The sequence below is a fragment of the Sphaerisporangium rhizosphaerae genome (assembly GCF_042665155.1).
Lineage (GTDB): Bacteria > Actinomycetota > Actinomycetes > Streptosporangiales > Streptosporangiaceae > Sphaerisporangium > Sphaerisporangium rhizosphaerae.
Genome location: NZ_JBHTCG010000026.1, coordinates 1 through 111,153 on the forward strand (window position 1 = coordinate 1; position 111,153 = coordinate 111,153).

Annotated in this window: 107 protein-coding genes, 2 tRNA genes and 1 other RNA gene; 47 read left to right on the forward strand and 63 right to left on the reverse strand. The window is 72.3% G+C overall.

Annotation, left to right across the window (positions count from 1 at the left end):
* The 3 genes from ACFQSB_RS29290 to dnaN form a co-directional block, all read left to right on the forward strand.
* The coding region (locus ACFQSB_RS29290; protein WP_380830107.1) for a sensor histidine kinase at positions 1-611 on the forward strand (611 nt) is incomplete at its 5' end.
* Entirely contained in the window at positions 608-1,261 is a 654-nt protein-coding gene (locus tag ACFQSB_RS29295; RefSeq protein ID WP_354851697.1) for a response regulator transcription factor, read from the forward strand. The genes ACFQSB_RS29290 and ACFQSB_RS29295, both read left to right, overlap by 4 nt.
* 228 nt (positions 1,262-1,489) lie before the next feature.
* Entirely contained in the window at positions 1,490-2,584 is a 1,095-nt protein-coding gene (gene dnaN, locus ACFQSB_RS29300) for a DNA polymerase III subunit beta (RefSeq protein WP_380830108.1), read from the forward strand.
* Positions 2,585-2,707: 123 nt separating this feature from the next.
* Here dnaN and ACFQSB_RS29305 read toward each other — a convergent pair whose 3' ends face one another.
* From ACFQSB_RS29305 to upp, 6 genes are all read right to left on the reverse strand, one after another.
* The gene (locus ACFQSB_RS29305; RefSeq protein WP_354851694.1) at positions 2,708-3,397 is read right to left on the reverse strand and encodes a FadR/GntR family transcriptional regulator; all 690 of its coding nucleotides are present in this window, start codon (positions 3,395-3,397) and stop codon (positions 2,708-2,710) included.
* Positions 3,398-3,500: 103 nt separating this feature from the next.
* Positions 3,501-4,832: a helix-turn-helix domain-containing protein gene (locus tag ACFQSB_RS29310; RefSeq protein WP_380830109.1), complete on the reverse strand. Its 1,332-nt coding sequence runs from the start codon at positions 4,830-4,832 to the stop codon at positions 3,501-3,503.
* A 133-nt stretch (positions 4,833-4,965) separates the two neighbouring features.
* Positions 4,966-5,493 (reverse strand): PH domain-containing protein, encoded by a 528-nt coding sequence (locus ACFQSB_RS29315; protein ID WP_354851690.1) that lies wholly within the window; start codon positions 5,491-5,493, stop codon positions 4,966-4,968.
* Positions 5,490-5,648, reverse strand: coding sequence for a hypothetical protein (locus tag ACFQSB_RS29320; RefSeq protein ID WP_354851688.1), 159 nt, complete (start codon positions 5,646-5,648; stop codon positions 5,490-5,492). Before ACFQSB_RS29320 ends, ACFQSB_RS29315 begins: the two co-directional genes overlap by 4 nt.
* A 115-nt stretch (positions 5,649-5,763) precedes the next feature.
* Positions 5,764-5,982 (reverse strand): three-helix bundle dimerization domain-containing protein, encoded by a 219-nt coding sequence (locus ACFQSB_RS29325; RefSeq protein ID WP_354851687.1) that lies wholly within the window; start codon positions 5,980-5,982, stop codon positions 5,764-5,766.
* 133 nt (positions 5,983-6,115) lie between these two features.
* Positions 6,116-6,754, reverse strand: coding sequence for a uracil phosphoribosyltransferase (gene upp / locus ACFQSB_RS29330; protein WP_380830110.1), 639 nt, complete (start codon positions 6,752-6,754; stop codon positions 6,116-6,118).
* A gap of 178 nt (positions 6,755-6,932) precedes the next feature.
* Here upp and ACFQSB_RS29335 point away from each other — a divergent pair, with 178 nt between their 5' ends.
* The 4 genes from ACFQSB_RS29335 (at position 6,933) to ACFQSB_RS29350 (ending at position 8,601) form a co-directional block, all read left to right on the forward strand.
* Positions 6,933-7,421, forward strand: a complete 489-nt coding sequence (locus tag ACFQSB_RS29335) for a tRNA adenosine deaminase-associated protein (RefSeq protein WP_354851704.1) — start codon at positions 6,933-6,935, stop codon at positions 7,419-7,421.
* A gap of 17 nt (positions 7,422-7,438) precedes the next feature.
* A complete protein-coding gene (locus tag ACFQSB_RS29340) occupies positions 7,439-7,930 on the forward strand; it encodes a tRNA adenosine deaminase-associated protein (protein ID WP_354851684.1) in 492 nt (163 codons plus the stop codon).
* Between the two features lie 75 nt (positions 7,931-8,005).
* Positions 8,006-8,440 carry a tRNA adenosine(34) deaminase TadA gene (tadA, locus tag ACFQSB_RS29345; RefSeq protein ID WP_354851702.1) on the forward strand — a complete coding sequence of 145 codons (435 nt, stop codon included), beginning with the start codon at positions 8,006-8,008 and terminating at the stop codon, positions 8,438-8,440.
* A gap of 71 nt (positions 8,441-8,511) precedes the next feature.
* Positions 8,512-8,601: transfer RNA gene (locus ACFQSB_RS29350), tRNA-Ser, on the forward strand.
* A 54-nt stretch (positions 8,602-8,655) separates the two neighbouring features.
* Here the strand turns inward: ACFQSB_RS29350 and ACFQSB_RS29355 are convergent.
* The 3 genes from ACFQSB_RS29355 to ypfJ all read right to left on the reverse strand — a co-directional run bounded on the left by ACFQSB_RS29355 (position 8,656) and on the right by ypfJ (position 10,581).
* Entirely contained in the window at positions 8,656-9,177 is a 522-nt protein-coding gene (locus tag ACFQSB_RS29355; RefSeq protein ID WP_380830111.1) for a GNAT family N-acetyltransferase, read from the reverse strand.
* Positions 9,178-9,307: 130 nt separating this feature from the next.
* Positions 9,308-9,628, reverse strand: coding sequence for a type II toxin-antitoxin system VapB family antitoxin (locus tag ACFQSB_RS29360; RefSeq protein ID WP_354851680.1), 321 nt, complete (start codon positions 9,626-9,628; stop codon positions 9,308-9,310).
* Positions 9,629-9,696: 68 nt separating this feature from the next.
* Complete coding sequence (ypfJ, locus tag ACFQSB_RS29365) at positions 9,697-10,581, reverse strand: KPN_02809 family neutral zinc metallopeptidase (RefSeq protein ID WP_380830112.1); 885 nt, start codon at positions 10,579-10,581, stop codon at positions 9,697-9,699.
* Positions 10,582-10,853: 272 nt separating this feature from the next.
* Here ypfJ and ACFQSB_RS29370 point away from each other — a divergent pair, with 272 nt between their 5' ends.
* Positions 10,854-11,216 carry a hypothetical protein gene (locus tag ACFQSB_RS29370; protein WP_380830114.1) on the forward strand — a complete coding sequence of 121 codons (363 nt, stop codon included), beginning with the start codon at positions 10,854-10,856 and terminating at the stop codon, positions 11,214-11,216.
* Positions 11,217-11,386: 170 nt separating this feature from the next.
* Here ACFQSB_RS29370 and ACFQSB_RS29375 read toward each other — a convergent pair.
* Positions 11,387-11,472 (reverse strand) — tRNA-Ser (locus ACFQSB_RS29375).
* 116 nt (positions 11,473-11,588) lie between these two features.
* Here ACFQSB_RS29375 and ffs point away from each other — a divergent pair.
* Together ffs and ACFQSB_RS29385 are read left to right on the forward strand one after the other, a co-directional pair.
* Positions 11,589-11,684: signal recognition particle sRNA small type (ffs, locus tag ACFQSB_RS29380), an RNA gene on the forward strand.
* A gap of 106 nt (positions 11,685-11,790) precedes the next feature.
* A complete protein-coding gene (locus ACFQSB_RS29385; RefSeq protein ID WP_380830115.1) occupies positions 11,791-14,052 on the forward strand; it encodes a DNA polymerase III subunit gamma and tau in 2,262 nt (753 codons plus the stop codon).
* On the opposite strand, the gene ACFQSB_RS29390 is transcribed toward ACFQSB_RS29385, so the two are convergent.
* From ACFQSB_RS29390 to ACFQSB_RS29400, 3 genes are all read right to left on the reverse strand, one after another.
* Complete coding sequence (locus tag ACFQSB_RS29390) at positions 14,053-14,424, reverse strand: cupin domain-containing protein (RefSeq protein WP_380830116.1); 372 nt, start codon at positions 14,422-14,424, stop codon at positions 14,053-14,055.
* A gap of 61 nt (positions 14,425-14,485) precedes the next feature.
* Positions 14,486-15,031 carry a YbaK/EbsC family protein gene (locus ACFQSB_RS29395; RefSeq protein WP_380830117.1) on the reverse strand — a complete coding sequence of 182 codons (546 nt, stop codon included), beginning with the start codon at positions 15,029-15,031 and terminating at the stop codon, positions 14,486-14,488.
* Entirely contained in the window at positions 15,021-15,323 is a 303-nt protein-coding gene (locus ACFQSB_RS29400; protein WP_354851670.1) for an ArsR/SmtB family transcription factor, read from the reverse strand. Before ACFQSB_RS29400 ends, ACFQSB_RS29395 begins: the two co-directional genes overlap by 11 nt.
* Positions 15,324-15,707: 384 nt before the next feature.
* Between ACFQSB_RS29400 and ACFQSB_RS29405 the strand changes: the two genes are divergently transcribed.
* The 5 genes from ACFQSB_RS29405 to ACFQSB_RS29425 all read left to right on the forward strand — a co-directional run bounded on the left by ACFQSB_RS29405 (position 15,708) and on the right by ACFQSB_RS29425 (position 19,749).
* A complete protein-coding gene (locus ACFQSB_RS29405; RefSeq protein ID WP_380830118.1) occupies positions 15,708-16,055 on the forward strand; it encodes a YbaB/EbfC family nucleoid-associated protein in 348 nt (115 codons plus the stop codon).
* A gap of 5 nt (positions 16,056-16,060) precedes the next feature.
* Positions 16,061-16,660 (forward strand): recombination mediator RecR, encoded by a 600-nt coding sequence (gene recR / locus ACFQSB_RS29410; RefSeq protein ID WP_354851666.1) that lies wholly within the window; start codon positions 16,061-16,063, stop codon positions 16,658-16,660.
* Positions 16,653-17,183, forward strand: coding sequence for a DUF5063 domain-containing protein (locus ACFQSB_RS29415; protein ID WP_354851664.1), 531 nt, complete (start codon positions 16,653-16,655; stop codon positions 17,181-17,183). The genes recR and ACFQSB_RS29415 overlap by 8 nt, the downstream gene beginning before the upstream one ends.
* Before the next feature lie 185 nt (positions 17,184-17,368).
* On the forward strand, positions 17,369-18,643 hold the full coding sequence (locus ACFQSB_RS29420; protein WP_354851662.1) for an aspartate kinase: 1,275 nt from the start codon (positions 17,369-17,371) through the stop codon (positions 18,641-18,643).
* Between the two features lie 38 nt (positions 18,644-18,681).
* A complete protein-coding gene (locus tag ACFQSB_RS29425; protein WP_380830119.1) occupies positions 18,682-19,749 on the forward strand; it encodes an aspartate-semialdehyde dehydrogenase in 1,068 nt (355 codons plus the stop codon).
* A 318-nt stretch (positions 19,750-20,067) separates the two neighbouring features.
* Here ACFQSB_RS29425 and ACFQSB_RS29430 read toward each other — a convergent pair whose 3' ends face one another.
* Entirely contained in the window at positions 20,068-21,546 is a 1,479-nt protein-coding gene (locus ACFQSB_RS29430) for a hypothetical protein (protein ID WP_380830120.1), read from the reverse strand.
* A gap of 233 nt (positions 21,547-21,779) precedes the next feature.
* Here ACFQSB_RS29430 and ACFQSB_RS29435 point away from each other — a divergent pair, with 233 nt between their 5' ends.
* The 3 genes from ACFQSB_RS29435 to ACFQSB_RS29445 all read left to right on the forward strand — a co-directional run bounded on the left by ACFQSB_RS29435 (position 21,780) and on the right by ACFQSB_RS29445 (position 24,139).
* Positions 21,780-22,454 (forward strand): TetR/AcrR family transcriptional regulator, encoded by a 675-nt coding sequence (locus ACFQSB_RS29435; protein ID WP_354851656.1) that lies wholly within the window; start codon positions 21,780-21,782, stop codon positions 22,452-22,454.
* Positions 22,455-22,529: 75 nt separating this feature from the next.
* Positions 22,530-23,507 (forward strand): LLM class F420-dependent oxidoreductase, encoded by a 978-nt coding sequence (locus tag ACFQSB_RS29440; protein ID WP_380830121.1) that lies wholly within the window; start codon positions 22,530-22,532, stop codon positions 23,505-23,507.
* Positions 23,508-23,749: 242 nt separating this feature from the next.
* Positions 23,750-24,139, forward strand: a complete 390-nt coding sequence (locus ACFQSB_RS29445) for a YkvA family protein (RefSeq protein WP_354851651.1) — start codon at positions 23,750-23,752, stop codon at positions 24,137-24,139.
* On the opposite strand, the gene ACFQSB_RS29450 is transcribed toward ACFQSB_RS29445, so the two are convergent.
* Both ACFQSB_RS29450 and ACFQSB_RS29455 read right to left on the reverse strand, forming a co-directional pair.
* Positions 24,136-25,335 (reverse strand): amidohydrolase family protein, encoded by a 1,200-nt coding sequence (locus tag ACFQSB_RS29450; protein WP_354851648.1) that lies wholly within the window; start codon positions 25,333-25,335, stop codon positions 24,136-24,138. The two genes, ACFQSB_RS29445 and ACFQSB_RS29450, sit on opposite strands and share 4 nt — an antisense overlap.
* Positions 25,336-25,564: 229 nt before the next feature.
* Complete coding sequence (locus ACFQSB_RS29455; RefSeq protein WP_380830122.1) at positions 25,565-26,404, reverse strand: SURF1 family cytochrome oxidase biogenesis protein; 840 nt, start codon at positions 26,402-26,404, stop codon at positions 25,565-25,567.
* Positions 26,405-26,618: 214 nt separating this feature from the next.
* On the opposite strand from ACFQSB_RS29455, the gene ACFQSB_RS29460 reads away from it, so the two are divergent.
* Positions 26,619-27,272, forward strand: a complete 654-nt coding sequence (locus ACFQSB_RS29460) for a VC0807 family protein (protein ID WP_380830123.1) — start codon at positions 26,619-26,621, stop codon at positions 27,270-27,272.
* Between the two features lie 86 nt (positions 27,273-27,358).
* Here the strand turns inward: ACFQSB_RS29460 and ACFQSB_RS29465 are convergent, their stop codons facing one another.
* Positions 27,359-27,829 (reverse strand): winged helix-turn-helix transcriptional regulator, encoded by a 471-nt coding sequence (locus ACFQSB_RS29465; protein ID WP_354851641.1) that lies wholly within the window; start codon positions 27,827-27,829, stop codon positions 27,359-27,361.
* Positions 27,830-27,915: 86 nt separating this feature from the next.
* Here ACFQSB_RS29465 and ACFQSB_RS29470 point away from each other — a divergent pair, with 86 nt between their 5' ends.
* The 4 genes from ACFQSB_RS29470 (at position 27,916) to ACFQSB_RS29485 (ending at position 31,892) form a co-directional block, all read left to right on the forward strand.
* The gene (locus ACFQSB_RS29470; protein ID WP_380830124.1) at positions 27,916-28,473 is read left to right on the forward strand and encodes a GNAT family N-acetyltransferase; all 558 of its coding nucleotides are present in this window, start codon (positions 27,916-27,918) and stop codon (positions 28,471-28,473) included.
* 112 nt (positions 28,474-28,585) lie between these two features.
* Positions 28,586-29,176: a TetR/AcrR family transcriptional regulator gene (locus ACFQSB_RS29475; protein WP_354851637.1), complete on the forward strand. Its 591-nt coding sequence runs from the start codon at positions 28,586-28,588 to the stop codon at positions 29,174-29,176.
* Positions 29,177-29,263: 87 nt separating this feature from the next.
* Positions 29,264-30,115: an LLM class flavin-dependent oxidoreductase gene (locus tag ACFQSB_RS29480; RefSeq protein ID WP_380830125.1), complete on the forward strand. Its 852-nt coding sequence runs from the start codon at positions 29,264-29,266 to the stop codon at positions 30,113-30,115.
* A 184-nt stretch (positions 30,116-30,299) separates the two neighbouring features.
* Entirely contained in the window at positions 30,300-31,892 is a 1,593-nt protein-coding gene (locus tag ACFQSB_RS29485; protein WP_380830126.1) for an MFS transporter, read from the forward strand.
* A gap of 123 nt (positions 31,893-32,015) precedes the next feature.
* Here the strand turns inward: ACFQSB_RS29485 and ACFQSB_RS29490 are convergent, their stop codons facing one another.
* The 3 genes from ACFQSB_RS29490 to ACFQSB_RS29500 all read right to left on the reverse strand — a co-directional run bounded on the left by ACFQSB_RS29490 (position 32,016) and on the right by ACFQSB_RS29500 (position 35,976).
* On the reverse strand, positions 32,016-32,540 hold the full coding sequence (locus ACFQSB_RS29490) for a hypothetical protein (protein WP_380830127.1): 525 nt from the start codon (positions 32,538-32,540) through the stop codon (positions 32,016-32,018).
* Positions 32,541-32,596: 56 nt separating this feature from the next.
* Positions 32,597-34,576: a substrate-binding domain-containing protein gene (locus ACFQSB_RS29495; protein WP_380830128.1), complete on the reverse strand. Its 1,980-nt coding sequence runs from the start codon at positions 34,574-34,576 to the stop codon at positions 32,597-32,599.
* Between the two features lie 371 nt (positions 34,577-34,947).
* The gene (locus ACFQSB_RS29500) at positions 34,948-35,976 is read right to left on the reverse strand and encodes an aldo/keto reductase (RefSeq protein ID WP_380830129.1); all 1,029 of its coding nucleotides are present in this window, start codon (positions 35,974-35,976) and stop codon (positions 34,948-34,950) included.
* A gap of 103 nt (positions 35,977-36,079) precedes the next feature.
* Between ACFQSB_RS29500 and ACFQSB_RS29505 the strand changes: the two genes are divergently transcribed.
* A complete protein-coding gene (locus tag ACFQSB_RS29505; protein WP_380830130.1) occupies positions 36,080-37,009 on the forward strand; it encodes an AraC family transcriptional regulator in 930 nt (309 codons plus the stop codon).
* Here the strand turns inward: ACFQSB_RS29505 and ACFQSB_RS29510 are convergent.
* Entirely contained in the window at positions 37,002-37,304 is a 303-nt protein-coding gene (locus ACFQSB_RS29510; protein ID WP_354851618.1) for a hypothetical protein, read from the reverse strand. The genes ACFQSB_RS29505 and ACFQSB_RS29510 overlap by 8 nt on opposite strands.
* Before the next feature lie 439 nt (positions 37,305-37,743).
* Positions 37,744-40,791 carry an AfsR/SARP family transcriptional regulator gene (locus tag ACFQSB_RS29515; RefSeq protein WP_380830131.1) on the reverse strand — a complete coding sequence of 1,016 codons (3,048 nt, stop codon included), beginning with the start codon at positions 40,789-40,791 and terminating at the stop codon, positions 37,744-37,746.
* 405 nt (positions 40,792-41,196) lie between these two features.
* Here ACFQSB_RS29515 and ACFQSB_RS29520 point away from each other — a divergent pair, with 405 nt between their 5' ends.
* The gene (locus ACFQSB_RS29520; protein ID WP_380830132.1) at positions 41,197-41,685 is read left to right on the forward strand and encodes a hypothetical protein; all 489 of its coding nucleotides are present in this window, start codon (positions 41,197-41,199) and stop codon (positions 41,683-41,685) included.
* Positions 41,686-42,111: 426 nt separating this feature from the next.
* Here the strand turns inward: ACFQSB_RS29520 and ACFQSB_RS29525 are convergent, their stop codons facing one another.
* Together ACFQSB_RS29525 and ACFQSB_RS29530 are read right to left on the reverse strand one after the other, a co-directional pair.
* Positions 42,112-42,867 carry a GNAT family N-acetyltransferase gene (locus ACFQSB_RS29525; RefSeq protein ID WP_354851700.1) on the reverse strand — a complete coding sequence of 252 codons (756 nt, stop codon included), beginning with the start codon at positions 42,865-42,867 and terminating at the stop codon, positions 42,112-42,114.
* 52 nt (positions 42,868-42,919) lie between these two features.
* The gene (locus ACFQSB_RS29530; protein WP_380830133.1) at positions 42,920-44,194 is read right to left on the reverse strand and encodes a pyridoxal phosphate-dependent aminotransferase; all 1,275 of its coding nucleotides are present in this window, start codon (positions 44,192-44,194) and stop codon (positions 42,920-42,922) included.
* A gap of 97 nt (positions 44,195-44,291) precedes the next feature.
* Between ACFQSB_RS29530 and ACFQSB_RS29535 the strand changes: the two genes are divergently transcribed.
* Positions 44,292-45,233 (forward strand): LysR family transcriptional regulator, encoded by a 942-nt coding sequence (locus ACFQSB_RS29535; protein WP_354851607.1) that lies wholly within the window; start codon positions 44,292-44,294, stop codon positions 45,231-45,233.
* A 92-nt stretch (positions 45,234-45,325) separates the two neighbouring features.
* On the opposite strand, the gene ACFQSB_RS29540 is transcribed toward ACFQSB_RS29535, so the two are convergent.
* Complete coding sequence (locus tag ACFQSB_RS29540) at positions 45,326-45,712, reverse strand: SCO5389 family protein (RefSeq protein ID WP_354924152.1); 387 nt, start codon at positions 45,710-45,712, stop codon at positions 45,326-45,328.
* A 201-nt stretch (positions 45,713-45,913) separates the two neighbouring features.
* Positions 45,914-46,870 carry an ATP-binding protein gene (locus ACFQSB_RS29545; protein WP_380830134.1) on the reverse strand — a complete coding sequence of 319 codons (957 nt, stop codon included), beginning with the start codon at positions 46,868-46,870 and terminating at the stop codon, positions 45,914-45,916.
* A 393-nt stretch (positions 46,871-47,263) separates the two neighbouring features.
* Here ACFQSB_RS29545 and ACFQSB_RS29550 point away from each other — a divergent pair, with 393 nt between their 5' ends.
* A complete protein-coding gene (locus ACFQSB_RS29550; protein WP_380830136.1) occupies positions 47,264-49,198 on the forward strand; it encodes an amino acid transporter in 1,935 nt (644 codons plus the stop codon).
* A gap of 48 nt (positions 49,199-49,246) precedes the next feature.
* On the opposite strand, the gene ACFQSB_RS29555 is transcribed toward ACFQSB_RS29550, so the two are convergent.
* The 15 genes from ACFQSB_RS29555 to ACFQSB_RS29625 all read right to left on the reverse strand — a co-directional run bounded on the left by ACFQSB_RS29555 (position 49,247) and on the right by ACFQSB_RS29625 (position 67,761).
* A complete protein-coding gene (locus ACFQSB_RS29555; RefSeq protein ID WP_380830137.1) occupies positions 49,247-50,980 on the reverse strand; it encodes a serine/threonine-protein kinase in 1,734 nt (577 codons plus the stop codon).
* A gap of 132 nt (positions 50,981-51,112) precedes the next feature.
* Positions 51,113-51,520, reverse strand: a complete 408-nt coding sequence (locus tag ACFQSB_RS29560; protein WP_380830139.1) for an RrF2 family transcriptional regulator — start codon at positions 51,518-51,520, stop codon at positions 51,113-51,115.
* Positions 51,520-52,377 (reverse strand): ABC transporter permease, encoded by an 858-nt coding sequence (locus ACFQSB_RS29565; protein WP_354851589.1) that lies wholly within the window; start codon positions 52,375-52,377, stop codon positions 51,520-51,522. The genes ACFQSB_RS29560 and ACFQSB_RS29565 overlap by 1 nt, the downstream gene beginning before the upstream one ends.
* On the reverse strand, positions 52,374-53,219 hold the full coding sequence (locus ACFQSB_RS29570; RefSeq protein WP_354851586.1) for an ABC transporter ATP-binding protein: 846 nt from the start codon (positions 53,217-53,219) through the stop codon (positions 52,374-52,376). Before ACFQSB_RS29570 ends, ACFQSB_RS29565 begins: the two co-directional genes overlap by 4 nt.
* A 187-nt stretch (positions 53,220-53,406) precedes the next feature.
* A complete protein-coding gene (locus ACFQSB_RS29575; protein WP_380830140.1) occupies positions 53,407-54,462 on the reverse strand; it encodes an ABC transporter substrate-binding protein in 1,056 nt (351 codons plus the stop codon).
* Positions 54,463-54,650: 188 nt separating this feature from the next.
* Positions 54,651-56,963, reverse strand: a complete 2,313-nt coding sequence (locus tag ACFQSB_RS29580) for a glycosyl hydrolase family 95 catalytic domain-containing protein (protein WP_380830141.1) — start codon at positions 56,961-56,963, stop codon at positions 54,651-54,653.
* 52 nt (positions 56,964-57,015) lie between these two features.
* Complete coding sequence (locus ACFQSB_RS29585) at positions 57,016-58,425, reverse strand: LCP family protein (protein WP_380830142.1); 1,410 nt, start codon at positions 58,423-58,425, stop codon at positions 57,016-57,018.
* A 176-nt stretch (positions 58,426-58,601) separates the two neighbouring features.
* The gene (locus ACFQSB_RS29590) at positions 58,602-59,777 is read right to left on the reverse strand and encodes a cytochrome P450 (protein ID WP_380830143.1); all 1,176 of its coding nucleotides are present in this window, start codon (positions 59,775-59,777) and stop codon (positions 58,602-58,604) included.
* A gap of 138 nt (positions 59,778-59,915) precedes the next feature.
* Positions 59,916-60,893 carry an NAD-dependent epimerase/dehydratase family protein gene (locus ACFQSB_RS29595; protein WP_380830144.1) on the reverse strand — a complete coding sequence of 326 codons (978 nt, stop codon included), beginning with the start codon at positions 60,891-60,893 and terminating at the stop codon, positions 59,916-59,918.
* Complete coding sequence (locus tag ACFQSB_RS29600; protein ID WP_380830145.1) at positions 60,890-62,446, reverse strand: class I adenylate-forming enzyme family protein; 1,557 nt, start codon at positions 62,444-62,446, stop codon at positions 60,890-60,892. Before ACFQSB_RS29600 ends, ACFQSB_RS29595 begins: the two co-directional genes overlap by 4 nt.
* A gap of 88 nt (positions 62,447-62,534) precedes the next feature.
* Complete coding sequence (locus tag ACFQSB_RS29605; RefSeq protein WP_380830146.1) at positions 62,535-63,719, reverse strand: cytochrome P450; 1,185 nt, start codon at positions 63,717-63,719, stop codon at positions 62,535-62,537.
* Entirely contained in the window at positions 63,716-64,465 is a 750-nt protein-coding gene (locus ACFQSB_RS29610) for a glycosyltransferase family 2 protein (RefSeq protein ID WP_380830147.1), read from the reverse strand. The genes ACFQSB_RS29605 and ACFQSB_RS29610 overlap by 4 nt, the downstream gene beginning before the upstream one ends.
* Before the next feature lie 11 nt (positions 64,466-64,476).
* Complete coding sequence (locus tag ACFQSB_RS29615; RefSeq protein WP_380830148.1) at positions 64,477-65,436, reverse strand: 3-oxoacyl-ACP synthase III family protein; 960 nt, start codon at positions 65,434-65,436, stop codon at positions 64,477-64,479.
* An 86-nt stretch (positions 65,437-65,522) separates the two neighbouring features.
* Entirely contained in the window at positions 65,523-66,350 is an 828-nt protein-coding gene (locus tag ACFQSB_RS29620; protein ID WP_354851556.1) for an undecaprenyl-diphosphate phosphatase, read from the reverse strand.
* Positions 66,351-66,471: 121 nt separating this feature from the next.
* Entirely contained in the window at positions 66,472-67,761 is a 1,290-nt protein-coding gene (locus tag ACFQSB_RS29625) for a helix-turn-helix domain-containing protein (protein ID WP_380830149.1), read from the reverse strand.
* A gap of 254 nt (positions 67,762-68,015) precedes the next feature.
* On the opposite strand from ACFQSB_RS29625, the gene ACFQSB_RS29630 reads away from it, so the two are divergent.
* Positions 68,016-68,210 carry a hypothetical protein gene (locus ACFQSB_RS29630; RefSeq protein WP_354924121.1) on the forward strand — a complete coding sequence of 65 codons (195 nt, stop codon included), beginning with the start codon at positions 68,016-68,018 and terminating at the stop codon, positions 68,208-68,210.
* Between the two features lie 140 nt (positions 68,211-68,350).
* Here ACFQSB_RS29630 and gndA read toward each other — a convergent pair whose 3' ends face one another.
* From gndA to ACFQSB_RS29660, 6 genes are all read right to left on the reverse strand, one after another.
* Entirely contained in the window at positions 68,351-69,784 is a 1,434-nt protein-coding gene (gndA, locus tag ACFQSB_RS29635) for an NADP-dependent phosphogluconate dehydrogenase (protein ID WP_354851548.1), read from the reverse strand.
* Positions 69,785-69,895: 111 nt separating this feature from the next.
* Entirely contained in the window at positions 69,896-70,564 is a 669-nt protein-coding gene (locus ACFQSB_RS29640) for an HAD family hydrolase (protein ID WP_380830150.1), read from the reverse strand.
* Between the two features lie 270 nt (positions 70,565-70,834).
* Positions 70,835-72,274 (reverse strand): LCP family protein, encoded by a 1,440-nt coding sequence (locus ACFQSB_RS29645; protein WP_380830151.1) that lies wholly within the window; start codon positions 72,272-72,274, stop codon positions 70,835-70,837.
* A 141-nt stretch (positions 72,275-72,415) separates the two neighbouring features.
* Positions 72,416-73,696 carry an acyltransferase family protein gene (locus ACFQSB_RS29650; protein ID WP_380830152.1) on the reverse strand — a complete coding sequence of 427 codons (1,281 nt, stop codon included), beginning with the start codon at positions 73,694-73,696 and terminating at the stop codon, positions 72,416-72,418.
* A 215-nt stretch (positions 73,697-73,911) separates the two neighbouring features.
* Complete coding sequence (locus ACFQSB_RS29655) at positions 73,912-74,931, reverse strand: hemolysin family protein (RefSeq protein ID WP_380830153.1); 1,020 nt, start codon at positions 74,929-74,931, stop codon at positions 73,912-73,914.
* Positions 74,928-76,259 carry a hemolysin family protein gene (locus tag ACFQSB_RS29660; protein WP_380830154.1) on the reverse strand — a complete coding sequence of 444 codons (1,332 nt, stop codon included), beginning with the start codon at positions 76,257-76,259 and terminating at the stop codon, positions 74,928-74,930. The genes ACFQSB_RS29655 and ACFQSB_RS29660 overlap by 4 nt, the downstream gene beginning before the upstream one ends.
* Before the next feature lie 374 nt (positions 76,260-76,633).
* Here ACFQSB_RS29660 and ACFQSB_RS29665 point away from each other — a divergent pair, with 374 nt between their 5' ends.
* Both ACFQSB_RS29665 and ACFQSB_RS29670 read left to right on the forward strand, forming a co-directional pair.
* Positions 76,634-77,089 carry a VOC family protein gene (locus tag ACFQSB_RS29665; RefSeq protein ID WP_380830155.1) on the forward strand — a complete coding sequence of 152 codons (456 nt, stop codon included), beginning with the start codon at positions 76,634-76,636 and terminating at the stop codon, positions 77,087-77,089.
* Positions 77,090-77,401: 312 nt separating this feature from the next.
* A complete protein-coding gene (locus ACFQSB_RS29670) occupies positions 77,402-78,031 on the forward strand; it encodes an RraA family protein (RefSeq protein ID WP_354851529.1) in 630 nt (209 codons plus the stop codon).
* Between the two features lie 140 nt (positions 78,032-78,171).
* On the opposite strand, the gene ACFQSB_RS29675 is transcribed toward ACFQSB_RS29670, so the two are convergent.
* Positions 78,172-78,366 (reverse strand): CsbD family protein, encoded by a 195-nt coding sequence (locus ACFQSB_RS29675; protein ID WP_354851527.1) that lies wholly within the window; start codon positions 78,364-78,366, stop codon positions 78,172-78,174.
* Positions 78,367-78,612: 246 nt separating this feature from the next.
* Here ACFQSB_RS29675 and ACFQSB_RS29680 point away from each other — a divergent pair, with 246 nt between their 5' ends.
* On the forward strand, positions 78,613-80,643 hold the full coding sequence (locus ACFQSB_RS29680) for a cytochrome c oxidase assembly protein (protein WP_380830157.1): 2,031 nt from the start codon (positions 78,613-78,615) through the stop codon (positions 80,641-80,643).
* Positions 80,644-80,875: 232 nt separating this feature from the next.
* Complete coding sequence (locus ACFQSB_RS29685; protein WP_380830158.1) at positions 80,876-82,147, forward strand: APC family permease; 1,272 nt, start codon at positions 80,876-80,878, stop codon at positions 82,145-82,147.
* A gap of 104 nt (positions 82,148-82,251) precedes the next feature.
* Here the strand turns inward: ACFQSB_RS29685 and ACFQSB_RS29690 are convergent, their stop codons facing one another.
* Positions 82,252-83,214 carry a hypothetical protein gene (locus tag ACFQSB_RS29690; protein WP_380830159.1) on the reverse strand — a complete coding sequence of 321 codons (963 nt, stop codon included), beginning with the start codon at positions 83,212-83,214 and terminating at the stop codon, positions 82,252-82,254.
* 400 nt (positions 83,215-83,614) lie between these two features.
* On the opposite strand from ACFQSB_RS29690, the gene ACFQSB_RS29695 reads away from it, so the two are divergent.
* The 3 genes from ACFQSB_RS29695 to ACFQSB_RS29705 are packed head-to-tail and all read left to right on the forward strand — an operon-like array spanning position 83,615 to position 86,376.
* Positions 83,615-84,220 carry an Rv1733c family protein gene (locus ACFQSB_RS29695; RefSeq protein WP_459117355.1) on the forward strand — a complete coding sequence of 202 codons (606 nt, stop codon included), beginning with the start codon at positions 83,615-83,617 and terminating at the stop codon, positions 84,218-84,220.
* Between the two features lie 13 nt (positions 84,221-84,233).
* Positions 84,234-85,124, forward strand: a complete 891-nt coding sequence (locus ACFQSB_RS29700; RefSeq protein WP_380830161.1) for a universal stress protein — start codon at positions 84,234-84,236, stop codon at positions 85,122-85,124.
* 37 nt (positions 85,125-85,161) lie between these two features.
* Positions 85,162-86,376, forward strand: a complete 1,215-nt coding sequence (locus tag ACFQSB_RS29705) for a site-2 protease family protein (protein WP_380830162.1) — start codon at positions 85,162-85,164, stop codon at positions 86,374-86,376.
* A 32-nt stretch (positions 86,377-86,408) separates the two neighbouring features.
* Here the strand turns inward: ACFQSB_RS29705 and ACFQSB_RS29710 are convergent, their stop codons facing one another.
* The 3 genes from ACFQSB_RS29710 to ACFQSB_RS29720 form a co-directional block, all read right to left on the reverse strand.
* Positions 86,409-87,467: a PP2C family protein-serine/threonine phosphatase gene (locus tag ACFQSB_RS29710; RefSeq protein WP_380830163.1), complete on the reverse strand. Its 1,059-nt coding sequence runs from the start codon at positions 87,465-87,467 to the stop codon at positions 86,409-86,411.
* Positions 87,468-88,038: 571 nt separating this feature from the next.
* Positions 88,039-89,559, reverse strand: coding sequence for an ATP-binding protein (locus tag ACFQSB_RS29715; protein WP_380830164.1), 1,521 nt, complete (start codon positions 89,557-89,559; stop codon positions 88,039-88,041).
* Positions 89,559-90,233, reverse strand: a complete 675-nt coding sequence (locus ACFQSB_RS29720) for a response regulator transcription factor (RefSeq protein ID WP_354851503.1) — start codon at positions 90,231-90,233, stop codon at positions 89,559-89,561. Before ACFQSB_RS29720 ends, ACFQSB_RS29715 begins: the two co-directional genes overlap by 1 nt.
* Before the next feature lie 150 nt (positions 90,234-90,383).
* On the opposite strand from ACFQSB_RS29720, the gene ACFQSB_RS29725 reads away from it, so the two are divergent.
* Positions 90,384-91,049 carry a hypothetical protein gene (locus ACFQSB_RS29725; protein WP_380830165.1) on the forward strand — a complete coding sequence of 222 codons (666 nt, stop codon included), beginning with the start codon at positions 90,384-90,386 and terminating at the stop codon, positions 91,047-91,049.
* Positions 91,050-91,172: 123 nt separating this feature from the next.
* On the opposite strand, the gene ACFQSB_RS29730 is transcribed toward ACFQSB_RS29725, so the two are convergent.
* Positions 91,173-91,397: a DUF2277 domain-containing protein gene (locus ACFQSB_RS29730; protein ID WP_380830166.1), complete on the reverse strand. Its 225-nt coding sequence runs from the start codon at positions 91,395-91,397 to the stop codon at positions 91,173-91,175.
* Between the two features lie 215 nt (positions 91,398-91,612).
* Between ACFQSB_RS29730 and ACFQSB_RS29735 the strand changes: the two genes are divergently transcribed.
* Positions 91,613-92,149: a hypothetical protein gene (locus ACFQSB_RS29735; RefSeq protein ID WP_380830167.1), complete on the forward strand. Its 537-nt coding sequence runs from the start codon at positions 91,613-91,615 to the stop codon at positions 92,147-92,149.
* A gap of 222 nt (positions 92,150-92,371) precedes the next feature.
* Positions 92,372-93,577: a hypothetical protein gene (locus tag ACFQSB_RS29740; protein ID WP_380830168.1), complete on the forward strand. Its 1,206-nt coding sequence runs from the start codon at positions 92,372-92,374 to the stop codon at positions 93,575-93,577.
* Between the two features lie 97 nt (positions 93,578-93,674).
* Here ACFQSB_RS29740 and ACFQSB_RS29745 read toward each other — a convergent pair whose 3' ends face one another.
* The 3 genes from ACFQSB_RS29745 to ACFQSB_RS29755 form a co-directional block, all read right to left on the reverse strand.
* Positions 93,675-94,262 (reverse strand): hemerythrin domain-containing protein, encoded by a 588-nt coding sequence (locus ACFQSB_RS29745; RefSeq protein ID WP_354851489.1) that lies wholly within the window; start codon positions 94,260-94,262, stop codon positions 93,675-93,677.
* Positions 94,263-94,510: 248 nt separating this feature from the next.
* Complete coding sequence (locus ACFQSB_RS29750; RefSeq protein ID WP_380830169.1) at positions 94,511-96,136, reverse strand: cellulase family glycosylhydrolase; 1,626 nt, start codon at positions 96,134-96,136, stop codon at positions 94,511-94,513.
* Between the two features lie 361 nt (positions 96,137-96,497).
* Positions 96,498-97,007 (reverse strand): hypothetical protein, encoded by a 510-nt coding sequence (locus ACFQSB_RS29755; RefSeq protein WP_380830170.1) that lies wholly within the window; start codon positions 97,005-97,007, stop codon positions 96,498-96,500.
* A 156-nt stretch (positions 97,008-97,163) separates the two neighbouring features.
* Here ACFQSB_RS29755 and ACFQSB_RS29760 point away from each other — a divergent pair, with 156 nt between their 5' ends.
* The 7 genes from ACFQSB_RS29760 (at position 97,164) to ACFQSB_RS29790 (ending at position 102,177) form a co-directional block, all read left to right on the forward strand.
* Positions 97,164-98,372, forward strand: a complete 1,209-nt coding sequence (locus tag ACFQSB_RS29760; protein WP_380830171.1) for a hypothetical protein — start codon at positions 97,164-97,166, stop codon at positions 98,370-98,372.
* A gap of 76 nt (positions 98,373-98,448) precedes the next feature.
* A complete protein-coding gene (locus ACFQSB_RS29765; RefSeq protein WP_354851478.1) occupies positions 98,449-98,676 on the forward strand; it encodes a hypervirulence associated TUDOR domain-containing protein in 228 nt (75 codons plus the stop codon).
* A gap of 1 nt (position 98,677) precedes the next feature.
* Positions 98,678-99,007, forward strand: coding sequence for a DUF3140 domain-containing protein (locus ACFQSB_RS29770; protein WP_380830172.1), 330 nt, complete (start codon positions 98,678-98,680; stop codon positions 99,005-99,007).
* Between the two features lie 161 nt (positions 99,008-99,168).
* A complete protein-coding gene (locus ACFQSB_RS29775) occupies positions 99,169-99,654 on the forward strand; it encodes a hypothetical protein (protein ID WP_380830173.1) in 486 nt (161 codons plus the stop codon).
* Positions 99,651-100,874 (forward strand): NRAMP family divalent metal transporter, encoded by a 1,224-nt coding sequence (locus ACFQSB_RS29780; protein WP_354924086.1) that lies wholly within the window; start codon positions 99,651-99,653, stop codon positions 100,872-100,874. Before ACFQSB_RS29775 ends, ACFQSB_RS29780 begins: the two co-directional genes overlap by 4 nt.
* Positions 100,871-101,695 (forward strand): hypothetical protein, encoded by an 825-nt coding sequence (locus ACFQSB_RS29785; RefSeq protein ID WP_380830175.1) that lies wholly within the window; start codon positions 100,871-100,873, stop codon positions 101,693-101,695. Before ACFQSB_RS29780 ends, ACFQSB_RS29785 begins: the two co-directional genes overlap by 4 nt.
* Positions 101,696-101,760: 65 nt before the next feature.
* The gene (locus tag ACFQSB_RS29790) at positions 101,761-102,177 is read left to right on the forward strand and encodes a CBS domain-containing protein (RefSeq protein ID WP_380830176.1); all 417 of its coding nucleotides are present in this window, start codon (positions 101,761-101,763) and stop codon (positions 102,175-102,177) included.
* A 176-nt stretch (positions 102,178-102,353) separates the two neighbouring features.
* Here ACFQSB_RS29790 and ACFQSB_RS29795 read toward each other — a convergent pair whose 3' ends face one another.
* Both ACFQSB_RS29795 and ACFQSB_RS29800 read right to left on the reverse strand, forming a co-directional pair.
* Positions 102,354-103,244 carry a universal stress protein gene (locus tag ACFQSB_RS29795; protein ID WP_354924080.1) on the reverse strand — a complete coding sequence of 297 codons (891 nt, stop codon included), beginning with the start codon at positions 103,242-103,244 and terminating at the stop codon, positions 102,354-102,356.
* 64 nt (positions 103,245-103,308) lie between these two features.
* Positions 103,309-103,524, reverse strand: coding sequence for a hypothetical protein (locus ACFQSB_RS29800; protein WP_380830177.1), 216 nt, complete (start codon positions 103,522-103,524; stop codon positions 103,309-103,311).
* Between the two features lie 130 nt (positions 103,525-103,654).
* On the opposite strand from ACFQSB_RS29800, the gene ACFQSB_RS29805 reads away from it, so the two are divergent.
* Entirely contained in the window at positions 103,655-104,653 is a 999-nt protein-coding gene (locus ACFQSB_RS29805; protein WP_380830178.1) for an Acg family FMN-binding oxidoreductase, read from the forward strand.
* A 193-nt stretch (positions 104,654-104,846) separates the two neighbouring features.
* Here ACFQSB_RS29805 and ACFQSB_RS29810 read toward each other — a convergent pair whose 3' ends face one another.
* The 3 genes from ACFQSB_RS29810 to ACFQSB_RS29820 form a co-directional block, all read right to left on the reverse strand.
* Positions 104,847-105,551 carry a TetR/AcrR family transcriptional regulator gene (locus tag ACFQSB_RS29810; RefSeq protein WP_380830179.1) on the reverse strand — a complete coding sequence of 235 codons (705 nt, stop codon included), beginning with the start codon at positions 105,549-105,551 and terminating at the stop codon, positions 104,847-104,849.
* A gap of 93 nt (positions 105,552-105,644) precedes the next feature.
* Entirely contained in the window at positions 105,645-106,271 is a 627-nt protein-coding gene (locus ACFQSB_RS29815; RefSeq protein WP_380830180.1) for a class I SAM-dependent methyltransferase, read from the reverse strand.
* 64 nt (positions 106,272-106,335) lie between these two features.
* Positions 106,336-106,704 (reverse strand): ClpX C4-type zinc finger protein, encoded by a 369-nt coding sequence (locus ACFQSB_RS29820; protein WP_380830181.1) that lies wholly within the window; start codon positions 106,702-106,704, stop codon positions 106,336-106,338.
* 226 nt (positions 106,705-106,930) lie between these two features.
* Between ACFQSB_RS29820 and ACFQSB_RS29825 the strand changes: the two genes are divergently transcribed.
* A complete protein-coding gene (locus tag ACFQSB_RS29825; RefSeq protein WP_380830182.1) occupies positions 106,931-107,353 on the forward strand; it encodes a DoxX family protein in 423 nt (140 codons plus the stop codon).
* Between the two features lie 114 nt (positions 107,354-107,467).
* Here the strand turns inward: ACFQSB_RS29825 and ACFQSB_RS29830 are convergent, their stop codons facing one another.
* Entirely contained in the window at positions 107,468-108,316 is an 849-nt protein-coding gene (locus ACFQSB_RS29830; RefSeq protein ID WP_380830183.1) for a hypothetical protein, read from the reverse strand.
* 156 nt (positions 108,317-108,472) lie between these two features.
* Positions 108,473-110,839: a beta-xylosidase/alpha-l-arabinosidase gene (locus tag ACFQSB_RS29835; protein WP_380830184.1), complete on the reverse strand. Its 2,367-nt coding sequence runs from the start codon at positions 110,837-110,839 to the stop codon at positions 108,473-108,475.
* Positions 110,840-111,153 lie beyond the last annotated feature (314 nt).

A 111,153-nucleotide genomic window follows, 5' to 3' on the forward strand; every position in this document is an offset into this window, starting at 1 on the left:
ACAGCCCGCTGAAGGTCTCGGTCAACGTCGACCTGCCGGCCCGCCCCGAGGCCCCGGTCGAGTCCGCCGTCTACTTCGTGGTCAGCGAACTGCTCACCAACGCCAGCAGGCACGGCGGCGGGCGCCATGTCGCGGTGGACATCAGCCGGCGCGGTCCCGCCCTGCGCATCACGGTCATCGACGACGGTCAGGGCGGCGCCGACCCTTCGCGTGGCAGCGGCCTGCGCGGCATCGAGCGGCGGGTGGCCGCGTTCGACGGCGTGCTGGCGCTGTACAGCCCAGTGGGAGGTCCGACCACGGCCAGCGTCGACATCCCTCGCGCCTTCGCCGGGCACGCCGCGTGCCGCGTCACCCTGCCGCCCTGGAAACACAGGCTGATGGCAGTGTGCTGGGGCTTGATGTGGCTGCCGTTGTTCCCGCAGGGCCTCGTCGCGGCGGGTTTCAAGATCTTCGACGCCGATGAGCGCAGCTGGTTCCTCGCGCTCTACCTGCCTGAAGTGTTCCAGTGGCCCGCCATCATCGGCATGATCGTGCTCGGAGTCGCCATGGCCGTCACCGCCTACGGCCTCACCCAGGAGATCAAGAGGGCCGAGGCCGGAGCGGCCGCGTGAGGGTCGTTCTGGCCGAAGATCTCTACCTCCTCCGCGACGGCCTGGTCCGCCTGCTGCAGGCCCACGGGTTCGAGATCGTCGCGGCGGTCGAGTCGGGGCCCGAGCTGCTCAGGGCCCTGCTCGACGAGCGTCCCGAGGTGGCCGTGGTCGACGTGCGGCTGCCGCCCACCTTCACCGACGAGGGGTTGCAGGCGGCGCTGGCGGCCCGCCGCTCCATCCCCGGCCTCCCGGTGCTCGTCCTGTCCCAGCACGTCGAGCAGCTCTACGCCAGAGAGCTCCTCGCCGACGGCACGGGCGGGGTGGGTTATCTGCTCAAAGACCGCGTCTTCAACTCCGCGCAGTTCATTGACGCGGTACGGCGGGTGGCAGGGGGCGGCACCGCCATGGATCCCGATGTCATCGCCAAGCTGCTGGCCAGCAACGCCCGCCACGAGCCGCTGGGCCGGCTCAGCCCGCGCGAGCGCGAGGTGCTCGAGCTCATGGCCGAGGGCAGGTCGAACGCCGCCATCGCGCAGCGCCTGTTCCTCAGCGAGAGCGCAGTGGCCAAGCACACCGCGAACATCTTCGCCAAGCTCGATCTGGCCGTGTCCGACGACGACAACCGCCGCGTCCTCGCCGTCCTCGCCTACCTCAACGGCACCCGAGCCTGACCCCTCGACACGCGGGGAGAAGGGCCCGGGCTGAGCCGAGGCGGTGCTCGTTCAGGTGGTTCGGGCAGGTCAGGGGGCGCCGATGGTGATCGGTCGGGTATGGGTCCTTGGAGGGGAGGGCGGTTCGCCCAAGTTGGGCGGGGGTGATGGTGCTTGCTCAACGGGTAAATGTCCCACCCAGGCGCTACCTTGCTGGAAAGCAGACGTGAGCGAAGGGGATGGATCAGGGTGAAGTTCCAGGTGGACCGCGATGTCCTCGCCGACGCGGTGGCATGGAGCGCCCGGACGCTGCCGGGCCGTCCTGCGATGCCCGTCCTGTCCGGCATCCTGCTGGAGGCGCTCGACGACAGCCTCACGCTCTCGGTGTTCGACTACGACGTCTCGGCCCGTGCCGTGATCGACGCCGAGGTCGCCGAGCCGGGCAAGGTGCTGATCCCCGGCCGGGTGCTGGCCGAGATCACCCGCAGCCTGCCGGGGGAGCCCGTGCAGATCGTCACCTCCGGCGCCGAGGCCGTGCTCACCTGCGGCGGAGCCGAGTTCGGCCTGCTCACCCTCCCGGTGGAGGACTTCCCCACGCTCCCCGCCATGCCGCCCAGGGCCGGCGCGGTCGGGGGCGGCGTCTTCGCCGCGGCCGTCGCCCAGGTGGCGGTGGCCGCCAGCCGCGACCTGACCCTCCCCATGCTCACCGGCATCCGCATGGACATCGACGGCGCCAACGTCTCCCTGGCGGCCACCGACCGCTACCGCATCGCGGCCCGCGACTTCCTGTGGCACTCCGAGGAGCCCGACCAGCGGGCCGCGGTCATGGTGCCCGCCCGGGTCATGGTGGAGGTGGGCCGCTCCCTGCGCGCCGGGGAGGTGTCGATCGGCTTCGACGCGGGAGTCGCCGGGTTCGAGTGCGCGGGGCGCACGACCACCGTCCGTCTGCTGGACGAGCAGTTCATCGACTACCGGGCGCGCCTCGCCGAGACCTGGGCGATCCGCGCCGATGTCACGGTGGCGCCTTTTGTCGAGGCCATCAAGCGCGTCGCCCTGGTCGCCGAGCGGCACACCGCGATCAGGCTGTCGTTCACGCAGGGGCAGGTGCTGGTGCAGGCCGGCGGCGGCGAGATCGGCCGGGGCGCCGAGGCGGTGGCCGCCGATCTGGAAGGCGACGACATCCAGATCGCCTTCCAGCCGCACTACCTGCTCGACGGCCTGGCCGGGGTGGAGACCGAGAAGGCGAGCATCCACATGGCCTCGCCCACCCGGCCGTCCCTGATCACCGACGAGGGCGACGACCCTGCGTTCCGGTATCTGGTGATGTCGCTGCGCCTGGCCTGAGGCCGGCCGGCCTTCTGGGCCGAGGCCGCTTACCACCGACCAGGGCGGTGACCCGGCGTTCCGGTATTGAGTGAGGTCGCGCGCCTGCACGGGGCAGGCTGCGGCCGGCCTTCGGGGCGGCGGTCAGTCCAGAAGTTCGGGGGTCTCGGTGAGGGCGATCGCGATGTGCTCCATGCACGCGTGTCCCGCGCGCTCGGCGGCGGCGGCGTCACCGGAGGCGATGGCACGGGCGATGGCGTCGTGCGGGATATGGCCGTTCTGCAGGGGCGCGCCCGCGGCGGCGATGCTGGCGCGCAGCGCCGCGGAGAAGTCCTTGTACAGCTCGATCAGCACGCGGTTGTGCGTGGCCTCGACCACCGAGACGTGGAAGGCCAGGTCGGCCTCCACGAAGGCGTCGACCTCGCCCTCGGCCCACGCCTCCTCGCGGCGGAGCAGGGCGGCCTCGATCAGCTCGATGTCACCCTCGGTACGGCGGACGGCCGCGAGCCGGGCGGCCTCGACCTCGAGCGCGCGGCGCACCTCGAGGATCTCCAGATGCTCGGCGGTCCGCAGGCGCCGCGCCATGGCCCCTGAGAGCTCGCTGGTGGCGCGCACGTACGTGCCGTCACCCTGGCGGCATTCGAGCAGGCCGGCGTGGGTGAGCGCGCGCACCGCCTCACGCACGGTGTTGCGGCCGACGCCGAGCTGCTCAGCGAGGACGGTCTCCGTAGGGATCTTGGCGTTGAGACGCCAGGATCCAGAGGTGATCTGCTCTTTGAGCTGCTCGATCACCTGGTCGACGAGGGAAGCCCGCTGCGCCGTACGCAGACTCACAGTCTGCCTCCTCCGGGTAACCAATCATCCTACGAGTCAATGATTGGTCGACCTTATTTATTCCAGGGCCCCGCGGCCAAATCCGGGGGCCCTGGTTGGAGGCCTACCGTGCGAAGACCGTCGCGGTGACGGCGCCGGCCACGGTCGACCTGACCCCGACCGCTTCGAGTGCCTTACGATACGCGCGCGTCTGTCGCCCGCGGTCACCGGCCTTGCCCCACAGGTCGCCCAGCTCGCGCCAGACCTCGGCGATCTCGCGGTCGCGGACCGCGCCCGAGGACGGCACCGCGATCAGGGCGTCGCCCGCGCGCTCAAGGTGGCCCCTGACCGCGTCGTCGGACCGTGCCAAAGCACTCTCGGCGAGCACCAGGTGGGCCGAGGCCCTCATGGTGCGGGGCTCGTCGGCGAACAGCTCCAGCGCCTTGGCCGCCAGCTCGTCGGCGCCGCGGCCGTCCCCGGAGCGCAAGTGCACCCGGGCGAGAACGACCAGGCTGTGCGCGTACTCCACCGACTCGGCGGGCAGCACGGAGAAGACCTCCGAGGCGCGGGAGACCAGCGCGTCGGAGTGCTCCCTGCTGGACCGTGCGGCGGAGATCTCGGCCCAACGCATGGCGATCTTCGCCATCTGGACCGCGACGCGGGCGGGCCGCCCGGCCGCCAGCGCGTCGTCGGCGAACTGCACCGCGAGCGCGGAGTCCTCGCCCTCGGCGGCCGACACGCTGGCCTGCCAGAGCGAGAGGATCTCGGTCGTGCGGTCGTCCGGCACCGGCACGCCCGTGACCTCGAGCACGTGCTCGACGTACGAGAGCCCGATCTCGGCGTCGGCGAGCGCCGCGGCCAGGTCGACCGACACCTCGCCGTGGAACAGTGACAGTTGTGTCACCTGCTCCAGCGCCTTGGCGCCGAGGTCGCGGGCGCGCATGATGTCGCCGGCCTTGTGGTAGCACCGGCACAGCGCGACCGTGAGCGGAAGGTCGGCCAGCCGCTCGGGGTGCGCGGCGGCCTCGCGGCGAAGCCGCTCGTACGCCTCGACCGCGCGGCCGAGCTTGCCCTGCGCCTCCAGCGCACGCGCACGGCCGAGCCGTGCGTGCGCGGCGAGCAGCGCGTTGTCCTCTCCGGCGGCCTTGACGATGTCACCGAAGCGGTCGGCGGCGAGGGCCGCGTCCCCGTGGTGCAGCTCCAGCTCGGCATGGCGCAGGCCGAGCTCGGTGTCGATGCGCTGGCGCGGTTCGATCCCGTGGAGCAGGAACTCGGTGGTGCATCCAAGGCGCTCCGCGAGAAGGCGGGCGACCACCGGCGTCGGCGTGCGCTTGCCGGACTCGATGAGTGAGACATAACTGTCGGAGAGGTCGGGTCCGGCCAGCTGGGCCTGAGACATACGCCTGCTCAGACGCAGCCCGCGGACGCGATCACCGATGGTTCCCTGACTCGGCATGTGATCTCTTAAGGCGATGTTATGGTCAATGGTCTCGCCATGATGGCACGAAGCAGCCGAATCGGGTATACCCACGTCAAGAATCCCGAGGGGCAAGTCTGTCTCACCCCTCGGGATTCAGGACGAACCCGGACTAATCGTCGTCGTCAGAACTGGGAAAGAGCATCTGGCAAACCTCGAGGTACAAGGTCTCCGGATACGGAATGAAGGGGACGGTCGAGAGCGCCTGGTCCTGACCGGCGGACTCCAGGACGAACTCGCCGTAACCGAGCATGCGGCCGAGCAATGAGCGCTGGAAGCTCATGTCGGTCACCTTGCCGAGTGGCATCATCGCCACCCGGCGAGTGATCAAACCGGTGGTAAGGAGCATGCGTTTGGACGTCACCACGAAGTAGTCGACGGACCACTCGGCCACTTTCCACACGAAGCGAATGAGTAAGAGAAGCCACGCCCACCAGACGATCACCAGTGCCTGGGCTCCTTGGTTCTCGCCCAGCCACTTGCTCAGCAGCCCCGCCAGGACCAGGCCGCCGAAGACCTCGGCGACCGGTCGCAGCAGCACGGCCGGGTGGCGCCGCACCATGATGACCTGGTGTTCGTGGGGCAGAAGGTAACGATTGACCGACGACGGAGCAGAGTCCCCGTGGGTCACAAGTCTCATGTCAGCTTCGCGACGAATAGCGCCAGCGAATCCGCGGCGTTCACCACAGTGTCCATTGCTCCTCTGACCGCGCTAGCCGCGTCAGCCGGTCTGGTGAACAGGTAGAAAGCCACAAACGCGATGGCTGCGTACGTTAGAACCTTCTTGACCTGCACTGCCGCCTCCGTTAACCAACTCACCCACTGCACCCACCGTATACATTACCCAGCTGATTCGCTCGGTAAAGGCATCCCGACCCCACAGTCTTTAGGGGTCTGGATGTGACCTGCGTCACCCTTGCTCGCCGGCGACCGCGGCCAGCACCTGGAGGTGCTTGCGCGCGATGCGCTCGACGAGGCTCGGGTACGCGTAACCAGTGACCTCCATCGCGCCGTGGTGCGCCGCCTCTACGCAGCGTGTCACCGTCGCGGCGGGATGAACCCCGGCGAACTCGACCTTCAGCGCGGTCTCGACCTGTGTGTAGGCGTCAATATCCGGCAGTTGGTCCATCGCTCTCCCAGGTGTGCGTCCACGGCCCCGCGGGGGCCGGGAACACAGTGACATTGTCATCACTCTGTGTACCCTCTGAAACACAGTATGTAACGAAGGGTGTGTCAACCTGGGGACGAAGAAGGAAAAAGAATCAGACGACGCCGTACAGGCGGTCTCCCGCGTCGCCCAAGCCGGGGACGATGTAGCCGTGCTCGTTGAGCCGCTCGTCCAGGGCGGCGGTCACCACACGCACGGGGTTGCCCGAGTCGGTGAAGACCTGCTCCAGATATCGCAGCCCCTCGGGCGCGGCGAGCAGGCAGATGGCCGTGACGTCCTCGGCGCCGCGCTGGAACAGAAGCTGGATGGCCGCCGCGAGCGTGCCACCGGTGGCGAGCATGGGGTCGAGCACGTAGCACTGGCGGCCCGAGAGGTCTTCGGGCAGCCGGGTGGCGTAGGTCTCGGCCTTGAGGGTGCCCTCGTCGCGGATCATGCCGAGGAAGCCGACCTCGGCCGTGGGCAGCAGGCGGGTCATGCCGTCGAGCATGCCGAGGCCCGCGCGCAAGATCGGCACGACCAGGGGCGCGGGGCGGGCGAGCCGCACGCCGTGGGCGGGGGCCACCGGGGTGGTGACCGTCGCGTCGGTGACCCGTACGTCGCGCGTGGCCTCGTAGGCCAGCAGCGTGACCAGCTCGTCGGCGAGCCGCCGGAACGTGGGGGAGTCGGTGCGCACGTCCCTGAGAGCGGTCAGCTTGTGAGCGACCAGCGGGTGGTCAACGACGAGGGTCTTCATGGCTGCCAACGCTATCCTCTGCGCCCGGGTGAACGGTACGAGCGGCCCGGTAACCCCCATCACACCCCAAGCGGGTCGGGGGCGGCCGTTTTTGATCACAATTTGCCCGAGGGGCCTACGGGGCTCCAGTGATTCTGGGAGCATGGCCAACCGTGAGAACCGCGTCGGTGGAGCGAAGATGACAGACGTAGATGCTCTTGACTTCGCCATCGTGGTCTACCGCGAGGACGACCGCTGGGAAGCCGAGATGTTGCCGGTGGGTCTCACCGCGGACCTCCACGGGCTGATCCACGCTCTCCGGCAGCAGCCGAGCATGGGCGCCACGATTGGCCTGGTCGCCGTTGGGGATGACTTCTTCGTGGCATTAAGGGTGTTCGGCGAGCGCGTCGACGTCTTCCTGTCCGACATCACCGCGTCGTGGGACTGGCCGCTCGCCCAGCAGGTGCTGGAGTACCTCGACGTCCCCGTGCCGGAGGAGGAGGAGCTCGACATGGTCCTCCCGGCCGGAGACCTGTCGATCTTCGCCGATCTGGGCCTCGACGAGATGGAGCTGGGCGCCCTCTCCGGTGATCTCGAACTGCTTCCTGACGAGGTGCTCTCCAGCATCGCCGCGCGGCTGGGCTTCTCCCAGCCGTTTGAACGTGCCGTCGACTCAGCCATCGGCTGACCTCGGGAGCCCCGATCATGCCCTCGAGACCAACACACAGCGCTCTGTTCGCCGCGGCCTTCGTCCGCACGCCCCAGGGGTGGAGCGGCGCCGAGGTCGATCTCACCAACGCCGAGATCGCCGACGACCTGGGCGACGCCGTCCAGGACGCTCTGGGGCTGAACGGCGAGGAGCTCGCCCTGCTCTGCGTCGAGGTGGAGGACGAATGGTTCGCGCTCGTCCGCTACGACGACGACGCCGAGCCGCGCGCCTTCCTCTCCGACGCCCACGCGGCGGCCGCTGACGGCCTCGGCGAGCTGTTCAACGAGCTGGCCGGGGTCGTCGTCCCCGACAAGGAGGCCGATCTCGGCGTCCGTCCCGCCGGCGACTTCGAGTTGCTCAGCGACCTCGGCGTCAGCGCCGAGGAGCTTTTGGAGCTGAGCATGGAGGAGGGGGTGCTTCCCGCCGACACCCTCTCGGTCATCGCCGAGAAGCTCTCCTTCGCCGATGAGCTCGACCGGCTGCACTAGCGCCTTCCCCCGCGCGGCCTCGCCGGCGGGCCCGCGGCCGTGAGCGATCCGGCGCAGGGCGAGTTCGAGACGCCCATGCGGCTCGCGCTCGAGCAGGCCGCGCTGGCCGGCGAGCGTGGCGAGGTGCCCGTGGGCGCCGTCGTCCTCGGGCCCGGGGGTGAGGTGCTCGCGGTGGCGGGCAACGACCGGGAGGCGAGCGCGGACCCGACCGCCCACGCCGAGGTGCTGGCCCTGCGCGCGGCGGCCCGCGTGCGCGGCGAGTGGCGGCTGAGCGGCTGCACCCTGGTGGTGACCCTGGAGCCCTGCACGATGTGCGCGGGGGCGGCGGTGCTCGCCCGGGTGGACACGATCGTCTACGGGGCGGCCGACGAGAAGGCCGGCGCGGCGGGGTCGCTGTGGGACGTGGTGCGCGACCGGCGGCTGAACCACCGTCCCGAGGTGATCCTCGGGGTCCTCGCCGGGGAGTGCGCGGCCGTTCTCCGGGACTTCTTCGCCGACCGGCGCCACTGAAACCGGCATTTGGTGCATACCAGACGATGAGCGCGCGCGAACAGGGCCCCGGATCCGGTAGGCTGCTCGGCGGTGGAGTCGCCTAGTGGCCGAGGGCGCACGCCTCGAAAGCGTGTGATGGGGCAACCTATCCGTGGGTTCAAATCCCACCTCCACCGCCACCACGAAGGGCCCGCGCCGGGCGACCGGCCGCGGGCCCTTCGGCGTCACCAGGCCTACACCTCGTCGAACGGCTTGGCGTAGGCGAACGCGCCGCGCGTCGCCGGGGTGTAGGCGGCCAGCGGGCGCGCCTGGAAGTGCTCGCCCCAGGCCGCGACCGGCGGGACGACGCCGAGCTCGGCGGCCGGCCGGAAACCGAACCGCGGATAGTAGTCACGATGGCCCAGCAGCACGACGAGCGGTTCGTCGAGCGCGTCCGCCGCCGCCAGCACCGCGTGCATGAGTGCATGACCGACGCCCTGACGCTGATGGGCGGGCAGCACCCCGAGCGGCCCCAGTCCGAGCACGGGAGCGGAGTCCACGGAGGCCCGGCTGCAGACCACATGGCCAAGGATGGCGCCGTCCGCCCCTGTGGCGACCAGTGAGAGACGCGGCAGCCACGCCTCGCAGGCCCGCAGCGCGTCCACCAGGACGGCCTCCACGGTCGGTTCGCCGGGCGCCTCCGGCTTGGCGAACGCGGCGTTGTGCACTTCGCGGATGGCGGGGATGTCGGCCGGTACCTCGCGTCGGATCAGCATCCGCTCAGGCTGGCCGTGCCGGGACAGGGGTGTCAACGCGATTTGTTCCGCGCCGGCCCGCGGACGGCCGCCAGGGCCGCGGATGGCTTCGTGCGCGCCGGGCCGGCGGCTTCGGGGGCTCCGCGCCGCGTCATTCGGGCGCGGAGCCGCCGCGGGACTCGTCCAGTTCGAGAACCCGCGCGTGCAGGACCGAACGCTGGTGCAGGGCGGCCCGCAGCGCGCGGTGCAGGCCGTCCTCGAGGTAGAGCTCGCCGCGCCACTGCACCACATGGGGGAACAGGTCACCGTAGAAGGTCGAATCCTTGGCGAGCAGAGAGTGCAGGTCGAGCACCGCCTTCGTGGTCACCAGAGAGTCGAGCCTGACCTGCCGCGGCGGGATCTGGGCCCACTCTCGATGCGACAGGCCGTGCTCGGGGTACGGGCGGCCATCACCGACTGACTTGAAGATCACCCTATGTAGTTTAGGAGAGATTTCCTGTTTGCCTGCTTCAGCGGGTGCCCGGTGAAGCCCTGATCAGGTCAGATGCCTCCGGAGAAGGTGTCGCACTTGGCGGGGTCGCCCGAGTCGTAGCCGGTGCTGAACCACTTGGTCCGCTGCTCGGCGGTGCCGTGAGTGAAGGACTCCGGGTCGACGCGGCCCTGCGTCTTCTCCTGGATGCGGTCGTCGCCGACGGCGGCCGCGGCGTCGAGCGCCTCTTGGATGTCGGTCTGGGTGAAGGGCTTCTCGTAGAAACCGGTGTCCACGGCGTTCTTCGCCCAGACGCCGCCATAGCAGTCGGCCTGGAGTTCCAGCCGGACCGAAGCGCTGTCGGCGCCCTGGCTGTTCCCCCCGACGCGCTCCATGGTGCCCAACAGGTCCTGGACGTGATGGCCGTACTCGTGGGCGATGACGTACGCCTGGGCGAACGGGCCGCCCTTCGCGCCGAACTTGCTCTGCAACTCGTCGAAGAAGCTCAGGTCCAGGTAGACGTGCTTGTCGCTCGGGCAGTAGAACGGCCCCACCTGCGAGGTGGCCTGGCCGCACCCGGTGTCCACCGCCTGGGAGAACAGAACGGTCTTCGCGGGCGTGTAGGTGCCGCTGCCGCCCTGCCCGAACGCGTCCTTCCAGTACGCCTGGATGCTGTTCACCACGCCCACGACGCGGCAGTTCTCCGACTGGTCGGCGTCGGAGCCCTTCTTGCACTCTTGGGACAGGTCGGAGGTCGGCTGGACGCCCGTGGTGTCCCCACCGCCGTCCCTGCCGGTTATGTCACCGGGATTGATCCCGAATATCAGCGCGGCGATGAGGGCGATGATGCCCGCCGCGCCTCCTCCGATGGCGAGCCCGCCACCGGGGATCCCGCCCCCGCCACCACGGTTCTCGACCTGTGAGGCGTCGAGGTCGACATCGTCACGGAAGTCCATCGGCCCGTCTTCCCTTTGTCTCGGTCCTCGGGGTGTCGGCCACTCCGCTGCCCCGCAGAGAAACGATCATGCATGATCGCGGGTACACGCACGTCACGCCGTACCTCGGTGACACTCGGTCACCGACGGTGGCCCCTTCGGCCAAGCCCGTCACCGCTGAATGCCAACGGAAGGCCGTGATCGGCTCCACCCGGGCACCGGTTACGGGATCTTCGTCCTGAAGCGGGCTAGCGTGCTGATCGACGATCACTGCCGGTGATACGGAGGTCACCTTGGGTGCGAAAAGCGAGGTGCCGCCCCCTCGTCGCGAAGAAGCGCACTGGACGCACGAGGACGCACGGTGCTCCGGTCCCGACGGCGGGCCGTACCCGGGACGTGACGACGCGCCGGACCCGGCTCGCGATGACGTGCGGGACTTCGTCCGCGATGACGTGCCCCCTCCGGCCTACTTCCTGCGCAGCCTTCCCGCCATGCCGGTGTCCGCGTGGCTCAGGGCCTGGGCGACGTCCCTCAGCCCGTTCGCCGCCGGGCTGGTGCTCGCGTTCGCGATGGGCGCGGGTGTGGCGCTGGGCCTGCACCCGGCCTGCGGCGGCGCCGCCGTCCCGCACGCCCGGGTCTCGTCCGCCGGCCACTGAAGCCCCATCGACCGGCCACTGACGAACACCCCGGCCGGCCGCTGGAGAACGCGCCGGCCGGCCGCTGAAGGGCTCGCGGGTCGTCTCGCCGGTGGGTTCTGAAGGCTGAAAGCACGAAGGCCCCGGTTGGATCGACCGGGGCCTTCGTGTTCTTGCTGCTCAACCAAGCGCGGAGGATAGGAGATTCGAACTCCTGAGGGGTTGCCCCCAACACGCTTTCCAAGCGTGCGCCCTAGGCCAACTAGGCGAATCCTCCGCCGAGAAGCTTACCGGACTTCGGAGCCTGCCGAGACCATGGAGATGACGACGAATCGGTCTCGACGTTCCCCGGCGGCTGCGCCCCGAGCACTGCCGCGCACGGCTAGACTGTCACCGGACCCCTCGCACGGCGTCATCCTGTGAACCTCCCCAGGGCCGGAAGGCAGCAAGGATAAGCGGGCTCTGTCGGGTGTGCGAGGGGTCTCTTCGCTGGAGCCTCAAGGCGGTGTCGTCACATGATCGCGACGATCGGCACACACGACCCCGAAGACGCTTCGGTGATCACCCACTCCGACCCCCTAGGCGAGGAGACGGCATGAGTCTCGCTCTCTACCGCAAGTACCGGCCTGGGACGTTCGCCGAGGTCAAGGGGCAGGAGCACGTCACCGAGCCACTGCGGCAGGCGCTCAGCACCGGCCGCGTCAACCACGCCTACCTGTTCAGCGGGCCGCGCGGGTGCGGCAAGACCTCCAGCGCGCGCATCCTCGCCCGCTCGCTCAACTGCGAGAAGGGCCCGACGCCCGACCCCTGCGGCGAGTGCGAGTCGTGCGTGGCCCTCGCGCCCACCGGGCCGGGCCACCTCGACGTCATAGAGATCGACGCCGCCTCCCACGGAGGCGTGGACGACGCCCGCGACCTGCGCGAACGCGCGTTCTTCGCCCCGGTGTCGGCGCGGTTCAAGATCTACATCATCGACGAGGCGCACATGGTGACCCGCGAGGGTTTCAACGCGCTGCTCAAGCTCGTCGAGGAGCCCCCGCCACACCTGAAGTTCGTCTTCGCGACCACCGAGCCCGAGAAGGTCATCGGGACCATCAAGTCGCGCACCCACCACTACCCGTTCCGTCTGATGCCCCCCGCGACGCTGCGGCAGCTGCTGGAGGAGATCCTCCTGTCGGAGTCGGTGCCGTACGAGCCGGCCGCGCTGCCGCTGGTCGTGCGGGCGGGGGCCGGCTCGGCCCGCGACTCGCTGTCGATCCTGGACCAGCTCCTGGCCGGCGCCGACGAGGCCGGCATCACCTACGCCCGGGCCGTGTCCCTGCTGGGGTACACCGACGGCGGGCTGCTCGACGAGATCATCGCCGCGTTCGCCCGGCGCGACGGCGCCGCGGTCTTCCAGGCGGTCAACCGGGTGGCCGAGGGAGGTCACGACCCGCGCCGGTTCGCCATGGACCTTCTCGAGCGCTTCCGCGACCTGGTCATCCTCGCCAACGTGCCGGAGGCCGCGCACAACGGCCTGCTCGACCGCCCGGCCGACGAACTCGAGCGGCTGGCCGGGCAGGCCGCCTCCATGGGGCCCGGCGAGCTGACCCGCGCGGCCGAGGTGTTCAACGCCGGGCTGATCGAGATGCGCGGCGCCACCTCTCCCCGTCTGCTGCTCGAGCTCATGTGCGCCCGGGTGCTGCTCCCGGCCGTCGACCAGGGCGAGGTCGCGATGCTCGCCCGCCTCGAACGGCTGGAGCGCGGCGGCGTGGTCGCGGCGGCCGCACCGGCTCCGGGCGCCTTCGCCACCGGCACGCGGGCCGGCGCGGCGCACGAGCCGCGGGCCGCCGGCGGGTCGCAGTACCCGCAGCCGGGCCAGTCCCAGCGCGCGCCCGTTCCGGATGTTCAGGAGGCTCCTGGGCAGGACGTCTCCGGTCAGGGCCGGCCGCCGGTCGAGGCGAGGACGCCCGCCGCCCGTCCGCCCGCGGACGACTGGCCCGCCCCCGCGCGGGCCGGCGCCGCCCGCGCGCAGGAGGGCTCGGCCGCTCCCCAGGCGCCGGCGCACCGGCCGGACGCTCCCTCCGCCGGGCCCGTGGTCCAGGCGGCGTCCGGCGCGTTCCAGCACACCTGGCCGCAGATCCTGGACGTGCTCAAGCGGCGCTCGCCGGCCGTCTGGGCGAACGTCAACACCAACTCCCAGCTGATCGGCGTCGAGGACAACATCGTCACGCTGGGCTTCAGCCAGGTCGGCGCCATGCGCAACTTCGTCAACGGCGCCAAGGACGCCGTCGTGGCCGCGGCCATCGCCGAGGTCATGGGCGGCAACTGGCGGGTCGAGGCCGTGGTCGGCAACGCGCCCGGCGGCGGCGCGCCCTCGACTCCGGCGGTGCGGCAGGCGCCCGCCGCCAGGCCGGCACCCGCGCGGCAGGAGGTCCCGCCGGCGGCGCAGGCTCCCGCCCAGCCGGGCCTCACAAGCGCCCCGGCACCGGCGCGGCGGCCGGCTCCGGCCTCCGCGCAGCGGCCTGCGGGGGCGGCGTCCACGGCGTCCACGGCGTCCACGGCAGAGGAGCCATGGCCGGACGCGCCGCCGCCGGACGACGAGGGGCATCCTCCGGGCCCCGGGTTCACCGCCGCCCGTCCAGGGCTCGCCGCGGCGCGCTCGGCCGCGCAGGCGGCGGCCCAGGCCGGGCCGCGCCAAGCGGGCGCCACCGGGTGGCCGGACGCCGTCCCGGGCCGTCCGGGGCCGGCGTCGGTCGAGACCGACGAGGTCGATCCGGACAACGACGCCGACGCGGACGCCGACGCCCTGACCGGCATGGCCCTCGTCCAGCGCGAACTCGGCGGCCAGATAATCGGCGAGATCGACCACACCTAGCTAGTCGCCGGTGGCGATGACGCCGGCCTTCTCGATCATCAGCACGGCGCTGCGTACTGGGACGACGGGCCTGTGCATCAACCCGGCCGGGACGGTGAAGGCCTGCCTGGGACCGAGTTCGACCGTGTCGGCGTCCTCCAATTCGATGCGGAACAGCCCGTCCAGCACGAAGAAGAACTCATCCTGCTCATCGTGCTTGTGCCAGTGGTACTCCCCTTGCATGACCCCCAGCCGTACCCAGACGTCCCCGACGTGGATGAGGGTCTGGTTGTACCAAGGGTCATCGACTTGGTCGATCAACGCTTGGACGTCCATGGTCTGCAGGGTGGTGAACAGCGGCTGGTAATGAATGGCGTAGTCGGGCTGGGACACGGTCTCCTCCTTGCGAGGCGGCGGCCATGGGCGAATTCGGCCCTTTCGGGACGGCCCCAGGTCAGGACGTGGTGGTGATGGGGGCGATGCGGGGGGAGGCCAGGCGCACATAGTCGTCGGTGGCCAGGGCGATCGAACGGTCCAGTCGGGCGGCGTTGAAGAACAGTTCCGGCACCCGCATCAGCGCCGGGTCGGCGATGACCTCCAGCCCGGGGTGGTAGCTGAAAGGCAGTACGGTTCCGCTCACACTTCCCGCCAGTTCTTCGGCCTTGTCGCGGCCGGCGAAGGCGACGTAGGTGCCCTTCAGCGACTCCTTGACCGCCTGCAGGTCCAGGCGGGCGTCACCGGGAACCACGGCCAGCACATACCGGGTCAGCTTCTTGCCGAGCTTGACCATGACGATCAGGCACTTGGCCGCGTGCGCGACGTCGTGCCCGCGCAGCGCGCTGACCACCTCGGTACGTCCTTCGGGCGGATGGTCCATGAGTCGGTAGCGGGCCCCGGCCGCGTCCAGATCCGTGATCAACCGTGCGTAAAGCCCCGTGTCGAACGCGTCGGTAGCTTCGAGGCCGAGGCCGGCGATATCGCCCTGCAGCTCACCACTCACCGCTCAACATCTCCTTCGCCTCGGCGATACGGTCCTCATCGCGCTGATAGAACACCCACTGTTTGATCTTCTTGCCGCGCACCAGACCCGCCTGCGAGAGCACCCGTAGATGCTCACCACAGGTCGGCTGGCTCACCCCGAGCTTCTGGGCGATCAGCAGCGAGCAGACGCCGTCACGCACCAGGTCGCCGTCACGCTGCGGCGGAAAGTGGCGCTCCGGGTCACGTAGCCACTCCAAGATGAGCAGGCGCCTGTCGTTCGCCATCGCCTTGATCAGGTCCACATCGAGCACTTAGGGAATATGGCAATTCGCTAATTGCCTGTCAAGCATGAGTGCGCCGCGGCGGCCGCTGCACGGACGGGCGTGCACATCATGCGGTCTTGACGTTATGAGTGCTGTTCCTTGACACCGTCGCCGTGCCGGTTCTGGGACGCTGGAGTCGCGCACCGGGCGGGGGCGGCGCGCCCGGTCGGGCGGTACGGTCACGACCGTGCCGGCATGATCGTCGAGGGCCGGGGCCACTCGGTGCGATGTGGTCCGCACCTGGGGCGGGCATCTTCGGCGCCGTGTCCCGCGGCCGGTCCCCGCTTGCCTACAACGGACGTCGCCAGTGCAACATCCGTGGCAAACCCCGTAGGCTCGTGCCACACGCGAAGCCATGAGGAGCGCACGATCGTGAATCCAGGTGATGTCAACCTGCAGCAGTTGCTCGAGCAGGCGCAGCTCATGCAGCAGCAGCTCGCGACCGCACAGCAGGAGCTCAACGACGCGGAGGTCGAGGGCACGGCCGGCGGCGGCCTGGTCGTCGCCACCGTCAACGGGAGCGGCGAGCTGCTCGAACTGAAGATCAGTCCCAAGGCCATCGACCCCGGTGACCCGCAGGACTCGGCCGACACGATCGCCGACCTGGTGATCGCGGCGGTGCGCGACGCCGTCCGCGCGGCGGCCGACCTCCAGCAGGAGAAGCTCGGCCCGCTGGCCCAGGGCCTCGGCGGGGGCGGATTCCAGCTTCCGGGGTTCTGACCGCCATGTACGAGGGGGTCGTCCAGAACCTGATCGACGAGCTGGGCCTGCTTCCCGGCGTCGGTCCGAAGAGCGCGCAGCGCATAGCTTTCCACCTGCTGGCCGCCGACCCGGCCGACGTCAAGCGGCTGGCGCACGCCTTGCTGGAGGTCAAGGAGCGCGTCCGCTTCTGCCGCGTCTGCGGGAACGTCGCGGCCGAGGAGGAGTGCCGCATCTGCCGGGACGCCCGGCGCGATCCCCATGTCATCTGCGTCGTCGAGGAGTCCAAGGACGTCGTCGCCATCGAGAAGACCCGCGAGTTCCGCGGCCGCTACCACGTGCTGGGCGGGGCGATCAGCCCCATCGAGGGCGTCGGCCCGGACGACCTGCGCATCCGCGAGCTGATGACGCGGCTGGCCGACGGGCGGGTCACCGAGTTGATCCTCGCGACCGATCCCAACCTGGAAGGGGAGGCCACGGCCACCTATCTGGCCAGGTTGGTCAAACCGATGGGTTTGAAAGTCACACGATTGGCCAGCGGTCTGCCAGTGGGCGGAGACCTCGAGTACGCCGACGAGGTCACCTTGGGCCGCGCTTTCGAAGGACGGAGGCTGCTGGATGTTTGACGAGTGGAACGCCATGGCGGACCGCATCGCCGCGCACGCGCAGAACTATCTCGACGGCTTGACGAGACTGGCGGGCGGCGAGGGCGGCGACGCCATGCTGCCCATGCTGCTCGTCGAGGTCTCGCAGGTCAGTCTGGCGGGTGCGCAGCTCGGAGCGGCGCAGGATGTGATCCTGCAGGGCAATTTCGAGCCCGCGACCGGTCCCGACCCCGACCTCGACGGGGTGCGCACGGCGCTCGCCACGCGTCTTGGCCCGGTGGACGACTACGCCGAGGTGTTCGACCCCTACAAGGACACCGGGGTCACGGCCTACCGCCTGTCGGACGACCTGGCGGCCGTCGCGGCCGATCTGATCCACGGGCTCGGCCACTACCGCGCGGGGCGTCCGCTGGAGGCGCTGTGGTGGTGGCAGTACTCGTACTTCAACACCTGGGGCAACCACGCGGGGGCGGCCATGCGGGCGTTGCAGGCGCTGGTCGCCCACACCCGCCTGGACGTGGTGGAGGAGACGACCACCGCGTGAGTCCGCCGGCCGGCGCGGGGGCTCCGCGCCGGCACGGTCGTCCGTGGGATCAGTTGTACACAGGCAGGTCCGGTTCGGGCTGGTCAGCGGGGTCGGTTGTCCACATGCTGGGCTTAATCGGCGGCGGTCATGGGTGCCCCCAGTAGACTGTGGGCTCCGCATACTGAACCTTTGGGAGACATCCCGTGGCGCTCGTTGTCCAGAAATACGGTGGTTCCTCCGTCGCCGACGCCTCCCGCATCAAGCGGGTGGCCCAGCGGATCGTCGCGACGAAAAAAGCCGGCAACGACGTCGTGGTGATCGTCTCGGCGATGGGCGACACGACCGACGAGCTGCTCGACCTGGCCCAGCAGGTGACGCCGCTGCCCCCCGGGCGCGAGCTCGACATGCTGCTGACCGCCGGCGAGCGCATCTCGATGGCGTTGCTGGCGATGGCCATCGCCAACCTCGGCGACGAGGCGCGGTCGTTCACCGGTTCCCAGGCCGGCGTGATCACCGACTCCACCCACGGCAAGGCGCGCATCATCGACGTGACGCCCGGCCGCATCCAGGAGGCCGTGCGCAGCGGGCAGATCGCCATCGTCGCCGGCTTCCAGGGCGTCTCCCAGGACACCAAGGACATCACGACGCTCGGGCGGGGCGGTTCCGACACCACGGCCGTCGCGCTGGCGGCGGCCCTGGGCGCCGACGTCTGCGAGATCTACACCGATGTCGACGGCATCTTCACCGCCGATCCGCGCATCGTCCCGGCCGCCCGCCAGATCCCCCGCATCTCCTACGAGGAGTCGATGGAGATGGCGGCCTGCGGCGCCAAGATCCTGCACCTGCGCTGCGTGGAGTACGCCCGGCGGTTCAACCTGCCGATCCACGTCAGGAGCTCGTTCAGCAGCAAGGAAGGCACCTGGGTCGTCTCCGATCCCCACACTGAAGGAACCGAGATGGAGCAGCCGATCATCTCCGGCGTCGCGCACGACCGGAGCGAGGCAAAGATCACTGTCGTCGGGGTTCCCGACAAGGTCGGAGAGGCCGCGGCCATCTTCAGAACGCTCGCGACCGCCGAGATCAACATCGACATGATCGTGCAGAACATCTCGGCCGCCGCCACCGGGCGCACCGACATCTCCTTCACGCTGCCCTCGGCCGACGGCACCTCCGCCGTCACGGCCCTCAAGCGCATCCAGGAGCAGATCGGCTTCGAGAAGATCCTCTTCGACGACCAGATCGGCAAGGTCTCGCTGATCGGGGCGGGCATGCGCTCCCACCCCGGCGTCACCGCCACCTTCTTCGGCGCCCTGGCCGACGCCGGCATCAACATCGAGATGATCTCGACCTCCGAGATCCGCATCTCGGTCATCGTCAGCCAGGACGAGGTGGACGCGGCGGTCGCCGCCGCCCACCGGGCCTTCGACCTCGACAGCGACCAGGTCGAGGCCGTGGTCTACGGAGGCACCGGAAGATGAACGCCCACGAGCACACCGGCGAGGAGAGTGACCGAGCAGTGAGTTCCGACAAGCCTACCCTGGCCGTCGTCGGCGCCACCGGCGCCGTCGGCACGGTGATGCTGGAGATCCTGTCCAGCCGCCCCGACGTCTGGGGCGAGATCCGCCTCATCGCCTCACCCCGTTCGGCCGGGAAGAAGCTGGTGGTCCGCGAGCGGGAGGTCGAGGTCGTCGCGCTGTCGCCCGAGGCGTTCGACGGGGTCGACGTCGCCATGTTCGACGTGCCCGACGAGGTGTCGGCGCAGTGGGCGCCGGTGGCCGCCTCCCGCGGCGCGGTCGCCGTGGACAACTCCGGCGCCTTCCGCATGGATCCCGACGTGCCCCTCGTGGTGCCCGAGTGCAACCCCGAGGCGATCGCCCGGCGGCCCAAGGGCATCATCGCCAACCCCAACTGCACGACGCTGTCGATGATGGCCGCCCTCGGCGCCCTGCACCGCGAGTACGGCCTGCGCGAGCTGGTCGTGGCGTCGTACCAGGCCGTCTCCGGCATGGGCGTCGCGGGGCCCGAGCGGCTCTACGACGAGATCGCCGCGGTGGCGGGAAACCGGGCCATCGGCACGGTGGCCGGCGACGTCCGCAAGGCCGTCCCCGACCTGGTCGACTCGCCGTTCCCTGCTCCGCTCGCGTTCAACGTGGTGCCCGCCGCGGGCTCGCTCAAGGAGGACGGCTGGTTCTCCGAGGAGCTCAAGGTCCGCAACGAGTCGCGCAAGATCCTCGGCATTCCCGACCTGAAGGTCTCGGCCACCTGCGTCCGCGTGCCGGTCATCACCACCCACTCGCTGGCCGTGCACGCCACCTTCGACGAGCCGGTGACGGTGGCCGCGGCCCGGGCGGTGCTGGAGGCCGCGCCGACGGTGGTCGTCCTGGACGACCCGGCGAAGGGCGTGTTCCCCACCCCGGCCGACGTCGTGGGCACCGACCCCACCTACGTGGGGCGCATCCGCCAGGCGCTCGACTTCCCCAACACGCTCGACATGTTCGTCTGCGGCGACAACCTGCGCAAGGGCGCCGCACTGAACACCGCCGAGATCGCCGAACTGGTCGCCGCCGAACTCTCCTCCCGCTGACCCACCCGCACACCACTCGATCGCGTCCGCCCTCGGCCGTTACATCGCGTTCCGCTTCGGCCGCGGGCGGGTGCGGCGTGGGTGCCGGTAGTGGGTCGATAGTGGGTGTGCGCCGGCCGCGCCGGCCGCGCCGGCCGCCGTCCACCCGCGCGATCAAACGCGCGGGCGTGTCCCGTGCTGCCAGGCGCCCCCTCGGGCCGTCGAAACAGACCCGGAGCGGACGATCGCTCCATCGCAAACGATCGCCCGCTCCGGGAGTCACTGGTCACACACGGCCGGCGGCAAGCCAGGCCGTCAGTGATGTGGGTGTGGGGTGGGTCAGAGGAATGTGATGTCCCAGTGGCTCGGCTCGTTGGCGTAGGTGGTGTGGCCCTGAGGGCGGTGCTCGTAGAACAGCCGGGCGCCGTCGCCGCGGACCCGTCCCCGGTGCTTGCTTCTGATGAACCGGTCGATGCACCGGTTGTGGGCGACGTCGATCTTGTAGCCCTTGCCGTGGCTGTGCACGCCTCCGGCGTGGCCGGTCTCGGTGCCCCCCGTGACCAGGACGTCGCAACCGCTGCGGCGCTTGAGATCGACCAGACCCCACAGCGTCTGCAGTCGCACGGTGGCCAGCGAGGTGCAGGAGTGCCGGTGCCGGTTGACGCAGTTGCCCGACGACCGCCATCGCAGGCCCGCCCGCTGGAGCCGCCGCGCGGCCTGCGGGTGCCGGAGCCGCAGGCCCGGGTACAGCAGATGCTGCCTCCACAGCATCGGGCTGACCATCCCGGAGGCCATGGCGACGCGCTGAGCCATGCGCGGCGACGCCGCCGCGCGCCGCGCGGCGGCCACCCGGACGGCGACCGGCGCCCGGCGGACGCCTACCGCGGGCAGGCCTCGGCGGGCTCCTACTCTGGGCAGGCCTCGGGGGACGCCTGCCGTGGGCAGACCTAGCAGACCTCGGCGGGCTCCTACTGCGGGTAGGCCACGGCGGATGGGGGCGGCCATGCGGAGGAACGCTTCGCGGCGTGAAAGGCCGGCTTCGGGAGCGAAGGACCCCCGGCGTGTGGCCTTCGGCGTGAGTGCTCTTCTACCGGCGCCGGCGGTGTTCACGATGAGGTTCGCGCGCCGTGTCGGAGCGGTCTCGATGGCGAGGCGTGCGCGCCGGGACGGAGCGGCTTCGACGGCAAGGCCTGCTCGCCGGTAGTTCGTGATCGCGCTGGAGGACATGGAGGTGCGGGCCGCCGAGGTCTCCAGAGCGAGGGCCGCCGCGTTCCTTGACGTCGCGGTCACCCTGACGCGGGCGGTCTTCGGGGTCTGCGGGGTCTTCGGGGTCTCCGGGATGACCTTGACCCGAGCCGCTTTGGTGATGGTCGCGGTCGCCTTGAGCCGAGCCGCTTTCCGGAGGGCCGCGGTCGCCCGGGCGGGAGCCGCCTTCGGGGTGGTCGTGGTCAGGGTGGCGCGGGGCGCCTTTCGGGCGAGAGCGGTGTCCGCGGGGGTGGCGGAGCGGGCGAGGGCGGTGTTCGCGGGGGTGGCGGAGCGGGTCAGGGCGGTGCCGGTGCCGGTGCGGGTGGTGGCGGTGCGGGTGGTGGCGCGGCGGACGGCCGCGTCCGGGCCGGCCGCCTCAGGGATGCCCCTTTCGGGTGTGGTCCGTTCCCGCACCGCCGGATCGAGGGCGACCTGCCGCGGGAAGCGGGCTCCGGCGCGGCCGGAGGCCATGCCGGAGCCGCTCGACGTCGTGCCGAGCCGATCGGGCGCGGAGCGGAGGTCCGTGCCGCCCGGCCGTGGAGCGGCCGCCGAGGCGGGCTCCGCCGAACCCAACGCCGTCACTGTGATCTGCACGGCGAGCAACGCGCAGGCACCAAGCCACGCGGGCCCCCGTGTGCATGGATGCACACCCATATTGATCCTCTGTCGCAGGGCGCCCCTCCGCCAGAGGATCTATCCCACCCGCCCAAAGTGCTGACTCCACTACTCTGCGTGTTTTTGCGGGAAAATGGCGGGCATGCTGTGCGTCTGTGACCATGGAGGGTTCCTGGCCGTACAGTTGCCACGTGGTCGAATCGACGCCGAGAGCGCGTGGGGGAGAAAAGACCCGGGAGGTCATCGTCGAGACGGCCCTGCGCCTGTTCAGGGAGCGGGGGTACGAGGCGACGACCATGCGGGCCATCGCGGCCGAGGCGGGCGTCTCCGTAGGAAACGCTTACTACTACTTTTCGTCGAAAGAGCAGTTGGTCCAGGCTTACTACGATCGGGCGCAATGCGAGCACGAGGCCGCCTGCCGGGAGCTCCTGGCGGGCGAGCGCAGGTTCGCGGCCCGGCTGAGCGGGGTGCTGCGTGCCTGGGTCCGGGTGTCCGAGCCGTACCACGGGTTCGCCGTCAAGTTCTTCAAGCACGCCTCGGAGCCGAGCAATCCGCTGAGTCCTTTCAGCGGGGAGTCGGCGCCGGCGCGGGAGGCGGCCATCGCGATCTACCGGGAGGTCGTGGAGGGCTCCGCCGACCGCATCGACGCGGAGCTGCGCGAGGAGCTGCCCGAACTGCTGTGGTTGTCCTCGCTGGGAGTGGTGCTGTTCTGGGTCCATGACACCTCGCCGGGGTGCGAGCGCACGTACCGGTTGATCGAGGTCATGGTGCCGCTGATCGACCGGCTGGTGGGGCTGTCCCATCTGCCGGGCCTGCGCGGGGTGACCAAGGACTTCATCACCGCCATGCGGGAGCTGCGCGCCTGAGCCGCCGCGAAGGGTGGGATGACCCGTGCGCGGCATACCGTCCGGTTGGTATGGTCGGCCGTCAGGAGGTGGACAGTGAAGCGCTGGGGCATCACGATCCCGTTCTTCGACCGCACGATGGCCGAGTCCAAGGAGCTGGTGACCGAGCTGCCCGGGCTCGGTTACACCGACGCCTGGTCCGCCGAGGTCAGCGGCACCGATGGCTTCGTCCCGCTCGCCCTGGCCGCCGACTGGGCGCCCGCGCTCCGGCTGGGCAGCGCGATCATCCCGGTGTCCACCCGGGGTCCGGGCCTGCTCGCCATGTCGGCCGCCACACTCGCCGACCTGGCGCCCGAGCGGTTCGTGCTCGGCATCGGCGCCTCGTCCCCTGTGATCGTCGAACGGTGGAACGCCGGGGAGTTCGTCAAGCCGTACGCCAGGACGCGCGACACGCTGCGCTTCCTCAGGAAGGCCCTCGCGGGCGAGAAGGTCACCGAGAGGTACGAGACCTTCGAGGTGAAGGGCTTCCGGCTGGAGCGGGCGCCGAAGGTGCCACCGAAGATCGTCCTCGCCGCGCTGCGTCCGCGGATGCTGGGCCTGGCGGCGCGGGAGGCCGACGGGGCCATCACCAACTGGCTCTCCCCGCAGGACGTCCGCACCGTGCGCGCCGAGCTCGGCCCGGAGACCGAGCTGATCGCCCGCCTGTTCGTCTGCGTCAGCGAGGACGCGGAGAAGGTCAGGAAGCTCGGCAGGCGCATGCTGGCCGCCTATCTGACGGTGCCGGTGTACGCGGCCTTCCACGACTGGCTGGGACGGGGCGAGGTGCTTCGTCCAATGCACGAGGCGTGGGCGGCGGGCGACCGCAAGGGCGCGCTCGACGCGATCCCGGACGAGGTGGTGGACGCGCTCATCGTGCACGGCGACGCGGCGACCTGCCGGGCGCGCATCGAGGAGTACGTCGCCAACGGGCTGACGACCCCCGTGCTGGCTCCGATCGCGACGGGTGAGGTTCCGATGGCTCAGGCCGTCCGCGACCTCGCTCCGGCCGCCTCCACCTCCTCCCCGGCCGGCTGAGGGCCGCCCGGGGGAGGACGGGCGGCCAGGATGCCCGGCCAAGACGCGTGGCCAAGGCGGGCGAGGAGAGTGCCGGCGGCGAGGTCGGGCGGGAGACCGCGCCCGCGGGCCGTCCGGGGCGGAACTCCGGGACGGAACTCCGGGACGGGGGCGGGCGTTATCCGGGTGCGGTTGGGTAGTGGCGTCCCTCGACGAGTCCCGACCGTGCGCGTGTGGCGGTGGCACAGACGGAGGTGGCCCTCATGAGCAAGGCTGGACGCGCGGCCGCGGCCTACCGCGCCTATCAGGACATCAGCCGCCCGGGCTCGCCCGGGCTGATGGCGCGGCTCAGGGCACTGCCGAGGATGATCGGCGGCGCGCTGCGCGGGGAGTACAGCGACCTGGGCAAGGGCAAGCTCGCTCTGATGGGCCTCGGCATCGTCTACATCGTCTCGCCGATCGACGTGCTGCCCGACTTCCTGCCGCTGATCGGGGTCGCGGACGACTTCGGCGCCTTCCTGTGGCTCATGAGCTCGCTGCTGGGCGAGAGCGGCCGCTACCTCGACTGGGAGCGTAAGCAGGTGCGCGGCGAGGTCTCGGGTGTCTCCGAGGTCTCCGAGGTCTCGCGGCGGCGGCGCCGCTCGCGGGCCTAGTCTTCGCCCTCGCGCAGCAGCCAGGCCCGGGACGGCAGGGGATGGCCGAACAGACGGGCGGCGTTGCCGTAGGCCACCCTGCCGATGTCGGCCGGGGGAAGGCTGCCCAGGTTGCGGGCCAGGGCCTGCTGGACATCCGGCCAGGTGGACTCCGAGCGCGGGTAGCCGCTCTCGAGCAGGACGTGCTCGAGCCCGACGGCCAGGCGCACGCCGGACAGCGCGTAGTCGTCCAGCGTGCCGAAGTAGAAGTTGCGGCGGAGCACCTCGCTCGGCTTGAGCCCGCCCTCCCAGGTCGCCTCGTCCGCGACCGGATGGTCCAGGGCGTAGTCGGCCCGCGCGGCCAGCATGGGCAGCCATCCGACGCCGCCCTCGACGATGAGGATGCGCAGCTTGGGGAAGCGCAGCGGGATGCCCGACCAGAGCCAGTCGGCGCAGGCGAACATCGCGCTCGCCGGGATCATCGTGGTGATGGCCTCGATGGGCGTGTCCGGCGAGGGCACCGGCGACCACGACGAGGCGCCGGTGTGCAGGCAGACGACCGTGCCGGTCTCTTCGCAGGCGGCGAAGAACGGATCCCAGTGGCCGGTGTGGATGGAGGGCAGCCGCAGCCGGGTCGGGAACTCGGGGAAGACCACCGCCTTGAACCCGCGGGCGGCGTTGGCGCGGATCTCCTTGGCGGCGACCTCGGGGTCGGGCAGCCAGGGGAGCTGGAGCGCGATGATGCGCTCGGGGTAGGTGCCGGCCCAGACGTCGCAGTGCCAGTCGTTCCACGCGCGGATGAGCGCGAGGCCGAGATCCTGGTCGCGGGTCTTGGCGAAGGCCATGCCCGCCTGCACGGCCAGCATGCCGGGGAAGCTGAGCGCGGCCCAGACCCCGGCGATGTCCATGTCCTTGACGCGGGCCTCGATGTCGTGGCAGCCGGGCCGCATCTCCTCGAAGCGCACCGGGTCGAGCGTCCACTGGTCGCGCGGAAGGCCGGCGCCGGCGTCCATGCCGGCGCACGCGTAGGTGGCTCCGCCGTATCGCCACACCTGATGGCCCGCGTCGGTCTCGACGACCTTGGGGGCCATGTCGACGTACCTCTCGGGAAGCCGGCCTTCGAACAGATCCGGCGGTTCGATCAGGTGATCGTCGACGCTGATGATCACATAATCTCGCCGCCTCGGCTCGGGGTCAGGGGGCAGCGATGAGTTCACAGGGAAAACCGTATGCCGCAGGAATAACACCAGACAAGCTGGGAGGTCTCCGATCGGTATCCGTTCGCGCGCGCAGCGGTGTCCGCCGCCGTGAGAGCCCTTACCTCAAAACGTGACGATTACGACAAGCGGTCGGTCACGGGACGCTCGCTCGCGGCGCGGAAAGCGGCCGGTGGCAGGCCCGTGGCCGCCGGTGGCAGCCCGGTGGCAGGCCGGTGGGAGGCGGCCGTCAATGGCCGCCGGTGGCGGGGGCTTCCCCGGCGACCGGCTGGTCGGCGCCGGGAGCGGGGAGGGCGTCGGCGGCCGGGGCGGCGTCGCTCTCGGCCCTGAGGTCGTGCGCCTCGCGGCGGATCAGGGTGAACCACCCGCCGATCGCGATGCCGATGAACAGCCACCACTGGACGGCGTAGGCGAGGTTGAGGCCGCCGCCTCCGCCCAGGTCGGGCTCGGGGACCGGGTCCGGCGCGGCGGCGGCCACGGGCTGCTGCGCCGTCAGCTCGACGTATCCGCCGAACAGCTTGTACGGCATCATCCGGGCGAGCTTCGCGGTGTCGATCAGCAGGACCTGGCGGGGCGGGAGCCCGGTGCGGTCGGTGATGCCGGTGTTGTCCTCGGTCTCCGCGGGGCGTAGCCGGCCGGTGACACTTACCTCACCCGCGGTGGGCGGCGGCACCTCCGGCGGGGCCTCGGCGGTCGGTCCCATTCGCACCCAGCCGCGGTTGACGACGACGGCGGCGCCGTCCGCGGTCACCAGCGGAGTGATCACGTAGAAACCGGCCTGCCCGTTCTGCGGGCGGCGGCGAACCACCAGCTCATGCGCCTGATCGAAGCGGCCGGTGACCGTGACGGTGCGGAACTTCACCGCCTCGGGCACGCTCGCGCCCGGCCGGTCCAGCTCGGCGAGCGGGACGGTCGCCGCGGCGATGTTGGCGTGCGCCCGCTCGCTGGCCGCCGACCGCTCCTCGTAGCGCCCGAACTGCCATCTGCCCAGGAAGACGAACGCGGGGATGAGCAGCAGGACCAGCAGGTGGAACGCCAGCCATCGCGGTCTCAGCAGGAACCGGTACACGCTTTCAGCCTAGGCAGGCCGGTGAGTGGTCCAGGACCCGGCCACGGCAGGCGGCCACCGGATCACGCCATGCGCGTCCTTGTACGTGGTGAAGGTCCCCCCACCGGCCGATCATGATCTCGTGGAACCACTCGCGGACGGGGGAGGCATGCCGTACGGTCGTACCGATTTCATCCACGGCACGTCGCTCTGTCCCGCAGGAGCCGTCTCGCATATGACCGCGTCCACTCTCGCGTTGCCGTCCGCCGCCGCCCCGCACCCGGCGTTGCCGAGGATCTCCGTTCTCGTCCGGCACGCGGCGCCGCGCGTGCTGGAGGGCATGATCCTGCCCGTCGCCGTGTTCTACGCGGGCCTGCTGGTGGCCGGGGTCAACGGCGGGCTGGCCATGGCGGTGGCCTGGGTGTACGGAGGGGCCGCGCTGCGGCTGATCAGGCGGCAGAGCGTTCCCGGCACCGTGCTGCTGGCGATACTGGCGATCACGGTGCGGGCGGCGCTGGCGCTGGTCACCGGCGACGTGGTCATCTACTTCCTGCAGCCGACGCTCGGCGTGTTCTGCGCGAGCCTGGCCTTCCTGGCCACGGCCGCCGCGCCGCGCCCGCTGATCCAGCGGGTCACCACCGACCTGGTGCCGCTGCCCGAGCATCTGCTCCACCATCCGGTGATGCGCCGGTTCTTCAGGCACCTGTCGCTGTTGTGGGGAACGGTGCAGTTCGTCAACGGGACGCTGAGCCTGTGGCTGCTGTTCAGCGAGTCGATCCAGACCTACCTGATCGTCCGGACGTCCGCGGTGGCCGTCCTCATGGTCGCCGCGGCGGGGGTCTCGCTGCTGGCCTTCCGACGGGTGCTCCGCGTCCTGCAGAGGTCGTGACCGGGCGGCCGTGAGTCGCGGCCGGGACGGGCTCGGGGCCGGTCGCCCAATGCCCGGGCGCCGGGCGGCAGGGCGGATGCCCGGCGTCAGCCGGCCAGGCGCGCGCCGGGGCCGAGGCGGGGGGTGACCTCGCGGGGCGAGGGCACCTCGTGGCCGTCCGCGCAGCGCATGTGCAGTTCGACGGGGGAGCCGCAGTCGCGGTGGGTCAGGACGACCGAGGGGCCGTCGGGGTCGGCCACGTAGCGGTCGCCCCAGTGCATCAGGCTGACCATGATCGGGTACAGGTCGAGGCCCGCCTGCGTGAGGCGGTACTCGTCGCGGCTGCGGCTGCCGGGCTCGCGGTAGGGGACCTTGCGGAGCAGCCCTTCCTCGACCAGCCGCGTGAGGCGGGCGCTGAGCACCTGGCGGGGGGCGCCGGTGCCGGCCTGCATGTCGGCGAACCGGCGCACGCCGTTGAAGATCTCCCGTAGCACGAGGAGCGTCCATTTCTCGCCGATGACCGCGAGCGTGCGCTCGATCGAGCAGTTCTCCACCCGGAAATGGGTTCGCCCGGACATGGAGGCATCGTAGGCGTTCATTTCCCTCCCTCCAATGCGGCTAAGTCTAGTTGACAGACTCAGGCGGGCTGGGCGAGTCTGGGTTCATGATTCAGACTCAGGCCGACTCGCGTCGTGCGCTCCTCTCCGCTCCCGGGACGCCCGCGCCCCGACCGGGTACGGCGCCGGTCGCCGCGGTGCGCGTCCGTCCCGCACGGATGGACGACGAGGACAGAGTGCGGGCCTTCGTCGCCGGCCTGTCCCTGCGCAGCCAGTCGCTGCGCTTCTTCGGCGGAGTCTCGCGGCCCGGCAGGGCGCTGGTGAGCGCCATGGTCACCGTCGGCGAGGCGCGCGACGTCCTGCTGGCCGTGGACGCCGGCGAGCGGATCATCGGGCACGCGATGAGCTTCACCCGGGACGGGTCGACCGAGATCGCGGTGGTCGTCGCCGACGAGTGGCAGGGCGTGGGGCTCGGCTCGCGGCTCGTGCGCAGGCTGCTCGCCCGTGCCGTCGCCCGCGGCGCGACGGCGGTGACCATGGACGTCATGGGGGAGAACCGCAAGGTGCTGTCCATGGTCGCCCGGTGGTGGCCGCACGCGCGGATGCGCGTGGTCTCCGGCACCGTCGAGATCGCCGCGTCGCTCGAGGCGGCGCCGGCCGGCTGAGTCGCACGCCCCGCCGCCGCCGTCGCTCCCAAGGTCGTTAGGATGGGGTGCGCTCGGAGGGTTGTGCCCCGGGGTTTGCAGAACAAGGTTCTGTTGAGTCACCATTGACATCGTGAAGACCGCGAAGAACGGACGAGACGGCCGCACCCGCATCATCGAGGGTGCCCTGCGCCGCTTCAGCCAGGACGGAGTCTCGGCCACGACGCTCGCCAGCCTCCGCGAAGAGAGCGGCGTCAGCGTGGGGAGCTTCTACCACCACTTCGCCAGCAAGGAACACGTCTTCGGGGTGCTCTACTCCGAGATCCAGAACATGTACCAGCAGGCGTTCGTGGAAGAGCTGTGCCGCCATGACAGCGCCCGGGGCGGCATCGAGGCGATCGTCGCCATGCACATGGCCTGGTGTGGCGAGCACCCCGAGCGGGCCCGCATCCTGATCAGCGAACGCCCGCCCCGCCGTGACGAGCCGGGCGGCCCCGAGGTCGCCGAGTCCCGGCGGGCCTTCTTCCGCCAGGTGTCCGACTGGTGGCGCCCGCACATGAAGGACGGCGTGCTGCGGCCGGTGCATCCCACCATGTGCTACGTGCTGTGGCTCGGCCCGGCCACCGAGATGTGCCGCCTGTGGTTCTCCGGGGCCCACCAGCCGACCGAGGAGGAGATCAGGTCCCTCTGTGAGGCCGCCTGGCTGAGCCTCCGGCTCGCCTGACCCGGCGCGCCTGCGGCCGGGGGTCCCGGCGGGCCGCCTAGAGTGGGCCACCCCCGTTCCGCGCGGCACAGGATGGGGGCGACCATCATGGAGGTAGGGCTCGGGCTGCCCGTCGGTGACCTCGCGGTGCTGCGCGACTGGGCGTCCCGCGCCGAGGCCGGTCCGTTCTCGGCCCTCGGCCTGCTCGACCGCCTCGTCTACGACAACCCCGAGCCGCTGGTCACCCTCGCAGTCATCGCCGGGGCCACCTCCCGCGTCCGCCTGATGACCGAGGTGCTGGTCGCGCCCCTGCGACCGGTCGCCCTGCTCGCCAAGCAGTGCGCCACGCTCGACCGGCTCTCCGGCGGCCGCCTGACGCTCGGGATCGGCGTCGGCGTGCGCGAGGACGACTTCCAGGTCGCGCAGGTCGACTACCGCGGGCGCGGCCGGCGCCTGGACGAGCAGATGAGGACCATGCGGCGCCTGTGGGCCGGCGAGGCGTACGGCGGGGGCGCCGGGCCGATCGGGCCCGCACCGGCCCGCGCCGGAGGTCCCGAAGTGCTCTTCGGCGGCTTCGTCCCGGCGACCGCCGACCGCGTGGCGCACCACGGCGACGGTTTCCTCGGGGCGATGTTCGGGCCGCAGGACATGGGCCGCTTCTTCCGGACGGTGGAGCGGGCGTGGCGGTCGGCCGGGCGCGAGGGCCGTCCACGGCTGGTCGCGCAGGCCAACGTGGCCCTCGGCCCCGACCAGGTCGTGGACGACGCCGGGCGGGCCCTGCGGGCGTACTACGACTTCGGCGACTACCGGCACAAGGTGGTCCAGGGGCTGCTGACCACGCCGGACGCCGTGAGGCACGCCGTCACGGCCTTCGGCGACGTGGGCGCCGACGAGGTGATGCTCTACTGCTGGTCCGCCGACCCCGGCCAGGTCGGGCGCATCGCCGACGCCCTTCCTTGAGCCGACCGCTCCTGCGGTGCCCCTTCCCATTTCGGCGCGCCCGTGCACCGAAAGCTCTAATCGTCTTGACAAAAAAGTTTGTCGGTGAGACGGTACGACCAGAGGCGCTGATCGGGCCCCGCGAAGGCGGCGATCACGCCGGGGACGACCGCGTGAACGACCACCGACCACGAAGGAATGTGCGATGAACGCCAATGGTGAGATCACCCCCGACCTGCGGGCCGGGCGGCGCGAATGGATCGGGCTCGCCGTGCTGGCCCTGCCCACTCTGCTGATGTCGCTGGACATCAGCGTGCTGTACCTGGCGCTTCCCCAGCTGAGCCGGGGCCTCGGCGCCGACTCCACCCAGCAGCTGTGGATCCTGGACATCTACTCGTTCATGCTCGCCGGGTTCCTGGTCACCATGGGCACCCTCGGCGACCGCATCGGCCGTCGCAAGCTCCTGCTGGCCGGCGCCGCGGCCTTCGGCGCCGCCTCGATCCTGGCCGCGTACTCGGTCACCCCGCAGATGCTCATCGCCTCCCGTGCGCTGCTCGGCATCGCCGGGGCCTCGCTCATGCCCTCCACGATGGCGCTGATCCGCAACATGTTCCGCGACCCCAAGCAGATGGGCGCCGCGATCGGCATCTGGTTCGCCTGCTTCATGGGCGGCATGACGGTCGGCCCGCTGGTCGGCGGGCTGCTCCTCGAGCACTTCTGGTGGGGCTCGGCCTTCCTGCTCGGCGTCCCGGTCATGGCGCTGCTGCTGGTCGTCGGCCCGCGCCTGCTGCCGGAGTACCGCGACCCGAACGCCGGCCGCCTCGACCTGGCGAGCGTCGCGCTGTCCCTGGCGGCGATCCTGCCCGCCATCTACGGCCTGAAGGAACTGGCCCGCGACGGCGCGCACGCACTGCCCGTCGCCTCCCTGGTCGCCGGTGTCGCCGTGGGCGCCGTGTTCGTCCTGCGCCAGCGCGGGCTCGCCAACCCGCTGCTCGACCTGCGGCTGTTCGCCAACCGCACCTTCAGCACCGCGATGGGCGTCGGGCTGGGGGCGGGCGTCGTGATGGCGGGCACCACCCTGCTGTCCAGTCTCTACCTGCAGACCGTGCAGGGCCTCGGCCCGATGGACTCCGGCCTGTGGCTCCTCCCGCAGAACGTGGCCATGGTGGCCGGCTCGATGGTCGCCCCGGCGCTGGCCCGCAGGATCCGCCCCGCCTACGTCATCGCCACCGGCCTGCTGATCGCCGGCGCCGGTCTGGTCGCCCACACCCAGGTCCCGGCCGTCGACGGCCTGCCGCTGCTGGTCACCGGCCTGGTGCTGGCGTCCTTCGGCATCGCCCTGCCGATGTCGCTCACCATGAACCTCATCATGGGCTCGGTCCCGCCGGAGAAGGCCGGTTCCGCCGCCTCGATCACCGAGACCAGCGGCGAGTTCGGCGTCGCCCTGGGCGTCGCGGCCATGGGCAGCCTCGGCACCTTCGTCTACCGCACCGAGCTCACCGGCGGCCTGCCCTCGGGCGTCCCGGCCGGCGCGGCCGACACGGCGCACCAGAGCATCACCGCCGCGCTCGGCGCCGCGCAGCAGGTCGGCGGGCAGCTCGCCGCCGACCTGGTCGAGACGGCCCGGGCCGCCTTCACCAGCGGGCTGAACGTCGTCGCCGCCGTCGGCGCGACCGTCTTCATCGGCCTGGCCGTCCTGTCGGCGATCGTCCTGCGGGACAGCGGCGTCCCGGCCGGTCAGCCCGCTCAGCCCGAGGACACCGACGCGGCCGGTGCGGTCCTGGCGAGCGTGAACTGACCCTCGGAACCGAGAGCCCGCAACCCCGGGACCCCTCCCCCGGAAAGCCGGAGCCGGGTGGCCACGACGGATCGTCGGCCACCCGGCTCCATCCATATGCCGGGCAGGGCGCGGCCGGGGCGGTCAGGCGGAGGCCCCGCCGACCGGCGTACCGGCGGGGCCGGACGCCGTGGGCTCGGGACCACTCGCCGGGGTCGAAGGGCCAGGGTCCGTCGCCGACAGGTCGAGACCCGACCCCGGGGGGTCGAGACCGGCCCCGGATGCCGGGCCGGGATCGGGCGTCCGCGACGCGGATTCCCTGTGGTGGGCGGCCACGGCCAGATCCAGCAGGAACGGCGCGAACAGCCCCGCGAGCGCGGCCGCGATCCTGATGGGGATGGACTCCCCGGCGAGCATCGCCGAGACGATCGCGAGCGCCATGGACGCCGCGGTGAGCAGGGCGGTCCGCCGGCGCGGGATCCGACGGACGTGGGCGATCAGGGGAGGCACGGCGTCGCCCACGGCCAGGCCGGCGACGTAGGCGCCGCAGACCAGGACTCCGACCGCGACGACGACGCCGGGCGGCGGATGACCCGTGATGTGCGAGATCGCGGCCGCGATCGCACCGGAGGCCACCGCGGCGGTCCGGTGCGGGGTCGAGATCGGCATGGAGCCGCGTCCTTTCAAGGGAGTCCGCTATGAAGAAGCGCCCCGCGCGGAGGGCGTCAGAAGTCGGCTGTCAGATCGGTGAGCACCGTTCCGAGGGACGCTGGGTCGGTGGCGTAGTACACCCCCCCGGACGTGGCGTCGGCGATCCTGGCCATTGCTTCGGCGGCCTTGTCGTCGATGTCCCCGCCGTAGGCGACGAGCATCACGCGGACCGCACACCTGCCGTTGACGGGATGGCTCAACTCGTTGACCAGCCGGTCCAGCTCGCGCCCGCCGTCCTTGGCGTTCGCGCCGTCGGTGAGGACGACGACCGTGCCGGTCTCGCCGCCCGTGCACCCGTCTGCGACCTTCTCGACGGCGTCCGCGATGCTGTCGTACAGGCCCGTCCTGCGGTGCACGCCGTCGTGCCTGGCGGTGAAGAATCGCTGGAACGCGGCGCGGACCTCGGCCGCGGTGCTCTTCGAGGTGACCGGGGAGAACGGCCGGATGTCCTCCCAGTCGCGACCCTTCTCCGGGTGCAGGGTCGCGAACACCCGGACCCCGAGCCGGTCGCCCTCGTGGAAGGCCGCGAGCATCTGGGCGACCCCCGCGAGCGCGATGTCGATCTTGGTTGCGCCGGTGTCCCGTACGGGGTCGCTCATCGAGCCGGAGTAGTCGACGAGCACTTCGGTGCGCAGCGGCTTGCGAAGCTCGGTCGCCCACACGGTGAGCGCGTCGTCCAACACCCCGCGCGGGCAATGGTCGTCGGCGGTGACGCAGGGCGGAAGGCGCAGATGGTAACCCTCCAGCACCCGGTCGTAGACCGACCTGTCCGGATACAGCTTCTTGATCTGCGGGCCGCCGAGGACGTATTTGCCGGTCTCCTGGTCGGGGATCCGGAAGCCGAAGTCCTGGAACTCCCTCTGTTGTTCCGGCTGGAGAAGGTGGTCACGGAAGTCGCGGGCCGCCCGGTTCTCCACCTCATGCAGCTTCGGCTCGGGGTCGATGAGGACGAACGGGTGGTCCGACATCAGCGAGCGGTCGGCCAGGAAGATCGGCGACAGCGGGTCCTGCGGCTCCTCGCCCTTCGTGGCGCTCCGGCAGCCGAGCCCGACCTGCCGACCGGTGTTGTACGACCACACCGTCTGCTCGTCCACCACGACCGCCTGCCTGACCTTGCCGTCGGCGGACTCGCGGGTCAGCTCGCACAACAGGTCGTTGGTGGTCGCGCCGTAGTGGGTGAAGGCCTTCTCCATCCGCCGCACGCCGTCGCGCGCCCGCTTGCGCAGATCGAGGATGCGGGAGTCGGGCGTCCCATCGTCCGTGTCCCGCACCACGTCGTAGATCATCTGGGCCGCGCCCTCGTTGGGCGGGTCGCCGGCGGCCTCCCAGATCATGCCGAGCTCGGCGGCCAGCCCCATCGTGGACAGGTTGGGGTTGGTCTTCCCCAGGGCCGGGTCACAACCGGTGGGGTAGCAGGTGGTCAGCGCCTTCCAGGTGATGGTGTCGCCGGAGAGCTTGCTGAGCTTGTCCCTGTGCGACCGGGGCACCGCGACGACCATCGGCGAGCGGGCCAGGGACCGGGGCGCGGTGTTCTCCAGCCCGAGCTGGTTGTCGGTGCAGGTGAAGGCGGTCTGCTTACTCCCGCACGAGTCGGTGCGCTCCTTGAGCTGGACCCACCACATGGTGGAGGCCGGGAGCCAGATCAGCGGGTAGTCGTCGAACGGCCCGGGGGTGTCCACCGCGCCCGGCATGTCGTGCCGGCGCCAGGCCTCGATCAGCTTGAGCAGCACCGATCCCGACTGGGACTCCAGGACGTCCAGGCAGACACGCCTGCCGTCCACCTCGTGGCCGTGCGGGCCGGTGAACTCCTGCGCCAGCCGCCGCATGGCGTCGATCTTGTCGATGGACGCGATGACCGGGATCCGCGTGTCGCCGACGCAACCCGTCCCCTGCGGCTTCGTGGTCAGGCCTCCCGAGAACGGGATCAGTGCGGAAGCGGCCAGGACGGCGGCCACCGCACCGCTGAACCGGAACCGACGTGAAAGACCGGCCAAGGTGCTCCCTCTGAGAAATCGCTACGAGAGCCATATGGTGCCAGATATCGCCATTCACAACTGTATCGATGGCGAATGCCGGTCCGTGCGGACGGGGTCATGTCGAATTCAGTGAACGCGCCGGTGAATGTGGATCGCATCTATTCCCGCATACGGCCCGGCCGGATGCGGGACCGTTCTGTGGTGAGGGTGAACCCGCAGGTCGGCACACCGGGGGCGTCCGCCCGGTATGCCAACCTGCGGATAGTGACATTCTCTACTTGTCATGATTTGTCGTTGATGCTCCCCTTGGTGGGTGGAGGAGCCTCACGCGCAAGAACTTCCGCGCATGACGATTCCGGCGGGAAATTCGACAGGGACGCCCGGATATCTCACGCCTGCTGTGGGAGCCGGTCGCGGAGTCCTGCCTGCTGGATCCAGGCCGGGTACGGAGGAAGGGACTCGCGGCTCACCTCGTCGAGGCGGGCCAGATCGTCCTCGGTCAGCGTCAGATCGGCCGCCGCGAGGTTGTCGGTGAGCTGGTCCACCCGCCTGGCGCCGATGATGACGCTGGTGACGGCGGGCTGTGCCAGCACCCAGGCGAGCGCGACGCGGGCCGCACTCACCTCGTGGCGGGCGGCGACGGCCTTGAGCACGTCGATGACGTCGTAGGCCTTCTCCGTGTCGACCGGCACGAACTGCGCCTGCGCGTGCCGCGCGCCGGCGTCGGAGACGCCGTTCCGGTCGGTCTTGCCCGACAGCAGGCCGCCGGCGAGCGGGCTCCACACCATCAGGGCCAGCTCCTCCGACCGCAGCATCGGGATCAGCTCCCGCTCGACGTCGCGTCCCACCAGCGAGTAGTACGACTGCACCGAGACGAACTCCGTCAGGCCGCGCGCCGCCGACACGCCGAGCGCCTTGGCGACCTCCCAGGCCGCGAGGTTCGAGCAGCCGATGTAGCGGATCTTGCCCTGGCGCACCGCGTCGTCCAGCGCGCGCAGCGTCTCCTCGATCGGCGTGTGCGGGTCGATGCTGTGGATCTGGTACAGGTCGATGTGGTCGGTCCCCAGCCTGCGCAGGCTGTCCTCGAGGCTGCGCGCGAGGTGCAGGCGTGAGAGGCCGACGTCGTTCGGGCCCGGCCCGGTGCGGGCGGCGAGCTTGGTGGCCAGGACGACATCGTCGCGGCGGCCCTTGAGGGCCCGGCCGAGCAGCGTCTCGGACTCGCCGTCCGCGTACATGTCGGCGGTGTCGATGAAGTTGACCCCCGCGTCCAGGGCGGTGCCGACGATCTGGTCGGTGTCGTCCTGCCCCAGCCCGCCGACCATCTTGAACACCGGGTGGTCGGCGCCGCCGAACGTCATCGCGCCCAGGCAGAGCTCGGATACGTAGACCCCCGTACGGCCCAACGGTCGATATTTCATGTTTTGTCCCCCTTGTTACCGTTCGTCTTGCAGGTTACGGAGTTCGTCGACGACAATCCATGCGTGAAAGTCCGTTTTTCTTGAGCGATCGTCCGGAGGTCGCGTGGACCCTCTGTCGAACGTGCTGTCGCTGCTGAACGTGGAGAGCGCCCTGCCCCTGCGTTTCGAGGCGGGCGGCTCCTGGGCGATGACCTTCGACGGGTACCCGCACGTGAAGTGCGGCGCCGTGCTCGCCGGTTCGTGCTGGATCGCCGTCGGCGACCTCGCGCCCGTGCTGGTCGAGGCCGGCGACTGCTACCTGATCAACGGCGGCGTCCCGTACCGCATGTTCAGCGACCCGCTGGTCGAGCCCGTCCACGCCTCCGTCGTGTTCCGCGAGACCGTGGACGCGGTGCTCCGCTGGGGCGGGGACGAGGTCGTCATCGTCGGTGGGCCGATCACGCTGGACATGGCGAACGCCCGGCTGCTGCTGGACGTCCTGCCGCCGTTCGTCCACGCGCCCGCCGAGTCCGACCAGGCCGAGGTGCTGCAGGCGGCGCTGCGGCTGCTGGCCAGGGAGAACGCCGCCCCGGGGCTCGGCAGCGAGTTCATGACCGACCGGGTCGCGCAGATCATCTTCATCCAGATCCTGCGCGCCCACGCGCGAGCCGCCTCAGGGGAGGGCCGCGCGCCGGGCGGCTGGCTCAGCGCCCTCATGGACCCGCAGATCGGCGCGGCCCTGCGGCTCATGCACCAGGACAACGGGCGCCGGTGGACGGTGGCCGAGCTGGCCGCCGAGGTCGGCATGTCACGGTCGAGCTTCGCGGACAGGTTCAGGGCGGCCGTCGGCTCTGCGCCGCTGGACTACCTGCTGCGCTGGCGCATGCACTCGGCCGGTCAGGATCTGCGGGCGACCGGCCGGACGATCAGCGCCGTGGCGGCCGCCTGGGGCTACGGCTCCGAGAGCGCCTTCAGCAACGCCTTCAAGCGCGTGATGGGCGTCTCTCCGCGGGCCTACCGCGCAGGCCGCGGGGCGGCGCGAGCGGCTAGGTGAGCTGACGGAGGCGGGTGGGGACGCGCCAGACCTCCTTGTCCAGGGAGATGTCCAGGCGCATGTCCATGCGGTGGCGGCGCAGGCCGGGGACCCGGAAGCGGTCGTGCACGTCGAAGCGCCCGCGGCGGGGATAGCCGAACCCGAGCGCGTCGGGCAGCACGCGCAGATCGTCCCGGTTGCCGCAGCGCGGACAGGTCCACGCGACCAGGTCCATGCCGCGGTTGTAGTCGTGGCAGGCGAGGAAGTACTCCTCCGGACGGAACCGGGACTCGCAGGCGAAGCACGGGATCAGCATGGAGATCCGCTCCTTGGTGCAGGTGGTGCGGGCGTACGCCCCAGGTCTACCTGTACCCGCTTACGTGCGGCTTGCCGTTCACTTGAGCGCCCGGTACCCCAGGTTGATCCGCCGAGGGCCCGCTTGCAGGGGTGCGATCGGCCGTTGATCCGACGTTGAACCCCGGGCGCGAGCCTTGACGGCAGAGGCGCGGAGCTTGGGGGGTTCAAGATCCGTGCTGACGTCCGGCCGGTCGTCGTCGTGAGGCGGCCGGTCGCCGCGAAGGCGCCACCGGTGACCAACCGGGCCCCCGGCGCCCCGCGGCGGCAGACGACCGGCCGGGCACTTTCACCCCCAGATAGGGCAGACAACGCCGTCATGCGACATATCGGGATGCAGAGTGATAAATCACGTGTGGATGACCAGGTTGGACGACGAACCCATGAGCGGGGTCCGCGAGCTAATCGCCGACCTGATCCAGCTTCAGGAGCGCGCGCAGGTCGTCGGCCTCGGGGGAGCCCAGCCGGGTGAAGATGTCCAGGGCCCGCTTGAGGCAGTCGCCGCTGCGCCGGACGCTGCCGAGCCCGGTGAGGGCACGGCCTAGCACGGTCAGCGACAGCGCCTCGCCGTACGGGTGCCCGATCTCCCTGCTCAGCGTGAGCGCCTGCTCGGCGTACCGCGCCGCGTCCTTGTAACGCTCGGCGGCGATGAACGTTTCGGCGAGCCGGGTGCACACCCGCTGCTCCCACACCTTCTGGCCGCCGGCGCGGAAGAAGTCCAGGCACTCGGCGTGATGGACGACCGCCTCGGTGAGGCGGCCCACCCGTGACAGGACGATGCCGAGCTGGTACCGCGCGCGGGCCATGCCCGGCTCGCTCCCCAGCTCGGTGAAGATCGCCAGCCCCCGGTGGGCGGCGGCGATCGCCTCCTCGCTGTTGCCCAGGCCCAGATGGTCGCGGGCGGAGTAGCTGGCCACCAGGGCCTCTCCGGCCGCCGCGCCGATGTCCTGGTAGGCCTTGAGCGCCGAGTCGAACAGGGCCAGCGCGTCCTGGTGGCGGCGCCTGCGCCCGGCGACGACGGCCAGGCCGTTGTAGATCTCCCCCCTGACGATGTGGTCGCCGGTCGAGTCGGCCAGGTCCAGGGCCGCGCGGAACTGCTCCTCGGCGTCGTCCATCCGGTTGCTGCCGAACAGCACGCGGCCCAGGACGTACCGGCAGCGCAGCTCGCTGACCTTGTCGTTGACGGCCTGCGCCGCGGCGATCACCGCGCCGGTGCGTGAGACGAACTCGCGGCCGTAGGCGCCGGACTCCAGCAGCGGCTCCATCGCGACCAGCAGGTCGGCGGCGGGCGACAGCGCCTCGGCGGAGGGGCCGGACTCGGCGATCTGCCCGATGATGGCGAACATCGCCTCGGCCTCGACGGTCAGCCAGGTCACGGCCTCGTCGGCGCCCGCGAAGGTCCGGCCGGGCACGCCCGAGGACACCAGGTGGTCGGAGATCACGCTGCCTTCGTAGGCGAGCCGGTGCGCCGCCTGGGCCGAGGTCAGGTAGAACCCGAGCAGCCGGCGCAGCGCCAGCGCCCCCGCCTCGGGGCTCTCGGTGGCCTCCGCCTGCTTGCGGGCGAACAGCCGCAGCAGGTCGTGGAAGCGGTACCGGCCGGGCGCCGGGGCCTCCAGCAGGCTGACGTCGACCAGCGACTCCAGGATGTCCTCGGTCTCGATCATGCTGAGCGACAGCACCGCCGAGGCCGCCTGGATGCCGATGTCCGGTCCGTTCGGCAGCGAGAGCAGGCGGAAGGCCCGCGCCTGGCCGGGGTCCAGGTGCCCGTAGCCCAGCGAGAAGGTGGCGTCCACGGCCAGGTGCCCGATGCGCATCTCGGAGAGGCGCCGGCGCTCGTCCGCGAGCCGGGGCACCAGCGAGGCCACCGTCCACGACGGCCGGGCCGCGAGCCTGGCCGCGACGATGCGGACGGCCAGCGGCAGGAAGCCGCAGATGGCGACCACGTCCATGGCCGCGGGGCGCTCCGCCGCCACCCGCTCGGCGCCGGCGACCGCCGAGAACAGCGTCAGCGCCTCGTCCGGCTCCATGACCTCGAGATCCAGCAGCCGGGCCGAGGGCAGGTCGGCCAGCTTGCCCCGGCTCGTGATGATCGCCGCGCACCCGGCCGTCCCGGGCAGCAGGTGCTCCACCTGCTCGGCGTCGCGGGCGTTGTCCAGCAGGACGATCATCTGCCGGTCGGCGAGCAGCGAACGGAACAGCGCGCCGCGCTCGGCGAGGCCGTCGGGGATGATGTCCACCGGGATGCCGAGCGCCCGCAGGAACGCCGCCAGCACCGACTCGGGGGCCGTCGGCTCCTTGCCGTAGCCGCGCAGGTCGGCGTACAACTGCCCGTCGGGGAACACGTCGTGCAGCGAGTGGGCCACGTGCACGGCGACCGCCGTCTTGCCGACCCCGCCGATGCCCGAGACGGCCGCGACGGGCATGCCCTCGGTGCCGGTGGCGCTGGTCAGCAGCGTGCGCAGCCGGTTGACGACCTGCCTGCGGCCGGTGAAGTCGCTGACGGCGGCCGGGAGCTGGGCGGGACGGGGCATCTCCTGGAAGCCCTCGTGCTCGGCCTCGGCGCTCTCCGCGCCGGGGAAGGGCGTCTCGCCCGTGGTCCTCGCGGCGGGGGTGTGCGGGGCGCCGCCCTGCTCGCGGCGGTCGGCGGTCCCCGCCGGGGCGGGCGGGGCCGCGGGGCGCCGTTCCTGCGCGGTGGGCGCCCACGCGAGCCGCGGATCGGCGCCGAGGATGCGCTGGTGGAGCGAGGACAGCTCGTGGCCGGGGTCGATGCCCAGCTCCTCCACCAGGGCCCGCCGGGTGTCGGAGAACACCGCCAGCGCCTCGGCCTGACGCCCGCAGCGGTAGTAGGCGAGCATGAGCTGGCCGCGCAGTCGCTCGCGCAGTGGGTGCTCGGCCGTCAGTGCGATCAGCTCGGGGATGACGTCGGCGTGCCGGCCGAGCTGGAGGTCCAGCTCCATCAGGCTCTCGACGACGCCGATGCGCCGCTCGACGAGCCTGCCGCGCTGGCTCTCGATGTACGGGCCGAGCGCCCCGGCGAGCGGTTCTCCCGACCACAGGGCGAGGGCGTCGCGCACGGTGGCGGCCGCGCCCGGCAGGTCGCCCGCCTTGCGCCGCGCCTCCGCGGCGGCCACGGAACGCTCGAAGAGCGTCAGGTCCAGGGCGTCGGGCGCCAGGCGCAGCGCGTACCCCCGTCCCACCGATGTGAGCAGCTCAGGGCGCATGCGGGGCGAGCGGTCCGGCTCCAGTACGGCCCGCAGCCGCGACACGTACGTGCGCAGCGCGCCGAGCGCGCGCGGCGGGGCGTCCTCCCCCCAGATGGCGTCGATCATCTCCATCGGGGTCACCGCGCGGCCCTCGCGGAGCAGCAGCATGGCGAGGATGGATCGTTGCAGAGGGGTGCCCAATTCGACCTCGCGGCCGGACAGCCAGGCCTGAACCGGTCCGAGCACCGCGAAGCGAAGGCCAGCCGCAGCCTCTTGACCAGCCATTTTCCCTGCTTCTCCACCCTCAAGACGGTTCTATTGGCAAATGATAGGTCCCCACATGCTTTATTCCCTATGCGGCGCCCGTCGCGTTAATCGAGTCGTTGATTTCTCGTTGATCTGCCGTTGACCGGTCGCGGCGATGCTGATGGCACGTCGAACGCGGCCCACCGAAGGGGGGCGGTCACGGGCGGCGGCGGCACCGCCGCCGGATCCGGGTCAGGGGAACCGGGATCCGGCAGGAGCCGGGCAAGTGCCTTGCAGGCGGAGGTAAGGCCGTTGTAAGCGCCCTGCAGGCGATGGGTTCTATCAATTTGGTCATAAGCCCCGAAGCACCAAGCACACGGGGGAACCCGCAATAGGAGAACCGCAATGCACCGCTCGATCCGCAACGTCCTGGGCCTGGCCGCAGCCTCCGCCGTCATCGCGGTGGGCCTCCCCGCCCTCGCCACCTCCGCCTCCGCGGCGACCGCCACGAAGACGGCCTCCGCCTCCAGCTACGACTTCGACGACGACTGGGGCTACTACTACTCCAAGTACTTCAACGGCTCCCGCGCCAAGGCCCGCGGCACCGTCTACGAGGACGAGGACGGCGACTTCCACGTCGAGGGCCGGCTGTACGACAAGTCCTCGCCGGGCTGGCTCTGCGGCTACGTCCAGGTCAGGTTCGAGAACGAGGACGGCGACGACTCGACGTACTGGGCCAAGAAGTGCGGCTCCAGCGGGTCCCGCTACTTCCACTTCTCCTCCGACGACGTCGACAACATCTCGGTCCGCGTCTGCTACTGGGACAACCACCACGCCGCGAAGAAGTACTGCGGCCGCTGGAACTACGTCTACGAGAGCGACGGCGACGAGTGATCCACGCCACCGAGGCGTCCGCCGGATGAGGCCACGGCCTGATCCGCGCGGCGAGCCCGCGGCACGTTGGGGACGCGCCGCGGGAGCACCACAGGGGACGCCCCAGGGGGTTGAACGGGGGAAGTGAGACCTCCTGGGGCGTTGTTCACCGGGGAGACCCGGAGTGACACGGGGGAAGTGCCGGGGAGCCGGGCCGCACGGGGGGTGCGCCGGGGAGCCGGGAACGCGGGGGAAGTGCCGGAGAGTCGTCGCACGGGGGGTGCGCCGGGGAACCGGAGACACGGGGGTGGTGCCGGGGAGACCCGGAGAGCAGGGGGAGCTCGCAGTACACGGGGGAAGCGGGGGGAAACACACAGCCCGCCCAGTGGCCGGGGAGGCTACCGGGCGGGCTGCGCGTTCCATGGGTTCATCGAAGGGACGGGGAGCTCACGCGGCTTCCACGAGACCGAGTCTCGCGTGCATCCGTTCTCGAACCACCGGCCATTCACCGGCCAGGATGGAGTAGTACGCGGTATCTCGGACCGTGTCGTCGGCGCCTCGGCTGTCCGCCCGCCGCACACCGTCCAGGTGTGCGCCGAGGGCCTCGATGGCGGCCCGGGAACGCAGATTGCGTACGTCTGCCTTGAGGGTGATGCGGTGGACCTGCCAGGTCTCGAAGGCGAGCGAGAGCATCAGGTACTTGCTCTCCCGGTTCACGCTGGTGCCCTGGGCCGATGCGGCCAGCCAGGTGTAACCGATGTCCGCCACGGACGGGACCTCGCCCACCACGCCCCGCGTGCCGGGAGGCCAGGGCAGGGGTCCCTGCCAGTACTCCAGGTGCATGAGACGGGTGGCACCGACGACTCTGTCGGTGTGCAGCCACCGGATGGCGAAGGGCATGGTGCGGCCCTCCGCCTGCTCAGCCTGAGCGGCCTCGACGTACGAGGTCATCTCTTCCCGACTGGCGGGAACCCGAGTGAAGGCGTAGGTGGAACGGTCTTCACTCGCCGCAGCGACCAGGTCGTCGACCACCGCGAGGCTGAGTGGTTCCAGGCGCACGGAGCGCCCGGACAGGGTGACAAAAGCGGGCATGAGCACATGATGAGGGCTCCATTGCAGACTCTGCGCCAAATCGGATGGAACTTCTAGGTGAGCGTCCAGGAAAGCGGTGATCATGAGGGTAAAGGCGCAGGTCAGAGCCATGATCACCGCACTGTTCCGGTGCTGGCCGACGGTAAAGGTTCGGTAATGCCGATCAGGGTGCCGCCGGTGCCAGCGAGGCGGGCGGCCAGGCCGCCGGACACCCCCTCGGAGTGAGCGCCGCGAGGGCGCCGTCAAGGTGCGAAAGGGCGGCCGCCACCCACGGCAGTTCGAGCGGTTCCGGGCTGTCGAGCGCGGCCAGCCGCCGCTCCTCGTCCTCGCCGTACAGCAGGCTCGTGGCGACTCGGACGCTCAGGTCGGCGGGCCGGTCGCCGAAGGCGGAGCCGGGCAGGACGCCCACGCCGTGCCGTTCGAGCAGGACGGTGGCCAGCTCGCCTGAGGTGCCGGACCGTCCGAGCGGAGTGAGGTCGGGATACAGGTAGAAGCCGCCCTGGGGCTCGGCCACGATGGCGCCCGCCCGCGTGAAGCGGCCGGCCACCGCGCGGGCCACGATGCCGTGCAGCCTCCTGCTCGCGGCCACCCGCTCGACCAGCTCCGGCGGTTCGGTGTAGGCGTAGGCCGCGGCGTGCTGCACCGGGGCGGCCGGGCTGGACCAGATCTCCGAGGCCACGGCGAGCATCGCCTCCCGGAGCGGCCACGAGGGCAGCCGCGCCACGCCGATGCGCCACCCGCCGAGGGCGAGGCTCTTGCTCAGCCCGCTGGTGACCACGGTGCGCTCGGGCGCGACGTCCGCCGGGCTGAGGAACTCGGCATCGGGATCGTGGACGAGGTCGCGGTAGATCTCGTCGGAGATGATCGTCAGGTCCAGCTCGCGGGCGACCTGGGCCAGGCGCCGCACGGTCCGCGGGGTCGCGAGCCTGCCGGTCGGGTTGTCGGGCAGCGTCACCAGCACCGAGCCGACCGTGCGTCCCCGGGCGCGCGCGCGTGAGACCGCCGCGGCCACCTGCTCGGGATCGGGCGTCCCCCCCTCGCCGGAGGGCGCCGGCACCATGATCGGCTGCACGCCGGCCAGACCGGTCTGGGCCGCGTAGCTCACCCAGCTCGGCATCGGCAGCACGATGTCGCCGCCGATCGCCAGCAGCAGGGCGTACAGCAGCGGCTTGCTGCCCGGGCCGCAGACCACCAGGTCGGGATCGGTGGGCAGCCCGCGGCGCTCCCAGTAGCCGGCCGCGGCCTCGCGCAGGGCCGCCGCGCCGGCGACCGGCCCGTAACCGTTCTCCCGCGAGGCCGCCTCGAGGCGCTCGCGCAGTGCCGGGTGGACGGGGAGGCCCGCCTCGCCGAAGGCCAGGTTGAGAACCCGTTCTCCGGCGCGGCGTCTTCGGGCGATGTCCTCATTAGCTGCCAGGGTTGCTGAAAGGGTGACATTCATCGTCATAACCTCCTGGTGTCTGGGGACCTGCCCAGCTTGAACGGGTACACCCATCGGCACAAGCGAGGCTTTTCGGTGGTGAGCACAAGGAGAACCGATGCTCGACTTACGGCGGCTGTCCCTGCTCCGCGAGTTCGCGCGCAGGGGCAGCATCGCCGCCACGGCGGCGGCGCTCGGCTACAGCGCCTCGGCGGTGTCGCAGCAGCTCGCGACCCTGGAACGCGAGTCGGGTTCGGCGCTGTTGGACCGCACATCCCGCAGCGCCGAACTCACGGAGGCCGGGTACCGGCTCGTCGAGCACGCCGAACGCATCCTCGCCATGGTGGAGACCGCCGAGTCCGACCTGTCGGCCCATGCCGCCACGCCCTCGGGGCGCGTTGTCGTGACCGCCTTCCCCACGGCGGCCGTCGCCTTCGCCCCGGTCCTCGTGCGGTCGCTGCGCCGGCACACCGCACTGTCGCTGCGGCTGCGCCAGGGCCGGTCCGGCCGCGGCATCAGGGAGGTCGAGGCGGGAGAGGCGGACATCGCGCTCGTGGACGACTGGTACGGCGGCATGCGTTCGCGCGGCACCGACACCTTGCGCGTGCTGCCGCTGCTGCACGACCCCATCGTGCTCGTCGTGCCCCGCCGGCACCGGATGGCCGACCCGTCGGTCCCGGTCGACATGCTGACCCTGCGCGACGAGCCGTGGATGGCCACCCCCGACGGAGAACCGTCGCGGATGGCGGTGGACCGCCTGCTGTCGGACGTCGGAGGCGCCCTGCCGGTGCCGTGGGAGTTCGAAGGGCTCGGCACCATCCTCAGCCTGGTCGCCAAGGGCATCGGCATCGCCGCGGTGCCGGCGCTGGCCCTGGCCGCCGGGGTGCGGGGCGTCGCGGTGCGCGAGATACCCGGCAACCCGGTCACCCGGGAGGTGCGGGCCGTCGTCAGGACGGCGAGCGTCAACCGTCCGTCGGTCGCCGCGACGCTGCGAGCCCTGCACGTGGCGGCCCGCTACCTCGCCGCCGACCTCGCGCCCGTCCGGTCCTCCACCGACTAGCGGGGCGCGGCCGCCGTGGCGGTGCGGGACCGGGCGGGGCGAGGACGGCGGGGCGGGCGGGGCCGGAAGCCGGGCCGCCGCCGCGCCTCAGGTCAGCAGTCGACCAGGTCGGGCCGCTGGTTGAGGATCTGCGCACGGGCGGTGACGAACTGCGCGTGCGCCTTCTCGGCCGCGGGGTCGAAGACCGCGACGCGGTGGCAGTTCTGGAAGGCGAGCCGCACCCCGAAGTGCCGTTCGAGCGCGCCGCGCATCGCGTCGCTCGCCAAGCAGCGCAGCAGCTGGCCCCGCGCCGCCTCGTCCGGCGGCGGCGTGAGGTTGTCGGCGAACTCGGCGCCGCTCTGCTCGCGTTCCCGGACCAGCCCGGTGATCAGGGACCAGGCGTAGGGGAGCGAGTCGCGGACGCAGGCGAGGAACGCCTCGTCGTCGACGTCGCCCGCGCGGGCCTGGTCGACGAGCTCGTTCGGAACGGTCAGCGACATGCGGGTTCTCCTCTCGAGATGGGCGGGTCCGACGTCAGGCGTCAGGTCGGACCGGCTCCAGGTGGCGGTGGGGGGACGGTCACATGGGCGGCGCGTGCCGCCGCGGGGGTCGTCCGGCGTCGTCCGGCGTTCCGGCATCGCGGCCTCACAGCCTCGTGCAGGCTCGTGCGGCGCCGTCCGGTGTCATCCGGGTCGTTCGCGTCATCCGGCGGGGACGGTGGGGCGCTCGCCGAAGACGAAGCCGTGGTCGATCTGCTTGCGCAGGTCTTCCCCGGTGGCGCGGTTCGCCCAGGCTTCGGCGTTGCGGACATGGAAGTCGATGGTCTGCCGGCCGAACCTCTCCCAGTCCTTCTCCTGCGCCTGTACGCGCGCGAGGAGCGTCACGAGGGCCTGCCGGTTGGCCGGCTCCAGGTCCTCCAGGGTGAACGCGCGGCCCTGCTCCATGGCGCGGACGGCCGGCGAGTGCTCCAGGCACACCAATAGGTCCTCGCCCACCTGCTCCTGGAGGAAGGCGACGTCGGCCGCGGAGTGGACCTTGTTGCCGACCACCGCGATGGGCACGTCGAAGTCGCGGGCGTGGTCGCGGTACTGGCGGTAGACGCTGACGCCCTGCCGGGTGGGCTCGGCGACCAGGAAGGTCATGTCGAACCGGGTGAACATGCCCGAGGCGAAGGAGTCGCCGCCGGCGGTCATGTCGACGATGACGTATTCGTCGCGGCCGTCGACCAGATGGTTGAGGAACAGCTCGACCGCGCCGACCTTGGAGTGGTAGCAGGCGACGCCGAGGTCGTCCTCGCTGAAAGGGCCGGTGACCATGAGGCCGAACCCCTGGACGGCGGTGGTGAACCGGTCGGCGAAGAAGGGGTCGTCGAGACCGACCAGGCGCGACCCGCGGCCGGGCGGAGTCGTCTTGACCATGGAGCCGGCGGAGGCGATCAGCGGATTCTCGCCGCGCAGGTACTCCTTGATCTCGCCGATGTGGGCGCCCAGCGGCTCGGGCAGCGCGGCCGGGTCCAGGCCCAGGACCAGGCCGAGGTGCTGGTTGATGTCGGCGTCGATGGCGACCACGGGGCCGCCCTGGCGTGCGACGTAGCGGGCGAAGAGCGACGACAGCGTGGTCTTGCCGCTGCCGCCCTTGCCGACGAAGGCGACTCTCATGCGGGATATCCAATCTGGTTATGAAAACCATTGCAAGTACCGGCGGCCTCATCATGCCACGCCGCACCGGCTCTCCTCGTCGGCTTCCGGCTCCTCCGGCTCGTCTTTCACCTGCTCTTGCCCTGCTCGAGGCTTGTCCGAGGCCCGTCGGGCAGTCCTGGCCCGGGCCGGCGCGGCGGCCGTCCACAACCTGTGGGCGGCGGTCGGGCAAGCGTCCCTTGTCCCCGGCGGCCGGCCGGTGCGTTGTCCACAAGCGCGGTTGCTGTTCGCCCTTTCTGTCCGAGAAAAGCTGCGGGAAGACGTTCTCTGTCCACAGCCGGTGGATTCGGTGGGCTGAGGGCGGCGCGCGTTGAGTAGGGTTCCTGTCGTCCAAGCACTGAGAGGGTGATACGGGTGGCGGCCACTTCGACTCCGCCGGCGTCCGACGAACGCGCCGACGACAAGCTCCGTGCCTGGCTGTTGCACGGGCTTCTGCAGTCCGACCGCAAGTCCGTCGGTCACCACGCCGAGCCGGCGCCGCACGAGCAGCACCACTGGTGGCAGGTCATGTGCCTCACCGGTGTCGACTACTTCTCGACCCTCGGCTACCAGCCGGGCATCGCCGCGCTGGCCGCCGGCGCGTTGTCCCCCGTCGCCACGCTGCTGCTCGTCGCGCTCACGCTGTTCGGCGCCCTGCCCACCTATCGCGCGGTGGCCGCCGAGAGCCCCAACGGCCTCGGCTCGCTGTCCATGCTCGAGGGCCTGCTGCCCGGGTGGCGGGGCAAGCTGCTCGTGCTGTTCCTGCTCGGGTTCGTCGCCACGGCCTTCGTCGTCACCATCACGTTGTCGGCCGCCGACGCGACGGCCCACCTCCTGCAGAATCCCTTCGTCCCCGACTTCTTCGAGGGGTGGAAGGTCCCGATCACGCTGCTGCTCATCGCCCTGCTCGGCGTGGTGTTCCTCGGCGGCTTCAGTGAGGCCATCGGCCTGGCGGTCGTGCTCGTCGCGGTCTACCTCGCGCTGAACGTCGTGGTGGTGGTCACGGCCGTCGCGCAGGCGGTGGCCCACCCCGCCCTGGTGGGCGACTGGCGGCAGGCTCTGGTCACCGAGCACTCAGGGCCGCTCGCCATGATCGCCGTCTCGCTGTTCGTGATGCCCAAGCTCGCGCTCGGCCTGTCGGGCTTCGAGACCGGCGTCGCGGTGATGCCGCTGGTCAAGGGCGACCTGGCGCAGCGCGTCAAGGGCGCCAAACTGCTGCTCACCACCGCCGCGCTCATCATGAGCGTGTTCCTCATCGCCAGCAGCTTCGCCACCAGCGTGCTCATCCCGGCCAAGGAATTCCACGAGGGCGGAAAGGCCAGCGGGCGGGCGCTCGCCTACCTCGCCCACACCTATCTCGGCGACCTGTTCGGCACCGTGTACGACCTGAGCACGATGGCCATCCTGTGGTTCGCCGGGGCGTCGGCCATGGCCGGCCTGCTCAACATCGTGCCGCGCTATCTTCCCCGCTACGGCATGGCTCCCGACTGGACGCGGGCCGTTCGCCCCCTCGTGCTGGTGTTCACCGCCATCGCCTTCGCCATCACCGTCTTCTTCGACGCCGGCGTCGAAGAGCAGGGCGGCGCGTACGCCACCGGCGTGCTGGCGCTGATCCTCTCGGCCGCCGTCGCGGTGACGCTGTCCTGCTGGCAGAAGCGCCATCTCCGCAGGACCATCGGTTTCGGCGTGGTCGCGCTGATCCTCGCCTACACCGCGATCGCCAACATCATCGAGCGCCCCGACGGGTTGAAGATCGCGTTCTTCTTCGTGCTGGCCATCATCGTCACCTCGCTCATCTCCCGGGCCACCCGCTCCACCGAGCTGCGGGTCAGCGCCATCGAACTGGACGAGGAGGCCAAGCGCCTCATCGACGTGCCCGGGAAGATCCGCATCATCGCCAACGAGCCCGACGCCCGCGACCAGCAGGAGTACGCCGACAAGGACTACGAGACCCGCCGCAACAACCACCTCCCCGACGACGAGCCTCTGCTCTTCCTGGAGGTCACCATCGAGGACGCCTCGGAGTTCCACTCCGAGCTGTGCGTGCGGGGCGAGGAGCGCCACGGCTACAAGATCCTCACGGTCGAGGCCGCGACGGTCCCGAACACGATCGCGGCCGTCCTGCTGCACATCCGCGACGAGACGGACAAGCTCCCGCACGTCTACTTCCACTGGTCCGAGGGCAACCCGATCGCCGCGCTCCTGCGCTACCTGGTCTTCGGCGGCGGCGACGTCGCCCCCCTCACCCGCGAGGTCCTCCGCCAAGCCGAACCCGACGACACCCGCCGTCCCCCGGTCCACGTCGGCTGACCCCCGGATCCACATCGGTCGCCTGTCGGGGAGCCGGTGGGTGGGGCCTCAGGGGCGGGGGGTTGGGGGGTGGTAGTACTTCAGCACGGCGTCGTGGGTGGGTTTGAGGCGGTCCCACTCGGTGCGGGTGGTCACCCAGTCGATGACGCTGATCCGGCCGCCAGAGATGATCACCCGCTGCAGCTCGTGGTACGGGACGCCCTTGACGGCCCATGAGTGGTAGCCGGGGCCGGTCCAGGTGCTCTCCCATTCCGCGACGACCACGCCCTTGGCGGGAGCGGAGCCCCTGCGCACGGCCAAGGTGACTCCGGGTGTGCCGCCGTCGGCCGGTGTCGGCTGCGTCGCCGATGCTCCCGGCGTGGTGGGTGTCCTCGGTGTCGCCGATGCTCCGGGCGTCGTGGGTGTTCTCGGTGTGGTCGGTGCTCCCGGCGTCGTGGGTGCTCCCGGTGTCGGCGATGTGGTGGAGGTGGAGGATCGTGCGAAGCTCGCCGGTGTCGCCGGGGTGGCGGGGAGCTTCTCCAGGCGGATCCTGCGGTACTTGCGCACCGACCTGGACAGGGACGTCTCGACCTCGGTGAGCAGGTCCAACGGGTCCCGCCCACGGGCGTCGACGACCTCCACGCCCAGGTAGGCGGTGCCCGTCGGCGCCGCCCAGGTGTGCCGGCCGTCTTGTACGGACAGTCGCCAGCCGCGCGGGACGCCGGCCCTCCAGCCCGCGTCCGCGTCGTACCACTTCATCCGCAACCGGTCCGGGCTGGGCGACGCCGTCGCGGGGGCGGCCGCGCGGCTGGACAGCGTGCTCGACGTGGGAGCCTCCGTGGACGGCACGCCGTCCCGTCCGGCGGGCGTGGTGTCCGGCGGGCGCAGCATCGCCCACCCGCCGACGGCGCTCGCGATCACCACGGCCGCCGCCACGCCGGCCAGCAGCTTGGTGTGGCCGGCCAGTCTCGGGGTGGTCGCGGCGGGCGTCGTCGCCGGTGAGCGGAGCGGCTCCAGCAGCGCCTTGGCCGCCGACGCGCTCATCCGCTTCGCCGGGTCCTTGGCCAGCAGGCCGGCGAGCACCGGGCGCAGTTCGACGGGCACCCGGGCCAGTTCGGCGTCCTGGGTGAGCAGCGAGGCGAGCGGCCCCATGGAGTTCTCGAACGGCGGGCGGCCGACGACGGTCGCGAACAGCGTGGCGCCCAGCGACCACAGGTCGCCCTCGGGGGCGGCGGGCGCGCCGTCGAGGCGCTCGGGCGCGACGAAACCGGGCGACCCTATGGTGCCGCTGCGCTGCGCGTACGGGTCGCCGAGCGAGGTGGCGATGCCGAAGTCGCTGAGCACCACCCGGCCGTCGTAGCCGATCAGGATGTTCGCCGGTTTCACGTCACGGTGGACGACGCCGGCGGCGTGCGCGAGCGACAGGGCCGTGAGCACCTCGCTCGCGATCGTCGCGGCCCGGGGCACCGAGAGCGGCCCTTCGCTGCCGAGGACGCGGTCCAGGGAGCGGGACGGGACGAGCTCCATGATGATCCAGGGGTGCCCCTCCTCCTCGGCCACGTCGTAGACGCCCACGATGGTGCGGTGGTTGAGCCGCGCCGCCGTGCGGGCCTCGCGCGAGGTCCGGTGGAGCATCTGGAGCCGCTGGCGGGAGTCGAGCCTGGGCGGGACCAGGACCTCCTTGACGGCGACCGGCCGGTCGAGGAGCGTGTCGTGCCCCTCCCACACCATTCCCATGCCGCCCTGCCCGAGGGCTCGCACCAGCCGGTACCGCTTCACCACCAGTTGCCCAGGTGTTCCCATCCAAAATGCCCCTTCGCGGGCGATAGAGCGAGAAGTCAGCAGACGGGAAGTCTTCCACAGTTGCCGCCACCACCGCGCTCCAACAACGCCGTCCCGCATGAAGGACGCCGCCCTGCTCGGTCCACGACGCTTTCAGAGGGGTGGGGCGGTGAGGGGTGGGAGGGAGCCGGTGGCGATGTGGGCGAGGGTGATCTCGGTGAGCGTCTCGTTCTCGAAGGTGCGCAGCGCGGACCACACCTCGGCGAGCGGCCCCGCGACCCCGGGGAACCGCTCGCTGTGGGAGGGCACCCCCTCGACGACGAGGATGACGTCGGCCAGCGTGATCTCGGTGGCCGGCCGGGCGAGCCAGTACCCGCCCTCGGGACCCCGCTGGCTCTCGATGAGCCCCGCGCGCCGCAACTGGAGCAGGATGTTGTCCAGGAACCTGCGGGGGATGTCCTGGGAGCTCGCGATCCGTTCGGCCGGCACCGGGCCGGGAGGAGCGGCCGCGAGCTCTGCGGCGGCGCGGAGGGCGTACTGCGTCCTGGCGGAGATCCGCATCAGCCGACCGGCTGGTCGAGCCCCCAGCGGCGCCTGAGAGCGTTGTCGGCCGCACCGAAGCACATGTCCACGACGATGCCGATGACCAGGATCACGATCATCGTCGCGAGGAGACCGGGTGCGTCGGACAGTTCACGTGCGTTGTCGAGCTGCTCGCCGATCGAGGTCTGGTGCGCGATGATGACCAGCAGCTCGCCCGCCATGAGGGACCGCCACGCGAACGCCCAGCCCTGCTTGAGGCCCGACAGGAACGAGGGCAGCGAGGCGGGCAGGATGACGTGCCGGTACAGCGCCAGCCGCCGCAGGCCGAGGATGTGCCCGGCGCGCAGCAGAATGGGCGGGGTGTAGTCGACGCCGGCGATCAGCCCGTTGGCGATGGACGGCGCGGCGCCGAGCACGACCACGAACAGGATGGCGCTCTCGCTCAGCTTGAACAGCAGGATCGCCAGCGGGAACCACGCGATGGACGGCATGGTCTGCAGGCCGGTGATCAGCGAGCCGAACGCCGCGCGCAGCGGGCGCACCCGGGACACCGCCGCGCCGACCACCAGCCCCACAAGGACGGCGACCGCGAACCCGAAGATGGCGCGGCGCATGGTCACCGCGACGGCCTGGTAGAAGTCGCCGTCGCCGAGGCGGTGCCCGAGCTCGCCGAGGACGGTGATGGGGCCGGGGAGGACGTACTCGGGACGCCAGCCGCTGAGCACCACCACCTCCCAGATGGCGAAGACCAGGAAGATCGCCGCGATCATCGGCCACGCCCGCGACCAGACGCGCGCGGCGACGCCGCGCCGCTCCTGGCCCGACAGCTCGAGCGCGTCCAGTCCGGCGAGGTGCTGGGAGACGTCGGCGGTCATCGGTCGGCTCCCGCGGGGACGGCGCCGGCCGCGGACACCGCCTGCGCCGGCCTGGCGTGGCGCAGCACCTCCTGGCGGAGCCGGTCGGTGATGGTGGAGGCCAGACCGGCGACCTCGCCGGAGTCGGTGCGTCGCGGGCGCGGCAGGGTGACGGCGTAGTCCTCGATGACGGTTCCCGGCCGGCTGCTCAGCAGGACCACCCGGTCGCCGAGGCGGACGGCCTCGCGCACGTTGTGCGTCACGAACAGGACGGTCAGCCCCCGCTCGCGCCAGATGCGCTCCAGCTCGTCGTGGAGCAGGTCGCGGGTCATCGCGTCCAGCGCGCCGAACGGCTCGTCCATGAGCAGCACGTCGGCCCGCTGGGCGAGGGCCCTGGCGAGGGCGACCCGCTGGCGCATGCCGCCGGACAGCTCGTGCGGCCGCTTGCCGCCGAAGCCGGCCAGGTGGACCGTCTCCAGCAGTTCGGCGGCCCGCGCGCGGCGTTCCTTCTTGGTGGTGTTCCGGGCGGTGCCGGTCACCCGCAGGGCCAGCTCGATGTTGGAGGAGACCGTGAGCCACGGGAACAGGGCCGGCTCCTGGAACATCATCGCGATGCGCGCGCCGCCGGTGTCGATCGTCCCGGCCGTCGGGCGGTCGAGCCCGGCGACCAGGTTGAGCAGCGTGCTCTTGCCGCAACCGGACGCGCCGAGCAGGCAGGCGAACTCGCCTTTGCCCACCGACAGCGTGACGCGGTCCAGGGCGAGCAACTCCCTGCCGTACACCTTGGAGACCGCGTCCAGCCGGACCGCGGGCTCGTGCCCGTCGACCCGGCTGGAGCGCAGCTCCCTGCTCGGAGCTGTCACTTCGACTCCTCACCCGGCGCCCCCGCCGGCCGGTGGCCGTCGGCGCCGTTTGGGCTGTTTCGACCTGCGGTGCCCGTCCGTCCGGGGGCGCCGGTGGAGCGGGGCGGCCGGCCCGCCCGGCCGCGGGGGCCGGACGGGCCGTGCTGAGCGTGATGAGCGTGGTGCCCGCCCGTGTGGGCGGGCGCGGTCACTTGTCGTTCACCGCCTGCTGGCCCTTGGCGGCGAGCACCTCGTTGAGGATCTTGAGGTCGTAGATCCCGTTGAGGTCCACCGGGTCCAGCAGCCCGACCTTCTGCGCGTGGTCGGCGCTGGTGACCAGGGAGGAGGCGATCGGGTCGTTGGTGAAGGTGATGTTCTTGAACGCGCTGTCCAGCACCTCGGGCTTCAGCGGCTTACCGGTGAGGTCCTGAAGTTCGGCGTTGATCGCCTCCTTGGCGCCCGCCGGGTCGGAGTTGATGTAGGCGGTCGACTCGACGTGCCCCTCGATCAGCTTCTTGACCAGGTCGGGGTGCTCCTTGAGGAACTGCTGCCGGACGATCAGGTGGGTGATCACGAACTTCTTGTCCGGCCACAGGTCGGACTCGTTGACCAGGATCTTTCCCTTGCTCTCGAGCACCAGGCGGCTGGCGAACGGCTCGGGCACCCACGCGCCGTCGATGTCGCCGGTGGCGAAGGTCTGCAGGGTCTGGGAGTTCTCCTGCGGGACGATCGAGACGTCGCCGCCGCCCTTGGTGTCGGTCTTCAGCCCCTTCTCCTGAAGCCAGTAGCGCAGCGCCACGTCCTGGGTGTTGCCGAGCTGCGGCGTGGCGATCTTCTTGCCCTTGAGGCCGGCGACGTCGTTGATGGTGGGCTTGACGACGAGGTACACGCCGCCGGAGGCCGAGCCGGCGACGATCTTGATGGCCTGGCCCTTGGACTTGGACCAGGCGTTGATCGCCGGGTTCGGCCCGATGTAGGTGGCGTCCACCGCGTCCGAGAAGATCGCCTCGGTCGCGGCGGGGCCGGCGTTGAAGGTCGCCGTCTTGAGCGTGACGTTCGAGCCCAGGGCCTTGGCGAACAGGCCCTTCTTGACCCCGACCAGGGCCGTGGAGTGCGTGATGTTCGGAAAGAAGCCGAGGCGGACCTCGGTCTTGGCAGCGTCGCCGCCGGAGGATCCCCCATCCCCTCCGCAGGCAGCCGCGAGGGCGGTCACCGCGACCGCGGCCATCACGGCCGCCATCCCTCGTAGCCTGCGAACCCTCATTGACCTCTCCCTAATTCCTACTTAATAAGTCGGTTAGGTGTCATAACACGACATGCGGAGCCGCATGTCAAGCGGGAACGGGGTTTCGGACGCCTGTCGTTATCGCTTCGTGTCCCCGGTGGACGGCCTCTACCAGCCCATATGACGAAATATGCCGTTATGTCGGCGGAGGAGGCTGAGAGGCCGGGTCAGCCGATGGCGAGGCGGTAGGCGTGGCCGGCGCTCGCCTGGAAGGCGGCGGTGTCGCCCTCGACGGCGCACGGCACGCGCGTGCGGCAGCCGTTCAGGAACGCCGGGTTGCGCAGCCGTACCTCACCGTCATGGCCGGCCAGGACGCGCACCTCCACCAGCTCGCCGTCCCGCCAGGTGGCGCCCACCGCGTGGCCGCCCCGGGCGCGCAGCCCGTCGAAGGAGCCGTCCGGCCACGCCGAGGGCGGCGCGGGCAGCACGTCGATCACCCCGAGGTGGCTCTGCAGGAGCATCTCGGCGACGCCGGCCGTCGTCCCGAGGTTGCCGTCGATCTGGAACGGCGGATGCGTGCTCCACAGGTTCGGATGCGTGCTGTGCCGCAGCTGCTCGGCCAGCAGGTGGTGCGCCCGGTCGCCGTCCAGCAGCCGCGCCCAGAGGTTGATCTTCCAGGCCCTGCTCCAGCCCGGGCCGGCGTCGCCCCGGTGCTCCAGCGCCACCCGCGCCGCCTCGCCGAACTCCGTGCACGGGTGGATGCGGCGGCCCGGGTGCAGGGCGAACAGGTGGGACAGGTGCCGGTGGGTGTCCTCGGGGTCGTCCCAGTCGTCCCGCCATTCCTGCAACTGGCCGTAGGACCCGATGCGCAGGCCCTCGTCCAGCTCGCCCAGCGCCTTGAGCACGCGGTAGCCCGGCTCGACGCCGAGCTGGTCGGCGGCCTCGGCGGTGTTGGCCAGCAGGTCCCACACGATCTGCTGGGAGACGGCGGGGCCGGCCGAGAAGGGCCCGTGCTCGGGGGAGTGACCGGGCGAGACCACCAGGCCGCCGTCCTCGACCAGGTTCTCCAGCCAGAACTCGGCGGTCTCGCTGAGCAGGGGGTAGGCGTGGTCGCGCAGGTAGGCGAGGTCGCCGCCGAACAGGTAGCGCTCGTAGATGTGCTGGGCGAGCCACGCGGCCGCCTCGGGGAACCAGAACGCGGTCGGCCGGTCGTGCACGCCGGTGAACCCGAAGGGATTGGTGCTGGAGTGGACCACCCAGCCCGGGGAGCCGAACATGGTCGCCGCGGTGACCCTGCCGGGGACGCGCAGCGCGTCGACGAAGCGCGTCAGCGGGGCGGCGCACTCGCTCAGCGCGGTCACCTCGGCCGGCCAGTAGTTCATCTGCACGTTGACGTTGGTGTGCCAGTCGCCGTTCCAGGGCGGGGCGGGGCTGTCGTTCCACAGGCCCTGGAGGCCGGCCGGCAGCGGCGAGTCCTCCCGGGAGGAGGCGATGAGCAGGTAGCGGCCGTAGGCGAACAGCAGCGCCTCTAGCGCACGGTCGCCGGGCCCGCCCCGGCCGTACGCCGCGAGCGCCCGGTCGGTCGGCGGCGGGCAGCCCGCCGCGCCGCCCCCGATGTCGAGCCGGACGCGGTCGAACAACCCACGGTGGTCGGCGACGTGCTCGGCGCGCAGCTCGCCGTACGGGCGGGCGCTCGCGCGGTCCACGTGCGCGGTGACCGCCGCGCCGGGAGGCGCCCCGCGGTAGCCGGGGTGGGCGCAGGCGTAGTCGGTGCCCGCCGAGAAGACCAGCGTGACCGCGTCGGCCTCTCGGACGGCGACCGCGCCGGGCTCGTCGGTCCGGGCGCCGCCCTCCGCGATCACTTGGACCTGACCTTCGTAGCGGAGCCCGTTGTCCTCCAGCGTCCCGCGCAGCGTCAGCCGGCCCCCCGCCGCGGCGTACTCCGGCGGCGCGGTCAGCGGACCCGGGGCCAGGCGCACGGTGAGCGAGATGTGGCCGGGACGGTCGGCGGCCAGGCGGACGACGACCGCCTGGGCGGGGTGACTGGCGAAGTGCTCGCGGGTGAAGCGCACCCCGCTGGCGGTGTAGCGCACGGTGGCGACCGCCGTCGTCAGGTCCAGCTCCCTGCGGTAGTCCGACACGCCGTCGCCGGGGGAGGCGATGTCGAGCAGCAGGTCGCCGAAGGGCTGGTAGGCGCCGAAGCCGGGGATGCGGCCGTCCAGGCCGGCGGGGTTGCCGAGCAGCTGGGCGGCCTCCACGGGGTCGAGGCGGCCGTGTTCGGCCAGGCGCCGCCTGACCTCGGCCAGGACGCCCGGCCGGGGGGCGGGCCAGTCGCCGGACCGGTAGCCGCCGGGCCCGGCGTCCTTGGACCCCGGGCCGCCGGTCCACAGGGTGCTCTCGTTGAGGGCGAGCCGCTCGGAGCCGAGCCGGCCGAACACCATCACGCCCAGCCTGCCGTTGCCGATGGGCAGCGCCTGCCGTTCCCACGCGTCGTGCTCATCCGGCCCGTCGGCGGGCCGGTCGTACCACAGGCTCTGCATGTCTCCCCGATCAGCGTGGTGATCGAGTGAATCCTAACGAGATTTATAAGATTCAGTTACAAGAAGCGTTAGGTGACGTTTGTTCCGTTTGTGGCGATATGGCGGACGGGGTCGCGGAGGCGCGCGACCCGCTCGCCGCCGGGTCGCCGGGGACGCCGCGCCGCGTGCGGGTGGAGGCGGGCAGCGGCACCCCGGCCGCCTCGGAGACCTTCTCCCTGATCAGCGCCCAGTCGGGGGCGGCCGTGTCGATCAGCGGCGGAACGAATTGCACGCTCTCCAGAGGGGCGTCCTTTATCTTGCGAGAAAGGGTGATAAACGCTGGAAGCGATTCTTGAGGTATATCTGTGGATATGTAGCGCTTTGCCGCATCGGCGAGCCGGCCGAAGCTCCTGATCACCGTGAACGGGTCCGCCTGCCGGGCCACCGCGTCCAGCAGGCACCGCTGACGCCCCATGCGGACGTAGTCGTCGCCGTCCGACCGCGACCTGCCGAACCACAGGGCCTCCGCGCCGCTCAGCCTGCGGGTGCCGGCCCGCAGCACGCCGCCCGCGAGGCCGTACGGGATGTCGTTCTTGACGGTCACCCTGACGCCGCCGGTCGCGTCGATGATCCGCGCGAAGCCCTTCATGTCGACCATCGCGTAGTAGTCGATCGGAAGGCCGAGGATGCCGCCGATCGTGCGCTTGAGCAGCTCGGGCCCGCGCCGTCCCGCCGGGACGCCCGGCGCCGCCTCCGGATGGTCCTCGGCCCACTGGTACACCTCGTTGAGCAGGCCGGGGTGGTTGAGCGTGCCGTCGCCGGCGAAGCCGCCGGGGAACATCCGCCGCGCCGGCCCCGCGGGCATGGGCACGTGCTGCAGGTTGCGCGGCAGGCTGAACAGCACCGTCCTGCCCGTCCTTGTGTCGATGGCCGCCACCGACATGCTGTCGGTGCGCGCTCCCGGACGCCGGGCCGCCGCGTCCGCCCCGAGCAGCAGGACGTTCACCCGGTACCTGCCCTGCCACGGATCGGCGGAGGCGGCGCCGCGCGTGGCGAACACCGTGGTCACCACGTCGCGGCCCACGTACGCCAGCCGCGCGGCGTAGAGGGTGGGCAGCAGGGCGGCGGCGCACATCACGCCCACCGCGGCCCGCCCGAGCGAGCGTCCCGGCCCGCCGAGTCCCGGGGGCCGGACGAGCCGGTAGGACGAGACGATCACCGTCGCCCAGGCGAGGCCGAGCAGCACCGCCGCGACGGCGAGGCCCGCCAGCCGGCCGGGCCGTGCCACGAGCGCGAGCACCTCGGGGCGCAGCGCCGTGGCCGCCGCCGTCAGGCCCACCACCAGCAGGACCTGCGCCGCCAGCAGCGCCGCGCCGGCCGCTCGCCGGCCGGCGAGCAGGTGGGCCAGGCCCCACACCAGGGCCGCCGCGAGGGTGAGCCCGAGCGCCCCGCTCAGCCGCAGGGATCCCCGATCGCCTCTCATCGGCATCGCGCCTTCCGAAACTCCCACTCCGTCGGTAATCGATAACAGATTAGTAACGGAGAGTGGTGGCACGTCCGTGTAAGCCCGCGACACACCGGAAAGATCTTCCGGTGGCCGCGGGACGAAACGGCGACCATCGGGCGGAAACCGCGTTCCGCTGGTCGCGCGCAGGCCGGTCACCAGGTGACGGGGACCTCCAGCAGGCCACCGGTCAGGCGGTCCGTGCGGGTGCGCAGCTCCTCCACCGGCACCGCCAGCTCCATCGTCGGGAACCTCTGGAAAAGGGCGCGGAACACCTCGGTCAGCTCGACCCGGGCCAGGTTGGCGCCGATGCAGTAGTGCTGGCCGTAGCCGAAGGCGACATGCGGCTCTGAGGTCGCGCGCCGGATGTCGAAGACGTCGGGGTCGTCGAAGACGCCCTCGTCGCGGTTGGCCGCCGAGGGGATGAGCACGACCGCCTCCCCCGCGCGGATGGTGACCTCGCCGTACTGGATGTCGGTCTTGGCGTACCGCGGCAGGCCGTGGTCGGACGGGGAGGTCATGCGCAGGATCTCCTCGACCGCGGCGGGCGCGAGCGAGGGGTCGGCCGCGAGGGCGTCGCGCTGGGCGAGGTCGCTGAGCAGGAACACCACGCCGTAGTCGATGCGGTTGAGCGTCGTCTCGTGCCCGGCGAACAGCAGGCCGGCCCCCAGCCTGGCGATCTCGGTGTCGTCGGCGTCCATCCCGGCCAGGTCCGACAGCACGTCCTCGGACGGGTGCCTGCGCTTGTGCTCCACCAGTTCCAGGATGTAGGCCGAGAACTTCTCCATGGCCGCCGAGGACGCCGCGGGGTCGGTGGTGATGGCCATGCCGTCCGACAGCGCCCGGAACAGGTGGCGGTCCTCGAACGGCACGCCGAGCAGCTCGCAGATGACCAGCACCGGCAGCGGGAAGGACAGGTGCTCGTGCAGGTCCAGCGGGGGCGCGTTCCGCGCCATCTCGTCGAGCAGGCCGCCGACCAGCTCCTGGACGTGGCCGGACAGCGCCTTCATCCGGCGCGCCGAGAACGCGGGCGCCAGGAGCTTGCGCATCCTCTGGTGCTCCTGCTTCTCGGTGTCGAACTCGCCCATCGGGCCGCCGAGCATCACCGATCCCGACACCCTGGCCGCCGAGGCGGGGTCGGGGTGCGAGCGGCCGAGGCGGTCGTCGGCGAACATCCGGCGGACGTCCTCGTAGCCGGTGACCAGCCACACCTCGTCGCCGACCGGCGTGCGGACCCTGGTGATCGGCGCGTGCTCCCGTAGGTCGCGGTACGTCGGCGGCACGTCGAGCTTGTGGCGGCGCGGGAACGGCATCTGCGGGAGATCTGACACGGTGGCGCCCCTCTGGTCGGTTCGCTTCCCCATCGCGAACGGTCATCTCGACCGTCGCATTTGCGCATCGATCCCGCAATGCCCATTGTCAATACTTGTCATGACAGATTGTGATCCACTGGGCCACGGCCAGCGGGTTCACCAGTGCGCCGCTCCGCGGAAGGACGTCGGAGAAGGACGGTATCCGAGGCGCTCGCGGGCCGCGGTGATGTCCAGCGTGCGCTCCACGGCGAGATGGCCGGCGGCGTACCGGGTGAGGCGCGGCGGGTCCGGGCGTCCCAGCACGCGGAAGGCGGTCTCGGCGGCGGCCGCCAGTGGCCGGGCGACGGCGGCGGGCAGGTACGCCGGGCGCGCCGGGACGCCCCGCTCTCGCAGGAACCACCGCAGGGCGTCGTCCAGCACGACCGGCTCGGCGTCGGTCACGTTGAACACCCCCGCCGCCACCGGACCGGCGGCGGCGAGCACGCACGCCTGGGCCAGGTTCTCCACCGAGGTCAGGCTGATGCGCTGATGTCCGTCCCCGACGGCCCACAGACGGCCGCCCCGGACCGCGCCCAGCAGCCGGGGCAGCAGCGTGCGGTCGCCGGGGCCGTAGACGGCGTGCGGCCGCAGCACCACCGCCGAGTCCCGCACCAGCCGCTCGGCCAGCGCCTTGGAGGCGCCGTAGGCGTTGACGTGCCGCGCGGCCCGGCACTCGTCCTCGCGCGCCATCACGGTCGGCCGGAACGGGTCGTACACGCTGGCGGTGCTGACGTGGACGAACCGGGCGCCGGGGAAGGCCCGCAGGACCCGCAGCGTGCCCCGGGCGTTCACCTCGAAGAACTCCCGGGCCGGGCCCCAGTCGGTCACGCTGCCCGCGCAGTGCACCACCGCGTCCACCTCGGGCAGCTCATCGGGCGGCGCCCCGGTGATGTCCCACGAACGGTACGGCGCCACGGTGCCCGTGGACGGCGGTGACACGGCCGCTCCCCGGTGACCGCCCGGCACCGCGCCCGTCATCCCCATGGGGACGTGGGAGCGGCGGCCGAAGGCGTGGACCTCCCATCCCGCCGCCGTCGCGGCCCTGCACACCGCCCCGCCCACGAATCCCGACGCCCCGGTGACCGCCATCCTCATCGACCGCCGCCGCCGGTGTGTCTCGCGACCGCCGCGCGCAGGCGGGCGCGGTCGAGCTTGTCCGTCCGCCCCGCGCGGGGGAAGTCGGGCAGTACCTCCACCCGGTCGGGCAGCGCCCCGGCGTCCACCCGGTCCGGAAGGGCACGGCGCAGCGCCGCCGCGTCGAAACCCTCGTCGGGGCGGACGGCGAGCACGACCTCCTCGTCACCGGTCTCCGGGTCGGCGACGCCCACGATGGCCGCCTCCGCCACGCCGGGCAGCGCGGCCAGCGCCGGCTCGTACAGGCCCGGGTAGATGTTCACCCCGTTCCGCAGGATCATGTCCTTCTTGCGGCCGAGCAGGACGAGCCGACCCTGTTCGTCGAGGCGGGCCAGGTCTCCGGTGGCCACCTCTCGCAGCGGCGGTTCACCGATGTACCCGCGGGCGAGCTGCGGTCCTGAGATGTACAGTTCCCCGTCGGCGGCGATCCGCGCGGCGACGCCGGGGAGCGGCGCGCCCAGCAGGTCGCCCTCCCGGCAGGCCAGTTTCTCCTCTGCGGAGACGATCGCGATGGGCAGGGCCTCGGTCATCGCGTACACCGACCAGATCCGGGCGCGCGGGGCCGCGGCGCGGGCGCGGCGCAGTACGGCGGGCGGGGAGGGGGCCGTGCCGAGCAGCAGACAGCGCAGGGTGCCGGGAAGCCGGCCGTCCTCCCGCAGGATGCGGTCCAGCCGCACCGGGACGCAGAAGGCGTGGGTGGCGCCCCGCTCGGCCAGCTCGCTGGCGAACGGCCGTGCGCCGGGCAGCGACCAGGTGGCGCCGGCCATGAGGGCGGGCAGGCCCAGCATGAGCTGGTCGGTGTGCACGACGTCGCCGGGGGCCAGCGGGACCGCCGAGCCGAACGACGCGGACCCTTCGGCGAGCGACCCCCGGGTATGGACGACGCCGCGCGGCCGTCCCGTCGTGCCCGAGGTGAACGCGACCACGGCCGGCTGGTCCGGCCGCGCGGCCGGGCCGTCGCGGCCGGGAGGGCCCGGGTCCTCGAACGGGCCGGCTCCCTCCAGCGGCGCAGGGTGAGGCGAAGAGGCGCGGTACACGGCGCGCAGTGGTATGGCGTCGCGGGGGACGCCAGGGAGCCACGGGCCGGCGTACAGATGGCGCACCGGACGGCCAGGGGCGGGGTCGCGCAGGTGCGGCAGCGCCAGCCCGCGATGACGGGCCAGAGCACGCAGAGGCCCGCTCAGCGTGTACGCCACCGAGTCGGCGACCACCCATGCCGGCACGGCGGTGGCCAGCCGCGCGGCGGCCACGTCGGGGGCGAGGCCGGGGTCGGCGAGGACCAGCATCCCTCCGGCCGCCACCGCGCCGAGGGCGAGCGCCACGGCATCGGGGCCCGGACGCGCCGCGAAGAGCACCCCGTCGCCCGGCCGGAGCCCGGTCATGGCCTCCGCGACGGCGAGGACCCGGCGCCGGAGTTCGCCGTACGTCAGCGTCGCGCCACGCCCGTCGATGACCGCGACACCGCCGGGGGCGCGCCGGGCGGTCTCGAGGACGCCGGTGACAACGTCGTTCACGCGGGCACCCGCCTCGTCGGGAGGTCGCCGGCGGGGCCGGTGTCACCGCGATGGTGTCCGTGCGAAGCCGCCGCCGTCCGAAGGTCGTTCACGCGGGCACCGCCGTGATCCACAGGTGCCGGTAGGTGGGGATGAGCACGCCGCGCGCCGCGCGGCGGCCGCTCACCCGGACATCGTGCGCCAGGACGGCGCCGGCGATCGCGCGGATCTCGGCCAGCGCCAGCGGGTAGCCGATGCAGAAGTGCGGGCCGGCCCCGAACCACAGGCGGCGCAGCTCCGGCGGATGCGTCCGGGCAGGGTCGAACGGGCCGTAGGCGCGCGCGCAGTTGTGGGTCACGATGAGCACGCGGTCGCCCGGCCGCACCGGCACCCGCCCGACGCGGGCGGAGGCGGCGACCGAGCGCAGCATCACCGGCGTCGGGGTGGTGACCCGCATCGCCTCCTCGATCGCCCGGTCCAGCTCCAGCGGCCCGGCCGGCCGGGACCGCGCGTCGTGCAGCAGCGCGACGAGCCGGGGGACGAACGTCGCCACCGTCTCGGTGCCGGTGAGGAAGAACGCGCCCGCCGCGCCGCGCGCCTCGGCCGCGGACAGGCCGAGGGACCGCATGCGGCCCATGACCGTCGTCTCCTCGCCCCGCTCGTAGGCCGCCGCGGCGATGTCGCCGACGCGGTCCAGCACCCGGCGGGCGAGCGCGACCTGCCGCGCGGACAGCCGGCGCGAGCGCAGCGACACCATGGACACGATGCGCTCGCCGTCGGCGTACATGGCCCGCGCGTCGCCGGGGGAGACCTCGCCCATGCCGATCAGCCGGCAGATCACCGCGCCCGCCATCAGCCGCGTCTCCGCCACCAGGTCCACCGCCTCGCCGCGCGCCAGCCGCTCCGACAGCCCGGCGAGCGGCGCCCGGAGCACCTGGTCCACCAGCGAGGCGACCTGGGCGGGGGCGAACAGCGGCGCCAGCTTGCGGCGCAGCGCGGCGTGCGCCTCGCCTTCCATGTTGAGCAGCACGGACGGGCCGAGCACCGGCGTCCACAGGTCGCCGGGGGAGCCGGGTCCGTCCTTGCGGAAGCGCTCGTCCATCAGCACGGCGCGGGCGGTCGCGGCGTCGTTGACCACGACGCCGAGGCCGGGAACCCGCACCACCGGGCCGAGCCGGGCGAGCAGCCGCATCAGCGGGTAGGCGAACGGATGGGCGGCCAGGTGGAGGCGGGTCTCGTGGGAGGCGCCGTCCGGCGCCCACCGGCGCGGGCGGGCGCTCGCCGTGGCGCTCATCGCACGTCGACGACGTCGGGACGGTAGTGGTGGTCGGCGTACCAGGCCAGCGTGCCCGCCAGGCCGTAGGCGCGCAGGCGGCGCACCGAGCCGTACACGACCACGTCCCGCCGCGAGGCGTACGCGCCGGTCACCTTGCGCACCCGGTTGACCAGCGCGCGGTCCTCGTGCACCTCCTCGATCGCCGTGCGGGGGAAGCCGCCCGACCGCTCGTAGAGCGAGGCGGTGATGGCCAGCGTGGCGCCGGGCATCATGACGTAGGGCCCGAGGTAGGCGGCGTCGCGGTTGCCGGGACGCAGGCGGCCGAACGCGGCGGCGACGCCGACCACGAACGGGATGAGGCGCCGCTCCCACAGCTTGAGCGGGAACTCGTCGGTGCGGGGGCGCAGCTTGCCGCCGACCATCTCCAGCCCCTCGCCGAAGGCCCGCCTGATCGCCCGCACCCAGTCGCGGCGCGGCACGCAGTCGGCGTCGGTCCTGGCCAGGTGGGTGGCTCCCTGGGCGATGGCGTGCCGCACGCCGGTGTCGGAGGCGGCGCCGGTGCCCTTGCGGGACTCCTGGACGACCCGGATGGCCATCGGAGACGTGGCGGCGAAGGACTTCACCACCTCAGCGGTGCCGTCGGTGCTCATGTTGTCGACCACGAGCACGGTGAAGGCGGGGTCGTCCTGCGCCTCGAGCGCGCGCAGGGTGGCCTCGATGCCCGTGGCCTCGTTGTACGCGGGGATGACCACCCACAGGTCCATGGCGCCGGCCGTCACAGGTCCGCGAACAGGACGCCGAGGCTGACGCCGCCGCCGAGGCCGAGCAGCGCGACGCGGTCGCCGGGCCGGGCGCCGGCCGCGCAGAGCTGGAGCGGCAGGGTGGCCGAGGCGCAGTTCCCGTGCTCGGGCAGCGTCACCGCCAGGCGGTCCTCGGGGATGCCCAGCGCCTGGGTGAGCACCGCCAGATAGGGCAGGGCGACCTGGTGCACGGCCACCAGGGAGAAGTCCTCCCAGGTGAGCCCGGTGCGCTTGAGCGCGTCCAGGAAGATGTCCGGTCCGACCAGCTCGAACGCCTCCTTCAGCCGCCGTCCGTCGCCGCGGAAGTAGGAGTACTCGGGGTCGCGCGGGTGGGCCGAGCCGCCGCCGGGCAGCGTGCCGATCGCCCATGCCCTGGAGTCGGCGGAGAAGTCGCGGTAGAAGATGCCGCGGTCGGCGTCCGCGGTGACCAGCACCGCCGCTCCGGCGTCCGACAGCGTGTATCCCGCGAAGGCGTCCACGAACTGCGCCCGCCCCTCGACCCGCCAGCGGACCGCGCGGGAGGGCATCTCGCCCGTGCAGACCAGCACCTTGCGATGCGCCCCCGTGCGGATCAGCGCCTCGGCGACCTGAAGCCCGTTCAGCAGGCTGTTGCAGGCGTTCTTGACGTCGAACACCGGACACGACAGCCCGAGCTTCGCCGCCACGATGTGCGCGGTCGCCGGCTCCACCATGTCCTGCGAGGCCGAGGCGAAGATCAGCAGGTCGGCGTCGCGGTGGTCCAGCAGGCGCGCGGCGGCCACGGCCAGGTCGGAGGCCTGCTGGTCGTCGGGCGCCACGTGCCGGCGCACGACGCCGGTCATCCGCTCGATGACGCCGCGGTGCGGAACGTACCCCTGGATCCGCGCCTCCACCTCGTCACTGGTCATGGTGTGCTCGGGCAGATGCGTCGCGACGCCCGATATCCGGGCCTTCATCGCGCCCCTTAGTGTCATCGAATGACCCCCGTTGTCGGCAATCTACCGAACTTGGACGCATCAGCGGCGCGGCCGGTGCGCGCGGCTCAGGTCGCGGGGATGAGCCCGGTGCTCACGGCGGCGATGACCAGGACGCCGACGGCGACGCGGTAGACGATGAACGGCGTGAAGCGGTGGGTGCTGATGTACCGCATGAGCCAGGCGATCACGGCGTAGCCGACGACGAAGGACACGACGGTGGCCACGATCGTCGGCCCCCACTCCGGCGCCCGGCCCTCCCCGATCTTGAACAGCTCCAGGACGCCCGACATGAGCACGGCCGGGATCGCGAGCAGGAAGGAGTACTCGGCGGCCTCCTCGCGGCGGTAGCCGAGCAGCAGGCCGGCGCCCGTCGTGCCGCCGGACCGCGAGACGCCCGGGATGAGGGCCAGAGCCTGGGCAAGGCCGTAGGTCAGGGCATGCGGCAGGTTGAGGTCCTTGTCCAGGATCAGCTCGTTGCGCGCCATGCGGTCGGCGACCGCCAGCAGCAGGCCGAAGACGATCAGGCACCCGCCCACCAGGCGCAGGTCGCGCAGCGTGGTCTCGATCGTGTCCTGGAACGCCAGGCCGAGCACGCCGATCGGGACGCTGCCCGCGATCACGTACCAGCCCATGCGCGCCGGTGGTTCCTGCCGCAGCGCGGGCGTCCACAGGGACCGCGTCCAGGTGGAGATGATCTCCCAGATGCGCGCGCGGAAGTAGATGAGCACGGCCGTCTCGGTGCCGAGCTGGATCACCGCGGTGAAGGCGGCGCCCGGGTCGTGCCAGCCGAAGAACGCCGACACCACCCTGATGTGCGCGCTGGAGGAGATGGGCAGGAACTCCGTCAGCCCTTGCACCAGACCGAGCACGAGCGCCTCGAACCAGCCGATCAATGCACAACACCTTCCGGGGAGGGCGGCCGGAAGAGGAGGACCGGCGGCCACGCGTGGCGGGGGTCTCGCGCGGCGCCGCCCGCCTCTCGCGGTCATCCGGCGATCGTCGGCGGACCGCGCTTCAGGCGAGGCTAGCGGACTCGGGGGTCGCGGTGACCGGCCGGACGGCGGGCCGGTCAGAGGAGGGAAGGGAACGGGCCAGCTCACGGGCCAGGTCGGTCATGCCGCACGCGCGGACGCCGTCGACCATCATGCGAAGGTCGCCGGCGACCCGGGTGGAGCGCACCTCCGCCGCCAGCGCGACCGCGCGCCTGGCCTGCTCGGCGCCGGCGTCGCGGTCGCCCTCGCGGACGCGCAGCACCGCCAGGCGGATGAGGCAGCGCAGCCCGGTGCGCGTGCGGCTCTCCCCGAGCCGGCCGAGCGCCGCCGTCAGGTGGTCGCGCGCCCGCGCGTCCTCGCCGAGCTGGAACAGCGCGAGGCCGAGCGCGCTGTCGTGGTGGCCTGGGGCGACGGTGATGTGGTGCGCCCAGTCGGGCGCGAGCGCCGGCTCGGCGCGGCCCAGGGCCTCCTCGGCGAGCCCGATGTGCCGCAGCCCCGCGGCCCGGTCGCCGGCGGTGGCGCAGTGGCGGGCGGCGACGGCGTGGAGGTTGGCCCGCTCCGCACTGGAGATGCGCTCGTCGCCGAGCGCGAGGCGGAGGATCTCGACGCCGTCGCGGGGGCTGCCGAGGTCGGTGAGGGTGACCGACAGGTCGAGCATCGTGTGCGCCCGCAGGTCGCGGTCGGCGCCGCGGGCCGCGGAGTCGAGGGCGAAGGTGAGGATGCGCGCCGCCCGCTCGGCCCTGCCCTGGTCGTAGGTGGCCCAGCCCAGGCGGTCGGCCAGCAGCCCGACGGCGGAGGAGAGCCGTTCTCGCGTGGGCTCGGCCATGGGGCGGTCGTGCAGCTTCACCGCCCATTCGAGCGTGCCGCGGGCCATCGCGATCGCCGCGTCGCCTCCGCGGGCGAGATCCATGCGCATGTAGAGGTCGGCGGCGGCCTCGACGGCGTGCACCTCGGGTAAGCCGACCCTGGTCGGCAGGTCGCCGGCCAGGCCGTCGAGGAGGCGCGTCACCGGCTCGCCGGCGGCGACTCCCATGGACGCCGCGGCGATGACTGAGAGTAAGCCCCTGCGCTTCATGTCATCGACGGTACCCTTTTCAGGCGCACCGGTATCGGAGTCAAGAAGTGCGGCAAGGGCGGTGGCCGCGGGGCCCAGGGCGGTCTGGTAGTGCAGGACGAGCGAGGGGGTCACCTCGCGGTCCCCGCGCTCCACCCGGCTCAGGTGACCTGCGGAAACGCCCGTTCTGGCCGCGAGCTGCCCCAGGCTGAGGCCGGCGTCGCGGCGGGCCGCGCGCAGATCGGCACCGACGATCATGGCCACTCCAGCTGTTGCGGCAACGCCGTGCGGCATCACAGAAACGGTGACACCGCGTCATCGAACCCTCACACTGACCGTAGCGCGGATGTCACTCGCGCAGACCGATGACGCCGTAAATGGCAGGCCGATATGCGTGCATGGTGTGCCTTGAGCGGATTTGATGGGCAAGCGAGGTGCACTCAAGTGCGACAGCTCAGCACCCTTCCCGCCCGCCGGCCGTCCTTACCCGGACGCCCGCACGAGGGGGCGAGGTGAGCCGCCCGCCGGCGGACGCGCCCGGGTGGATCGTGTTCCGCTCGGACGCCGGCCGCTTCTGGGCGACCCGCCTCCGGTTCGACGACGCGATCGAGGCGGCGGGGGTGTGGCGGACCGTCGACGCCGACGACGCCGCCACCCTCGCCGCGCTCATCGCCGAGCAGGAACGCCGCGTCCGCAGGGACCCCTGAACCGCGGCGCGCCGTTCCCCTGCTCGTCTTCAGAGCGCGGCGCGCCGCTCACGCGGTCGTCCACCCGGCGGTGGCGCGCCCCTTCCTCTCGCGGGCCGCGGCGCGGCCGTCAGACGTCGACGCGGGCCGCGGCGCGGCCGTCAGACGTCGACCCGGGCCTCGGGACGGTCCGGCAGCTCCCAGTGGGTGTGGTACACCCCGTCGCGGTCGGTCCTGCGGTAGGTGTGGGCGCCGAAGAAGTCCCGCTGCGCCTGGATCAGCGCCGCCGGCAGCCGGTCGGCGCGCAGCCCGTCGTAGTAGGCCAGCGAGCTGGCGAAACCGGGAGCGGGGATGCCGTTCTTGGTCGCGGTGACGGCGACGTCGCGCCAGGCGTCCTGGGCGGCGCCGACCTCGGCGGCGAACCGCGCGTCGGTCAGCAGGGTGGGGGTGCCCGGGTCGGCCTCGTAGGCCTCGCGGATGCGGTCGAGGAACTTGGCCCGGATGATGCAGCCGCCCCGCCAGATGGTGGCCATCGCGCCGAGGTCGATGTTCCACCCGTACTCGGCGCTGCCCGCCTGGATCTCGTTGAAGCCCTGCGCGTAGGCCACGACCTTCGAGGAGTACAGGGCCTGCTCGACGGCGTCGGCGAAGGAGTGGTCCAGCCCGCCGCCGGAGGGGCCGGCGAGCTCGCGCGCGGCGCCCCGCATGTCGACGTGGCCGGACAGCGACCGGGCGAAGACCGCCTCGGCGATGCCGGTGACCGGGACGCCGAGGTCGAGGGCCGCCTGCACGGTCCACCGGCCGGTGCCCTTCTGCTCGGCCTGGTCGAGCACCACGTCCACGTAGGGCCTGCCGGTGGCCCGGTCCACGTGGGACAGCACGTCGGCGGTGATCTCGATGAGGTAGGACCCGAGCCGGCCCTCGTTCCAGGTGCGGAAGGTCTCGGCGATCTCGCCGGGCGACATCCCCGACGCCCTGCGGAGCAGGTCGTAGGCCTCGGCGATGAGCTGCATGTCGGCGTACTCGATGCCGTTGTGCACCATCTTCACGAAGTGCCCGGCGCCGTCCGGCCCGACGTAGGTGCAGCACGGGACGCCGTCGACCTTGGCCGCGATGTCCTCCAGAATCGGGCCCAGCGACTCGTAGGCCTCGGGCGACCCGCCCGGCATGATGCTCGGGCCTTCCAGGGCCCCCTGCTCGCCGCCGGAGATGCCGACGCCGACGAAGTGGATCCCTCGGTCGCGGAGCGCGTTCTCCCGCCGCCGGGTGTCGGCGAAGTGGGCGTTGCCGCCGTCGATCAGGATGTCGCCGGGTTCGAGCAGCGGCGCGTACTCCTCGATCACCGCGTCCGTCGAGGCGCCGGCCTGAACCATGATCACCATCTTGCGCGGCCGGGCCAGTGAGGCGACGAACGCCTCGGGCGTCTCCGCGGGGATGAACTCTCCCTCGTGGCCGAACTCGTCCATCAGCGCCTTGGTCTTGGTGCTCGTCCGGTTGTGGACGGCGACCGTGTACCCGTGGCGGGCGAAGTTGCGGGCGAGATTGCGGCCCATGACCCCTAGCCCTGTCACACCGATGACCGCTTGCTGTGCCATGTCCGATCACTCTCCTTCTGATCCGGCAATACGCCGTGCGTGCCCACCCGGTTCGATGGAGTGAGGGAACCCCCACGCTGGGCCATCTAGGTAACCCGGGCATCGGCCGGATCAATTCCGGAGAAGTCGTCCTATCGGGCTGTCCTCCAGGTGGCTGAGGAGATCATGGCAGTCCTTGTAGACGGCTTCGGCCCCGGCCTCCACCAGGGAGGCGGTGTCGATGCCCCCCGAGCGCAGGCCCGCGCAGGTCACCTTGGCCGAGCGGGCGGCCAGCATGTCCCAGACGGAGTCGCCCAGCATGACGGCGTCCTGCGGGCGCAGGCCGGCCTTCTCCAGTGCCTGCCGCACGGGTTCGGGATGGGGTTTGGACTTGTCGACGTCGTCCGCGTGGACCAGCTCGGAGACCGCGTCCTGCGCGCCGGTCACGGCGATCAGCCGCTCGGCCTGGTCCTTGGGCGCGCTGGTCGCCACCACGACGATCAGGCCGCGCGCGGCGACCGCCTTGAGCAGCTCGCCCGCCCCCGGCACCGGCCGCACCTCGTCCATGCGCGGCTTGTAGAGCCGGGAGTGCGTCGCCGAGATCGCCTCGGCCTCCTCCGAGGTCGCCCCGGGCAGCAGATAGTCGATGAGTGACTGGTCGGCCCGCCCGATGGCCCCGTGGACGTCCACCATCAGGATGTCATGGCCCTGCCGCCGGAAGCCCTCCCACCAGGCCACCACGTGCAGGTAGTTCGAGTCGACCAGCGTTCCGTCGATGTCGAAGATGACTCCGCGTCGCATCCTTCACCGTCCCTGTGTGACGCCGGGCACTTGCCCGCCCCCGTGCCGCTCGGGCTCCCCATGGCGGACCCGGCCCGCCGTGCCGGATCTCGCCGCATGGATCGCGGAGAGCGGCACATGCCCGTTCCCGTACCCCGGACGGCGCGGATCCAACTAGCCGGCGGCGCGGTGGCGCGCGGCCCGCGGTGGTGCCGGGTGTCCGAGCAGGAGTCCTGGCGCCGGGTGCCGGAGCAGGAGTCCTGCGGGCGGCCGGGACGGGAGTCCCCGGGCTCAGGTGTCGGAGCAGGAGTCCTGCGTCGCGTCGATGCCCTTGAGGTCGTCCTCGGAGGTCGCGATCGGCTTGAGGCCCTTCCAGTCGGCGCCGATGACCAGCACGAGCCGCGCGGTCTTCACATCGGTGACCGGCAGGTTCCGCGAGAGCACGAGGTCGCCGGCGAGCGTCGGCACCCGGGTCTGCCCGTCGGCCGCGTATCTGATCGTCGTCTTGGCGTAGGGCTTCTTCTTCAGGTCGCCGACCTTCACGACGCTGTAGCCCCGCTGTTCCAGCGCCGCGGCGACCTGGGCTCCGAGGCCGCTGCGGTAGGTGCCGTTCTGCACCGAAATCTGGATCTTGGACTTGGGGATCTTGGTGGTCTGGCGGCCGGTCCTGACGTTCGAGCCCTTGATCTTGGTGTCGGTCGCCACCAGCCGGAAGAGCTGCCTGGCCTGCGGCTGGACCCACTCGACCCGGCCGGGCTGGGTGAGGGAGTAGCGCCACGGCGTCGTCACGAAGCGGATGTCGCCGGCCGCGAGTCCCTGGGCGCTGGTCGCCAGGTCCTTCATGACGCCGACGGTGAGCTGGGGGTCGGTGGTGACGGACTTGGTGGCCGCGTCCAGGAAGTGGAACAGGCGGGCGGGGTCGGTGAGCGTGGCGCCGCTCATCGCCTTCTTGATCATCGAGGCGATGAACATCTGCTGCCGCTGGATGCGGCCGATGTCGGACCCGTCGCCCAGGCTGTAGCGGGCGCGCACGTAGCCGAGCGCCTCCTCGCCCTTGACGAGCTGGCGGCCGGCCTGCAGGTGCAGCATGGCCTTGACGTCGTTGATCGGCTTGGGCACGCAGATCTCGACGCCGCCGAGCGCGTTGACCATGCTCTTGAACCCGGTGAAGTCGACCTTGGCGAAGTGGTCGATGTGGATGCCGGTGAGCGACTCGATGGTCTTCCAGGTGCAGCCGATGCCGCCGAAGTTGAACGACTCGTTGATCATCCCGACGTGCGGGCGCTGGCCGGTCAGGCCGTTCTTGGGCGCGCAGGCCGGCAGTTGCACCAGCGAGTCGCGCGGGAAGCTGATGAGCAGCGCGTTGCCCCGGTCGGGCGAGATGTGTGCGAGGATGATCGTGTCGGTGCGCTCGCCGGCTTCCCTGTGGCCGTACTTGACGTTCGCGCCCGCGCGGGTGTCCGAGCCGACGATCAGGATGTTCAGCGCCTTGCTCACCTTCGCGGGGCGGGTGCCGAGATCCTTGGCGTCGACGTTCACATGCTTGATGTTGCCGCTCAGCTTGGTGTAGGCGCCGACCAGCGTCGCGCCCGCCGCGAGCGACACGCCCGCGACCGCCGCGACCAGGCACCACAGCCACGGTTTCCACAGCCCCTTGGCGCCACCCCGGGTCCCGCCCGGAGGCGGCTCCACGGGATGGGTAGGGCGCACATCGACAAGCCCGCCGTTCATTGTCCCCACGGAATGGCCAGGGCTGGTGGCCTCTGGCCACACGCCGACTACAGGCGCCGGATCCACCCGCCCGGCAAGCCGCGAGCCAGTCTAGCCATGGCCGTCATCTTTGTGGTGACGTGTCGCAGTATTCGCAGGAAATCATCGGTTTTGAGCTATTTTGACCGGCCGTTCGGCGGCGAGTCGGCGGCCCAGCATCTGGGCCGGACGCTCGACGAAGCGGTGGCCCAGGGCCGCACAGGCGACCACGGCGGCGAACAGCGCCGCCTCCCAGGCCAGCCGCACGCCGAGCGACATCGCCGAGGGATCGACGGTGATCCGCCGGACGACCTGGAGCGCCAGAGGGTGCAGCAGATAGATCGAGTAGCTGACCAGGCCCAGCCAGGCGAGCACGGGCGGAATGGCGCGCCGGCGCAGGGCGAGACCGGCGGCAAAGGTCAGCCAGGCCCCGATCATGGCGGTCGACCAGCTCCACTTGAACGCCTGCTGATCGGCCTCCGGCATGCCCCAGCCGGGCCCGAGCCACACCGCGGTGGCGACCGCCAGCACCGGCACCAGGCAGATCGCCCAGCCCCACCGCGCGCGCAGGGCGGCCGAGCGCTCCATGTGGTGCAGCGCCGTGCCGCCGAACATCGTCGCCATGATCGCCAGGCTCTGCCAGGCGCCCACCCTGCTGTTGAGGGCGAGCAGCGCCACGGCCAGGACGGCGAGGGCCACGGCCCCGTGCCGCCGCACTTCAGGGCGCCCGGCCAGCACGGCGGCGAACCCGCCGGCCAGGACCGCCGCGGCGACGGCCACGACCGCCTCCACGCCGAGCCCCCGTGACAGCAGCCCGGCGGGCACGAGCGCGCCCGCGATCGGCGCGCCCACCGCGAACGCCAGCGAGGCCCGGGTCCCGGTCCCGCGCGCGCCCAGCACGAACATCGCCGTCACCAGCAGGTAGAAGGCCATCTCGTAGGACAGCGTCCAGAAGACGTTGACGACGCCCGGCACCTGCAGCAGGTCCTGCAGCATCGTGAGGTGCGCGAGCGCGGCGGCCCACGGCCGGTCGGCGATCTGGCCGGGCAGTGTGGTGTAGACCCCGGCGACCGCGAAGGCCGCGCCCGCCGCGGCGGCGAGCGCCCACAGCGGGTACAGGCGGAACACACGCGTGATCCAGAAGGCCCGGACGTCGCCGCGCCGCTCCAGCGAGATCGGTACGACATAGCCGCTGACCAGGAAGAACACCAGGACACCGTACTGCCCGAAGTCGAACCAGGGGCTGATCACCCCGCGGATCTCCGGGAGCAGCGGGTCCAGCGAGTGCTCGAAGACCACCACCAGCGCGGCGAACCCGCGAAGGGCGTCCAGCCAGGACTGCCGCGTGCGACGCGGGGTCGGACGCGTGGTGGGCGGGGGCGGCGGGAGGGTCGCGACCTGCATTCGCGGCTGGCTACCCGCGATGCCCGCGGGTCTAACCCGCCCCCGGGAGTCTTCACCCCATGAGCGGCACGTCGTGGCCCGCCCGTCACCGCGCGGTCACCCGCGGGCGGCGCCCGCCCGGCGGACCGCCCGTCACGGTCGGGACACCCGTGGCCGGCGCCCGCCCGGCGGACCGCCCGTGACGGTCAGGTCACCCCGTGCGCGGGGCTCGGTCGTCAGCCGGGTGGCTTTTCGTGGGCGTGGTGCAGCAGGCCGGTGATGACGTTCTCCAGGGTGACGATGCCGGCCACCGTGCCGTCGTCGGAGGTGATCGCGGCGAGCTGCGCCCGGCGCCGGCGCATCGTCGCCAGCACGTCCGCCATGGTCGTCCGGCGGCCGACGTGCGGGAGTTCGCGGACCGGCAGCGGCTCGTCCGGCGCGTGGCCGTTGAGCGCGTCCAGGACGTGGAGGTAGCCGCCCAGCCGCCCGGCCGCCCCGCTCACCGGGAAGCGCGAGTGGCCGTACCGGCCGGCGTACTGCTCGAGTTCGGCCGCCCGGGTGGTGGCCGGCACGCTGACCACCTCGCCGATCGGCACCATGACCGACTCCACCGGCCGGGCGTACAGGGCCAGGGCGGCGATCATGCGGTCGTGCTCGTCCCGGTCCAGCAGCCGGTGCCGGTGCGACTCCTGGATCAGCGCGGGCATCTCGTCGGAGGTGAAGACCGACCGCACCTCCTCGGTGCGCGGGATGCGCAGCGCCCGCAGCACGCCCGCCGCGATGGCGTTCACCACGACGAGCAGCGGCCGGGTCGCGCGGGCGACGACGCGCAGGGTGGGCACCAGCCACAGGGCGGCGCGGTCGGGGCCCGACAGGGCGAGGTTCTTCGGCACCATCTCGCCGATGATCACGTGCGCGGACACCACGATGATCATGGCCAGGGCGAACGCCGTCGGGTGGACCAGGCCGGGCGGCAGCCCGAGCGCGGCGAACAGCGGCTCCAGCGCGTGCGCGAGGACCGGCTCCCCGACGGCGCCCAGAGCCAGCGAGGCGAGGGTCACGCCGAGCTGCGCGGCGGCGAGCATCAGCGGCACGGCGTCCATGGCGGCCAGTACCGCCCGCGCCCGCCGGGAGCCCTCCTTGGCGGCCGGCTCGATCTGGGTACGGCGCGCGGAGATCAGCGCGAACTCGGCGCCGACGAAGAACCCGTTGACCGTCAGCAGGACCACGATGGCCAGGGCGTCCAGAATGGTCATCGGTCCTCCTCCGCGTCCGGGGCGGTCAGCGTGATCTGCTCGATGCGGTGCCGGCGCACGGTGTCGGCCCTGAGCGTCCAGCCGTCCACCACCACGCTGTCCCCCGGGTCGGGCAGGCGGCCGAGCCTGCTGATCAGCAGCCCGGCGAGCGTCTCGTAGGGCCCCTCCGGCATCTGGAAGCCGGTGCGCTCCTCCACCTCGTGGGCGCGCAGCAACGCGGGGACGGCGATGGAGCGCCCGGGCGCGAGCAGGGCGCCCGTGGGCTCGTCCGAGCCCTCCTCGGGCAGGTCGTACTCGTCGGCGATGTCGCCGATCAGCTCCTCCGCCAGGTCCTCCACGGTGACGATGCCGGCGAAGCCGCCGTACTCGTCCACGACGACCGCCATCTCCCGGTGGGCCGAGAACAGGCGTTCCTGGACGGTCTCCAGGTCGAGCGTCTCGGGGACCAGCAGGGGAGCCCGCCGGATCGCCGCCACCAGGGTCGCGGCCCGCTCGGACTCGGGCACGGCGAAGGCGTCCACGACCGAGGCGACGCCCACGATGTCGTCCATCTCGCCGCCGGACACCGGCAGCCGCAGGTGGCGCTCGCGCCGGGCCAGGGTCAGGAACTCGGCGACGGTGCCGGTGTCGGTCACGGTCACGCAGTCGGTGCGCGGGGTCATGGCCTCGGCGGCGGTGCGGTCGCCGAAGCTCAGCGCGCGGCGCAGCATGGCGGCGGTGGTGCCCGGCAGGGCGCCGGCCTCCGCGGACTGGCTCATCAGCAGGCTCAGCTCGTCGGGGGACCGGGCCGAGGCCAGCTCGTCCTGCGGCTCCGCCCCGAGCGCGCGCACCAGCGCGTTCGCGACCGCGTTGCATCCCTTGATCAGCGGGGCGAACACCGCGGAGAACGCCCGCTGCACGGGCACCGAGACGCGGGCCATGGCCATGGGACGGGAGAAGGCGGCGTTCTTGGGCACCAGCTCTCCGAGCACCATCTGGCTCACCGTGGCGACGAGCAGGCCGAGCAGCGCGGCCACGCTCTCGGCGGCCCGGGCGGGCAGGCCGGGGACCAGCTCGACGAGCGGGCGCAGCAGATGCGAGATCGCGGGCTCGGCGATGACGCCGAGCAGCAGCGAGGTGATCGTGATGCCGAGCTGGGCGCCGGAGAGCTGGAAGGACAGGCGGCGCACCGCCGCCAGGATGCCCTGGGCACCCCGGTCGCCCGCCGCGGCGAGCCGCTGCACCTCGCTCCGCTCGACGGTCACCAGCGAGAACTCCGCCGCGACGAAGACGCCGTTGGCGATGACCAGCGCCAGCGCGCCCAGCAGGAAGATCCAATCGACGATCACGGTGTCGCCCTCCCGTGGAGCCGCTCCTTCCGTGGCTCGGACTCCACGCCATGTCCGGCTCTGGCCGGAACCGTACCGGCACGGCTCCGTGCTGGGAACGCCGGGCCCGGCGCCCGCGACCGCCGAGGGCCGGCGGCGGCCGGGCGAACCGGCGGCCGGCCTCCCCTGGGCACGGCGGCGCGCCGACCGGATACTACGCGCAGGCGAGCGACATCGGGGCCGTTGGGCGCAGGGGCGCGGAGGGACCGGTGAGGGCCGTCGGCGATGGCGATACGGGGCAGATACCAGGCAGGAGAGCAAGGCCGCCGCCCGGCGCGCACGACGGCCCGCCGTGGCCGGCCGCCGGAGGCCGAGGCGAACGGCCGAAGGAGGCAATGGTGCTCGGCAAGAAGCTCACCGAGGCACGCTGGACGCACATCGCCCTGCCCAGCGGCGACCTCGACAAGGCCATCGAGTTCTACACGACCATGACCCCGCTCGTGGTGGCCGCCAGGCACGAGGACAAGGACGGGCGCAACGCCTGGCTGTCCAACGACAAGCAGGTGGAGACGCCGTTCGTGCTGGTCCTGGTGGAGTTCGCCAAGGACAGGGGCCGCCGGCAGCCGCAACTGGCGCCGTTCGCGCATCTCGGCATGGAGGTGCCCACCCGCGAGGACGTCGACGAGATCGCCCGCCGGGCGCGCGAGCTCGGCTGCCTGCACTGGGAGCCGATGCGACTGCCGCCTCCCGTGGGCTACGTCTGCGCCCTGACCGATCCCGACGGCAACGTTGTGGAGATCTCGCACGATCAGAAGGTGTTCGAGGAAGTACGCACACTCTGGGCCGGCTGACGGCGGGCTTCGCCGTCCGCCGGTGGCGGTCCGCCGCGCGGCTTTGCGCCGAACGGCGGACGAGCGCGGAGTGAAGCGCTTCACTAGAGCTGGATTCCAGCACGGTCCACGATCGTCCGACGCGGCCCGGCCCGCGGGGCCGGTCCCGCGCACGAGAAGGAGTGCCATGCGCATCGCCCGTATCGCGCCGTGCGTGCGCGGCCCGCCCCGGCGTCGCCCGTTCCGGCAGGTCTGACACCGCACCCGAGGGGCGTGCCACGCCCATCTCAGTCGGCAAGATCCGGAAATCCACCATAAGAGGTGATCGATACTGTGGTTCCGCCTACCACCGCGATCGCGGACGTATTGCAACTGCGGGGCCAGACGGGCTGGCTGAGCCCGCCGCTGCGCCCCGTCCACCGGGCGCCGGGGCTGCTCGGCCGGCCCCGTACCGTGCGGCTCGCCCCGGGACCGGGCGAGCACGGCCTGGAACCGCTGCGCGCGGTCATGGACGAGTGCCTGGACGGCCGGGTGATCGTCGTGGCCGGCGCCCAGGCCGCGGCCGGCGCCGTGTGGGACGAGATCATGACCCGGGCCGCGCTGGCCCGGGGAGCGCGCGGCCTGCTCGTGGAGGGCGGGGTGCGCGACGTCAACGCCTATCGCGACCTCGGCCTGCCCGTGTGGGCGCTGTACGAGGCGACGGCCGGCCCGGGCCCGGACGTGCACGTCGCCGCCCTCGGCGGTCCCGTGGAGATCGGAGGCGTGACGGTGGACGAGAGCGCCACCATCGTCATGGACGGCTCGGGCGTGGTCGCCCTGCCCTCGACCGACGTCTTCGCCGACTCCTACATGTACGCCGACGCCGAGGAGAACGTGGTCACGGCGCTGCGCGAGGGCGCCACCCTCGCCGAGGCCAACCGGTACAAGGAGGACATGGTCACCAAGCTGCTCCGCGCGACCTGATCCGCCCCGCCACCGGTCTCGGGGGCCGGCTTCACGGCGTCGCGCCGCGGGGACCCGGCCGCTTCCAAGGCGCCGCCGGCCCCGCGGCGCGTACCTGCCTTCCACCGGGCGGGTCCGCGCCGCGGCGCCGGCGGGAGCGGTCAGTCCTTGAAGGCGTCCTTGACGTCCTTCGCGGCGTCCTTCACTCGCTCCCCGGCCTGCTTCAGGTTGCCCTTGGCCTCGTCGGCCTCGCCTTCGGCCCTGAGCTCCTCGTCGTCGGTCGCGTCGCCGACGCCCTGCTTGATCTTGCCCTTGAGCTGCTCCGCCTTGTTCGAGATCTTGTCGTCAGCGCCCATGATCCGGCCCCCTTCACTGTGGGTCTGTCCCGCTAGTGCACCTGTCCGGTGCGAGGGCCGGTAAACGCCGCCGCCCGCTAACCAGTGCGTCAAGTCCCGGCGGGGCGCCGACAAAGCCGGTCAATGAGCCTTGACCAGAAACCTCGCCATGGCCGGGAAACCCGGACATACTCGATCACGCGCGGGCAACAGCGGTAGTGCGGTTCCGGCGATGTAGCGCGGTTCCGACGATGAGGAAGCAGGACGATGGCCTCTCCCCGGCGCTCGATCGTGGTCGTGACCACGGCGGTGACCGTCGCGGCGCTCGCCGTGCTGTTCGCGGCACTGGTGTCCGGCGGCGGCTGGCCCCCGCAGCAGATCCCCGGCCTTCCCTCGCCAGGCCCGCTGACCACCGCGGGCCTGCCGGTCGTCCGGGTGCTGCTCGACGTGTGCGCGGTCGCGACGGTCGGCACGCTGTTCGCGGCCACGGCGCTGACCGGCGACCCGGGCGAAAGGCGCGCCGTCACCCGCGCCGCCGGGCCCTGGGCGCTCGGCTGGGCCCTCACCGCGGCGCTCACCCAGATCCTCACCATGTCCGATCTGCTCGGACTGCCGATCGGGCAGGCGCTGGAGTCGGGCTTCCTGACCACCTACAGCATGGAGGTGCCGCAGGGGCAGGCGTTCCTGCTGGTGATGCTGCTGGCCGTGGTCGTGGCGGTGGGGAGCACGCTGCGCCTCGGCTCGCGCGCCGGCGTCCTGCTCCTCGCCGTGGCGCTGTTCGCCGTCCTGCCGCCGGCCTACGTCGGGCACTCCGCGTCGGCCGCCGACCACAACATCGCCGTCTCCAGCCTCATGGCGCACATCGGCGGGGTGACGCTGTGGGTCGGCGGCCTGTTCGCCCTGGTCGCGCACCTGCGCCGTTCGCGGGCCACCGGGGCCGCACGCGTCGTCGCGGTGCGGCGGTTCAGCGCGGTCGCGCTGTGCTGCTTCGTCGTCGTCGGCTTCTCCGGGCTGGTCAACGCCTGGATCCGGCTCGGCGGCGCGGCCCAGTTCTGGGAGACCCGGTACGGCCTGCTGGTCCTGGCCAAGATCGCGGCACTGGGGGTGCTCGGCTGGTTCGGCTGGACCCACCGCCGCGGCACCATCGCCGCCCTGGAGGCGGAGCCCGGCGGTGAGCGGTCCGTCGCTGCGCGGTCCGTCGCTGAGCAGGCCGACGGCGAACAGCCCGACGCTGAGCAACTCGACGCTGAGCAGACCGACGGCGAAAAGGCCGATGGTGAGCGGTCCGACGGGGAGCGGTCCGACGGGGAGCAGGCGCCGGCCGGGGGGAGGTTCCTGCGGCTGGCGACCGCGGAGGTCGGGGTGATGGCCTGCACGATCGCGCTCGCGGTCGGCCTGTCGCGCACCCCGCCGCCGCGCGCCGACGCCCCGCACGGCCAGCACGAACTGCTCGGCTACTCGCTGCCGCCGTTCTCCCCGTGGCGGCTGCTCAGCGAGACCCGTCCCGACCCGCTGCTGATCCTCGCCGTGGCCGGCGTGGCCGCGGCCTACCTCGTCGGCGTGTGGCGGCTGAACCGCCGCGGAGAGGGGTGGCCGGCCGGCCGCACGGCGGCGGCGCTGGCGGGCGTGCTGGTCCTGCTGTACGGCGTCGCGGGCGGGGTGTCCGCCTACGGTCCCGCGCTGTTCTCCGTGCACGCCCTGCAGTACGCGCTCGTCGGCACCGTCGGCCCGGCCCTGCTCGCCCTCGGGGCGCCTCTGGTGCCGTTCAGGGAGGCCGCGCCGCTGCTGGGCCGCGGGGTGAACGGCCCCGTGGCGACGGCGCTGACCCACCCGGCCGCCGCCACGGCCGTGTACGCGGCGCCCTACTTCGTGCTGTACGTCACCGGCCTGTTCGACCAGGCGCAGTCGAGCCTCGCCGTCCGCCTGACCGCCATGGCCGTCATGGCGCTGAGCGGGACGTGGTTCTTCTCGGTGGCCCTCGGACTCGACCCGCTGCCCCGGGCGATCGGCGCGGCGGCCCGCGTCCGCATGCTCGCGGGCGCGCTGGTCGTCCAGGTCTGGACGGCGCTGCTGTTCCTCGCGGGCCCCCCGCAGGGGCCGGACTGGTACGCCGCCCTCGCCATTTCCTGGGCGCCCGACCGCGCCGCCGACCAGAGCGCGGGCGCCCTCCTCGGCGCCGGGCCCGCCGCGGTCACGATCGCGCTGCTGATCGTCCTCATGACCGCCTGGCGGCGACGGGCCGGCCGGCGCCTCGCGTCCCAGGACGCCCCGCCCCAGACCCACGCGACCCGGCCATGACCCACGCGACCCGGCCATGACCCACGCGACCCGGCCGTGACCTGCGGGGCCGGCCGTGAACTGCGCGATCCGGCCGTGACCCGCCGTGACCTGTGGGATCGGGCCGTGACCTGCGGGACGCAGCGGTGCTCAGCGGAACTGGCGGTGACCTGCGGGACCTGGCGGAGATCCGCGCGACCTGGCGGTGACCCGGGCGCTGCGCCGGGATCCGCGGCGCCTTTAGAGTGTGGCCATGACGCGGTCGCCTTCCCCCGACCCCGCGGACGGGGCCCCCGGCACGCTCGCGCGACGGCTCGGCACCGGCGACGCCGTCGTCATCGGCCTCGGCTCCATGATCGGCGCGGGGGTGTTCGCGGCCTTCGGCCCCGCCGCCGCGGCGGCCGGGTCCGGGCTGCTCCCGGCGCTCGCGCTCGCGGCGCTGGTGGCCTACTGCAACGCCACCTCCTCGGCCCGGCTCGCCGCCCGCCACCCCGCCTCGGGTGGCACGTACGTGTACGGCCGCGAGCGTCTGGGCGAGTTCTGGGGGTACCTCGCCGGCTGGGGCTTCGTGGTCGGCAAGACCGCGAGCTGCGCGGCGATGGCGCTGACCGTGGGCGCCTACGCCTGGCCCGGGCACGAGCACCTGGTGGCGGTGGCGGCCGTGGCGGCGATCACGGCGGTCGACTACGCCGGCGTGCACAAGGCGGCGTGGGTGACCCGGCTGATCGTGGCGGTCGTCCTGGTGGTGCTGGCCGTCGCCGTGGCCGCCTGTCTCACCGGCGGCCGGCCCGCGCCGGTCGCCTCCGCCGGGGCGACGGCCGGCGGGGTGCTCCAGGCGGCCGGGCTGCTGTTCTTCGCCTTCGCCGGCTACGCCCGCATCGCGACCCTCGGCGAGGAGGTGCGCGACCCGGCGCGCACCATCCCGCGGGCCATCCCCGTGGCCCTCGGCGTGACCCTGGTCGTCTACGCCGCCGTGGCCTTCGCCCTGCTCGCGACGCTCGGCCCCGGGGGTCTGGCGCGCTCGGCCGCGCCCGTCGCGGACGCCGTCCGCGCCGCGGGGGCCGGCGGGCTGGTCGCGCTGGTCACGGTGGGGGCGGCCACGGCGGCGCTCGGGTCGCTGCTGGCGCTGGTCCTCGGCGTCTCGCGCACCGTGCTCGCGATGGCCAGGGACGGGCACCTGCCCCGCCCGCTGGACGCCGTGCACCCGCGCTTCCGCGTGCCGCACCGCGCCGCGCTGGCCGTGGGCGCGGTGGTGGCCGTCGTCGCCGGGACGGCCGACGTCCGCGGCGCGATCGGCTTCTCCTCGTTCGGCGTGCTGGTGTACTACGCGATCGCGAACGCCTCGGCGCTCACGCTGTCAGCGGACGAGGGCCGCCCGCCGAGGGCGGTGCCGGTGATCGGGCTGGCGGGCTGCCTGCTGCTCGCCTTCAGCCTGCCTCTGCCGTCGGTGCTGGCCGGGGCCGGGGTGCTGGCCGCCGGGGCGGCCGCCTGGGCGGCGCGAAGGGCGTGGCGACGCTCCTCCTGAGCCCTGGCGGGACCGCGTCCGTGGACGACGGCGTGTCTTTGACGACGGCGTGTCCGTGGACGACGGCGTGGCCGGCCGGGGGAGGCCCGGCCGGCGTCCGGGAACTAGAACAGCCAGTCCAGCAGGCCGGTCTTCTTGGTCTCGGTGGGGCTCGGCACGGGCGCCTGCGTGGTGGGCGGAGCCTGCGTGGGAGCGGAGGTCGTCGGCGAGGCCGTCGGCTTGTCGTCCTGGACCTGCGGGTCGTCCTCCGGCTCCTGCTCACGCTCGGTCGGCTTCGGCGCGGGCGGGGCCGAGGTGTGCCGGGTGCGGGTCGGCGTCGGCCGGGGCGTCGGCTCCGGCGGCGTCCGCGGGCGGGCGGCCGTCGTGGGCGCGGTCGACGGCGAGGCGCTGGGCGTCAGCGTCGGCTCCGCGGTCTCGTCGGGACCCGCGGCGCCGGTGGCCTCGTCGGTGGGCGTGGCGGCGGCCGTGCTGTCGGTGGCGGGCGCCTTCTGGCCGGCGGGGGTGCAGTCGGCGGGGGCCGCGCACGCCGCCTCGGACTTGGAGCCGACCGAGGAGGAGACGATCCAGCCCCCGGCGACGGCGAGCACCACGATCGCGACCATGGCGAGGATGAGGCCCTTGTTCTTGCTGCCCTTCTCCTCCTCGAGGTCGGCGTCGCCCGTCCAGCCGGAGCCGAGGAACCCGCGGCGCTCCTCGGTCGCGGGGCCCTGCTCGCCGTCGGGGTCCCAGTCCTCCCCGTCCGGGCGGGCGTAGCCTTCGGGCCGCTCGTAGCCTTCCGGCCGCTCGTGGTCCTCGATCGCGGGGTAGCCCTCGGTGTACTCGCCGGGCTTCTCGTGGCCCTCGGCGCGGTCGTGGCCCTCGGGAGCCTCGCTCCGCTCGTAGTCGGGGCGCTCGGGCCGCGCGGGATCGTCGTTGTGCGGGCGGACGGGCTCCTGCCCGGGCGTCCATCCGTCGGACAGCACGTCGCCGCCGGGACGCTCCGCCTCCGCGGCCCACTCGATGCTGAAGGGACCGGTCTGCTTCAGAGGATCCTCATCATGGGATCTCGGGTTGCCGTCGCGGTCCATATCGAACCTCTCTGCTCTAGAACCTGGCCGCGCACCTGCATAGCAGCTCCGACAGCGGCCTGTCCGGAAACTTCACACTTTTTCCAACTTTCGCAATCTTCCCATGGGTCACCCAGACCACAGGCCGGAATCGGGAACAAGGCCGCGATCTCCGTCCGCCCGTAACCCCGTCGCCCACGGCACGGCGGACGGCCTCCCGCCGCGTTCCGGCACCCGGATACCGATCTGCCGGTGGTCGTCGTATTTTGGGTATATGGCGTCACTAAGCGGGTGAAAGCGCAGGTGGCGGGCAGGTGGCGGCAGGGCCGAACGTCCCATCGCACAGGCGCCGTAAGACCCTGCCAGGTCGCTCGGTCATGGCCGAGTCTGGAAAGCAGATTCCCTGACAGGGAGGTGCCCCATGCGATCCTTGGCCAGGTGGACGGTGAGGTGTGCCCGCCGATATCGGTTCGATCACAACCCATTACGCCGCCGATCCGACCGCATCGAGGCCATCGCCGTGCTCGTCACACTGCTGGCGCTGCTGATCAGCGTGTGGCCGGCCGCCATCGCCGCCCATCTGGTCTACCAGCGCGGCGTGGCCGCCGAACGCCTGGAGCCGGTCCAGCGCAAGCAGGTCACCGCCGTCCTGATGGAGGACGCCGCCAGCACCAGCACGGTCTCCTCCCAGGGCGCCGTGCTCGGCATCAAGGCCAAGGTCCGCTGGTACACCCCGGACGGCCGTCCGCACACCGAGACCCTGGCCGTTCCCGCCCAGGCGAAGTCCGGCTCCACTCTGGAGATGTGGGTCGACACCTCGGGTCGTCCGGTCGCCGCTCCCCGGACGCACGCGCAGACCGTCGCCGACACGGTCGTCGCCGGTCTCGGCGTGCTGTTCGCGGCCTGCGGAGTCCTGTTCACCAACCTCGCGCTGTTCCGGTGGCTGCTCGACCGCCGTCGCTACGCCGAATGGGACCAGGCATGGGCGGGCGCCCACCAGCGGTGGCGGCGGCCACGGCAGCCGTGAGAGCGGTGACGCCGTGAACCGGTCCGTGGTCGTCGGCGTCGACGGTTCGCCCCCCTCGCTGGCGGCCGTGCGCTGGGCCGCCGAGGACGCCGTACGGCGCCGGCGGGGCCTGCGCGTCGTCCACGTCGTCGACCCGTGGGTCTTCGACCAGCCGCTGGCCACCCCTCCGGGATTCCGTGACTCTTTGTCGGAGCTGTCGGGCGATGTACTCGCCGATGCCGCGCGGGAGGCCGCCGAGCGGGCGCCCGCGCTCGCGGTGGAGACGGCCACGCTCACCGGCACCGTCCGCGAGCAACTGCTGATCGCCGCCAAGGACGCCGAGGCGCTGGTCGTCGGCAGCCGGGGCCTGGGCGGATTCCTCGGCCTGGTCCTCGGCTCGGTGTCGATGGGCGTCGCCGGGCGCGCCGGCTGCCCGGTGGTGGTCGTCAGGCACACCGAGGCCGCCGCGTACGGCGAGATCGTCGTGGGCCACGACGCCTCGCCGGAGTCGGAGGCGGCACTGGAGTACGCCTTCGAGGAGGCCGCCCGGCGGCGGGCGGCGCTCCGCGCCGTCTACGCCTGGCAGGTGGACTCCATGCTGCCGATGTTCGGGGCCTACGGCGCCGACCTGGAGAGGGTCTACGAGTTCGGCGCGCGCGCCGCGCAGGAGCAGCTGTCGCCCTGGCGGGAGAAGTTCCCGCACGTGCGGGTGCGCGACTCGGTCGTCCAGGCCCACCCGATCGAGGCGCTGTGCAGGGCGTCGACCGAGGCCGACCTGCTCGTCGTCGGGTCGCGAGGAAGGGGCGGCCTCGGCTCGGCCGTGCTCGGCTCGGTCAGCCACGGCGTGCTCCACCACGCCTACAGCCCGGTCGCGGTCGTGTGCTCACGGACCGTTCGGCCGGCGGAGGAGGGCCGGGACCGATGAGCGGCGGCCTCCGGCGAGGAAAGGGGAGGCGAGGCGGATGAAGCAGAGCCTCCGGCTCGGTCGCGTGGCCGGCATCCCGGTGGGCGCCCACTGGTCCACGCTGGCGATCATCGCGCTGATCGGCTGGGCCCTGGCCGGCTCGGTCCTGCCCGAGGCCGTCCCCGGACTGCCCCCGGTGCAGTACTGGACGGTCGCCGTGGTCACCTCCGTGGTGTTCCTCGGCACTCTGCTTGCCCATGAGCTGGCGCACGCCCTGGTAGCCCGCCGCCGGGGCATCCCCGTGCGGTCGATCACCCTGTGGCTGCTCGGCGGCGTCACCGAGTTCGCCGGGGAGGAGGCGAAGACCCCGAAGGACGAGCTGCAGGTGTCGGCGTCGGGGCCGCTCGCCAGCCTGGCGCTGTCGGGACTGTTCTTCCTGGCGTCGCTGCCGTTGCAGGGCCCGGCCGTGCTCGTCCCGGCCGTGCGGTGGCTCGCGCTGATGAACGCCGTGCTGGCGGTGTTCAACATGCTGCCCGGGGCTCCGCTGGACGGCGGCCGGGTGCTGCACGCCATCCTGTGGCGCCGGCACGGCGACCGCCTGCGGGCCGACTGCTCGGCAGCCCGTGCGGGGCAGGCGCTCGGCATGGCGCTGATCGCGATCGGCGGGGCGGAGCTGCTCCTGCTGGCCTGGACCGGCGGCCTGTGGACGATGCTGATCGGGTGGTTCCTCGCGGGGGCCGCGCGCAGCGAGAACATCGCCCGCGCGGCCCACCGGGGGCTCGCCGGGTGGCGGGTGCGCGATGTCATGACCCCCTCGCCCGACCTCGCCCCCGCCTGGGGTGATCTCGACGACTTCGTGGGCAACGTGGCGCTGCGCTCGCGGCAGACGGTGTTCCCGGTGGTCGACTTCGCGGGGAGCCCGGCGGGCACCCTGTCGCTGGAGAGGCTGACGGCCATCCCTGCGCGGCAGCGCCACGACAGCCGGGTGGCGAGCGTGTGCAGGCCGCTGTCCCCCGACCGCGTGCTCGGCCCGGACGACGACGCCGGCCGCATCCTCGGGCTGTCGTCCCTCGGCGGGGAACTGGTGGCCGTGGTCGCCGACGCGGGTCACGTCGTCGGCATGGTGACCTCCGCCGACCTCGCCCGCGCCCTCCAGCAGGCCATTCTGCGCACCACCACGGCCGCCCCGCCCCCCGGTCACCCCGGGCCGCCGCTCCACCCCCACCCCGACGCGCCCGGCGACGAGCCGCCCGACCGGCGCCTGCCCGGCTGACCGGAGTGCCGCCCACCGTCAGCGCACTCGTCTCAGCCGTCGCGGCAGCGGAGCAGCAGCATCGCGGCGTCGTCGTGGAGCGGCGCGTCGACGTGGGCGACCAGGTCGAGCCGCAGGGCCTCCAGCGCGGCCTCAGGGTCGTCGTCCTTGAGCAGGAACGCCCGTTCGGTGAGCGGGTAGAAGCGGCCCGCGCGGTCGCGGGCCTCGATCACCCCGTCGGTGTAGAGCAGGATCTGGTCGCCCGGCGCGAAGTCGACCTGGTGGGGGTTCGGGCCGTCGACCTCCAGCACCGCCAGCCCCAGTGGCGGGGCGGTGTCGTCCGGCTCCGCCAGCGTGATCTCGCCGTTGGCGCGCAGGATGAGCGGCGGCGGATGGCCGTAGTTGAGCAGGGTGAGCCGCCCGCAGGGGTCGGCGTCCACCAGGATGGCGGTGACGAACTCCTCGCCCGACAGGCGCCGGTTGAGCGCCTTCTCCAGCCGGCCGCTGACGCCGCGCAGGTCGGCCTCGTCGTGGGCCGCCTCGCGGAAGGCGCCGAGCACCAGCGCCGCCGTCTCGACGGCCTCCAAGCCCTTGCCCTGAACGTCGCCGACGATGGCGCGCACCCCGCCGGGGCCGGTGACCACCTCGTAGAGGTCGCCGCCGATGCGCGCCTCGGCGTTCGCCGAGGTGTAGGAGACGGCCGCGCGGAGGTGGCCCGCCAGCCGGGGGACCGGCCTGAGCAGCACGCGCTGCGCGACCTCGGCCACGGAGCGGACGGTCGCCAGCTCGCGCTCGCGGCGCTGCCGCCCTACCGTGGCCAGGATGCTCGCCGCGGTGACCCCGGCGATGGAGATCAGGCTCATGTTGCTCTGGCGGTCGCCGAGGACCCCCGCGTACAGCGCGAGGAGCAGCGAGAGGATCAGCGCCACGACGCCGATCAGGACCGTGCGCCGCACGCCGCCCACCAGGCTGGCGAACGCGGAGCCGACGGCCAGCAGGGAGAGGTAGTTGAGGTCGGGCCCGGAGAGGACGTCGACCGCGGCGACGATGCCCAGGGAGGCGAAAGGCAGCGCGCCCATGAGCCGCTGCGTTCTGCGACTGACCGCGCTCATAGGCGGCGTCCCGCTGCCGTGACGGTTCGTTCTCGCTGCCGACCGTTCGTCACAGGATGCCTCCGTGGAATAGGTCCTTCTCGGTGGTGTGCCGACCAGGCTTCCCGGTGCTCCGCGGTAACTGTAACAAGGCGGCGAAAGGGCGAACAGCGTTCTGGCCTTACGCGATGGCCACAGCCGTGAACGGTGCGGCGACGGAGACGACGGGCCGGGGCAGCCGGCGAATCGGAAGTGAGCCGGCGTTCGCGGGGAACCCGGGTCACGAAAGAATCTTGAGTTACGGTGAAATGGGATAATCTCCACCATTTACCGCTTATGCCAGAAAGCACCTCGACAACCTCACAACTACAACGAACTGGACGCCCTCCGGCGTCGGAAAGCCGGATCGAGCCTGCCCGAGCGCAATTCTAGCCGGGAGGTCTCTGAAGGGCTCATGAATCGAACTTTACTCGGGGATCAGCCGGCCGGGACCGATTCGATACAGGCCCTCGACTTTCCACGACCGGTCCGCCTGGAAGCCCTCCGATAATGCTTTGAGACGATAAATCATGCTCAGGCGGGCAGCTTGCTATCAGTCGTTGGTGGAAGTTCGTCGATGCGCGGGCAGGCGGGCGGTGAAGCACGCGCCGCCGCCCCCGCTCTCGGTGACGGCCACGGCGCCGCCGTGCAGGGCGACGATCTCCCGGACGATCGCCAGGCCGAGGCCCGACCCGCCCGCGTCCCTCGTGCGGGCCTCGTCGAGCCTGGTGAAACGGTCGAAGACGGCGTCGCGGTCCTCCACGGGAATGCCGGGCCCGTCGTCGCGCACCTCCAGCACGGCACCGTCCCCGTCCGCCCTCTCGGCGGCCACGCGGACCTGCACCGACGACGTCGCGTGCCGCACGGCGTTGTCCACCAGATTGACGATCATCCGCGCGAGGTGCGGGCGGGAGCCGCGCACCACCACGTCCGGCTGGACGTCCAGCTCGACGCGAATGCCCGCCCGCGGGCGCGGACGCAGCGACTCCTCCGCCGCCACCTGCCCGAGATCCACCTCGTCGGCCCTCGGCGGCGCCCCGGCGTCCAGCGCCGCCAGCAGCAGCAGGTCGGCGGCCAGCGACTGCAGCCGCCGCACGTCGCACAGCGCCTCGACGGCCGTCTCGCCGGCGGGGGCCAGCTCCAGACGGGTGCGCAGCGTCGCGATCGGGCTGCGCAGCTCGTGGGCCGCGTCGGCGACGAAGCGCCTGTGCTGCTCGACGGCCCTCTCCAGGCGGTCGAGGGTGGCGTTCACGGTGCGGGCGAGCGCCGCGACCTCGTCCCGCGCCGCCGGCACGGGTACGCGCCGGTGCAGGTCGCGCGCGGTGATGTCGGCCAGCCGGGCCCGTATGGCGGACACCGGCACCAGCGCCCGGCCCACGAAGAACCAGGTCATCGCGGCCACCAGAAGCAACAGGACCGGGATGCCGAAGACCAGCAGCCGGTTCAGCACGGCCAGCGCCTCACGCGCCGGGCCCAGCGAACTGCGTGCCATGACGGTCACCGGTCCCGCGCCGGTCTCCACGACGGTGCTGGCCGTCGTGTACGCCCCGGCGCCCCAGCCGGGGCCCGGGGCCTCGGCCGGGAGCCCGATATGGACGTCCGGGTCGGGCACCGTCCGCAGGGAGGCCTCGCTCGGCGCGCCGGACACGCCCTCCTTGGTGATCGTCAGCGCGGCGCCCTTCGCCGAGCCGGGAACACCGGGTGTCTTCGCGGGGCCGGGGGAACCGGCCGTCTTCGCAGGGCTGGGGGAGCCGGCCGTTTTCGCGGGGCCGGATGTACCGGCCGTCTTCGCGGGGCCGGATGTACCGGCCGTCTTCGCGGCGCCGGATGTACCGGCCGTTTCCGCCGGACCGGGCGATGCGGCTCTCTTCGCGTCGGACTCGGGGACCGCCGGCATGGGGGCGACGGCCAGGCGGCTCGCCGCCACCCCGGCCCGTTGCGCGGCCTCCGCGTTCGCGCTGCGCTCCAGGTCGGCGCGCAGGATCGTGGTCAGCGCGACGGCCGCCGCCGCGAGGGCGGCCGCGACGATGAGGGTCGCGGCCACGGTCGCGCGCAGCCGGACCGACCACCGCATCAGCGTCGCCCGTCGAGGCGGTAGCCGGCGCCCCGCACGGTGACCAGGGAAGAACGGCCGAACGGGGTGTCGACCTTGCGGCGCAGCGCGCTGATGTAGACCTCCACGATGCTCGGATCGCCCTCGTAGGCGAAGTCCCACGCCTGCCGCAGCAGCTCGGCCTTGGAGACCACCTCGCCGGGCCGCCGGGCGAGGCCGTGCAGCACCGCGAACTCCTTGGGAGTGAGGGCGATGTCCACCCCGGCGCGGCTGCACCGCATCCCGGCAGGATCGACCACCAGGTCGCCGACCGTCAGCGCGACCGGCCGCTCCCGGCCGCCCCGCCGCACCAGGGCACGCAGCCGGGCCAGCAGCACGACGTAGGAGAACGGCTTGGACAGGAAGTCGTCGGCCCCGTTGTCCAGCGCCTCGGCCTCGTCGTACTCGCCGTCCTTGGCCGTCAGCATCATGATCGGCGTCCAGTCGCCCCCGTCGCGCAGGCGCCGGCAGACCGCGTACCCGTTCAGCCGGGGCAGCATCACGTCGAGCACGATCGCGTCGTAGGCATTTTCGGCCGCCATCCACAGGCCCTCGGGCCCGTCGTGGGCGACGTCGACGGCGAAGCCCTCGTTCGCCAGGCCGTTCTTGACCAGGGCCGCCAGGCGGCGCTCGTCCTCGACCAGTAGCACGCGCATGGGTCAAGGGTGCCGGACGCCACCTGAAAGGCGGCTTAAGATCATTTCGGCCGGCTTCAGGGTGGCTTCAGGTGACCGTCGGCAGGGTCTTTCTCCGTCGGACCCGCGAGGCCGGCCCGCGAGGGGCCGGCCGGTCACTAGGAGAAGCTCATGATCGACAAGCGCCTGCGCGTGGTGCTGTCCGCCGGGGTGCTCGGGGTGGCCCTGGCCGCCACGCTCACCGCCGCCGCGAACGCCGACAACGCCTCCGGCGACGAGCCCGTGGTGCTCCATGCGACCCGCGTCTGCGGGCACACGATGACGCTGGTGCGCAAGGACGGCAAGGTCTACCTCGACGACGGCACGGGACTCAAGGAGCTGAAGCCCGGCGACGCGGCGCCCGCGGCGCCCGCGGTCCCCGCCCTGCCGCCGACCGGCCAGGCGCCCGAGACGGCCACCCCGCCCCACGGCGACGCGCCGGAGAAGGGCGCTCCGCCCGCCGGTGACGCGCCGGAGGGGGCGACCACGGCGCCGGTCGTGCCGGATGGCGGCGGCACGCCCCTGGCCACGCCCGACGCCACCAGGACGCTGACCACGGTTCCCGATGGCGAGAGCGTGCCGTCGGCCGCCCGGGCGCCGGAGCCCGGGGAGAAGGCCGAGATCCTCCGCGCGGAGAAGGACACCAGGGTGAGCGGGACGGCTCCGGACGGGGACGGGAAGGGCGCGGGCACGTTGACCTGCGCCGTGCCGGCCCAGGACCGGGAGGACCGGCAGGACGGCGGGGCCCGGGAGACGCGCCAGACCCATGAGGCCCGACAGGAAGAGCAGGCCGAGTAGGCCGACGACGGGCGAGGCGGCCGGCGGCTCGGCTCGGGGGCGTTCGCGGGCCGGTGACTTCAGCCTGGAGAGCCATGCCCGGTGAAGGCATGTGGTCACCGTGCCGACGGGTCGGGGGCTGGCTCAGGGGTGTTCGCGGGCCGGTGGCTTGAGCTGGAGCTCGTCCAGCAGGCTGCTGGTCGCCGCGGCGACCGCCTCGACGGCGCGCTCGAACGCCTCGGTGTTGCGCGCCGACGGGGCGCGGAACCCTGAGATCTTGCGGACGTACTGCAACGCGGCGGCCTTCACGTCGTCGTCGGTGACGTCACTGGTGTAGGGCTCGCGAAGTGTCTTGATGCTCCGGCACATGAAAGGACGGTACGTCATGGGCGCGGAGGGCGGGGGACCCCGTCCCAGGCGCAGGGGTGACCCCAGCGGGCGGGCGCGCACAGGACGGGCGTCGGCCTGGCCGCGTCGCCTGTGCTCCGTATGCCGGGAAACTCCCGGTAAAGCGGCGGTCGGCGGGCGTTATCCGCCGACGTCGGAGGGGATGGGCACTACATCTCTGACTGACGGAGGCCGCCATGGCGCAGAAGACGACCGCCGCCCCGAAGGACGCCGAGCGCGGACGCGCCGAGACCGGCCCCGAGGATTCCGCGCGCCCCGCCGCGCGGAAGGCGGAGCCCCGGCGAGGCGCCGTCCGGAGTGCCGCGTCGGGGCCGGGCGCCGTCCGGAGTGCCGCGTCGGGGTCAAGTGGCTCCCGGGGTGCGGCGTCGGGGTCGGGTGGTGCCCGGGGGGCCGCGGCGCGGGCGACCGGCGCCCGGGGCGCCGCGTCGGGGTCGGGCGGCGCCAAGGGGGAGGGGCCGCGGGACGAGGCCGCCGCGCCCGCGCGGCGCCATCGGGCCCCCGCTTCGCGGCCGGCGGTGACGCTGCCGCTGATCGGGCGGGTGGTCCTGCCGCCGCCGGACCGGCTGGCCTTCTACGCGGCGCTGGGCCTGCTCTCGGCCTTCAACATCATCGAATGGCCGCTGGCGCTGGTCATCGGATTGGGGCACTTCCTGGCGGAGCAGCGTCTTTCGCGCGTCCTGCGAGGCATAGGACAGGCGGCGGAGGCCGTCTAGAGTGAATGCCGCATTTCCGGTTGATGACCGTCAATGCCGATGAATATCGCTCATCGTCAATAGCGCGCAAATTTCCAACACGCCGATCATCGGCAACGGACCGCAAACCTGGCAACAAGTCTCGACAGGGGGCGGATATCGGCGTTCGGTGAATCGGTTGTGGTCCGTTCGGCTCGGGTACATGGTCCTCGCCCGCCGAAATAGGACAAAGGAGTCATATCAATGACTTTCAACCCTCTGGAACAGCAGGGAATCCCGCTGGACCGGCAACTGCGCAACTGGCGGGAACTCAACGTCCCCCAGCTCGACCCGGACCATTCCGATCCCTACGCCCGCTGCCGGGTCATCACCATGAACGGCATCGAGGTCGAAGCGATCATGTTCAGCCACCACTTCGCCCGGCACTGCCCCGATCTGGACGTGCGGCGGCAGCTCGCCGAGGTGCGCTACATCGAGCAGCAGCAGCAGAAGGCCGTGAACTGGCTGCTGCCCGGCCTGGCCTCGGTGCTGGAGACCACGATCGCCTACGAGCAGGTGGCCGTCGACCTGACCGCCTGGGTCGCCCGGATGGAGCCCGACCCCTACCTCAAGCAGGCGTTCGAGTTCGGCATGCTGGAGGACTTCGACCACCTGTACCGGTACGCCAACCTGTACGAGCTGATCGAGCACCGCAAAGCCGAGAAGATCGTGGACGCGCTGACCGAGGTCATGCCCGGGCGGCCCACGCCCCTGCACCACCGGCACCCGATCGACAACGTCCGCGACCACTACGACAAGGACACCGCGAGCCCGATCTCCAAGCTGCACACCCTGACGATCATGGCCGCCGAGCAGCAGACCATGAACTTCTACATGAACGTCGGGCCGGAGTACATGGAGGAGATCGCCCGCAGGCTCTACCAGGAGATCGGGCTCATCGAAGAAGAGCACGTCACCCACTACGAGTCGCTGCTCGATCCGAACGAGACCTGGTGGGAGATGCTGGTCAACCATGAGTACAACGAGTGCTACATGTACCACTCGTTCATGGAGACCGAGTCCGACGACCGGCTGAAGTCGATCTGGGAGCTGCATCTGGCCATGGAGCTGGAGCACCTGCGCATCGCCTGCGACCTGATGCGCCGCCACCAGGGCCGCGAGCCGGCCGAGATCCTGGCGCCGAGCTTCCCGGAGCCGGTGACCTTCGAGCCGAACAAGATCTACATTCGCGAGATCCTCGCCACGCAGATCGACCTCACCACGCTCGGGACGGGGTACGTGCGCGACGCGCACGAGCGGTTCCAGCGCTTCCAGGACCGGTTGCACGGCGGCGAGCCGGCGCCCAGCGACCAGGTGCTGGAGGAGACCACGGCGAAGTTCGGGCAGGACTACCGGATGGAGACCGAGGGCCCGCATCCCGTGCCCAGCATGCGCCGTCCCGCCCACTGACAGGGGACGGACAGGACCCGACCGGCGCCCGCGCGGCGCGGCACCGCCCGCCCGGCCTTCCAAGGACCGGGCGGGCGGTGGCGTGTGCGGTCGGCGGTCAGGTGTTCTTCTTGCCCATCGCCTGGCGGACCACGTCCCGGACGCGGTCGAACATGGCCGTCGGCGTTCCGACCAGGACGTTCTTGGTGGCCGACTCCACGCCCGGGTGCGGGTGCGTCGGGGCGAGCGCCTCGGCGGCCTTGACGCCGAGCGCCATCGCCCGCCGCTCGGCCGAGTTGGTCTCCCGGACGAGCTGGGCGAACTCGTAGCGCTCCTCGGCCCGGGCGTGCTCCTCGACGGCGATGCGCAGCTTCTGCAGGTGCGAGGGGAACGAGGGGTCGTCGGTCCCCCGCTCCTCCATGAGGGTGAGCAGTTGCTTGGCCTCGTTCTCCTCGCGCAGCCGCTCGTCGACGATGGCGTCGCCGCCGTCGAGCGCGCGCCTGGCGTAGGGGTGGACGACCTCCTCCTCGGCGGTCTCGTGGACGGCCAGCAGGCGCACCAGGTTCTGGAACGCCTCGGCCCGCGTCTCGCCGGTGGCCTGCTCCACCTCGTCGAACATGTCCCTGATCTCCGCGTGCTGGCGGATCAGCAGTCCCACCACGTCGCTCTCGTCCATCAGCTCAGGCATGGTCTTGCTCTTGGCCATTGCGGTTCCCCCCGTGTCGTCGCCGCGGTGGCTCGGTTCTCCGCGGTCGGCAATGAAGACCTTCCCCACCGCCGATGGCGACACGGACATCTACCGACAAGGGCCAGCAAAGAGGTCATATGCGGAGCGGAACTCCCTGGATGCCGGAACTCCCTCGATGCCGGAAGTCCCCGGATGCCGGAACGCCTCGGGTCCACCGGCAGGTGCGGGAGTACGGCCGGGGGCCGTACTCCCGCGAGGGACGCGGCTCAGCTCGCGGCGCAGGTGTATCCGGACGGCACCGAGGTGGTGCCGTCGGGACGGCCGCCCTGGAAGCCGAACGTCGTTCCGGCGCCCGGCCCGAGCGCGCCGTTGTAGGAGGCGTTGCGGGCGGTCACCGTCTGCCCGCTGGTGCTCACGGTCGCGCCCCACGACCCGGTGACGGTGTGGCCGGAGGGCAGGGTGAAGGTCACCGTCCATCCCTTGATGGCGGCGGTGCCGGTGTTGGTGACCGTGATCGGCTGGATGACGTAGCCGTTGCCCCACTGGCCCTGCGTGGTCGCCGTGACGCTGCATCCGCCGGTGCCGCCGCTTCCCGCCGTGGTGGTGAAGGTCACCAGGGCGGAGTCGCCGGAGAGGTTCCCCGCGCCGTCACGGGCCCGCACGTAGACCTGGTACCGCGTGCTCGCGCTCAGCCCGGTGAGGGTGATGGAGTTGGTGGTCGTCTGGCCGAGCCGCGGATCGGTGCTGCCCTGCTCGCGGTAGACGTCGTAGCCGGCCAGGCCGGAGCCGCCGGAGTCGGTCGAGGCGGTCCAGGTGAGCGTGGCGCCCGAGGAGGTCACGGCGGAGGCCGCCGGGGCGCCCGGCGTGCTCGGCGGCGTCGTGTCGGAGGGGTCGCCGCCGCCGAAGATCGACGCCTGCCTGGCCGTCTGCTTGATGCCGTTGGCGCCGTTGAAGATGCGCTGACCCCAGGACGTCAGTGCACTGGGGTTGAAGTTCGTGACCATGTCGAGGTACTCGACGCCGCCGCTGTTGCCGCTCCACGACCAGCCGAGGTAGCCGATGCCGCGCGACTGGGCCTGCGCCATGATCGTGTCCTCGTCGGGGTCGCCGTCGGAGTGCATGTTGCCGAACTCGCCGACGACCAGCGGCAGCCCGGCCGTCCGGAAGGCGTCGAAGTAGGCGTTGATCTCCGCGGCGGTGTCGAAGACCCCGTACATGTGGATGGAGAACACGGTGTTGCGCTGGGAGTCGGCGGCGGCCACGGTGGCGGCGGTGTCCCGCATGACGAACTGCCAGTCCTGGCCCCAGTTGGGCGCGTCCACCATGATCAGGTGCTGGAAGCCGCTGCCGCGCAGGCGGCTGATCGCATTCGAGGTCGCCTGGGTCCAGCCGCTGACGTTGTTGTTGCCGTACGGCTCGTTGCCGATGTTGAGGATGACGTAGTCCTCCTGGCCGACCAGGGCGCTCTTGACGCTGATCCAGTAGTCGACCGCCGCGTCGAGCGTGACGGCGCCGCTCTGCTCGCCGTAACCGGTGGTGTCGTGGTTCTCCAGGATGCAGATCAACCGGTTCGCCTTGCACTGCGCGATGACGTTCGCCACGTCGCTCGCGCCGTTGGCCGTCCAGCGCCCGCCGCTCAGCACGACGCGCACCGCGTTCGCGCCGAGGGACTTGATGCCCGCGAGCGAGGAGGTGGTCTGGCTCGCGTACCAGGTGTGCGCGTGGCTGACGCCCCGCAGGACGAAGGTGCCGCCGTTCGCCTCGACGATGTTCCTGCCGCTCACGTGCAGTCCGGCCGCGGCGCCCGCGGGCGGTGCGGCGGCGAGCATCGAGACCAGGAGCGCGAGCAGGGCGGCCGTCGCCGTCGCCGCCGTTCGGAGTCGCTTTCTCATCGATCGCCTTTCATGGGAGGCCATTAACCGGTTAAGTCGCACGGCGGACGCCGCTGAGTCCGACGGTCGGGGAGCGCTCTCATGGTGGGCGGGTCGCGTTCGGATGTACAGCATGGGGCGTGCGCCGGACGGCGCGGCGCGCCCGCGCCGGCCCCGGCGCGGGCGCGCGACCGTCCCGCGACATCGCAAGACGCCGGCACGGCGCCGCGCCGGGCTCGCGCCCCGGCGGTGGGGGGTGGGAGGCGGAGCTGAAACTTTCAGTTCGTCAGGGGCGCGCGCAGACCGTTCCGCCGGTCGGAGACGAGCGCACGACGGGCCGGTCTCCGGCCGGGGGAAGGAGGAGGGGAAGGGGGTCGGCCGGTCAGAGGAAGATGCTCTGCGGCACGGTCACCCCCAGGCTGGAGATCGGGCACAACCGGTCGAGCGCCGCGGCGATCTCGGGCACCACCTCCAGAGTGGCGCGCACCACCGGGTCGGTCACCTTCAGGTACGCCAAATGCCGGATGCCGTGCGCGACGACGTTCGCCACGGTCATGTCGTCAGGCGTGGGAGTGGCCGGCGCGCCTCCTCTCGCCACGCGCATGTAGGGCAACCGCACGGCGGGCAGGTGCGTCCACGGGTCCGGGCACACCGCGTACGTCAGCACGACCTCGCCGCTCGGCTCGTACCGCCAGCTCGTCGAGTGGACGGTCACGCTCAGCTGCTCGGCGCTCACCCCGGCGGCACGGCGGGCGGCCTGGTCGGGGTTCTCGCCGGGCAGAGGCGTGGTGACCAGCCGGCGGTAGGACCAGCCGCCGGAGGAATCCGCCCGCAATGCGAGGGTCTCGACCATCACCGTCGCCGTGGAAGTGCCGATCTCTTGTGTCAGCATGCGTTTCCAATCCCGTCATCGGCCCACCCGTGGGCGCCCCCCATCAGGGCTATTGCAACGAGTATGCAGGAGCGGTCACCACGCATCGCATCTTTGCTATTGCCGTAAGTGCCGCATATGTGCTGGCTTGGACTCGTGCATGAGGAGGCGAGTGCGATGCCGGAGAGACCGGGAGTGCTGGTGCTCATGGGATCGGGGGAGACGGCCCCGACCATGGTGGAGGTCCACCGTTCCGTGGTCGGCAGATTCGGCCGGGGACCCCGGGCCCTGTTGCTGGACACGCCCTACGCGTTCCAGGAGAACGCGGCCGACATCTCCGCCCGCGCCCGGCGTTACTTCGCCGACAGCGTCGGGGTGAAGGTGGAGGTCGCGTCGGGCTCGGGCGCGCTGATCGAGGCCGACTGGGTCTTCTCCGGGCCGGGCAGCCCGACCTACGCGCTCGATCATTGGCGGGGGACGGAGGTCGGCGCCGCCCTGAAGGCCCGGGTGGGCTCCCGCAGCGGCGCCACGGTGCTGGCCTCCGCGGCGGCGTGCACGGTGGGGGTGGCGGCCGTGCCCGTCTATGAGATCTACAAGGTGGGCGCCGAGCCGCACTGGCGTGACGGGGTCGACATCCTGTCGTCGCTGGGGCTGCCGGTCGTGGTGATCCCGCACTACGACAACACCGAGGGCGGCACGCACGACACGCGTTTCTGCTATCTGGGTGAGCGGCGGCTGTCGCAGATGGAGCGCGAGTTACCCGACGAGGTCGCGGTGCTCGGCATCGACGAGCACACGGCCGTCGAGATCGACCTGCGGGCCGAGACCGTCACGGTGCGCGGACGCGGCGCGCTGACCGTCCGCCGCCAGGGCGCGCAGACCGAGTTCCCCACCGGCAGCACCCTGGCACTGGCGGAGCTGCGCGAACTGGCCAAGGGCGTCTCGGGGTTCGTCCCCGCCGCGCCGGTCGCCCAGGCGTCCGAGGAGGAGTCCTCCAGCGCCACGCTGGCCGAGTCGGTGCAGCGGTGCGAGTCGCGGTTCGACGCCGCCGCCGCGTCCGGCGACGCCGGCGCGCTGAGCGAGGCCGTCCTGGAGCTGGAGGGCGAGATCACCCGGTGGGCCGCCGACACCGAGGAGGACGAGGGCGGAGTGGACCAGGCCCGCGCGGTGCTGCGCCACCTGGTCGCGCGGCTCGGCGGCCTGGCCGACCTGAGCTCCCCGCACGACCGGCTCGCGCCGTTGGTCGACCCGCTGGTCGCCCTGCGGGGAAGGCTGCGCAAGGAGGGGGCCTACGACACGGCCGACGCGGTGCGGGACGCGCTGGCCGAGGGGGGCGTCCTGGTCGAGGACACCCCGCAGGGCCCGCGGTGGACCCTGCGCTCCTGATCTCTCGGGGAGGCATGCCCGCCATTCGGGGGTTATTGAGTCGAATGTCCCATTCGATGGCGGGCACATCTTCCCTATGGCCAGAACGACGCAACCCCGTGACGTGGCCGTCGGTGACGCGGTCACCTGGAAGAGCCACGGATCCACCGCCTCAGGGACGGTCGAAGAGAAGATCACCGAACGCACCGAGCGAGCCGGCCGTGTCGTGGACGCCTCGGAGGAGGAGCCGCAGTACCTGGTGCGCAGCGACAAGAGCGGCAGGACCGCCGTCCACAAGGCGTCGGCCCTGCGGAAGAAGCGCTGAGATGGCGAAGGACGAGCACCGCGTCGCCGCGGAGTTCGGCGAGGCGGTCAACATGACGCCCAAGGAGATCGAGCGGTGGCTGGACACCCCGCAGTCCCAGGCCGCCGGGGACAAATCGGGCGGCGGGGAGTCCACCGGGCACGCCTCCGGCCGCCGCATCGCGGAGATCCTCCGCAAGAAGGCCGGGGACCTCTCCGAGGACGACTACGCCCACATGCGGAAGGTCACCGGCTACGTCCACCGCCACCTCGCGCAGCGCCCCTCCCACGACGTCCGGGACTCCCGATGGCGCCACTCGCTCATGAACTGGGGCCACGACCCGCTCAAGTGACCCCGTCCTGACCGGCGTTCCCGCGCCCTTCCACGACTAGGGCCGTTCGCGGCGGGCAGAGGGGAACCCGTGGTCGATGAGGGACTGGTGTTGCTGCTGGCGTGGAGCCAGCTGCTGGCGCTCCTGGGGCTGCTCGGGTACTTCCTGCTGCGGGGCAGGTCATGAGGCCCCCCGCGCCGCCGGGTCCCGTGCCGCGCCCGGGGAGGCGCCGACTCGCGCGCGCCCTCCCGCAGGCGGCGCTGCTCGCGGTCCTCGCCACCGCGTGCGTCAGCCCGGCCTGGGACGACCACGACTACGGGCTCAAGGCGGGCGCCACCGCCCAGGCCGCCGCGTCCAGCGTGGAGCTGGTGCGGCTCGCGGTCAGGGACCACGACCGGCTCACCACCCCGTACCTCAAGACGGTGCTCACCGAGGCGTCCGGCGACCTCGGCAGCGTGAACGACCAGTTCGGCGGGGTGCAGCCGCCCTCCGACGCCGCCGACCGGCTGCGCACGCGGGTCACCGACCTCACCTCGCAGGCGGAGGAGGAGGTCCAGGGCCTGCTCATCGAGGTCAGACGGGACGGGTTGCGCGACCCGCGCGGGGCCGACCGCAGGCTCGGGGAACTCGCCGGGCGGCTGCGGGAGATCGAGGAGGCCCACCGGTGAAGAAGCTGTTCGCCGTGACCCTGGGCATCCTGACCGCCTTCGGCGGGTTCGTCGACATCGGGGACCTGGTGGCCAACGCCCTGGTCGGCGCCCGGTTCGGCATGTCGCTGGCCTGGGTGGTGATCGTCGGCGTCATCGGCATCTGCCTGTTCGCCGAGATGTCCGGGCGCATCGCGGCCGCCTCCCAGCGCCCGGTCTTCGACCTGGTGCGCGAGCGGCTCGGCCCGCGCGCCGGCCTGGTCAACCTCGGCGCCTCCTTCTTCATCAACGTGCTGACGCTGGCCGCGGAGATCGGCGGCGCCTCGCTGGCGCTGGAACTGGCCACCGGCGTCAACTACCTGCTGTGGGTGCCCGGCGTGGCGCTGGTGGCCTGGCTGGTGATGTGGCGGGTCAAGTTCGAGACGATGGAGCGGATCTTCGGCCTGGCCGGGCTGGCGCTGGTCGTCTTCGCGGTGGGGCTGTGGCTGCTCGGCCCCGACTGGGGGCGGCTGGCCCACCAGGTGACCCACCCGCCGTCCGACGAGGGCGTGCCGACGTACTGGTACTACGCGATCGCGCTGCTCGGCGGGGCCATGACGCCCTACGAGGTGTTCTTCTTCTCCTCGGGCGGCGTCGAGGAGCGCTGGACGCGCAAGGACCTGGTCACCTCCCGGGCCAACGTCTTCGTCGGGTTCCCCCTCGGCGGCTTCCTGTCGCTGGCGATCGCCGGATGCGCGGCCACGGTGTTCCTGCCGGTGCACGCGCAGGTGGACACCCTGGGCCAGATGGTGCTGCCCGTCGGGCTCGGCCTCGGCCAGGTCGGGCTGGCGCTGGTCATCTTCGGGATCTTCGCGGCCACGTTCGGCGCGACGCTGGAGACGGCCCTGTCGTCGGGCTACACGCTCAGCCAGTACTTCGGCTGGCAGTGGGGCAAGTACGTGCGGCCGCGGCAGGCGTCGCGGTTCCACGCGGTGGTGCTGGTGGTGACGATCGTGGCGGCCGCCCTGGTGCTCACCACCGTGGACCCGATCAAGGTGACCGAGTACTCGCTGGTCTTCTCGGCCGCCGCGCTCCCGCTGACCTACCTGCCGGTGCTGATGATCAGCAACGATCCCGACTACATGGGCGACCAGGTCAACGGCCGGTTCTCCAACGCGCTCGGCACGGTCTACATGGTGCTGCTCGTCGTGGTCGCCGTGGCGGCGATCCCGCTGATGCTCGCGACGAAGGCGGGACAATGAGCCAGAAGGCCAGGACCCTGCACGCCCAGCTCCACCTGCTGGACCGCCAGGTGGTGCACGCCGGCGACGGCCGCCTGGTGTGCAAGGTGGACGACGTGGAGCTGGCGGCCGGTGAGGACGGCCGCCCGTACGCGACCGCGATCCTCAGCGGGCCGCTCGCGCTCGGGCCGAGGATCGGCGGCGTGGCCGGCCGGCTGATCGTCGCCACCACGGAGCTGTTCCGGCCGGAGGAGCGTCCGGCGCCGCAGCGCATCCCGATGGCGCTGGTGTCGGAGATCGGCAGCGCCGTCCAGGTGAGCGGGGATCCCCCGGAGGCGGCCCTCGAACGCTGGGTGCGCGAGCACCTCATCGCGCCCATTCCCGGCAGCGACGGCGGCGGCGAGGCGCAGGACGGCGGCGACGAGGAGCCGCCCGCCCCGCGTCCCTCCCCCGAGCCGGAGGACGGGCGTCGCATCCGCCTCGCGTCGCTCCTCGGCCGCCGGGTCCTCGACGCCGACGGCGCGCCGGTCGGGCAGGTGGCCGACGTCCAGCTCACCCAGGACGGCCCCCTGCTGGAAGGGGTGCAGAACGCCTTCCAGGTCTCCGGCCTCATCGTGGTCCCCCGGCACACCGGGCAGCTGTTCGGGTACGAGCGCGGCCCGGGGGGCCAGGCGCCGGCGCTGGTCAGGACGATCATCCGCCGCCTCCACCGGGGCAGCAGGTACGTCGCCTGGCCGCAACTGGCCTCGCCGCTCCCGGACGCCGGCCCGATACGGCTGTCCGCGCGCTTGGCGGAGCTGTCCTCCCTCGCCGAGCTCTACGAGCGGGACACCGCAGGGTGACGGTTTCGGTGCCCGATGCGGGGGCAGCCGAAGACCGATCCCGTACTCGAGGCAAGGAGAGCAGGATGCCGACCGCACGAGAGATCATGACCCCCCACGCCGAATGCGTGCTCGCGGACGAGACGGTCTTCGACGCGGCGGAGAAGATGGCCCGCCTCGACGTCGGCTCGCTCCCCATCTGCGGCGCCGACAACCGGCTGAAAGGCATGCTGACCGACCGCGACATCGTGGTCAAGGTGCTCGCCAAGGACAGGTCGCCCAAGGACTGCACGGCCGGCGAGCTGGCCCAGGGCGAGGCCGTCACCATCGGCGCCGACGACGACGCCAAGGAGATCCTCAGGACCATGGCCTCGCACCAGGTGCGCCGCCTGCCGGTCATCGACGGCCACGAGCTGGTCGGGATCGTCGCGCTGGCCGACGTCGCCCGCGCCCTGCCCGACTCGCCGGTGGGCGACCTGGTCGACGCGCTGACGGCCGACTGAGCGGCGCGGCCGGCCGGATGACCGGCCGCCGGCCCGCCCGGCGGGTGCCGGACGTGCGGAGAGCTCCGGCCCGGAGGCACTAGGCCGGAGCTTTCCGCAGGTCACGGCATTCCGGACGGCACCTTTCCCCGCGGTCCGCGTGAGTTCGGGACGAGCCGGTGTACGGGCTCGGCCGGTCAGGCCGGATCTTTCCCCGGTGCGGCGGCCTCTTCGCGGGGACGGACGACCGCGACGGGGCAGTGGGACCCGTGCAGGGCGCCGTGGCCGACCGAGCCCAGCACCGCCCCCCGGAACCCGCCGAGCCCGCGCGACCCGGCGACGAGCAGGTCGGCCTTCTCCGAGGCCTCCACCAGGGCGGGGGTCGGATGCCCGCACACGGCCGACTCCGCCACCGGCACCTCGGGGTAGCGCTCCCGCCACGGCGCGAGCCACTGCCTGAGGCGCTGCGTCCCGGACTCGAAGACGTCCCGCATCACGTCGGTGTAGCCGGCCGCGAGCGGCGAGAACACCGGAACCGCCCAGGCGTACACCGCGTGGACGCGCGCCTCGCGCCGCCGCGCCTGCTCGAAGGCGAACTCCAGGGCGGCCTCGGAGTGCGGCGACCCGTCGACGCCCACGGCGATCTCGCCGAACCGCTCGCGCGGCAGGTCGCGGACGACCACGACCGGTCCGGCGGCGTGGCCGGCGAGGGCGACGCCCACCGATCCGACCATGAGCCCGGTGAAGCCGCCCATGCCGCGGCTGCCGAGCACGATGGCGTCGGCCCGGCCCGACTCGTCCAGCAGCCGCTCCACGACGGCGCCGGTGACCAGCTCGGTGGTCACGGCGAGGCCGGGCGCCCGTTCTCCGGCCCGCTCGGCGGCCTTCGCCAGCACGCCCTCGCAGTAGTCGGTGAGCGACTGGTCGAACCCCTCCACGCGGTGGAAGGGGTACTCGTTGGCCCACGGCTCGCGGACGTGCACGATGCGCAGGGCGCCCCCCGCGCGCGCGGCGTCGTCGGCCGCCCAGTCGACCGCTGCGAGGGCGGAGGGGGAACCGTCGACCGCGACGGTGACAAGCCCGAACATGTTCTTCTCCTTCGTCGTGCCGGACGACCCGGCCGGTCCGCGCCGCTGCCCGTCTTTCGCCGGGTCACCGGGACCCGGCCCGCCGGGACATCCGCGTGGCACTGTCATCCTCGTCCCAGGCGAGCCCGCCCACCACGTCCACCACGCCGGTGACCCGCGCGATGGCCCGGCCGGGCGGGTCACCCGTGCCCGCCGTGCGCCCGGGACGCGGCGGCACCCGGGACGCGGCGGAACGCGGGACGCGGCGGAACGCGGCGCCGCCCGGACGCGGCGGGCACATGGGCCTTTCGGCCCCAAGGGCTGGGACCACTGCCCCGGGTACCCGGCCCCGCCAGGGGGAGGACGACAGTGGGGCGAACGCCGCCGTTCCCGGCCGCCGGAGCACCGGCGTGCCGAAGGGAGGGAGAGCCATGGACACTCGCACGCCGGCCGGCACCGTGGCGGAGGCGGTCAGGGCCGCGGTGGAGGCGGCCGTCCACGCGCCGTCGGTGCACAACACCCAGCCGTGGTCCTTCACCGTGACGGGCGAGGAGATCAGCCTGCGGGCCGACCGCGACAGGCTCCTGCCGGTCGCCGACCCGGCGGGCCGCCAGATGCTGATCAGCTGCGGCGCCGCGCTGCTGGACGTGCGGATCGCGCTGCACGCCCTCGGTTACACCCCCGAGGTGCGGCTCCTGCCCGACCCGGACCGTCCCTCCCTGCTGGCCAGGGTGCGGCCGCGGCCGGGCCCGGCGCCCGACGAGGCGGCCCGCGCGTTGTACGGGCAGGTCGAACGGCGCCGCACGCACCGGGGCGGGTTCACCGAGGAGGCGGTGCCCGAGGCTTTGGCGGACGCGCTGGTGCGCGAGGCGGGCATGGAGGGCGCGCGGCTCACGCCGGTCCGGTCGGGGCCCGCCGTCCGCCTGCTCGGCGCCATCACCAACGCGGCCCAGGAGGCGCAGTCGCAGGACCGCCTGTTCACCCTGGAGCTGATCCGCTGGAGCCGGCCCCCGGGGAGCACCCGGCGCGACGGGGTGGTGGCGGAGGCGTACCCGAGCACGCCGCCGCACACGCATCCGCAGCGGTTCGCGCAGCGTGACTACGCCCACGGCCACGGGTGGGGCGGCGAGGCCGGCGATCCGGCGGCGAACGCCACGGGGCTGGTCGCCGTGCTCACCACGGCGGGCGACACCCCCGAGGACTGGCTGGCCGCCGGTCAGGCGCTGCAGCGTGTCCTGCTGCACGCCTCGGCCCACGGGGTCCACGCCGCCTTCCACACCCAGGCGCTGGAGATGCCCGAGTTGCGGGAGTTCCTGCGCCACCAGGTGTGCTCGGGAGAGCACCCTCAGATGATCATGAGGCTGGGCCGCGTCCCCCGGGAAGGCGTCAGCGTCCGCCGCCCGGCCGCCGAGATGGTCGAGGAACGCTGAACCCGGCGGCCGGGTGTCGTCCCCTGGTCGCCGGACCGGCGGTCGGACCACCCGCCGAGCCCGGCGGCCGGAGAGGCGCCGAGCCCGGCGGCCGGAGAGGGGCCGAGCCCGTCGTTCTCGCCGCCGCCGGATCGCCGGCCGCGGTGGGGTGCGAACGCGTCGTACCCGGAGGCGGCCGTGGAGGAAACGGGGGTCAGGGCAGGTTCCAGGCCGTGGCGAACGCCTCGATCTCGGCCTCCATGAGGGTGGCGGGCCGGTGCCCCATGCCGTCGAACTGACCCTGGACCTCCAGGCTCACGACGCCGTGCAGGCGGGACCAGACGACGACGGCCCCGGCCAGCGCGGTGGCGGGGTCGCCCTCGGGGGCGTGCGCCCGCACCCATGCGGCGACCGGCGCGTTCTCGGCGGCCCACCGCTCCATCTGGGCCGTGAGCCCCTCGGCCTCCGGCGGGCGGACCCCGTGCGCGACCACGGCGAGGAAGGGGCCGAGCGCGGCCCTGGCCCGGTCGAGCGTCTCGGGCGGGGCGGCGTAGTCGGGGGACGGCGTCCCGGCGAGCAGGTGGTACAGGTGCGGCGCGGTCACGGCCCACTCGCGGTAGGCGGCGGCCAGAGCGTGCAGGCGTTCGCGGGGGGACCGCCCGGCCGCCGCGCCGGCCGCCGCCCGCACCGCCGCCGCGGCCGAGTCGTAACCGTCGCTGATCAGCTCGGTCAGCAGGTCGTCGCGGTTGCGGAAGTACTTGTAGAGCGCGGGGCCTGTGACGCCGAGCTGCTTGGCCACTGCATTCAGGCTGAGCGCCGCCGCTCCGCCGGACGCGATCTGGACGAGGGCGGCCTGTTTGATCTCGGCGCGCACCTGGTCCCGGTAGCGCTGCCGCGGTGTGCCGTCGCGGACCGCCATGCGAATCACCCTCTCGACGCCGTCGGCATGCTCGCGCTCGTTATATGCCGTAACCAACGATAGAGGATTGTGCCGCAGGCGCCGGTGCCCGCCTCAGGCTCCCGGCCCCCGCGCCCCGTCCGGGAGGTCGCGTCCGGCGATGACCAGGGTGTCGATGGCGTCCCGCACGCCGTCGTCGGTGGGCACCGGACGGCGGACGCGGCCGGCGCGCACGACGGCCAGCGGCGCCAGCGACGCGACGACCGACTCGGGCGTGTAGAGGACGGCGGCGTCGCGCGGGCCGCCCACGCCCTCCTCGAGGTTGGTGACGTCGTGTCCGACGATCAGCAGGCGGCCGCCGGGCGCCACCGCGCCCGCGGCCCTGCTGAGCACGGGAGCCAGGTCGTCCGGCGGCAGGTGCAGGTAGGCGATGAGCACCAGGTCGTAGGCCATGGGCTCGGGACGGTACTCGCACAGGTCGGCCATCACCCACTCGACGGCCACCTCGCGCTCGCCGGCCATCCGCCGGGCCTTGGCCAGCCCCGCGGCGGAGAAGTCGACGCCGGTCATCCGCCATCCGCGTTCGGCGAGCCACACGGCATTGCGGCCCTCGCCGGCGCCGAGGTCCAGGCCGCGGCCGGGGCGCAGACCGGAGAGGTGCTCGACCACGAAACGGTTGGGCTCGGCGGTCCAGAGCAACCCGCTCGCCTCGTAGCGGCGGTCCCACTCCGCGTTCTTCATGCGCCACCTCCGGGGGCGATCATATGCCCGGCGGGGCCGCCCGGCCTCCGGCGCCGCACGGCGGTCACTCCTCGCCCGAGAAGCGCTCCCAGGCGGACTGCCGGGTCATGCCGAGCGCCGCTCCGATGCTCGCCCAGGTGACCTTGCGTTCGCGCAGGCGCAGCACCCAGTCGCGAAGGTTCTCCTCGACCTGCTTGCCGACGGCGGCGACGCGGGGCAGGTGCTCGAGGATCTGCTGGTCCGTCATGGCATCCCACGCCGGGATGCGCGGCTCCCCGGGCTCGTCGACCGTCTCGATGATCGTGAGGCACAGGCCCACGCATTCGTCGCAGATGAAGACGCCCGCGCCCGCGACGATCCGTGTGACCTCGGCGCGGCCCTTGCCGCAGAACGAGCACCGCACCGTCGGCGTCGTGTCGATGATCGTGGCCATCGCCGATCCTCCCGCCCTCGTGTCAGGCATCTCCTGACGGATATCGAGGAACGTATCGCGTCAGGCGATTCCTGACAAGGAGCGGACGGCAGAGATCAGAACGCGGGCGGCGAAAAATCAGAGAAGAAATCTCGCGGCCCGTGTCGATGCGCGGTGGCCCCGCTCGACGCCCGGGTGAGAGCGGAACACCGCACCGCGACACACCGCACACGGAAGGACTCCCATCATGGCCGCCACCCCCCTCACCCCCGGCACCGCCGCCACCGCCCGCCCCCGCGTCCTGCGCAGGGTCCTGTGGGCCTTCCAGGTCCTCTTCGGGCTGTTCCTGATCGTGGCCTCGGCGCTGCCGAAGTTCGCCGGCCAGAAGGACGCGGTGGAGACCTTCGCCCAGATCGGCTGGGGCCAGTGGTTCCGGTACGTGACCGGCGCCGTCGAGCTGGCCGGCGGCGTCGGGCTGCTGGTCCCCCGCCTGGCCGGGGCGGCCGCGACCGGGCTCGTCGGCCTGATGATCGGCGCGGCCCTGACCCAGATCCTGGTCATCGACCCCGTCTGGGCGCTGATGCCGATCGGCATGGGCGTGGTGTTCGCGCTGATCGCCTGGGACCGCCGGGAGCAGACCCGCGAGCTGGTCCGCTCCCTCACGCGCTGACCCGCCACCGGCCGGCGCCGCGCGCTCGACCGGCCGTGCCGGAGCCGGCCGGTCGAGGGCGTGGGTCAGGCCGACGCGGCCCGAGGTCGTCGGATGTGGTCCGGGGGGCCGTGGTCAGCCGGAGCAGCCCAGGCGCTGGGTGCTCAGCGCGATGTCGTCGAGCCACACCTCGTACGACCCCGGGGACGGGTTCGCCTGGTAGAGCTGCCAGCCGAGCTTGACGGTGTCGAAGCGGGGGAAGACGAAGTCCACGTCGTTGCCCCCGTGCTCGTGAGTGGAGGCGCTCAGCTCGGGCCGCGGCACCCCGTCGAACCAGGTCGAGATGCGGTTGTCGGTGGCGTCCATCCGCCACTCCACGCACTGCCACACGCCCGCGCGGGACGGGGCGGTCTCGCGCCAGTTCGTCCAGTCGCCGGTGGGGCCGCCGTCGGCGCCGACTCCCCAGAGCGCGGTGCCGCCGCCGACCACGGGGACGTACTGGCCGCCGAGCGGGCGGACGACCTCGGGGCCGGCGCCGGTCGTCTCGATGAGGGTGTAGTGCGCCCAGTCGGGCGCCACGGGGAACGCCTTCACGCGCAGCCGCACCCGGCCGTAGAAGCCGTTCCCCGGCGGGGCGAAGTCGTCCACCTTCAGGAAGGCCCGCCCGTTGCCCTCGGTGCGCACGTGCAGCGCCTTCTGCCCGGCCCGTCCGCCGGGAACGTGTTCGACGGTGAGGGCGCCGTGCTTGGTGTCGACGCCCCACGCGAGGCTGGCGGCGCCGCCGATGGGCAGGTTCTGGAAGTCCTCGCAGAACAGCAGGGTCTTGCCGGCGCAGGTTCCGGGCCCCCACCGCCCGGCGCTCTGGACGGCGCCCTGACCGGCGCTCTGACCGGCATCGCGGCCGGGTCCGGAGGCCTCGGCGACCGGCGTGGCCGTCAGGGGAAGCAGCATGGCCAGGGAGGCCATGGATAACCATTTCCGCACGACGTGCTCCTTCGCGACAGATGATCCGAACGTAAGCTACGGGAAATGGGAGCGCTCCCATAGAGATGGCGGCCTCCCGGAAAGGCACGAGGGCCGCCCCGCCCGGATGCCCCGCATGGGACGCCAGGTCGGAGCGGCCCTCGACGCCGCCGGCGCTCAGGCGCCCGGCTCGGCCACCGTGAACGTTGCATGCAGGTGGCGCGTGTGGTCCACCTCGCGGACCGGCCCGGTCAGCGTGACCGCCGCGACGAGGCGCGGGTCGGTGCTGGAGGCGGCCAGCCGCAGTTCCAGCTCTCCGGGCTCGACGATCCGCCGGCCCTGGCGGCCGGTGAAGGAGGCCAGGTCGGCGGGCACGGTCACCCGCACGCGGCTCGCCTCCCCCGGCGCGAGCGGCACCCGGGCGTATCCGATCAGGCGCTGGACCGGCTGCACCACCGTGGCGACGGGGTCGTGCAGGTAGAGCTGTACCACCTCGGTGCCCTCGCGGTCGCCGGCGTTGCGCACGGTGAATTCCAGGGTCACCTCGCCGTCCGTCCCGATGCGCGCGCCGTCTCCGGACAGGTCCGACCACTCGAACGTCGTGTACGACAGGCCGTGGCCGAAGCCGAACGCGGGCGTCGGGTCGATGTTGGACACCTCGGTGGCGTGCGCGAGCCGCGCCGACAGGTAGGTGGAGGGGTGCACGCCCGGCCGGCGCGGGATGCTCACCGGCAGGCGGCCCGACGGGTTAATCCGCCCGCTGAGCACCCCGGCGATCGCGGAGGTGCCCTCCTGGCCCGGGAAGAACGACTGGACGATCGCCGCGGCCCCCTCCACGGCTCCGCCCAGCGCGTACGGCCGGCCGGCCAGCAGGGTGGTGACGACCGGCCTCCCCGTGGCGATCAGGGCGTCGAGCAGTTGCTGCTGGACGCCGGGCAGCGCCGCGGACTCGGCGTCGCACCCCTCGCCGCTGGTGCCCCGGCCGAACAGGCCGGCCCGGTCGCCGAGCGCCGCCACCACGACGTCGGCGCCGCGCGCCAGCTCGACCGCCTCGGCGAAGCCGCCGGTGTCCGGCCCGTCCACGGTTGCGCCGGGCGCGGTGACGATCTCGGCGCCGGGGAACTCGGCGGCCAGCGCCTCGCGCAGCGTGGGCAGCCCGATGCCGGTGGGCACGTCGGGGTGGTGGACCAGGACGTGCAGGGGGAAGGAGTAGCAGCCGAGGACGGCCAGCGGGTCGTCGGCGTTGGGCCCGACGACCGCGATCCTCTCCGGCCGCCGCAGCGGCAGCGTCCCGTCGTTGCCCAGCAGGACGATGGCCTGCTCGGCGATGCGCCGCGCGATGTCCCGGTTGGCCGGCGAGTCCAGGTCGATCGACCCGCGCAGCGCCTCGGCGTCGCTCAGGTCGGCCCCCGCGAGCCCGGGCGGCACCGGGTTCCATCCGGGGTCGAGCAGGCCGAGCCGCGCCTTCTGCACCAGCACGCGGCGCAGCGCCCGGTCGATCAGCGCCTCGGGGACCCGCCCGGCCGCGATCGCCTCCACCAGGGGCCGCCCGAAGGTCTTGACGGTCGGGAGCTCCACGTCCACGCCGGCGGCCAGGGCGGTGCCCGCGGCCTCGGCCCAGTCGCCCGCCATGCCGTGCAGCGTCTTGAGGAAGGCGATGCCGAAGTAGTCGGCGACGACCGTGCCCTCGAACCCCCAGGTGTCGCGCAGCAGGGTCGTCAGCAGCCACTCGTCGGCGACGGCGGGCATCCCGTCGGTGTCGGTGTAGGCGTGCATGACCGAGCGGACGCCGCTCTCGCGCACGGCCATCTCGAACGGCACCAGGATGACATCGGCGCGCTCGCGGGGGCCCATCGCCACCGGGGCCAGGTTGCGGCCGGCCACCGAGGCGGAGTATCCGGCGAAGTGCTTGAGCGTGGCGATGATGCCCGCCGACTCGAGGCCCTGGATGTAGGCGGTGGCGATGGTGCCGACCAGGTAGGGGTCTTCCCCGATGGTCTCCTCGACGCGCCCCCAGCGGGCGTCGCGCACCACGTCCAGCACGGGGGCAAGGCCCTGGTGGACGCCGACGGACCGCATGTCGCCGCCGATGGCGCCCGCCATCCGCCGGACCAGCGCGGGGTCGAACGTGGCGCCCCACGACAGCGGCACCGGGTAGGCGGTGGCGCCCCAGGTGGCGAAGCCGGCCAGGCACTCCTCGTGGGCCAGGGCGGGGATGGCGAACCGGTTGGCGCCGGTGATGCGCTGCTGGGTCCTCAGCAGGGACAGCGCGCCGACGGCCGGGTCGACCGGTGCCGTGCCGAAGGGCCGTGTCAGCTGTCCGAGGCCGTTGGGCAGCAGGACGTCCAGGTCGATGGCGTCGTCCATCTCGTGCTGGTGCGGCGCGACCTCCCCGCCCTCGCGGGACGCGCCGACCCAGACACCGAAGAGCTGCGCGACCTTCTCCTCGACGGTCATCTCCGCGATCAGGGCCTCGACACGGGTCTCGGCGTCCTGAGCGGGGTCCTGCCAGAGGGGGGTGGCGGGGTCTGTCTCAACGGACACGATTGGGGTCACTTTCCTCCGACGCCCCTCAGCCCCTTTGCCGGGGCACGACGGGCGAACAGATACACGAGAAGGATGGGGACCATGCAGAGCATCACCGTGGCCGGCGGTCCGTCTTGATCAGACGGAGGCGATCGGGAGGAAAGTCGCCTCGGGGGGCGCCATCGACGGCCATGGCCTCCTACGGCTCCGGCGTGATGCCACGCATCACCCCGGACGGCACGAGTCCGGAGACCGGCAGCGCGAACGGCTCATACGAACCTTTCCGAAAAGTTTCGAGTCCGTTTCCGAAACGTGTCGGCTACGTGGACAGT

Coding starts and splice junctions, on each gene's coding strand:
- ACFQSB_RS29765 (WP_354851478.1), top strand. CDS start 98,449: ATGGCCAGAACGACGCAACCCCGTGACGTGGCCGTCGGTGACGCGGTC.
- ACFQSB_RS29610 (WP_380830147.1), bottom strand. CDS start 64,465: ATGGACCTGTGGGTGGTCATCCCCGCGTACAACGAGGCCACGGGCATC.
- ACFQSB_RS29750 (WP_380830169.1), bottom strand. CDS start 96,136: ATGAGAAAGCGACTCCGAACGGCGGCGACGGCGACGGCCGCCCTGCTC.
- ACFQSB_RS29785 (WP_380830175.1), top strand. CDS start 100,871: ATGAGCCAGAAGGCCAGGACCCTGCACGCCCAGCTCCACCTGCTGGAC.
- ACFQSB_RS29800 (WP_380830177.1), bottom strand. CDS start 103,524: ATGTGCCCGCCGCGTCCGGGCGGCGCCGCGTTCCGCCGCGTCCCGCGT.
- ACFQSB_RS29530 (WP_380830133.1), bottom strand. CDS start 44,194: ATGAATGTCACCCTTTCAGCAACCCTGGCAGCTAATGAGGACATCGCC.
- ACFQSB_RS29615 (WP_380830148.1), bottom strand. CDS start 65,436: ATGAAGGCCCGGATATCGGGCGTCGCGACGCATCTGCCCGAGCACACC.
- tadA (WP_354851702.1), top strand. CDS start 8,006: ATGCGGCTCGCGCTCGAGCAGGCCGCGCTGGCCGGCGAGCGTGGCGAG.
- ACFQSB_RS29585 (WP_380830142.1), bottom strand. CDS start 58,425: ATGAGAGGCGATCGGGGATCCCTGCGGCTGAGCGGGGCGCTCGGGCTC.
- ACFQSB_RS29525 (WP_354851700.1), bottom strand. CDS start 42,867: ATGGCTCTGACCTGCGCCTTTACCCTCATGATCACCGCTTTCCTGGAC.
- ACFQSB_RS29545 (WP_380830134.1), bottom strand. CDS start 46,870: ATGAGAGTCGCCTTCGTCGGCAAGGGCGGCAGCGGCAAGACCACGCTG.
- ACFQSB_RS29310 (WP_380830109.1), bottom strand. CDS start 4,832: ATGCCGAGTCAGGGAACCATCGGTGATCGCGTCCGCGGGCTGCGTCTG.
- ACFQSB_RS29810 (WP_380830179.1), bottom strand. CDS start 105,551: ATGGCGGTCCGCGACGGCACACCGCGGCAGCGCTACCGGGACCAGGTG.
- ACFQSB_RS29680 (WP_380830157.1), top strand. CDS start 78,613: ATGGCCTCTCCCCGGCGCTCGATCGTGGTCGTGACCACGGCGGTGACC.
- ACFQSB_RS29580 (WP_380830141.1), bottom strand. CDS start 56,963: ATGCAGAGCCTGTGGTACGACCGGCCCGCCGACGGGCCGGATGAGCAC.
- upp (WP_380830110.1), bottom strand. CDS start 6,754: ATGAAGACCCTCGTCGTTGACCACCCGCTGGTCGCTCACAAGCTGACC.
- ACFQSB_RS29565 (WP_354851589.1), bottom strand. CDS start 52,377: ATGACCGCCGACGTCTCCCAGCACCTCGCCGGACTGGACGCGCTCGAG.
- recR (WP_354851666.1), top strand. CDS start 16,061: ATGTACGAGGGGGTCGTCCAGAACCTGATCGACGAGCTGGGCCTGCTT.
- ACFQSB_RS29805 (WP_380830178.1), top strand. CDS start 103,655: ATGGACACTCGCACGCCGGCCGGCACCGTGGCGGAGGCGGTCAGGGCC.
- ACFQSB_RS29655 (WP_380830153.1), bottom strand. CDS start 74,931: ATGACCATTCTGGACGCCCTGGCCATCGTGGTCCTGCTGACGGTCAAC.
- ACFQSB_RS29725 (WP_380830165.1), top strand. CDS start 90,384: ATGATCGACAAGCGCCTGCGCGTGGTGCTGTCCGCCGGGGTGCTCGGG.
- ACFQSB_RS29540 (WP_354924152.1), bottom strand. CDS start 45,712: ATGTCGCTGACCGTTCCGAACGAGCTCGTCGACCAGGCCCGCGCGGGC.
- ACFQSB_RS29675 (WP_354851527.1), bottom strand. CDS start 78,366: ATGGGCGCTGACGACAAGATCTCGAACAAGGCGGAGCAGCTCAAGGGC.
- ACFQSB_RS29480 (WP_380830125.1), top strand. CDS start 29,264: ATGGAGGTAGGGCTCGGGCTGCCCGTCGGTGACCTCGCGGTGCTGCGC.
- ACFQSB_RS29625 (WP_380830149.1), bottom strand. CDS start 67,761: ATGATCGTCGGTGCCGATCTGCGCGCGGCCCGCCGCGACGCCGGCCTC.
- ACFQSB_RS29735 (WP_380830167.1), top strand. CDS start 91,613: ATGGCGCAGAAGACGACCGCCGCCCCGAAGGACGCCGAGCGCGGACGC.
- ACFQSB_RS29355 (WP_380830111.1), bottom strand. CDS start 9,177: ATGCTGATCCGACGCGAGGTACCGGCCGACATCCCCGCCATCCGCGAA.
- ACFQSB_RS29695 (WP_459117355.1), top strand. CDS start 83,615: ATGCGATCCTTGGCCAGGTGGACGGTGAGGTGTGCCCGCCGATATCGG.
- ACFQSB_RS29710 (WP_380830163.1), bottom strand. CDS start 87,467: ATGAGCGCGGTCAGTCGCAGAACGCAGCGGCTCATGGGCGCGCTGCCT.
- ACFQSB_RS29460 (WP_380830123.1), top strand. CDS start 26,619: ATGACCGCGTCCACTCTCGCGTTGCCGTCCGCCGCCGCCCCGCACCCG.
- ACFQSB_RS29605 (WP_380830146.1), bottom strand. CDS start 63,719: ATGAGCGCCACGGCGAGCGCCCGCCCGCGCCGGTGGGCGCCGGACGGC.
- ACFQSB_RS29665 (WP_380830155.1), top strand. CDS start 76,634: ATGGTGCTCGGCAAGAAGCTCACCGAGGCACGCTGGACGCACATCGCC.
- ACFQSB_RS29640 (WP_380830150.1), bottom strand. CDS start 70,564: ATGCGACGCGGAGTCATCTTCGACATCGACGGAACGCTGGTCGACTCG.
- ACFQSB_RS29575 (WP_380830140.1), bottom strand. CDS start 54,462: ATGAGGGTTCGCAGGCTACGAGGGATGGCGGCCGTGATGGCCGCGGTC.
- ACFQSB_RS29560 (WP_380830139.1), bottom strand. CDS start 51,520: ATGCGGATCTCCGCCAGGACGCAGTACGCCCTCCGCGCCGCCGCAGAG.
- ACFQSB_RS29820 (WP_380830181.1), bottom strand. CDS start 106,704: ATGGCCACGATCATCGACACGACGCCGACGGTGCGGTGCTCGTTCTGC.
- ACFQSB_RS29500 (WP_380830129.1), bottom strand. CDS start 35,976: ATGAAATATCGACCGTTGGGCCGTACGGGGGTCTACGTATCCGAGCTC.
- ACFQSB_RS29790 (WP_380830176.1), top strand. CDS start 101,761: ATGCCGACCGCACGAGAGATCATGACCCCCCACGCCGAATGCGTGCTC.
- ACFQSB_RS29705 (WP_380830162.1), top strand. CDS start 85,162: ATGAAGCAGAGCCTCCGGCTCGGTCGCGTGGCCGGCATCCCGGTGGGC.
- ACFQSB_RS29760 (WP_380830171.1), top strand. CDS start 97,164: ATGCCGGAGAGACCGGGAGTGCTGGTGCTCATGGGATCGGGGGAGACG.
- ACFQSB_RS29755 (WP_380830170.1), bottom strand. CDS start 97,007: ATGCTGACACAAGAGATCGGCACTTCCACGGCGACGGTGATGGTCGAG.
- ACFQSB_RS29770 (WP_380830172.1), top strand. CDS start 98,678: ATGGCGAAGGACGAGCACCGCGTCGCCGCGGAGTTCGGCGAGGCGGTC.
- ACFQSB_RS29745 (WP_354851489.1), bottom strand. CDS start 94,262: ATGGCCAAGAGCAAGACCATGCCTGAGCTGATGGACGAGAGCGACGTG.
- ACFQSB_RS29445 (WP_354851651.1), top strand. CDS start 23,750: ATGAGCAAGGCTGGACGCGCGGCCGCGGCCTACCGCGCCTATCAGGAC.
- ACFQSB_RS29485 (WP_380830126.1), top strand. CDS start 30,300: ATGAACGCCAATGGTGAGATCACCCCCGACCTGCGGGCCGGGCGGCGC.
- ACFQSB_RS29510 (WP_354851618.1), bottom strand. CDS start 37,304: ATGCTGATCCCGTGCTTCGCCTGCGAGTCCCGGTTCCGTCCGGAGGAG.
- ACFQSB_RS29595 (WP_380830144.1), bottom strand. CDS start 60,893: ATGAGGATGGCGGTCACCGGGGCGTCGGGATTCGTGGGCGGGGCGGTG.
- ACFQSB_RS29715 (WP_380830164.1), bottom strand. CDS start 89,559: ATGCGGTGGTCGGTCCGGCTGCGCGCGACCGTGGCCGCGACCCTCATC.
- ACFQSB_RS29775 (WP_380830173.1), top strand. CDS start 99,169: ATGAGGCCCCCCGCGCCGCCGGGTCCCGTGCCGCGCCCGGGGAGGCGC.
- ACFQSB_RS29465 (WP_354851641.1), bottom strand. CDS start 27,829: ATGTCCGGGCGAACCCATTTCCGGGTGGAGAACTGCTCGATCGAGCGC.
- ACFQSB_RS29340 (WP_354851684.1), top strand. CDS start 7,439: ATGCCCTCGAGACCAACACACAGCGCTCTGTTCGCCGCGGCCTTCGTC.
- ACFQSB_RS29325 (WP_354851687.1), bottom strand. CDS start 5,982: ATGGACCAACTGCCGGATATTGACGCCTACACACAGGTCGAGACCGCG.
- ACFQSB_RS29415 (WP_354851664.1), top strand. CDS start 16,653: ATGTTTGACGAGTGGAACGCCATGGCGGACCGCATCGCCGCGCACGCG.
- ACFQSB_RS29335 (WP_354851704.1), top strand. CDS start 6,933: ATGACAGACGTAGATGCTCTTGACTTCGCCATCGTGGTCTACCGCGAG.
- ACFQSB_RS29315 (WP_354851690.1), bottom strand. CDS start 5,493: ATGAGACTTGTGACCCACGGGGACTCTGCTCCGTCGTCGGTCAATCGT.
- ACFQSB_RS29815 (WP_380830180.1), bottom strand. CDS start 106,271: ATGAAGAACGCGGAGTGGGACCGCCGCTACGAGGCGAGCGGGTTGCTC.
- ACFQSB_RS29535 (WP_354851607.1), top strand. CDS start 44,292: ATGCTCGACTTACGGCGGCTGTCCCTGCTCCGCGAGTTCGCGCGCAGG.
- ACFQSB_RS29690 (WP_380830159.1), bottom strand. CDS start 83,214: ATGGACCGCGACGGCAACCCGAGATCCCATGATGAGGATCCTCTGAAG.
- ACFQSB_RS29650 (WP_380830152.1), bottom strand. CDS start 73,696: ATGCAGGTCGCGACCCTCCCGCCGCCCCCGCCCACCACGCGTCCGACC.
- ACFQSB_RS29825 (WP_380830182.1), top strand. CDS start 106,931: ATGGCCGCCACCCCCCTCACCCCCGGCACCGCCGCCACCGCCCGCCCC.
- ACFQSB_RS29385 (WP_380830115.1), top strand. CDS start 11,791: ATGAGTCTCGCTCTCTACCGCAAGTACCGGCCTGGGACGTTCGCCGAG.
- ACFQSB_RS29645 (WP_380830151.1), bottom strand. CDS start 72,274: ATGAACGGCGGGCTTGTCGATGTGCGCCCTACCCATCCCGTGGAGCCG.
- ACFQSB_RS29720 (WP_354851503.1), bottom strand. CDS start 90,233: ATGCGCGTGCTACTGGTCGAGGACGAGCGCCGCCTGGCGGCCCTGGTC.
- ACFQSB_RS29470 (WP_380830124.1), top strand. CDS start 27,916: ATGATTCAGACTCAGGCCGACTCGCGTCGTGCGCTCCTCTCCGCTCCC.
- ACFQSB_RS29795 (WP_354924080.1), bottom strand. CDS start 103,244: ATGTTCGGGCTTGTCACCGTCGCGGTCGACGGTTCCCCCTCCGCCCTC.
- ACFQSB_RS29730 (WP_380830166.1), bottom strand. CDS start 91,397: ATGTGCCGGAGCATCAAGACACTTCGCGAGCCCTACACCAGTGACGTC.
- ACFQSB_RS29520 (WP_380830132.1), top strand. CDS start 41,197: ATGCACCGCTCGATCCGCAACGTCCTGGGCCTGGCCGCAGCCTCCGCC.
- ACFQSB_RS29490 (WP_380830127.1), bottom strand. CDS start 32,540: ATGCCGATCTCGACCCCGCACCGGACCGCCGCGGTGGCCTCCGGTGCG.
- ypfJ (WP_380830112.1), bottom strand. CDS start 10,581: ATGGACTTCCGTGACGATGTCGACCTCGACGCCTCACAGGTCGAGAAC.
- ACFQSB_RS29740 (WP_380830168.1), top strand. CDS start 92,372: ATGACTTTCAACCCTCTGGAACAGCAGGGAATCCCGCTGGACCGGCAA.
- ACFQSB_RS29555 (WP_380830137.1), bottom strand. CDS start 50,980: ATGGGAACACCTGGGCAACTGGTGGTGAAGCGGTACCGGCTGGTGCGA.
- gndA (WP_354851548.1), bottom strand. CDS start 69,784: ATGGCACAGCAAGCGGTCATCGGTGTGACAGGGCTAGGGGTCATGGGC.
- ACFQSB_RS29685 (WP_380830158.1), top strand. CDS start 80,876: ATGACGCGGTCGCCTTCCCCCGACCCCGCGGACGGGGCCCCCGGCACG.